This is a genomic window from Wolbachia endosymbiont of Cruorifilaria tuberocauda (genome assembly GCF_013365475.1).
Taxonomy (GTDB): Bacteria; Pseudomonadota; Alphaproteobacteria; order Rickettsiales; family Anaplasmataceae; genus Wolbachia.
Genome location: NZ_CP046579.1, coordinates 461372 through 576714 on the forward strand (window position 1 = coordinate 461372; position 115343 = coordinate 576714).

A 115343-nucleotide genomic window follows, 5' to 3' on the forward strand; every position below is an offset into this window, starting at 1 on the left:
TTAACGGGAGGGGCATTCTACTTTTGATATGTAAAGACTTCTTTATGATTTCTGTACTGAAATTTGATAATATCACTTCATCGCTTGATGCTCATACTATATTAAAATTAATGAGGTATCTCTCTGACTATTTTAGATGTTCTGTTGCTTGTATTAACTTCAGGTCTCACTTCGTTTATTTTCAATTTGCTAGTAATACAACTTAGATACAAATGATTAAATATGACTATACATGAATGCTGCTTTAGGAAGGCCTCTGTAGCGCTCAAATATAAAAAACAAAGACTTGATTTTATGCCTAAATAATAGATTATTGAGTACCATATAAGCATTCAGATGCAAGAAAAAATTTTCACAATTGTTGATGGTTATGGTTTTCTTTTCAGGGCTTATTATGTTTTGCATAATTTAATCACTACAACTGGCATCCCAATAGGGGCTGTATATGGCTTTCTTAATATGATTCTAAAGTATATTACATGTTCAGATTACTTAGTTATAGCACTTGACTCTGGGAAGAAGAATTTTAGGCACGATTTATATTATAAGTACAAAGCAAACAGAATAACACCCCATAAAGATTTAATCACGCAATTTGCAATACTGAAGGAAGCAATAGAAGCCTTTAATCTTAGTTACGAAGAGGTTGAAGGCTATGAAGCAGATGATATAATTGCAACACTAGTTGCAAAATATGCTAACCATAAAGGCTTCAAAGTAGTAGTAGTTTCATCAGATAAAGATTTGCTTCAGCTGTTGAGTTACAATATTCTTATATTTGATCCTATTAAAAATATATATATAAATGAAAAACAAGTAATAGAAAAGTTTGGTGTAAATTCAAGTAAACTTCTTGATTTATTTTCTCTAATTGGTGATGTACCTGATAACATTCCTGGTGTTCCAGGAATAGGTCCAAAAACCGCGATTAAACTTCTAGATGAGTTTAATTCGGTAGATAATATTATGGAAAATATTAATAACATCAAGCAAACAAGGATTCGTAATATTTTCACTGAACATAAAGAAAAAGCATTGCTTTCAAAAAAACTTTTTTCTCTATGTGAAAAAGTAAATCTTCAGTGTGATATTGCAAAATATGAGGTCTATTCTCCAAACACAAGGGAATTGCTACCCTTTTTGAAGAAGTATGAATTTCATTCTTTAGTATACAAAATAGAGAAGCTTTTTCCACAAAGTAAACCTGGAATAAAAGATAAAATAGAATATGGAAGCGAAAGATTAGAAAAATTTTTAGAGTGTTGTAGATATAATGGTAAAATTGCAATCTACTGTCATTTTGAAAATAATGTATTAAACATGGTTTCCTTATCTTATAGTGAGGATAGTATTTTTTATATAAACCAAAATTGCCTGCAAGATGCATTGGTTATAGTAAATTCAACTCTGCTTTTAAGAGGAGTACTTAAAATAATATGCAACATTAGGGAAATAAGAAAAATATTTCCTGTAATAGAAAAAGTGCTAAGCTCAGTTGACGATTTGATGATAATGTCATATAGTCTTGATAGAGAGAAGCATGATCATAGTATCTTGAGCATAGTTATTCATAACTTAAGTGGAAGTATAAAAACTTTTTCAGCAAAAACATTAGTAGTGATCTATAAAAAGCTAACGCAAAGACTATTTCAGGAAAAGCTTTTTACAGTCTATGAGCGTTTTGATAAGCTGCTTATGAATGATGTTTAACTAGAGAGAAAGTGTAGTATTGCTAAATGTTCAAGGTGATAGAAATTCTTAGTAAATTTTAGTAGTTACTCTTCTCACTATATTTGGAAGTGATATATCAAGCATCAGTTGGAGGTTTAATATTTGCTTTACTAAAAAATCAAGTTGAGTTTTGTTTTTAGGACATGTCCATTCCAGAAAAAAGAAAGGTCAAAATTTGGACTTATACATAGACTCTGAAGTTTTGGAATGATTTAGAATGTAAGTGGCTAAAATTATAAGTAATATTTTAGATTGTTAACACTCAAATAAACTAGATGGTACTTGCACTGGCGCGTTTAATAGATGGTTAATCCTCTCATAGAGTAAAGTGCATGTAGGTTTTGATAGTTTCAGTAGAAATCCCTCAGTCCTAGTAACTCTCTAATCTAGATGGTATTCCTATAAGGAGAGCGGTGAAATCTGACTGGATAAGTATTCATTGGAGCGAAAAGGTGATAGTTGTGTGTTTTATCAATTGTTCGAATAGGATTGAGACTTTTGGTACACGGTGCAGCATCTTTAAGATATTTAGATTACTAATGTCACTATAAAGCAAGTTTTCGAGTACAAGAAGAAGGTACAGATAAACAAATAAGATAAAAAATTCCAATAGTTGTCTTAGCCATTATATAGCGTAACCTGTCCTGCTTTAGAAGCAGTTTTAAAGCTACCTGCTTAAGAGGCTTCTGAATATATTAGTCATTATTTCTTCTTTTATCTAGGATAAAGATCTATATGAATGGAGGGTAGGTACTTATTTATTGCAAGTAAAGAAGCAAAATAATTCTCCAGGTTCGTAGTAAACTACTAATTGAGTTATAGGCAATAATGCACAAGAAGTAGTAAAACACATGAAATGTATGGTAAGAAATATAGTGAAAATTTTTGTACTATTTAAGATGAAGGTCAAATCAACTGTAATTGAGGTTTTAATCTTAGTTATGATTTAAGTGATAAAATTTTGAGGAAAAGATTATTTGAACTGATATGAAAAATAAGATATAATTTAAATATATATGAGTACACGGGTCAGTATCGAATCTCTATGCGTGAGGAATTTGAGCCTTTTAAAGTTTTAAGTAAAGATAGTGAAGTAATCCCCGAAGGGAAGTATAAGGTAATATATTATACCTTTATGCAATTGATAAAAAATAAAGTGCTCTCTGAAGAGATAAAAGAAGAGGATAAGGTTGCATTTACTTTCATGCTAGATCAAGGCAAGTTTGTATTCAAAAATGCTAAATTAAAATATATAAAATTACTAAGTGAAGAAAGTTTTCTTCAGTTTTTGCTTTCTATACTTGAGAGAGTTAAGAAAGGGAATTTAGCAAGCAAAGAAAATTTAAAGAATGGTGAAGTAGAGAAAATAATTGATGAATGCATGTCTGATATATGCAACACGGAAGCTAAAGATTCTTTTGTGAAGCTTATTGGGTGGCTATTTGGGATCAACATAGATCCTAATTTTTTTTTGGTTCTTTCAAGTGTGGATTGTTATTTCCTAATAAAGGCAAAAAAGAAAATGATGGATTACTACTTGGTGATGAAGGGATGGTAATGATATTCTTATGCAAATTTTTATCCCATATTATCCTTTTTGCTTTTTCAACACTGGTATTTAGCATTAGCCCAGTTATGTCAACAATCAATTGTATTCTTCTTATATTATCCATATCAGTAGCAATAAAGAGCCTCTTTTCAAATGATAAAAAAGATACCTTATATAATCCTAATTCGTTAGATAAGATGAAATGGAGCGATAAAATTAGTGATGGTATTAGTAAAATTTTAGGAACAGAAATTGAAAAGGACAAATTGCCTGTCAAAACAAGAGAAAACAGTAAGCTATTTACTATGTTTGATAAAGTTAAGGCCAACCAAAATAAATCCTTTCAGTGGAAAGAAGATGATCGTAGAAAAGTAGTAGGAAATCAGCATGGTTTATAGCTCAGTTCCCCCTACTGTGATTGAATCGATCTTGAGTGTTGGTTGACCAACGCCAACTGGTACATCTTGCCCATTTTTTGAACACGTGCCAATGCCAGGATCTAGCTTTAAATCGTTGCCAATCATAGATATTTTCTTCAGTACTGTTGGACCATCACCGATTAGTGTCACACCTTTGACAGGCTGTGTAACTTTACCATTTTCTATTAAATAGGCTTCTGAGGATGAAAAGATAAATTTCCCTGAAGTTATATCAACTTGCCCGCCACTAAAATTTACTGCATATAGACCTTTTCTTACACTAGATATTATTTCTTCTGGTGTATACTTGCCTGGTAACATATAGGTATTTGTCATGCGTGGCATAGTAATTTTTTTATAGCTTTCCCTTCTGCCATTACCAGTTGTGTTGACACCCATGAGTTTAGCGTTCATATAATCCTGCATATATCCCTTTAAAATTCCATCTTCTATCAATACGTTATAACTAGCAGTTGTGCCTTCATCATCTATACTAATAGAACCACGTAAGTTAGGTAAAGTTCCATCATCAACTACTGTAATGGCGTCAGATGCTACTTGCTTGCCAATAGAATCTGAAAATGCTGAAACTCCTTTACGATTAAAATCACCTTCAAGCCCATGACCTACAGCTTCATGTAACAAAACCCCAGGCCAACCTGAACCTAGGACAACCGTCATCTCTCCAGCTAGAGTTGGAACTGCTTCAAGGTTTACTAATGCTTGTTCTAGCGCTTGGTTTGCAACTCCTTTCCATTTTTTTTCAGAGATAAATTTACTATAAAAGTTCCTTCCTCCATGCCCAGCAAAACCCCTTTCAGTACGGCCATTTTTCTCTACAATAACTATCACATTAAAACAAACCAAGGGCCTGATGTCACTTAATCTGTAATCGTCTCTTATTATTTGTATAACTTGCCACTCTCCACTCAGAGTTACCTTTACTTGCTTTACACAAGTATTCTTAGACCTTACATACTCATTAACTTCATTAATCAGCTTTATTTTTGAGGTCAGATCTATTTCATTTATTGGGTTAATCCTATGATATAGATTCTTTGTCTCATCTTTTAATCTTGTGAAATTTGCTTTGTTTAAAGATGTTGAACTTCTCACTATAGAAGCAGCGTTACTAATTTCTTTTTCACTGATCTCAGAAGAGCATATAAAGGACGTATTACTCTCGCAAAAAGACCTCAGGCCAAAACCTTTTCTGGTATTCAAATTCATATGCTTCAGTATGTTATCATTAAAAATCAAAGACTCTGATTGGCAAAACTCTAAGAATAGCTCACCACCATCACTATTGCTCAGAGCATTACTGACTATTTTATGTATATTACTAATATTCACATCATTTTGAGCAAAAAATATTTGATCTATGTCTATGTTATCTGGCATTGCCTTGAACTAAAAGTTACTTAAGTGTATTATTTAATTTTAATATAGTAAACTACAAAAAGCCAGGGTGGCGAAATTGGTATACGCGCTAGCTTCAGGTGCTAGTAACTTTTCAAGTTATGGAAGTTCAAATCTTCTCTCTGGCACTCTTAATTTTTTATTTTTAAGCAAAGTAACTTTGTAACGTATATGCTTGCTAAGTTTGAATTTATGAGGGAAGAGAGGCTTTCTTACAGGAAAACATGAACTCGCTAAGGATGCTAGGTTACATATAGCTTAATATGGTAATTCATCTTAGATTACCTAACTTTTTATGGAATACAAGTTATGTAGTGCCTAAGTAGTAAGAACAATTGAAGCAGACTATATTGTATAATACTTGATCTCAAATCTATAGTAAAATAATAAAAAAGCAGATAGAAATTAGTAGCATACCTATTATACAAATGTGCTGTTGAAGTAATAGGTAACTAAGAAGGGAAGGGATCAATGTTTATATTTAGTATGACAATTTTACAAAAAAATAGTAAAACTCTAAGTTATTAAAAGTACCAGTAACTATCATTGCTATAGCTAGAAAATTTTTATTTAGTAATTTATTTATAAAGGTATTATTTTTATCTATAGTAAAACAAGTTAGAATGAAGTCCATCTTATTAACGAGACCTTTATCAGATTCATTGAACACAAGAAATACGTTGAGAAAATATGGATATAAAGTATATATAGAGCCGGTGTTCACAATAAAGTACTTACAGCCTGATATATCTACATATGAATTTGATGTAGTAATATCTACAAGCAAGAATAGTGTAAAGGCATTTACTCAAATATGTAAGGTAGATGATATTCAGATTGTTGCAGTTGGCAACTCGACTATGCAAACTGCAAAGGATTTAGGATTCTCTAATATTATATCAGCAGATAGCAATGTTGATGGTCTGGTATCATTTATAAAAAATCACTATTCAATAACAGTAAAGTTTTTGTATATAAGAGGGCAAGAAGTATCGTGCGATTTAAAGAAGAGGTTATCTGAAGAAGGTTTTTATGTGAGAGAAGTCATACTCTATAAAACAATCATTAAAAAGAGCCTAACCAATAGGTGCAAAAACTTATTATCTGGTAATAAAGTCAATAGTATTGTTTTTTTTTCCTCACAGACAGCAAGAGTGTTTTGTTCTTTAGTCCTAAAAAGCGGTCTATCATATACAATGGCGAGTATAATCGCATATACTATGAGTAAGAATATTGCTGATAGTTTAAAGTTAGTCAAGTGGAAAAAGATTATGACATCGAAGCTACCTACCATGGAAAGTTTAATTAATATAATTAATAAAGATCACTAATGTTGAAAGTTGCAACTTGGAACGTGAACTCTATACGCAGGAGGATTGGCCAAGTTTGTGATTTCATAATTGATGATCAAATAGATATAATTCTACTGCAAGAGATAAGATGCACGGAGAAGCAGTTTCCTTATGATGAGATAGAAAGGCTTGGATATAAATGTGCTGTCTATGGACAGGTTGCAAGGAATGGCGTTTGCATTTTATCTAAACATCCAATACTCGAGACATTTACAATTGATATTGTAAAGGATTACAAGGAAGCACGTTATGTAGAATGCGTAATAAAATACAATAATCAAAAGGTAAGAGTGGCAAGTATATATATTCCAAATGGTCAGAGCCCTGATTCTTGTGCTTTTGCATATAAGCTTAAGTTTTATGATAACTTATATAAAAAAACAAATGATTTATTGAAAAATGAAGAGCTGACTATTGTAGCCGGTGATTATAATGTTGCGCTAGATGAAATTGATGTTTTTGATCCTGTTTTTTTTAATGGCAAAATATGCTTCCATATAGAAGAGCGTGAAAAGTTGAGGGCAATTTTAAATCTTGGGTTCAAAGATGCATTTAGAATATCTCACCCAGATTTACAGCAATTTACTTGGTGGGATTATAGATGCAATTCATTTCTAAGGAACCAAGGAATGCGAATAGATTATATACTATTATCACCACAGGCTGCAGATAGATTAGAAATGTGCTACATAGAAGATAAATTTCGAGAACTAAGAAATCCATCTGATCATATACCTGTTGTATGTACTATATGGTGAGTAGTTCTTTCGAGAGAAGAAAGGGAAGTATAATTGTTGTGTAATGTCATAATGGGAGTTATAATAACTATATTAAATACTTTTTGTATATGGAATAGATAATAAATAGAGATCAATAAAACTAATTTTATGAAGAAAGATAAAATCTGGAGTTCAAAATATTGAAGGTATTAGTAAAGTTGTATACTATATGGTTTAGAAGTTTAGTGGGATTTTAGCAATTTTAGAGTTAATACTTGTTGAATATTTAGTACTCTAAAATTTAGATTACGCTTTAATTATGTCAGGGGGCCCATGGTAAATGATTTTTTTAGTGACAACTTAAGCGATAGTCCAATTTACCTTAGGAAGATTGTAACAGAAAACTTATCTTCAGAAAGCAAACTGAATCAACTAAAATCTACTGCAGATAAAATTGAAAAATATATTGCTGCTAAACGCATTGAATTGCAAAATCTGGCTTCCAGTTGCGTTGATGACTTGTTATCTAAGAAGCTAACCCTTTCAAAGGGCCCTAGTGTTGAAGCATCTGATCCAGATATTCATTTGAGTGAAGAAGACGACTATCTTATAACCTACATAGGTATTTTACTGAAGAAGCTTTTTAGATTTTTTAACTTCATAAACAGTGAGCTCGTGGTAAATACAGACCTACAAATCTACAGCATTGTAAAGAGAAGAGAAGGAAAAAATTACGTTGCTATGGTCATAAAATTTATCCATGATAAGCTTAAGAGATTAATCAAGGAAGTCTTTTCAAGAGAATTAAGTTCTAATGAGAAACTAGAAAAAGCAATAAAAGAGTTACAGAAAAAAATAGGTAATGGTGAGTTATCTCTTGAAGAGTTTACAAAAATATTGGGTCGTTTAGAGTTATTGCAAAGTTTAAAACTAAAAATACAAACATTGCTGATTAGTTGGCTAACTTTCTCAGTTGCTGAATCGCTTTCAGTTGGAGTTACTTTTTTGACAAAAGCAGCTGAAGAGGATAGAGGAGGGCGCAAAACATTACTGAGAGAGGAAGTAGATAAAGAAGCCTATGAAAATGAAAAAATTAAAGTAGGTATAGGAGAGAAATTTCAACTTGTGTATGGTATTATCCCAGTGCCAAACACTGGAATCTGGTTGAAAGAGCCAATCTTTTTGACCAAAGAAGAGCGAAAGCTTTTGCTAGAGTCTCTGAAAACCACAAAGTTTTATATACATAAAGGTAATGTAAATAAAAATAAACCTAAGATACTGAGGTGTAATGAACAAAAAAAGGGACGTGGAGAAAGAAAGGATGAGTTAAGGCTAACTATATATCTAGTCAGAATTATAGAGGAAGGATTTATGGAAGGTGGGATAATATTTGATTCTAAGAGTCAAGGAATATCTACTGGTTACAATATAGACTTTAATGAAAGTATTCGTAAAACAAAAGCAGTGTTCATTAATGGATATAGTGCTACTAGCAGTGTTAGTAAAAGAGAATCAGAGTTTGATAATAAGCCAAAAGTTGGTATTCCCGACGGGGAATTTAAGGAAAAAATTGCTGAGAGGAGTTTACAAAGAGGAAGGTCTTCTGTTGTGAGTGATTTTCAACCAACAAGTAAGTGTAAAAGCGTAAAAGTCAAAAGTCATGTAGCTTTAATAAATACTTCAGAGTTGTCTTTATTGAGGAGTAGGTAACAGGGAAAAGTGCAAATCAACAGTAAATTCGATCCTGTAATTGTATAATCTATTACAATAGAGGGTTTTGACAGAATTATAAAAACTAAATTCTGGTATTGGATCTACTAGCTAGCACAAGAAAGGATGAAGTTTTTTGAAAGAAAACATAAAAAAGTGTTTGCACTCGAATTTATTCTAAGTATACTAATTACATAATACTTTTATTGGAAGTGATATGCGGGGTAATACCAATAATAATGAAGAAGATGATTGGGGTCCTCAACCTGATGGTACATGGATCCCAAGTGGTAAGTATGAAAAGATTGATATTGATAAATATAGGCTAGAAAAGAAGCAACATGAAAATGATAGACCTAATACGCAATTAGGTAGTAGCAATGCTACTAGCATCAGTAGCAATGAGAGTAGTAATGTTGTTTCATAAATGGTTTTAGCAAGGAGATTATGGGTGATTTTGTAAAGGCTCTGGTTAATGTGTTTAACTTAAACAATTATTTTTGTGACAGGGTTAATACTAATTTGATTGTAAAAGATAAAAAAATTATTGGTGTGTTTGCTTATAATACTAATGTAGTAGAATATTTGCACAGGATAAGAAAGGAAATAATAAAACAACAATATCTTGATAGGGAAGTAGTAGCAGGTAGATATTACAATTTAAGCTGTTTTCCTTTTGTTCTAGGTGTTAACGCTAATAAGAAGTATTTAGGTGAAAATATTGTAGCAGTAGAGCTTGCAGATTCTACAGATAAAGAAGTGATTCATAATTTAAAGATACATTTAGTTAATGAGCTTGATAGGGCTGTGACATTAAAATTGATTGCACGTTTAGTAGTAGAAACAGGAATAACAGAAGAAGAAGGTCATGAATGGGTAAGAAGTACTATTAAGATAGGTTCATTTTATGGAGCTCATCCTTTAAAAAAGGACTATCTATACTGTATAGCTTTTGATGGTAATTACTTTGAAAAGGAAGGGTTTGATTCAGAAATCCTTGAATTATTTAAGAAGATGTATATTCAAGAACTCAACTCGAGATTAGAGGAATGTGATTTAGAAAATTCTGACTTTTATCATTGTGAAGGTAATATATTATATATTAGAAATATAAATGATAAGGTAGTTGAAAACGTGGCTAAGTATGTTGGAGGGCGAATAGCACTTACTTTTAGAACTCCAGGTAGGGAATATTCTAAAATTGAGAATTTTAAAGGTATTCTTGGTGGATTAATTTCTAAATGTATAGGAAAATTGGTTGATGGATATGACTATGATATTTTTATAGATGAAAAGGAAAGGGAGAGTGGTAATTACTTTGCTCTTATACCTTTAATAAAGAGATATGATGGTCAACTTGAACTTCTAAGAAATAGTGATATGTATGAAGTTAACTCAGTAATGAATAAAACTCTTATAAGTGATATTAGAGGTAAGACTGAAAAATTGAGTATTGCAAATTATAAAAATCCAGTTCACGCTATCTCTAATAAAAAAATTGCTCAAGTACTTCCTGAAATCATGTACTCTCCAATTGCATATAATGAAAAAACTGGATATTTCGAGTTTACAGCTGATCTTGATATAAGTTCAAAATTAGGTTTTATATTTCCTGAGCTTGACTCAGAGGTACCTCTAGTACTTAAGTATCAAGGTGAAAGTATCAATTATTCAGGTGTTACTGAAATAGCTGATATGCGATATTCAGTATTAAATAGGAGTAACAACTATCTTACTAAATCAAGTTCACCAAAAGCCAAAACATTAGGTTCAAAAACTAAAAGTAGTTCAGACGGTAGTGGTATAAGATCTATTAAGGAATGCTCTGCTAATGGTAGCAGATCAAATCTGCAACTACTGAAGAAAACACAAAATGGATATCAATCTTTTAGTTCTGGTGAAGAGAGTAATTCACAACCAAGTTCATTACTTAAGCGAGTGCAGGTACATCTGTTCAATCAAGGGTTTAAGCAAGACGCAGAAATAGGTGAGATATATCATAATATAAATTTATCTGAAATGAGTGATAAATCTTCAAATAGTAGCACTTCATGCATGTCAAGAGAATCTACTACTTCAAGTACCGATAATAAGTCTCCCATAACAAAAACATTATCTCATTTCAATCAAAAGATCCCAAAGATTCAAGTCATTAGAGTTCCACGTATATCATTAATGTTGCAAAGAAAGTATAGTCAAGAATTTAAATCTCAGAAATTATTTTCTATGCATACTTCACTTAGTACTCTGTGCGAAGGAATTGCAAGGTCATCAAAGTCAATGTTTGATCTGCCTCGAGAGAAGCTAGATTTTCCAAATGTTAAAAAGTATTTCCAGAAGATACAAGCACAAAAAGGAAAATCCTTGGAATATTAGTTGAGCTTATACTACTTTATTTAATTTTATTAAATCAGTAAGTCAGGTAATCAACATAAGAGCTAGAAAGTAAGTTTTACTCTATTATTTCTTATTATAGAATTTTATAGTATTAAAGAGCAATTCACAGATTACTGCTAAAGATAAAACTTGATTCTGATTTTAGTAAAAGATAGATCTTGTGATTTGCCTGTAACATAGCTAAAACTATAAATAAGCAAGTCATAAGCTGATATTACCCTGAGATTCAGAAGTGAATCTACTGCTTTTTCAACTTTATTGAAGTAAAAAATTGATTTCCATTACGATAAACAAGCAACATTATCGCCTTCCTGCTATCCTGCTCTTTTACTAAGTTTATTTGATTTTGGAAACTTTTGATGTTCTCTATACTAGTTTCATTCACCTGCATGATAATATCTCCCTTTTTAAGGTCACGTAATGTAGGATTCTTATAGATATCTACATTAGTAACCATTATACCTTTTATAGATGAATTACCTTCTTTTGATATATCTGAAATAGTTAAGCCAGTTACGTAATCAGATGTTGATGAATTTTCTTCTTGATTGTCATCTTGGATATCGTTTATGGATTCTCCAATAATGACCTTAATGTTAACTTCTTTGCCCTTTCTCAATAGTTTTACTTGTACCTTTTTCCCAGGTTCAGTCCTTGAAACCATTTGAGGTAATTGTGCCATTCTATCAACTATTTTCCCATCAAATTCTAGTAATACATCTCCTACTTTAATACCACCTTTTTCTGCAGGACTACCCTTTACTATACTTGCGACTAATGCACCTTTTGTATCTTTCAAACCTAATGACTCTGCAAAATCTATTGTTATACGCTGAACTTGTACACCAAGCCAACCGTGCTTTACCTTTTTCCCATCTTTTAACTTATTAATGATTGGTACAGCTATGTTAGATGGTATAGCAAAACCTATACCAACATTACCTCCAGACTCAGATGGAGAATAAATAGCTGTATTAATGCCTATAACCTTCCCATTTAAATCAAACAAAGGACCACCAGAATTACCTCTATTGATTGCAGCATCCGTTTGAATAAATTCGTTCATAGTACCAATACTAATATCTCTAGACCTTGCAGATATAATTCCTGTACTTACAGAACCACCTAAACCAAATGGGTTTCCTATTGCCATAACCATATCACCAACCCTTGCCTTATCAGAATTGCCAAGTGTTACAAAGGAGAGATCTTTGCCTGCCTTAATTTTAAGCACAGCAAGATCAGTTTTTGCGTCATAGCCTAAAACTTCTGCCCTAAAATAAGTATCATCGTTCATGGTAACTGTGATATGCTGGGCATTTTTAATAACATGATAATTAGTAACTATAATTCCACTCTTATCTATAATAAACCCAGATCCGAGTAGTACTGCTTCTCTATTGATATTTGGACTCTTATCCATAAAAAATTGATCAAAGTATTCAAAGAATTCTCTAAAACCATCGAAAAAATCATTTCTTGGTAATGGAACTCTAGTCTTGTTGCTACTTCCTTGTTTAATAACCTGTTCACTTGATATGCTAACAAATGCAGGAATAAGCTCTTCTACTAAATCAGCAAGTCCTTGATTGCAATTGTACGCAGAAGTATCAATATCCGTAGTCTTTTCTGTATTCCAGTTAAGTACCCTAGCATATAAAGAAGATGAAATTAAAAGGCATAAAAATATAGATAAAACTTTACTTCTCATAAATTACTTCCATCCTTTATTTAAAATATCCAAAAAATTGCTATTTTGTGAGAGTACAAATTTAGTATTGCTTCCACTAAAAGATTTGCTGTAAGCGTTCATAGAACGATAGAAATTAAAAAACTCTTGATCAGACTTAAATGCTTCATTGTAAATTCTGGTTGCTTCAGCGTACCCACGTCCTCTTATTTCATAGGCTTCTTTTACTGCACTAGAAATGATCTCCCTTTTTTGTTTATCAGCTTTTGATCTAATTTCCTGTCCTATTTGCTCTCCCTTTGCTCTTATTTCCTTTGCTTCTTTTTCCCTCTCAGTTTGCATACGACGGAATATTGCAGAACTATTCTCCTCAGGCAAATCTGCTCTTTTAATCCTAACATCTATTATTTCTATACCGAAATTTTTAGCTTCGGAGTAAACTCCACGCTGGATCAACTGCATGACTTCTGACCTTTTTTCATTTAATAAACTAATTAGTGAAAACCTAACTATGTTTTCTCTTAAGTGGGATTCCATAATTGGATATAATCTTCTGACTAACCCTAGCTCATTTCTTACTGCTTGATAAAAAATAATGGGGTTAACTATTTTATATTTTGCATAAGCATCCACTATGATGCGCTTCTGATCTGCAGTTATCACTTCTCTTGGAGTTGTATCTGGACTCAAATCCAAAACTCTCTTATCAAAAAATTCAACGTTATTTATAAATGGTAACTTAAAATATAAACCACTTTCTTTGATATCTCTTATGACTTTGCCTAATTGCATGACTATTGCTTGCTCTGCTTCCTGTACTACAAATACTGAGTTAAATAGAAAGGCTGAAAGAATAGCAAATATAGAAATGAAAACAACTTTAGTATTACTAATCATAGCTATTTCTCCAAGCTTATAAGAGGCATATAAGAAAATATACTTTTTAAATCGTCAGTGATGATAACTTTATCTACTTTATTAAGAATATTTTCCATAGTTTCAAGATAGATACGATTTTTTACAAGAGATGGGTTATGCTTATATTCCTTGTAAAGGGATAAAAAGTGACTTGCGTTACCTTTTGCTTCATTTATTATCTCATTCTCATATGCTTCCGCATCTAACTTTATTTTTATTGCTTCACCTTTTGCTCGTGGTATAATATCATTGCTGTAAGCATATGCCTCATTTACAATACGCTCTTTATCTGCACGAGCGCTTTGTACATCTCTGAATGAGCTAATTACTTTTTCTGGAGGATCAATTTTTTTCATCTGAATAGATAGAACTTCTATACCCATCTGATACCCATCAAGAATCTGTTGCAGTAAAGCTTTAGTATCTATAGGAATTCCTTGTCTGCCTTGGCCAAGCGCAAAAGAGATTGTGTTTTTACCTATTATTTCTCTCATGGCACTTTCTGCAGCATTCTTAACACTAAAACCGGGTTTATAATCTCGCACTTTGAATAAATAATCTCTAGCATCTCTAACGTGCCATTGAACTTCAAAATTAACGTTAACTATATTTTCATCTCCAGTAAGCATTACACCTTCACCACGATCTGTATCTTTCCCATAGGAACCGCTTATCCCAACCTCTTCACGGTTTACTTCTTTAACATTCACTTTAAAAACCTTACCAATAGGATATGGAAAGTTGTAGCGCAAGCCTGGTGTTTTTGTATTAGAGTACTTACCAAAAATAAGCTCTATCCCTTCTTCACTTGGATTAATGATATAGAATCCAGTACAAGCATAAAAAAATAGAATAATAAAAAATATTAAACAAGGTTTTCTGCTGTTATTTCTAGTTAAACTAGTGAAAAAACACCTTATTTCAGATATAGCCTTACTAAAAGTATCTTTGTTATGTGTTGTATTCCTTACTGTTTTTTTTCCTAGATTCCAAGGGTTATTCTCATCGAACATAGTGATTAACTATATAATTAATATTAATATTACCTCTTTAATAGAAGATTGCAAATCTATTTTATTTATGAATTAATTGCCAAAGAAGGAAAAATAAAAGTAAGCAAAGGTATAACTTTCTACTTCACTTTCTCTATAGTGGAGTAAATTGCTAAATTTTCTGACTTTGCTTTTTACTATTTTTAGTATATCTTACTTTTATAAGGGTTAGTACAAAAAGTATGAGACTGTTTGTTAGTATAGCTATGATAAAAGTATAAATACCTTTTTTACCTCGTAAATGCTTTAGTTTAAAAAGGTTTCAGTTTCATTTTCCATATTCCTGGAAGATATGTTTAGCAGACTGCTTGTTAGATGAGTGAATACCTGACGTTTAAGTTAACACTAACTTAAGAACTAAAGGCATACAATATAGATTGTATTTAATTAGTAGTGAGGTGAAAATGTTAGGTCAAAATGAAATAAATCCAGGTGTTATTGATGCACAACTTCAACAAAATCAACAACATGGCAACTATGCACCTCTTGCTTTATATGATCTCTTACAACAGATGCAGTCATTAGAGAAAAAAGTAAAGTCATTAGAAGTAATGAACATGGTGACACTAAGCTTGTTGATAGGTACAGCAGTAATAGGAGCTAATTTTTCTATCGTAGCTTCTCCAGTAATCGCAGGTAGTATAGTAGGTGGAATATTTGCGACCGTGCTGTTTACAGCACTTGGCATGGCTGTACATAAACACAAGATAGAAATAAAGAATGGCTTCAAATATGCTACAGATAAAACTAGAGGTGGTGCTGTGTATGCTAAAGATTCAGTAAAAGAAGCTATAAGTTATATGGGACAAACGGTAAGAGAAGGAACTAGTTCTACATTAAAGGTAATTGGCAATAAGGTAAGTAATTTTGGTAAAAATATGTCTGATTTAGATAAGATTTCATATTTAGGAGAGCATAAAGATCAAGCTGTTGTATTAAAAACAGCAGCAAAAACAGAAAATTTTAATAATATAAAGGAAATGTTTTTTAGAGAGGTTTTCGAAGATAAAACTGTAGGTAATTCTGTTTTAACTAAAAAGATATTCTCTGAGTTGAAGGGGAAAATATTAGAAAAAGCTTATTCTGTTGATGATCAACATGGATTTAAAAAGGACCGGTTAATTAATCAATTAGGTCAACAAGCTGATTTTGTCAATAGATTAAGTGCTAAAAAATTACAAAACTTATTGGCTCAAGATGATAACAACCTTTATGAAATTTTCTCAGAACATCATAATGAAATTATGAAAATTATTAAAGAATCTAAGATAGAATATAAGCTTTCTAGTATTATAGAAAAGCTTAATGGAACGGCAAAGAAGTATGGAAGTAAGAAAGGCTTGATACGATCAGTTGGCAGTTCATTAGAAAGTAGTTTGTCAGATGTTGATTCTATAAAAACTGACAGTACTGCTGTTGTTTCTAGTTCAAGTTCTCAGGGTTTTGGAATGGTTAATTCTAACTTTCTCGCAAGAAGCCCTTCATCTAGTAGCTTAAGTAGTAGTTCTACTAATTGGGGAGTAGATTCATTTGGTTTTTCTCCAAAATTAGTAATAGCTACTGGATCTGATAGCAAGGTAAAAACCCAGGATGGATTAAAAAGAGTAGATTGTATGGATAAATTGAGAAGAAAACAGCAACCTTCTACTGACATGTCTGTTGAGGCTGATGTTCAACCGTACATACCTATGAAAGTACCTGCAGTTGCAAATAGGTGTAAGTAAAATTACTTCTTCCTGCAAAGGATGTTATTTTTTGTAACATCCTTTTTTGATCTTTTTTAATCAGAAGTTTATTCTGAAATATTCTACTTTTACTTAATCCTAATATGCTAACATTTTACTTTTAAGCATTTGAGTAAACTAGGTGGTTTTACGCAGGCAGTTCATTAGCTTTAAGCTTAATGATTTGCCTTTATGGAAGGTTCTCTTTTCTCTTGAGAGATTACTCTAAGCAAAGTATATTAGCAATATGTTTATGCAGATTTAATGAGTAATATAGTTTTGGTTTACACGACTTTTTCAAGCTTAAGGGAGGCTAAAGCTATTTCTAAAGAATTGTTAAATAAAAAATTAGTTGTATGTATAAATATATTTCCTAAGGTAAGTTCTCTATATTTATGGAAAGGTGAAATTCAAGATAATTATGAAACAGTGGCAATTATGAAAGGTAAAAGCAGCAAAGTGGATAGCATTATAAAAAAAATTGAAGCAATGCATTCTTACGATCAGCCATCTATTATAGTAATACCAATAGAGGTAATAAATAAATCTTTTAATGATTGGGTTAATAATATTTAATAATATTGTTACTGTAAATAATATTGGGGTGTAGCCAAGTGGTAAGGTAGCGGTTTTTGGTACCGCCAGCGAAGGTTCGAATCCTTCCACCCCAGCCATATTAAAGGTGCTGTAAAATGATATTATTTTTCTATAAACTGAGGCTATTGAACTATCTAGTATCCTACTCATGTTTCTCAGCAGTGGTTTCTGGTATACTGTAGAACGTGGCTCTTTCAAAAGTACATTTCACTATTTGTTTCAATATTGCAAATGGTGTTTTAGTAACAGTGAAAACTTGAGCTGTGGGACTTTTCTTAGATTGTTAGTAGCATTTCTTGTCCATATTTTCTGTATAAATTTTTCCTAAATACAGTCTGGAAGATATTTCTAAAAAAATGTAAAACAGACAATTAATAGATAAAAGATTAAATAGTATCTTTTTCAGTAAAGTGGAAAACCTCATTAGCATATATAGTAGCCTTGCATCTTTTTGGTTACCCGAGTACTTTTTGATTATAGTCAGCTATCACATTTCAATTCATTTAAAATATTTCAGATAACCTATACTAATTTAGTAATTAATCTCTCAAAAAAACATCAATAAATAATATCAGTAGTAAGACCTATATTATCGAAATGATCATGTTTTATAACTTTCTTGATTTTATTTTGGAGCAAGAGTAGGTTCTCTTGCTCCAAAGGCTTTGTTTATTAGAAGTCATTCATTCTATTCATACCCCCTGCTCCCATAGGAGAAGAAGAGTTTTCATCCTTGCTTGGTATATCAACTATCATAGATTCAGTTGTAATTAGCACACTTGCAACAGATATTGCTGTTTCAAAAGCAATACGTACAACTTTTGCTGGATCAATAACACCAGCAGTGAACGCATTAGCATAATTCATAGCTTCAACGTTATATATAAGTTCTTTATTATTCTGCTTAATCAAATAATCAATTATCACAGCAGACTCAAGACCAGCATTCTTAACTAATCTTTTAATAGGTACACTAAGAACTTTCTTGATAATATTTATACCTATTTGCTCTTCATCACCTATACCTTTTAGCTTATCGAGGGCAGATGAAGCATAAAGAAGTGCAACTCCACCACCTGGAACTATACCCTCTTCAATTGCAGCTCTTGTTGCATGTAGTGCATCCTCAACTCTATCCCTACGTTCTTTGACCTCTACTTCAGTTGCTCCACCAACTTTTAGTACAGCAACACCACCTGATAGTTTTGCTAAACGCTCCCTTAATTTTTCTTTATCATAATCAGAAGTTGAAGTTTCAATTTGGGATTTGATCTGGTCAATCCTAGCCTTCACCCTATTAGTGACCCTATTTTCACTAACGATTGTAGTATTATCTTTAGTAATTTTAACATTTTTGGCAATGCCGAGATCTTCAAGAGTTAGGTCTTCCATTTTAATTCCAAGCTCATCCTTTATAACATACCTTGCACCAGTTAAGGCTGCTATATCTTCAAGCATTTCCTTTCTTCTGTCACCAAAACCAGGAGCTTTTACTGCAGCGACTTTTAATCCACCACGTAACTTATTGATAACTAAAGTACTTAATGCTTCGCCTTCAATATCTTCTGCAATAATAAGCAAAGGCTTGCCAGACTTAACAACGGATTCAAGAATAGAAAGCAAAGGCTGAATAATATTAAGTTTCTTCTCTGTAATCAGGAGATATGGGTCATCAAGCTCTACAATCATTTTTTCATTATTTGTAATAAAGTACGGAGAAAGATAACCACGATCGAATTGCATACCAGTAGTAAGCTCAACTTCTAGTTCTTTTGAACCTTTGCTTTCTTCAACGGTAATTACACCTTCTTTTCCAACCCTTTTAACAGCATCAGCAATACTATTACCAATACTTCTATCACCATTTGCAGAAATTATGGCAACTTGTGCTACTTCATCTATCTTTTCTAAAGAAATTGTACGGGACATTGATGTTACTTCTTTTAAGACTACATCTTTTGCCTTTTGCATTCCATTTTTAATACTGACACGATCATTTCCAGCAGCAATCAACTTTGAAGCTTCCATTACCATGCCGCTGGTTAATATCGAGCATGTTGTTGTACCGTCACCAACTTTGTCATTACACTGAGAACAACTTTGTGCAAATACACTTGTTATCGCAGCGTTTAACGGTTTTTCAGGCTTGATGCCTTTCATTACCTTATAGCCATCTTTTGTAATTTCTGGCGCCCCATAAGGTTTATTAATACCTACTGTTTTTCCCCTAGGACCTGCAGTTATTGCTACTGTTGAGTCTATTACTGCTGCAACTTCGCGAAAAGCCTGCTGCAACTGTTCACCTGATACTACTATATTAGTCATCTTTATAACCTCATTATTAATAAAAATTTAGAAAACTATAACAATATTATTGTATTTTACTTGAGTAAAATGAAAAAAATGCTACTTAACGATAGCAAGTATATCGGACTCTTTCATTACAATAAACTTTTCATTATTGTGCTCTATCTCTGTACCAGCCCATTGACGATAAAATACCTTATCACCAATTTTTACAGTTAAGGGCATGCGCTCACCACCTGAGTTACGTGAACCTTCACCAATTGCTATGACTTCACCTTTAGTAGGTTTTTTTTCAGCGCTTGAAGGAAGCACAATCCCACCTTGTTTTTCTTCGCTGATAGGTTTAATCAGAACACTATCATCCAATACATTTAAGTTTACGCTCGACATTTATTTTCCCTCATCAACATTAACCTGTAAACCTATATATGTACTAATAAGCTAGATTTCAAGGGCTTAAGCATCTAAAATATTGAAGACAAGGAATATTCAGTATTGTATAATATAACTAGATTTATAGGTAAAAACTGTATGAGTTATATACCATTACAAAGCCGTGGCGTAGTAGCTCTATATGGACCAGATACAAGAGATTTTCTACAAGGTATTATAACAAACGATATTGATGATTTGAGCAGTAAAAAAGCTATTTATTCTCTACTGCTTAGTCCTCAAGGAAAGTATCTATATGATTTTTTTCTTATTGAGCATGGTGAGTATACATTTTTAGAATGTGAGAGCATATATCTACAACAAATAATTGAAAAACTAGATTTACTTAAAACTTACTTGAGAGTAAAGATTAGAGATGTCAGTGCATTATATAAGATAGGTGTTTTGTTCAATACTAAATTAGCAAAACCAAGTAATGAATCACAGGTTATTTTTCATGATCCAAGGCATAAGTCTTTGGGGATGAGAATAATACATAAAAAAAATGAAATAAAGCAAGCAATAGGTGATTTTATTCAATATGAAAAAATCAGAATTCAAAACCTTATTCCAGATGGAGCAAAAGATATGGTGCAGAATTCATCGTTCCCTCTGCAATATTTAGTTGATAAGATAAATGGCATAAGCTTTAATAAAGGATGTTATATAGGACAGGAAGTTGTAAATCGGATGAGTAGGCAAAAAACATTAAGGAGGAAACTTTATTACGTGGAAGGGGATAATATATTGCCAAATATTGGTGCTAAAATAGTAAATGAAAATAATGAAAAGGTAGGTGAATTGCGCTCTAGTGTGGATAAGACTGGGCTTGCGTTGCTTAATACTGAGAGGAGTCATGCAAATTTGTGTGCCGATGGAATTAAAATAACTGTGTACTAATAGTATTGAGGTTATGCCAAGGATTCAACTATAGCAGTTGCCATAAAATATAGAATTAAAATTTATTTTTGATCTGAATACTAAACTATAAAATTTAGTGAAAAACTAAAAATGTTTTTTGTAGATCAAATAATACATAGTAAAATTACAGTAGCTGTATCTCTTTAATAAATTTTCTATACTCAATTCAATTGAATTGCCCTTTATTCTTAGGAAGAAATAGAATTAAAGTGCTATCTATTATAGACTTTTACATTACACTAATCTGATAAATTTAAGATGTTTTGTGATAGAGTGATCAATCAAAGAAATTGTCACTGCTAATATATAAATAATTAACTAAATCTTACAAGTGGACTTTGTTATCCAAATCACTTATGCTATAGCATAAGAATAAAGCTACTTTTTATGCCATACATCTTCCATTAAAGTACAAAATAGCTGACGTATTAAATTTTATGTGTGGTAATCCTTTTAGGACTTAAATGTGTGAAAATTATAAAAAAGATTTTCAATCGTGCTCTTGATCTCGTTCGTAATAATTTACCAAATTGTTAAAAATTAAGTTGTAAAACTGCTTTAGTAATTGAGAAAATAATTTTTTTTGTTATGTAGTAACATAATACATGAGCAATTTGTTAGCCTAATTATTCTTTAGGCTTTATTATCAATTGACATGCTAGTTATAGAATTATTAGAAAATATTAAGCTGCTAGTTGATAACTCAAAAAATGTAATAGAAAGTAGTCACATAATTTTAGTTGGAAATAATCGAAGCTACAGGAAACGCAATCTATAGTGGTAATGAACAGAGAAATGAAAAGGTGTGAGCTTCTGGCAATATATATAATCAAAAATTGAGATAATACCTCCTAACTTTTCGAGTGTATTTGGAATTGTAAACCCTCGTCTAAGCTCATATAAGGGGTGATACGAAAGTTAAAAAATGCACTAACCAAATAGAGATATAATATACTGATCACGTGATTAACTTATCAACTTATAATAAAGCACTTTTTAAATGTTTTTTATCCAAAAATTGTGTAGCATTATAAGTAAGGTCTTCTTGTGCTTGATGATTTCTGTTTACATATTTTTTGGATTAAACTTTTTCTTCTTATTAGTATTTTACCATATCAGCAATAAAAAGAACAAAGAATTAAGTGAAGAAAAGATAAATGTAGAAAATCTTAAAGGTAATTTATATAAGTTGGAGCTTGAACTTCAAGAGATAAAACAGACTTTACTGAGTAAAGATGAAGAAATAGTAAATTTAAAAGTTAGTAATATAGAACTCGTAGTAACCTTGCAAAAAGAACGTGAAGAGAAGAAAAGAGAAATAGAGCTATTAAAGAAAGCAGAGGAGAGGCTTACAAATACTTTTAAAGTGTTATCCATTGATGCTTTACAGGAGAATAGTAATAATTTTCTAAACCTAGCAAAGGAAGTAATTAATAGCAAGTTAAAGGAAACAGAAAATGATCTTGAAAAAAGGCAGAAAACAATTAATGAAGCTGTAGCTCCAATAAAAGAAAGATTGGAAAAGTTTGATAGCGAAATACGTGAGCTGGAGAAGGAAAGAATAGGAGCTTATAGAAGCTTAAAAGATCAAGTTGGAGTATTAATAAACCAAACTTATAGTCTTGCTAATGCTTTAGGCAAGCCTCACACTAAAGGGAAATGGGGTGAAATACAGTTAAAAAGAGTGGTAGAGATGGCTGGAATGGTTGAATACTGTGATTTTTTTACCCAGCCTTCAGTAGTTGATAAAAATGAAGTTAATTTATTGCGTCCTGATTTAATAGTCAAGATGCCATCTGGAAGACAAATAATAATAGATGCTAAAGTACCACTTGATTCTTACCTGGATGCTATCTCACAAAATGATTTGCAGGTACAAAAGGAGAAATTAAAAAATCATTCTTTAGCAGTAAAAAAACATATAAGTGATCTGAGTAAAAAAGAGTATTGGAATCAGTTTGAGAATACGCCAGAGCTTGTAATACTTTTCTTGACAGGTGAGGGGGTTTTTAGTGCAGCATTAGAATATGAACCTGCTTTAATAGAGATTGGAGTGGAAAAAAAAGTGATTATTGCAACACCAATTACTTTAATTGCACTATTGAAAGCAATAGCTTACGGGTGGAAGCAAGAAATAATAGCTGAAAATTCAAAAAAAATCAGTGATCTTGGTCGTATTTTATATGAACGTATCTCTACAATGGGTGAAAATTTTGATAATTTACGTAGAAGCCTAAAAAGTACTGTTGATTCTTATAATAGAACTATCGGTACGCTTGAAGCAAGAGTGCTTCCTATTGCTCGGAAATTTAACAAGCTTGGTATACATACAAAAAATAAAGAATTAAACCAAGCAAAGGAACTCGAGTTTTTACCACAAAACTTACATGCTGATGAACTGAAAGTAGATTAGGTTTTTATATTTGCTTCCATAATCTAAAATCTAAGTATCATCTGTTATATGCTGGTATTTCCTTTAGTCCTTTAATTCACTAACTGATAGATTGTAAATCTAATATAGAGTATAGTGTTTTAATACTATTAGCCAATATCACCTGATACTTCAATTTTTGTCTCATATGACCTAACTTTACTTTTTATTCCTAGGTAATGAATTCTTTTCCTAACCAATCTAATCTATTTAACTTTTGTATGCTATCTTGATCATTATATCTTTCTGATATTACGTTTTCTAGTGTCTTTTCACTGATTTCATCTTATCCTTTAAGGATGTTTCAGTTATGTTTGGAAGCTAATCTCTTTTATTTTTATTAGCTTTAATAATTTAATAAGTGATAAAGTAAAAACTTTTTTCACTAGTACTGTTATTCTTATAATGTGATCAATTTGCGCAGGTTTATCCAGAGATTATTATAGCTCTACCTGATTCTGTATTTTAACATTGTAAGCTTGTTCTGGATGTTCAAATTATACAACATTAAATAGGTACCTGAAGTACACTAGCTTTAGGAGTAAAACACGGAGATTCCTACGCTAGCTTCAATTTCTTTTTTAGACTTTCTTTATCTTGAACTAATTTGCTTATAATGTCCCTAAAAAATAGCACTCTTATTGGTAGTATCAACTTACAACAGAACTTTCTTAATTCCTTAAGAACTCTAAAAATTCTTTATCGAGTCTCTCTTAAGAATCTAGAATCTTTTTCATATAGGTTTGCTGATGCTAATTCGTTTTAGCAGAGAATGTTTCATATCCACTTTGTTTTAATGGATTTATTTCTTGTAATTTTGTATTGGCTTCATTAGCTTCATAATTAAATTCCTAGTGTGTTCTTTAAAGCTTTAGTCTGTTTTAATTACATGAGTAGTTATCATAGCAGAGCCTATGCTGGTGAATACTGTATGTATGTTATATACCATATGTGATATGTAAAATCCACTATTGCCATGTAGCTCCAAGGCAGCATTGCTATTTGAATTTTTATCTATTTAGAGTTGCTCACTTGAACTAAGTTATTCATTTAACTTCTCCTACAGTACAGGACTGGATGCAGTAAGGGCACTTTTTTATTTTACATTCATAACTTCTGCATTTTAAAATGTTTTAGCTAGTTTTATGCGTTAGTGCTAGCAAGTTACATTTTATGTGTGGAAGTTTTATCTTAATTTCATTGTAATGTCTCTTCATAATTATACTCTTAAGTATACTTAAAGCTTAAATTATGGATATGCTAAGTAAATTGGTAATCTTACTACTGGTTTTTTCGTTCCCTTTTTTTTCATATTCATATCAATTTAGAACTAAAGCAAAGCAAGCTGTTATTCTAGATTTATCTTCGAATTCATTCATTTTTGAGCATAACTCTGATGAAAAGATGGCACCGTCTTCAATGAGCAAATTAATGACTTTATATATAGCTTTTGACTGTTTAAAGGCTGGAATAATAAACATGGAAGACAAATTTCGAGTAAGCAAAAAAGCATGGTCAAGAAAAGGCTCTTCCATGTTTTTAAGAGAAGGTCAGTTTGTCACAGTAAGAAAACTCCTCGAAGGAATTATAGTAGTTTCAGGCAATGATGCTTGTATAACATTAGCAGAAGGCATTTCTGGATCAGAGGAGAATTTTGTGATTGAAATGAATGAAATAGCGCAAAAACTTGCTCTAAATAATAGTCATTTTGTTAATTCAAGTGGCTGGCCAGACGAAGATCACTTTATGAGTGCAAAAGACTTGGTAGTACTGGCGAAAAGGATCCTCACTGATTTTCCTGAGTATTATGATTTATTTTCTGAGCAATATCTGACATACAACAATATTTCACAAAGAAATGAAAATCTTCTACTTTTTCATGGTATTGGGGTTGACGGATTAAAAACAGGTTACACGAGTGCTGGTGCATATGGAATTGTAGCATCTGCAAAACGAAATGGTAGGAGAGTTTTTGTTGTCGTAAACGGTCTAAGTACTGGAGAAGAGAGAATAGAGGAAGCAAAAAGGCTGATCCGATACTCTTTAGATCATTTTTATACTAAAAAAATATTCACTAAAGATGATGTAGTTGAGGAAGTAAATGTTCTATATGGGAAAAGCAAAAGAGTACCAGTCACAGTTGCAAACGATGTTGTTATAACATATAATCATAATTTATATGATCAAATTAAAGTTCACATTGAGTATAGAGATATGGTACTTGCACCGATCAAAAAAGGACAAGAGATGGGTAAGATTTTTATACAAATACCAGGTATCAAGCAACGGACCGTGCCACTTTATGCAGTAAATGATGTACAGGAATTAAATTATATAGAAAAGTTCTTTAGAATATTATTTTAAAATTTAAATAAAAAAGCTTGTTTTAAGTATCATTGAAAATATCATTTATTTCACTTCTCTTGATTAATTTCCTTCATTGAAGAATTTAGAAAGATATGTCTTATTGAATATCTAATCCTAGATTAGGAAAAGAATCAAGAATTACAGATTTTAAAATCCTATATTTTATATTACAATAACTTTTTTTATTCCTTTTTATTTAGTTTAAATCAATGAGATTTACTTTATCTTGGCTGCTAGAACATTTAGAAACCAGTGCTAGTTTAGAAGAAATTATTGATAAACTAACTTATATAGGACTAGAGGTAGAAGATGTTATTGATAACCATAAGTTGGCTGAATTTGCTATTAAGAAGTCACTAGAAAACTGGCCTTATCTAAATACTGATAAATTAAAATCATATAAAGTGGATGATGGCAGCAAAGTTCTTGAAGTAGCTTGCGAAGCGAAAAATGTTGGAGGAGATATAGGAACTATACTTGTATCTTTTGGTAGTTTGCAAGAAAGTGATTTTATAACCAAACCTGTAAAAGTACAGGATATGTCAATAATCAAGCTTTCTGATGGTTCTAAAGTAAGAGATAAATTTTCCAATTACAGTCCTGTGATTAATATAAGTGTTACTCCAAATCGTGGAGATTGCCTAAGCGTTTATGGAATAGCACGTGATTTGGCAGCAACTGGAATTGGAACATTAAAGACCTTTGCTAACTTTGACATTACTACAACAAACAGCATTAAAATTCAAAATAAATCTCATTTTCTGACTTCTTTAAGAAAGATGGATTCTTCTATACATGTCAAAGTTACTGATGGGGAGAGTTTCATTAGTGGAGTATATATTGCAAACGTAAAAAATAAAGAAAGTCCAAAATGGCTAAAAGATAGGCTACAATCGATAGGGATACCTTCTATTTCTACAATAGTTGATATTACTAACTATGTTATGATATCTTTTGGCTGTCCAGTAAATGTGTATGATGCAGAAAAAATAGAAGGAGAGCTTATAGTACGCAAGGCAAACAGTGAAGAAAAATTTACTGATTTAAACGGTAAGGAATATTTATTAAATAAAGATATAAGTGTTGTTGCTGATAACAAAAATACTCATGCAATTGCTGGGGTTATATGTGGTGAGTATAGTAAATGTACTCTTAAGACCACCGATATCTTCTTAGAGTCTTCTTGGTTTGAGCCTATTTCTATCATTAAATCTTCAAGGCAACTGGGTATCTCTACGTACTCAAGTTACAGATTTGCGCGCTTAGTTGACCGTAAATTTGATGGATTAAGCCTTGTAACTAAGATGATTTTAGATTTGTGTGGTGGAGAGGTGTTAAGTATAGTGTCTGCTGGAAGTTTAAGCAAAGTTGATGCTAAAGTAGACTTTAATTATCATGATGTGAACAAACTTGGAGGTGTATCTGCGTCACATGATGAGATATTTGATATCTTAACAAGACTAGGTTTCAGTATTGATAAAAGAAGTGAGAATAGTTGGGATGTACAAGTACCAAGCTGGAGATCAGATATTGCTATGTCTGCTGATTTAGTTGAAGAAGTAGTGAGAATATATGGCTATGATAAGATAAAAGAGGAGCCACTAATAGGTAATGGTACAGTAGAAACAAATATACAAGATGGTTTGCGTAGTCTAATGACAAGTAGAGGATCCTACGAAGTTCTTACTTGGTCATTTATGAGTAAATCAATAGCTGAAAGATTTGGTTACTTAGATAAGTTGTTTTATATCAACAACCCATTTAACAGCAACTTTAATATAATGAGGCCAAGTATCATACCAAATTTGTTACAAGTTGCTGCAGATAATATTGCTTATGGTGTGTCTGATCTTGCAATTTTTGAAATTGGACCTATTTATGATAGTCTAAACCAAACTAAGCATGTTTTAAGTGAAATCAAGCTAGGAAATGACTTACCGCGAAACCATTATAGTTCTAACAGAAAGGTGGATATTTTTGATGTAAAAGCTGACCTCGTGAGGGCTTTAGAGTTTTTCAACGTTAACTGTGATAGCTTAACTATAGAAAAAGCAGGGAAGGAGTACTATCACCCAGGAAAGTCAGGTACTTTTTCCTTCAAAGGTAAAATAGTAGGTCATTTTGGAGAGTTACATCCTAATGTATTAGATTTTTTTGGTATTAAGCAGAAAGTTGTCGGTTTTGAAGTGATGCTAGAAGATATCAGTAATTTACCTACAAGTAGTAAAAAGTTTATCGATTATAAGTATCAGGGTGTGAAACGAGATTTTGCATTTATTGTAAATAAAGATATAGCAACAGGTAATATAATAAACATAGTAAAAAAAAGCTCAGAGATGATTACAGATATTTCTATATTTGATATATATCATGGAAATGATATGGATCCGAATAAGCTATCTATAGCATTATCAGTTACCTTTTGCTCTCCAACTCACACTTTAACTGAAGAAGAAATCCAAAAAGAATCAGCTGCTATAGTTAATCTAGTGTGTAAAAATACTGGAGGGGTTTTAAGGTATAGCTAAAGTCTGTTTGATAATAGTTGTAGAGCATATTTCAAAGTGCTCTACCTGGTTAAGTTAATAAAGGTACTATCTAGTTGACCGAATTATTCTTGATGAATCTTTACGATATAACCTGAAAGAATCTTTGTAGAATAACAACAGCAGAGTAAAGAAGAACCGCTCCACTGACTCTTATAGTAATTCACTTTATCAGTGGTAAAGTAATACCGCACTGCTTCATATATTTCCCTTTCATATCATCATATGATTTTTCACACTCACTTTTGCTATGTAAAAATACAAATTGGCATGCACCTTCATTAGCATAAATCTTTGCAGGAAGCGGAGTGGTATTTGAAAACTCCAACGTGACGTGACCTTCCCATCCAGGTTCTAAGGGAGTAACATTTACTATAATTCCACACCTTGCATAAGTTGATTTACCAACACAAATAACCAGTACATTTCTTGGTATACGAAAATATTCAACTGTACTTGCAAGTACAAAACCATTTGGTGGAATTATGCATACATCTGTTTCCTTATCTATAAAGCTATTTTCAGAAAAGTTCTTAGGGTCCACAATAGCTGAATTGACATTAGTAAAGATCTTGAATTTATTATCTATCCTTGCATCGTATCCATAAGATGACAGTCCAAAAGATATGATGCCTTTACTGCTTTTGTAACTCACAAAAGGTTTTATCATCCCAAAGTTTTTAGCTTTTTCTTTTATCCATTTATCTGGCATGACTGTCATGGTTATCCTTAAAGTTATATAATACTTACAATAATATAAAATAAAATTTAAATGTAAACTATAGCAGGCAGCTTCTGTATTTCATTGCTAGCTGTGTTAGTAATCACATGAAACTGATTAAAGACGTGAACCTTTGCCAGGGTATCTCCCTTACTTACCGCTTCTGCGCTTAATACTAAAATTAGTATGGAAAATTAAATAAAGTATATACAATTGAACTACTGGATAGTAATTCCTAAATATGGTATGCTTTAAATACCTTCATAATCACCTTTTGCTATACCGAATGGATACAAAAGCCACTACCCTTTAGATTTCTTCTCAAGACTTTTGTTTGTAACAACAACTGTACCTGCAATTTTATCATGCCAAGTTTGACATCGCTTATCAAAGTTTGACCATAAAAAGCCAAGAAGTAATGGTATAGATGACAACAATATAGAAAGAAATCTCTTCGTCGCTTGTTTTATCGTTACCTTCTTGAAGGTCTGTACATCTACAACCCTGAGTCCAAGTAATAATTTTCCAGGTGTAGCAGCAAACTTTATCCACATGTATATGATATAAGTGAAGAGTGCAACGAACTGGGCTATTTGATTTAGGATCAATAGTTTGACAAATCTTTTCTGCACTGCCCTTTCTTCTGTAGAAAGTGACACCTGCATTTGATATTTTGCAGAGATTTGGCTTAGTACTTTGTTATCTTCTGAATTTATAAAGAGATGATTCATGTTTTGACTGCAAAACTGCAAGAATGAAACAATAATAATCAAATCAAGTAATATTGATACATAGCGTTTGAGTCCTGTTACATAACATATACCGTTTTCATCTTTCTTTACCTTTTGAATGGCATTTAAAGAAGGAAAGATAGAGAATAAACAATTAAAAATTTTGTGCAACATAATGGCATTTCTCAGTATCTTGAGTGCTCCTGACTGGACTTGAACCAGCATGCCCTTTATAGGCAACAGATTTTGAGTCTGTTGTGTCTGCCATTCCACCACAGGAGCTTTAAGTTCTAATGCTATAGGCAACACAGAATTAGTCAAATTTTTTCACCTTTATTATATTCTTCCAAATAAACATAAAATGCCATACAATAATTCCAATTGCTCTGGAAACTTGAAATGAATCGGCCTAACTTTATAGATTCAAGAGATATAAACAAGGAAATATGTAAATTACCGCATAACTTAGAAGCAGAGCAAATGCTCATTGGTGCAATGATTCGTGATAATAGAATTTGTGATGCAGTTGAAGATATGCTTGCAGCAGATAATCTTTATGACCCAGTGCATCAAAGTGTTTTTGCGCAGATATCAAAAACTAGAAAACATGGCATAGTTGCTAATGAATTAAGCCTTAAAATGTTTTTTGAGAATAATGAAGCATTTACAAAGTGTGGTGGAGTCGAATATCTTGCAAAGCTTGCAGCAAAAGCAAGTATTGCACTTGATATTTATAGTTTAATTAGAATAATACGCGATGCTTATTTAAGAAGATGCTTGATTAAGATCGGGCAAGAAATAATTGATGATAGTTATAGCTATGACATTGAGAATCCTGCGCAGATTCAAATTGAACAGGCAATGACTAAACTATTCAATTTAGCGGTGAAAAAACAAAGCGAGAAAACGTATGTAAAACTTGCAAGTTCAATTAAAGATGTAGTTGAAAGGATAAATACACTAAAAAATAATCCAGAAGCGTTAGGCATTACAACTGGACTTCAAAATTTAAATCAGCTTCTTGGTGGTCTACAGAAATCTGATCTATTGATTTTAGCTGCAAGACCTTCTATGGGTAAGACAGCTTTAGCACTGAATATTGCGCTTAATGCTTGTAAAGTTTTACAAGAGAGGGGAAATGAGCAACACTATGTAGCATTTTTTTCGCTTGAAATGTCAGCAGAGCAATTAGCTGCGAGGTTAGTTACTATAGATTCAGGAGTTAGTTATTATAGGGCATTAACCGGGAGGATTAGTGATTTTGAACTTCATGAATTTGTTAATGCTAGTACAAGATTATCCGAGTTATCTTTTATGATAGATGATACTCCTGCACTATCAATTAGTGCTCTTCGTACTAGAATACGTTTGCTATATCAACTATATAATGTAAAAGTGGTATTTATTGATTATCTTCAATTAATTAAAGGAACAACCAAAAGGAGTAACGAAAATAGAGTACAAGAAATTTCAGAAGTAACTCAGGGTTTAAAGGCGATTGCAAAAGAACTGAATATTCCTATTATTGCATTGTCTCAGCTCTCACGTTCTGTTGAACAGAGAGATGATAAAAAGCCACAACTTGCTGATTTGCGAGATTCAGGGAGTATAGAACAGGATGCGGATATAGTAATGTTTCTTTATAGAGAAGAGTACTATGAACTAAGAAAGCAGCCAAGTGAAGGAAGTAATAAACATAGGGAGTGGCAAGAGAAGATGGAGAAAATCAGAAACATTGCAGAGCTTATTATTGCAAAACAAAGAAACGGACCAATTGGCAGTGTGAGACTGTATTTTGACTCAAATCGTGGTGTATTTAAAGATTATACTGAAAGGCATAATAACTCATAGTTTTTAGAGATATTCATTAATATCCGCTACTTATTATGTCTGCTAGTTTGTTAGTAAAGTTGATTCATTTTTATTCATATTAAAATTTTAATAATTAATTTTAGTAGATTACTTTCAGTATTAGAAAAATGAAGATCAAGAAAATTCTTGAGTTAGAAAATAAAGTGGCAACTCAAGTTCAAAGAACTTTTATCCTTGAAAGGGATAAAAGTTCTAGCCATGGAAATTAAACATCTGAATAAAGAGGATAGTGCTAACTTCTATTTAATCTAAATAATAAATATTGTTAACTAATTTGCTGGTGATAGCATCATAATATGTTCCTTAATTTAACTGAAACCTATCTACCTCATTTTTTATAATTATCCCCCTATTCCCATGTTAGTACAGTTTGATAATATTAAAATCACTGAATCTATCTACTGCTAATCCTAGTTAAGGCATAATCAAACTAATGTTTTAAAAGAGGAACTTCAGAGCTATACTGCATATTCTATTCGAGTGTCAACCTTCGGAAAATTGGTGTAGGTTTAGGTAAAATTATACCTGAGCTTACACATCCACTACACAAATATTTTAAATTGCGTTGTTCATTTGAAATTTGCAATTGGTCAAGTATTATCTTTGCTGATTTTGGAATAATTGGTTGTAGTAAAATACCAATTATTCTAATATACTCTAATAACTTGTAGATTACTAAATTCATACGTTCCCTGTCAGTTTTACTTAGGATCCATGGTGCACTTTTGTCTATATAAGCGTTGGCTTCAGATGAGATATTGATAATCAAAAATATGATATGGTTAAATTCATACTTTGATATATGATTCATCACTTGGTCTAGTATGGCTTTACAGTTTGGCAAACATTCAGTATATTTGAGTAAATTTCTGTTAATTGTTGGTATAACTCCAGAATATTGCTGATGTAAGAATGAAATTGTTCTTTGGACTAAATTGCCTATGTTATTTACTAAATCAGAGTTTATTCGATTGACCATATTTTTCTTATTGAAGTTACCATCTTGACCAAAGCTTGTTTCCTGAAGAAGAAAATAGCGTAGTTGATCAATGCCAAATTCTTCAGCTAGGCTGATTGGGTCTATAACATTGCCAAGAGACTTGGATATTTTTTCTCCTTTATTTATCCACCAACCATGAACTGCAATTTGTTTTGGCAATGGTAATCCTGCTGCAAGAAGAATTGCTGGCCAATATACAGCATGAAAACGTAATATATCCTTACCAATTACGTGAATATTGCAAGAATTGTCATTTGCCCAAAGATTTTTATATTCCTTGTCTTCAATGCTAGAAAAACCTATTGATGTAAGGTAACTAGCTAATGCATCTACCCAAACATAAATTACGTGTTTGTCATTACCTGGTACTTTTATTCCCCAATTAAAACTAGTGCGAGAGATTGAAAGGTCAGTTAGCCCAGATTTTGTAAATGATATTACTTCATTTTTCCTGTTCTCAGGAAAGATAAAGTTGGGTTGATTTTGATATAATTCCAATAACTTGCTCCTCCAATCTGATAGACGAAAAAAGTAACTCTCCTCTTTTATCCACTGGACTTCGGCACCTGTTGGTGCTTTGCCATCTATTAGCTCTGATTCTTGATAAAATGCTTCATCACGTACTGAATACCAACCTGAGTAAGAATCTAAGTATATTTGCCCTCTCTCTTCAAGCCTATTCCATAAAGCTATAACTACTTTCTTGTGACGTTCTTCCGTAGTGCGGATAAAGTCATCATACTCAAAATTTATAGATTTAGCTAATTTTTTGAATGAGGTGCTTATTTTGTCTACAAATTCCTTAGGCTCCATTCCTTGTACTTTAGCTGCCTTTTCAACTTTTTGTCCATATTCGTCTGTACCAGTAGTAAATTTAACGTACTTTCCAGTCAATCTTATAAACCTTGCTGTTACATCACACAAAAGAGAGGTATATGCATGACCAATATGTGGCTTGCTGTTTGCATAATATACTGGAGTAGTGATATAAAAATTCTCGAATTGCTTCATTAGTGCAACTTTCAAAACTTGATCGTACCTATACTAGTGATAAAAATCAATAGATTAATTACTCACCGAGCCACACAGTATATAGTTGACACCAACATCTTCAGTTAAATTCCACTCACGCTTTATCACATTGTACTCCATACCAGCCATATTTTGCAGTGTTACATTATTTTCCCTTAGGTAATTTGCAATTTCTGATGGTTTTAGAAATTTATTCCAATTATGTGTACCTTTTGGTAGCCAGTTTAATATATATTCTGCACCAATTATTGCAAAACAGAAGGACTTAATAGTTCTATTTATTGTAGATATAAATATTAATCCTTCCGGCTTTAGCAATTCTATTGCTTTTTTTATAAAAAACCCTAAGTTATTTACATGCTCAACTACTTCCATAAGCAAAACTACATCATATTTTTTGTTATTGCTCAATTCTTCAATGCTAGCATGTGTGTATTCTGTATTTGATCCTATTTTTTTTGCATGAGATTGTGCTACTCTTATATTTTCTTCGCATACATCTATTCCTACAACATTAATACCAACACGCGCCATTGACTCTGACAAAATGCCACCACCGCATCCAACATCAAGAAGTGATATCTCACTCAGATCGCATTTTTTTAATTCTTTTATTTTCTTGATAATATAAGATACCCTCACAGGATTCATCATGTGTAATGGCTTGAATTTACCACTTTCATTCCACCATTCAGCTGCTACCTTAGCAAACTTTGACATCTCATCTTCATCGTAAGTTTGTGTGTTTTTTTTCTTATTAATATTGCTAAGCTTATCAAGACGCTTCTTATGTCTGCTCTCTTTTGAGAATTCTGTTCCGAGAAATTCTTTAACTATGTTTTTTGCTAACTCATTGCTGATAAACCCTGCTCCAAGACACAATACATTTGCATTGCCATGTTCACGAGCTAATTTCGTAATCTCAACGCTATCACACAAAGCAGCATAAATCCCTTCAAAACGATTTGCTACAGTACTCATACCTAAACCTGTGCCACAAATTAATATTCCATAACTTGCTCTTTTGATTGTTATATCCTCTACAACTTTAACGGCGTAGTCTGGATAATCTACACTCTTTTGTTCGGCAGTGCAGCCATGATCTACCACTGCATAACCCAAGACTTTCAGGTAAGACTTTATCTCCAATTTTAGCTCATAACCGGCATGATCTGAAGCAATAGATATCACATCTGACATATAAAAATTATGACTCAAAGGTACTTAATATAAGTAAGTAGTTTTATCCTTTTTGTCAAGTTGCTTAGTAATTCTAGTCTTTCATTGATCTTGAACTTGAAATAAATTTCGAGTTAAACATTCATAAATCCTATACAATTCTTACTATAACTCACTCAATAAAATGGATTATATAGATACTATAAAGTCAAGGCTATTGTTATCTGACATAGTAGGTAATAAAGTTAAGCTAAAAAAAAGAGGAGACAACTTTATTGGTCTTTGTCCTTTTCACAATGAAAAAACTCCATCTTTTTTTGTAAACGATACTAAGGGGTTATATTATTGCTTTGGTTGTTCAGCTCATGGGGATGTATTTGAATTTATTTCTCAAACTGAAGGCCTGAGTTTTAAAGAAGCGTTAGAGAAGCTGATGTTAATCACAGATATTGAGTTACCTAGAAATTTTAGTGTTGCTAAGTTTATGAAAAGCAATAAACTTTTTTTAGCACTAAACCTAGCTACAAATTGGTTTGTACAAAAAAGTCACGGAAAAATTTTAGATTATCTAAAACAGCGTAAGATTTTACCTAAAATCGTAGATAAATTCAGGATAGGTTATGCACCGAGCTCTGGTTTAAAAGAATATTTGAATTCTTATGGTGTTAGAGATGAAGTTCTGATTGATGTTGGCTTAATAAATAAAAATTTTCGCGATTATTTTTGTAATCGACTTATATTTCCTATACATAATATTGCAGGCAAAATTGTTGGTTTTGGTGGGCGTGTGCTAGGTTCGGGGCAGTATCCGAAATATTTAAATAGTCCAGAGAGTCAGCTCTTTAGAAAAAAGGAAAATTTATATGGGCTAAACTTTGCTTTAAGTGAAATACTTAAAAAACAACATGTGTTTGTAGTTGAGGGTTATATTGATGTGATAGCTCTGCATCAGACAGGAATTAGTAATACAGTTGCTTCACTTGGTACTGCAATTTCTGCAGAGCAGATAAAAAATTTGTGGAGATTTACTAAAGAAATCTCTATATGCATGGATGGCGATAATGCTGGACGTAATGCAGCAACTAGAGTTGCAGAATTTGCTTTATCCATGCTAAAACCTGGATATGTATTGAAGTTTGTAACTTTATCAGACAATAAAGATCCGTATGATGTATGTAGTGAACTAGAATACAAGAAAGAGGAAGTACTTTCTATGCTCGATTATTCAACAGAACTACATTCTGAATATTTATGGAATTACATAGTCAATAGCAGTCTAAAAAGCTACGAAAAACTTACTCCAGAAAAATATTCGGTTCTTGAACACAAGTTTATGAGATACATTAATGCTATTAGCAATAATAGTATCCGGAGGTACTACAGAAATTACTTTTACGATAAAGCTAGCAAATTAAGGACAAGCTTTAAAGAGCAGGTTTTCGACAGCAAAATTAGAGCAATAGAAGGTAAGTATCTTTGTGGTAAGTCTCCAGATGTGATTAAGGAAGAACAAAATGAAGCCATAGTTCTGCGTATAGTGATAGAATTCCCCAAGATCTTACGCTATCCTATATTCTTTGAGCAGTTTTCTCATTTTGAGTTTACTAATCCAAAGATGAAAAGACTGCATCAGTTTATGATTGACGACATAAATAATGTAGATAAGCTTAGTAAGGAGGAGTTATTACAAAAGCTTGAGCAGTCTGACAATATTGAGACTGTAAGGTTTATATTAGAAAAAACTAGTGTATTAAACAGTCAATTAAATAAGAGGGAATCAGCAGAGATTGTATGGAATAACGTGGTGTTACTGAGAGAGCTAAATATATTACAAGAAGAAAAAATCAAGGCGAGGCTTACTGGCAATTTCGACTTAGAGAAAAGGTTGATAGAACGTGTAAAGCAGATAGAAAGTAGTGTACAAAAAATGCAAATGGAGTTTATTCAAAAATAAACATGTTAAGTATAAAAACTGCTTCGCAAATTTCAACTACAGTATTACAAGTACCCTCACCTGTGATCTTGGCTAGTATAAGAGTTGCTAGTACCATTCGTTAGTATCAAGTTAATGTTTCCATGTATTGTTAATTTTAAAGGGTTTTAGCTGAGCTATGTGCGAGAATCATCCTTCTGAAGGAGTAAAATATGATGACAAAGAAGATAACTATAATAAAAAGGAATTTTAGTAATGAAAATCGGTTAAAAAACACCAAGAAGGTGTAGTCTAGTCTACTAGAGACTATACGACTTACGAGAATAATTCAGTAAGGTATAAATCCCATAGGAGGGAAGAAAAGTGAGTAAGAATACCCTTATTTTCAGAGCTAAAATTTTAGCAGGAAACAGAACTATTAATACTGAATCACTCTTAATTTGCTTCTTGTAATTGAGTTTTACTTGCTTGAGTAGTTGGAAAGCATGAATATATCATATTTTCCATAATTCAGATGTTGATACTATGCTCAATAACCTTTACGATATTTTATATCACAGCTACATGTTTAAGCAGAGTAAGTCTAGCATTTGTACACAAGTTTTTAACTCGAAATTAATTTATTCTCCCTAATACTGTATTTTACTTTAACTATTCAGCTTTAAGCTTTTAGATTTTGACTTTCACCATTACTATCACAAATTTCATTGCCTTACTAGCTAGAATCGTTTTTACTGTTTAAATAGCTCGACTTTCTTTGATATTTCCTCCACCTAATATTACACTTTTTATATGTTGTGATGTTGCACTTAATCTAAATTAAGTACTAGTTGAAGCAACAATAACTCTTCGAAACTAAAATCAAGTAATGTTTATCAAAGTATCCTTATAAAATCTTACATAAAACTGCCCTGATTGTGTTAACTTATAGTTGAAGAGAAAAAGATACTTATGCTAGAAGGAAAGTACAGTTTTAAAGAAATTGAAGTTAAATACAACACATTGTGGGAGAGAAGTCAAATTTACAAGTGGAATGGGAAAAAGGGCAACACCTTTACTATAGATACACCTCCTCCAACGATATCAGGTAAATTGCATATTGGGCATATATTTAGCTATTGTCATACAGATTTTATTTCAAGGTTTCAACGTATGCTTGGGAAAGATGTATTTTTCCCAATTGGATTTGATGATAATGGACTTCCTACTGAAAGATTGGTAGAGCAAGCCTATAAGACTAGCGCAAAAGAAATTGGTAAAGAGAGGTTTATAGAAATGTGCCTTAAAATTATTGAAGGCTCAAAGCAGGAATTCAAGGAATTGTTCAAATCAGTTGGTATTAGTTACGACTGGAGTCTGGAATATCACACAATTAGCAAAGAAACTGTTGCACTTTCCCAAATGTCGTTTATTGATTTGTATAACAAAGGGTATGCATACAGAAAAATGCAACCAATTGTTTGGGATCCAGTTGATAAAACTGCAATTGCACAAGCAGAAATAGAAGATAAAGTTTTTGATTCGTCCTTGAATACGATAGTATTTTTTACTGAAAAAAATGAGCAAATTAAGATAACAACTACACGTCCTGAACTGCTTTTAGCGTGCGTTGCAGTTTTCTGTCATCCAGAGGATGTACGCTACACTCATTTGATTGGAGAAATAGCTGTAGCACCAATAACAGGAGCAAAAGTTCCAATAATAGCTGATGATAGGGTAAAAACAAATAAAGGTACTGGGCTTGTTATGTGTTGTACCTTTGGTGATGAACTAGATATATATTGGCAGCATAAGTACAATTTACCATTGAGAATTATTATTGATCATGATGGAAAGATAAATCTAGGTTCAGATTACCTGAATAATATATTCCAATATCAAGGTGATAGAGTAACAGGGGAAATGGCTACTTGGATGATGAAAAAGGATGTTATACATGATTCTAGAATCCTTAATGAGATCAATAGACTAGAAGTTGAAATAGCAAGAAGAAGAATAATTGAGATTCTAACTGATAAGGGATTCTTGACAGAAAGTATTAATATCTCTCATTCTGTGAAATGTGCAGAAAGATCTGGTGCTCCTCTTGAAATACTGCCTACTTACCAATGGTTTATCAAGATCATGGATCAAAAAGCTCAGGTATTGGATAAAGTTAGGGAATGCAATTGGCACCCAAGCAATATGCGTAAACGTATGGAGATGTGGATAGAGGGGCTAAATTGGGACTGGTGTATTTCAAGACAGCGTTATTTTGGTGTGCCGTTTCCAGTATGGTATTCAAAACGCAAAGGAGAGGAAGGCCAAGTTATCCTACCTAATATAAAGGATTTACCTATTGATCCACTCAAAGACTTACCAAATGGGTATAGTAAAGAAGAGGTTATTCCAGATCAAGACGTTATGGATACTTGGGCTACAAGTGCAATTACTCCTCAGTTAAACGCGTTGGCAGTAAACAATGAGTTCTATTTACCAGGACATCGATACGATAAGATATTTCCTGCTGACCTGCACAGTCAAAGCTACGAGATAATAAGAACTTGGGCATTTTATACGATTTTGAAAGCACATTACCATGCAAATTCATTGCCATGGAAAAATATTATGATCAGTGGATGGTGTTTATCTGATGATAAAAAAAAGATGAGTAAATCAAAGGGAAATGTTATTACCCCTCATACAGTACTTAATAATCATGGTGCTGATGTAGTACGCTATTGGGCAGCAAATTCAAGACTTGGAGCTGACACAGTTTACTCTGAGAATATATTAAGAATCGGGAAACGTCTCATTACAAAGCTTTGGAATGCAAGCAAGTTTGTTTCCATGTTTATGGAAAAGCACCAACCAATGAGTATAAACTTTGTCAGTGAGACAATGGATAAGTGGATATTGTCTAAGCTATATAAAGTTATAGAGGAGACAACAAATGATCTACTGCAGTTCAAGTACTGTGAGGCTTTAAGTACAGTAAAAGAATTCTTTTGGAAGGATTTTTGTGATAATTACTTAGAGCTAGTAAAAAAACGTGCATATGGTGATTCAGTTAGCAACAAGGAAAACTTGAGTGCTAAACAGAGTTTGACATATGCATTAAATATTATTCTTCGGTTATTTGCCCCCTTTTTGCCATATATTACAGAGGAAATATACCATCAGTTGTATAGCTATAATTCTGTACATAAACAAAGCAATTGGCCTGATAGAGAAGAACTTATCTATGATAAATTCTCTGAAGAAATGGGGCGCAATTTTGTGCAAATATTAAATCTTGTGAGAGAAATAAAGACAAATAACACTGTATCAGTCAAGCACCCGGTAAAAAAATTGATGATAAAAGGGAATTTACAAGATGATAAGTTAAATCTGTCTGCGCAGAATGATTTGCAGACTGTATGCAACGCTGAAGCGATACAGTGGAGTGATGATATACACTCAGGACTTGAGACTGAAAATAAAAAGTTTATTGTAAGAGTATGTTTATATTAATTTTTGTTTTGCATAGAGTCGTTTTGACTTTCTTTGTGATTAAGCTAATAGCTACGTGGTGCTTGTGAAGAGGTGATATGAATAGATAGACTAATAAAGCTATATCTTAACTTTTTATTACCTTGAATAGTCAATCAGTAATGCTTCCATTATCACTTACATTTTGTCCTTACCTCAATTTCGTTCTTTGAATGAAGCTTTTTTGTTACTTTAAGTATATCTTCATTTCTTTTTATATCTATTCATTCTGAATATAAGGAAACTGGCAGAGATGAGAAAATGGGCTAGAAAAGAACGTAGATTATAGCTAAAGTAACTTTAGAAAAAAGAGCTAGGAAATTGCAAATATAATAAGTGGAATTAATCAGTTAAATAATTCTACTAAAAAAGAGAGTTTAGGAAGTAAAGTTGAAGAATTAAACCAAAGGAATAGCAAATTGGCATATAGCAAAAAAATAGATGGTGCTCTAAAAGAGTCAGTGATGAGTTGCAAAATACAATAATCATCCTATAGTTTATTATAAAAGCATTAAGAAAAAATATATAATGAACCCAATAGTATGTGCACTAGACACGCAAGATTTAAATGAAGCCATATTTTTGGCTAATGTTCTGCGTGGTAAAATTGGTATGATAAAACTTGGGTTAGAATTCTTTGCTACCTACGGACCTTCTGGAGTGAGAAAAGTTGCAAAATGCAATATACCAATTTTTTTAGATCTGAAATTGTATGACATACCAAATACTATAACTAAAACTGTCAAAGCAGTGAAAGCTTTGGGTGTTGAGGTATTAACATTACACATTAGTGGTGGAACAAGGATGCTAAAAGAAGCTCTAAATGTAGTGAATGATACAAAAATGGAATTAATTGGAGTAACAGTACTAACTAGTATTAGTAATGAGGATCTAAGCGAGCTTGGAGTAGTAAGTGAAACAAAATCACAAGTAATTTTACTGGCAAAGCTTGCAAAAAAAATTGGTTTACATGGAGTAGTCTGTTCTGCACTGGAAACACAGGAAGTGCGTAAAGAGTGTGGGAAAGACTTTAAAATCATTACTCCAGGAATTCGCATAGATCATGATTTTGATGACCAAAAAAGAACTGCAACACCAAAAGAAGCCATAGATTCAGGAGCTGATTATATTGTAATTGGTAGGCCTATTACCAAAAGCATCAGCCCTAGAAATAGTGTAGAACTAATACTAAAATCATTGGCTTGATTGAGGATAGAAAAGGTACATGATATCTAAAAAGAGGTACTATATCCACCATCCATATGTAATATACTGTTTTGGTTAATTAGCAGTACGGTACTTATTTTCTCTTTTTAAGGAGAGAGGAGGTTTATATGCAAAGGTAGCTCTTCATCAAGAAAAAGAGATAAAACACTTTCTTAACTCTATCCTTAAAGGAGTAAGTTATTATATACTTATCAATGAAAAGGGTATGAGTGATTTTCTACAGTATACAAATTTTCTAATCAGGTACCTTATACATGAAATACGAGGTATTGAATTGTACTATGAGAGATATAGCCATGCTAGTATATCAGAAGCGGTAAAAAGTTTAGGAGTAGATGATGAGATGGCAGCACTGATCTAAACCGATCTTACAAGAGATACTGTATACCACCTTAAAAGGTTTTATTAAACTTTACAAATTACGCGTTCAACATCAAATGTTGTGGAAGTTGTTTTATAGACGCATTTGTTAACGTTAAGAGTCAAAGTAAAAAAGGTTGTAAATTTTTAATAAGGGTTCTTCTGGCTTGTGAAGTAAAAATGGTTCTAATAAAATAGGGTGAGTTAAATCTGACAAGCTAAAACTTGTACAGTATATATTGAATTACTAAAATTTCAAGGAGGCCACGTGTTTAGCAAATAAGCCTTTACTTTAAGTTCAATACATTTCAGAAAAAAATAGGAGCATACAATATATCGATTTTCTGTTATACTGCTGTAATGTATAATTTTTACTAATTATTAAATGGTAGCCTAAAATAATGAGGCTATTATTAGGTAGAAGAGAGACAAGGGTTGCACTGTGTACTTTTTATATAAATAAAACTTAATCTTTTTAATTACTTATAGCTGAATATATTAGTGAGGAGATTGTAAATATCACAATATTACTAAATAGTTAAAAATCACAAGCTCAAATAAGAATGATATGCTATTATCGGATAGGCTGCTGCTGTTTAAGCACCTTATCAACTCACTACAACCACTTAACTAAAGGTGGCATTGACATCATAATAGCATCTGGATCACCATCAGTCATCAAACCAAACCTTGTACCGCGATCATAAAGTAGGTTGAATTCTACATACCTGCCACGTTTTATTAATTGCGCATCTCGCTGCTCTTTTGTCCAAGGCTTTTTCATATGTTGATATATGATACGCAAATAAATTTTTAAAAAGGTTTCTCCTACTGTTTTTATAAACTTGAAATCATTTTCCCAGTTACCAGAATTAAGATTGTCGTAAAAAATTCCACCAATGCCACGTGGCTCTTTTCTGTGTTGTAAAAAAAAGTATCTGTCACATTCTTCTTTAAATTTTGGATAATATGTAGAATCAAATTCATCACATGTTGTTTTAATTGACTCATGAATGTACTGGTAGTCTTCCTTATCTTCATATGTTGGAGTAAAGTCTATTCCTCCACCAAACCATTGCTTTGATGTATATATTAGTCTTGTGTTCATATGTGCTGCAGGAACAAGGGGTGATTGCATGTGAGATACTAAAGATATACCACATGCCCAAAATTTCCCATCACTCTCATTTGCGCCAGGAATTTCATTTATAATTGAATCTATAAACTTTCCGTATACTTTTGAAACATTTACTCCTACTTTCTCAAAAATTTTACCATAAATAACTGTGGATTCACCACCTCCGCCACCTGGACGATTCCACTTCTTTTTTTTAATTTTAGGATTTACAGATGACTGTCCTTCAACCAATAAAAAAGACTCCAAAATTTTATCTCTTAGCGTACAGAACCACTCAAAAGCTAGCATTTTTTGTTCTTTCATGATGTTTTACAATATGCCAAAAATTCTAATGGAAATTGTATATCAAAGGTGTTAATAAGTCTATAGTAATTAAAAGGTATAATGAAGTATTGTTATACGTAAAATGAGTAAAAGATATATAGACAGCAAGAAGGAAAATAGAGTCGACTTCATATTAAGAAATCATGGGATGTCACTCAAGATTAGTGCAGTCATTATGATCTTACCTTCAATAATAATATCAGCACTCTATTTTTTAGATACATATGATTGCTCTATTAATATAGAGATTAATATGCTAGTTAGCATCTTCACGACTTTTTTTATGATATATAATGCAAAGCGTTATAGGCATCTGCTTAGTATTACAGAATTCCAAAATGCAATATTTGCAAGTGCACTCAATCATAATACAGAGTTTTGTCTTATCTTACACAAAGATGATGGTGTTATTTATGCTGATGCCAGATTCTATGAGAGGTTCAAGGAATACATAGATAATGATATTACACTAAGCAAGATTCTAGAAGTAGGAAACCTTTCAGAGAAAGATAAAAAAGCATTATATCATGCACTAAAAAATAACTCTTCTGTGCAGTTACGTATTGCTTTAGGTAAGAAAAATAGGACATCCAATTTTCTCTTGCTTTTTGACCCAATACCAGATAATCACCAAGTTGCTCTGGATAATAATAAAGTTCTAAACCTCTCATTAGCGCCAATAGCAAGACCTCACGGGTATTTTGTACTAAAAGCAATACAGATGAACAAAGAGCAAGTATATGAAGAATTAATAGAAAAGCACAATATAGGAACTTACATTGCAAATGCTAAAGGAGTAATTTTATCTGTAAATAGAAGGTTTTTAGATATGTTTGAGTTGAGAAAATTTGAGAAGGGAAGTTCAATCAATGATTTTATGTTTCAATCTAATTATAGTAATACAGCAACTGGTAATGAGATTTCATTTTGTACTGTAAGTGGTGTCCCATTTAAAGCTTATATGAGTACTGCTATGTTTTGTGATAAACATAGTCACAACTATATATATGGTTTAATTACACCAATTGAATCAAATGTAGTTGACTATCAACTGCATCCATGTTTTGCAAATTCATCAATTGCTATTGCACAATGTGATTCAAGTGGAAATTTCATAAAGAAAAATACAGCGCTAATAAAACTTGCAGGTTCAGATACTAACTCAATTTTTACATTAATATCAGATAATTATCATATGAAAATACGTGAATACTTTTCTAGCAACAGGATAAATAATGCATCCTTTGATGTACAGCTTAGCAACAATGATAATATGAGGATATACTTCAACAAATTTCTCCACAGTAGGGTCATGTTTATACTTTGCTATTTTGTTGACAATACCGAGCATAGAAACCTAGAAATAAAGCTTGAGCATTATCAAAAAATGCAAGCTATAGGTCAGTTAGCAGGTGGTATTGCACATGATTTTAACAATATATTGACTGGGATAATAGGGTTTTGTGATTTGCTTTTACTTCAGCACTCAGCTGGCGATCCATCTTTTGGAGACATAATACAGATACAACAAAACGCAAAGCGTGGATCAAATTTAGTTAAGCAGCTGCTTGCCTTTTCAAGGAGGCAGACCATGCAACCAAAAATTATTGATGCGAATAGTATAATAGCCAACCTCTATGAGATGATAAAAAGGTTGATAGGAGAGAATATAAAATTCACTGCCTATTACGGTGGAGATTTAGGGATGGTTAGAGCTGATCAAGGGCAGTTAGAACAAGTTATTATTAATCTTGTGGTTAATGCTAATGCTGCCATGGAAAAGGGAGGGGAATTGACCATACGAACTTTTAATAAAAAAATTGACTCGTTAAATTCTACACCTAGGAATATGTTTTCTCCAGACAAAGATGGTATTGAACATGGGAATTATGTTGTGATTGAAGTAATCGATACAGGATGTGGAATGAAGAGTGATACAATTCAGAAGGTATTTGACCCATTCTTTTCTACTAAAGATATTGCTTCTGGTACTGGTCTTGGCCTTTCCACTGTATATGGTATCATTAAGCAAACTGAAGGGTATATCTATGTTGCTAGTAAAGTCGACTGTGGAACTAAATTTAGTATATTTTTACCTATGGTTTATGTTTCAGATGAAAATAATATAGAGAAAGATACTGAAGAAATAGAAAAACCAGTAGTAAATGAAGTTAAGAGCAATGGCACAATTTTGTTAATTGAAGATGAGGATTCAGTTAGGGAATTCACTACTAAAACACTACAAAGAAAGGGGTTTGATGTGATAGAAGCTAGTATGGGAAGTCAGGCACTAAAAATAATAAGTAAAAAAAGTCAACATATAGACCTAATAATTACTGATGTCATAATGCCAGAAGTTAGTGGTCCAGAAATAGTCAAAGAAGCCTTAATCCATAGACCAAATATTAATGTCATTTTTATTTCTGGGTATGCTGAAGATGCTTTTCTAAAGAATGGCAATGTTAATATAGAAGATTTCCACTTTTTGCCAAAACCATTCACTCTAAGTGAATTGGGAAACAAAGTTCAAAGTGTACTGCATAAAGTAGAAAAAACAGTTTAATTTCAATAAAAGATAATGCTCTAACATGAATTTCTAACATACGCACAGTAGAGTTGTTTTGTACGCGGAATAAAAAGTATAGTAAGCTTGTTGCGAGAAATAGAAAATAAAGCGATATACAAGGTTAAAACTGATATCAAGTTACCTATACTTTTCTACTATTATAATTTTAAATTAAGCTTGGAACTTTTTTTACCAGGAGAAAAGAAAGAACACATATAACACTATTACTAATAGTAAAAATAGTCTGATAGACTTTATAGTAGGAATTCTAAATTTATCGTAATTTCGTCAGTAGTTGGTTTTATCAGCTTCAAAAATTTGACTTTCATAGCTTGAATAAAGGGATTTGTGTCCAAAATATATTGGATGAGATAGTGACAACTTAAGCACTAGTTACTTATTATCCTTTACTACTTGATTTATTTTTGTTAACTTCTTGACTTTTGATGACTATTACTACTGCCATATTTCAATGTAAATCTTTTGCTCTGATAGAAAGTATGAGTTACTATGCAAAACTATAAGGCTGGTAATAAGGAATAACATATCCTTTTTTAGTAATTTTTAGTAATATAATATAGCAAAAGAGTATTACTTACACTATAAGCTAAGTATAGCAAACTAGGAGAATTAGGTATTAAGGATAATATTCATCAGTATTGAAGCGAAGTAATAAACGACAAGGTAGTATGTAGCCATTATTTCATATATAAAAACATTATTCTATGTATCTGATCTAGGCATTACCTTTCTCATGTAGGGTGCTGAAAATACTCTATTTGTTAGCTTAGCAAAGGGTCTAAAACAGTTATGAAAAAGTGGTTAGTATAAGAATAAATATTTTACACTATACAAAGCAACTGGCTGGAAAATTACTTTTTGATAGAGTTGTTAAGAGAAGAATCAAGTTCTACAGTAAAAAATAGTATTATATAATATGATTATAACTTACAAAGCTTTAGTCAATAATAGTTATAAATTCATAAGGCAAGTGTGGCTTAGTAAGCAAGTATTGGATTGTAAATCCTGGGAAAAGGGTAACGGTTTCATTATAAAAAAATTTTAGCACAATAATTAATATGTCTCAGATATTTTACTTCTCAGTTGTAAAAACTGTCCATTGTTACTGGGAGTGTTATCAGTGTCATATCTGTATATTTAATGCAAAATATGATAAAGGTGCCAATAAGAAGCTTAGATATGATCTAATAACTCAAGTTAATTGGATTTAATGTTTTTAAGTTGCTACCTTCAAGTAAAGAAACTTAGGAAGATAGTTGTGATGTATAAAAGATAGTGCTTTTAGGAAGCGACTAAATGCATTTTTCTATCGCATTACGTCTTCTTTACCTGCGGTACACTTTGCAACGCATGTATCATTGATCATTTCCTGATTAGTAGAATAACTTATACAAGTTTCTGCCACGCCTGGTGCTATTATGATAACTATTTTTGGTGCACTAAAAATACAGCAGTAAATATACTGAGTGTAAAGAGTACTGGTCAAGGCATTTTGCCAAGTATTGTAGCAACACTATACTATTACTACTACTGTAATCATCGGTTCCACGAAGATTTGAGTATAATCTACTATTTATATATTATTATTAATGCATCATCAGCAAATGAGAAGAATAAAGACACAAATAGAAGAAATTCATTCATTGTGCTAAAAAATTTTATTCATGCTATTTTGCTTTGATCAAGTTTAGGTAAAAGTGCAACTTAATATTAGACCTTACGCTGTAAAAAATGCTGTGTATCTATTATTTATAACAATCAGTTACTTGCATCTTTTAGATATATTTTCCTACGCTATTATTACTTCTAATGCCTTGTTGCTCATTTTATAAGGAAAGATGACAAAATTATAAATATAGTATTTTTCACTCACATTTATTAAAGTTGAGGTGTTAGTGAATTTATTACACTATAAACTTGATTTTGCTTTGTTTTAGCTTTTATTAAACTAATTGAATCGACATGTAAAATCTGCTAAAGTCCATTTTATAGAATGCACCCTTAGCTCAGTTGGATTAGAGCATTTGACTACGGATCAAAAGGCCGGGCGTTCAAGTCGCTCAGGGTGCATTTGTTTTTAAAATGCATGGAAAGTATAAGCCACACTTGAAATTAATGTATGTAATACTTACCTTTAGAGGTTAAATACTGAACTTTATATATGAGTACTAAAGATTACTATGAACTGCTAGGAGTAAGCAGGAATGCGAGCATTGATGAGATCAAAAAAGCATATAAAAAATTAGCGTTAAAGTATCATCCTGATAGAAATCCTGGTAGCAAGGAAGCAGAGGAAAAATTCAAGGAGATAACAGCTGCATATGATGTTTTGTCTAATCCTGAAAAAAAAGCCGGTTATGATAATTATGGTCATGAAGGTGCTTCTGGTGGTTTCAACTTTAGCCAGGCTGCTGGGGATTTTAGTGACATATTTAGTGACTTTTTTAGCGGAGGATTTGGGGAGTCAAGAAGATCAAAAGCAAAAAGAGGTACATCAGGAGTACCTGGGTCAGATTTGCGTTATGATCTTGAAATTACTTTAGAAGATGCATTTAATGGAATAAAAGCACCTATACATTATATTACAAATGTAAAATGTGACACGTGCAGAGGTACTGGTAGTGAAGGTGCAATTAAGCCAACACAGTGTCACTCCTGTAGAGGAAGTGGTAGGGTTAGGTCTCAACAGGGATTTTTTACAATTGAAAGAACTTGTACCACATGTTATGGGGAAGGTGAAATAGTGCAGAATAAGTGTAAAAAGTGTGGTGGGAATGGACGAAGAAGAGATGAAGTGAATATATCAGTTTCAATCCCGAAGGGGATAGAGGATGGTGCCAAGGTAAGGGTAAGTGGTAAAGGAGAGGCTGGAGCAAGGGGTGGAGAAAATGGAGATTTATATGTATATATAAAAATTCTTCCACATAAAATCTTTACTCGTGATAAAGCTGATTTACATTGCAAAGTACCTATAAAAATGACATTAGCAGCTCTTGGTGGTGAAATAGATGTTCAATCAATTGATAAAGCTAAAATAAAAATAAAAGTCCCTGAAGGTACTCAAACTGGTACTAAATTACGTTGTAGAGAAAAAGGTATGCCATATATAAACTCAAATGCACGTGGTGATTTGTATGTGCAGGTGATAATTGAAACTTTAAACCCAAAAACATTAACTAAAAAACAAATTGAGTTGTTAAAAGCACTTGAAGAAGAAGAAAATATGCAGCAGCCCCCAGAAGGGTTTTTTAGCAAAGTAAAAAAAAAGTAAAAAACTTATTAGATGATGCTAAGAATAATTTTAAGTCTCTTTAATTACTAAAATACTTGGTGCGTAACTATACAGATATTTCTACGTGAGGTTAACTCTATCTGATTTTTAAATTGAGTAATGAGATAGGTGATGGAAGAGGAAGCTCTATGTGTTTATATGTTTAATTTAATAGTTTTTAAAAAAGTCTTAAATTAAGTTGTAAATATACAGGTGTCTGATAATATTTTAAACTACCGTCTTCTATTTTTTAGTGCAATATAGAAATAATATAATTAAGCAATAATCTAGTAAATCGTTCATTATAAAGTGGTAATATGCTACAAAAGTATGTTACTGCTATACTTAGCGACATTAGTGTAATAAAGTAGAATATCATAAACGCATAATCCATGGAAGAAAAATAGCATCGAAATATACCACTTTACTAAACCATGTAATCCTGATATAGTTACCTTCAAAGTATGCAAAAATATAAATGGCAACTTTAAGCGTTAGAGAAGCTCTATGTACGGCAATTAGGGAAGAAATGCAAAATGACTGTGATGTGTTTATCATAGGGGAAGAGGTTGCAGAGTATGATGGTGCTTACAAAGTAACGAAAGGATTGCTGAAAGAATTTGGAGAGGGTAGGGTAGTTGATGCCCCAATCACTGAGCACGGGTTTACTGGCCTTGCTGTTGGAGCAGCGCTTGCTGGACTTAAGCCAATTGTTGAGTTTATGACCTTTAATTTTTCTATGCAGGCAATCGACCAAATCGTAAACTCTGCAGCAAAAATCAGCTATATGTCAGGTGGTCAGCTTGGGTGTTCTATAGTGTTTCGTGGACCGAATGGTGCTGCAACAAGAGTATCTGCACAACATTCTCAATGCTTTGCATCTTGGTACTCACATATACCGGGATTAAAAGTAATAGCACCTTACTTTTCATCTGATTGTAGAGGTCTACTCAAAGCAGCAATCCGTGATCCAGGTCCAGTAATATTTTTAGAAAATGAAATTGCTTATGGGCATGAGCATGAAGTCTCTGATTCTGAGCTATCAAATAAAGATTATCTACTTAAGATAGGTAAAGCTGCTATTATCCGAAGAGGAAAGGATGTAACCATTACTGCTTTCTCGTTGAAGTTAGTAGATGCTTTAAATGCAGCAGATTTACTTTTAAATGAAGGTATAGAAGCTGAAGTTATTGACCTTAGAACTTTAAGGCCACTTGATACCAAAACTATTATTAATTCTATTAAAAAAACTAATAAGTTAGTAAGTGTAGAGGAAGGTTGGCCGTTTGCAGGAATAGGAGCAGAGTTATCCGCCATCATTATGGAACATGGATTTGATTATCTAGACGCCCCAATTGCTCGAGTAGCTAGTAAGGATGTCCCATTGCCTTATGCTGCAAACCTGGAAAAGAAAGCATTACCACAGGTAGAGGATATAATTAAAGCTGTACATCATACTTGCTTTAGAAAAGCTTAGCTATTCATTAAAAAGATTGCAGCTAAACCTAGAAATATAAAAGCAGAAAGAATATCAGTTGTTGCTGATGTTAGAATTGAAGAAGAAACTGCAGGGTCGGATTTTAAACGATGGAGCATTATAGGAATAAAAGTTCCAATAAATGTTGCAATAGTTGACATCATAACCATGGAAGCTACAAAAATAACCTCTACTTTAAAACTATGAAATCTGATTACTAACACTACAAGTGATATGATAGATAAAATTATTCCATTTATCAAACCTATTAAAAGCTCTTTTATTAGTATTCTGTTTGCATTTTGCTCAGTTAAATATTTTGTTGCAATTGCTCTGATAGTTAGAGTTACTGTTTGAGATCCTGCGTTTCCACTCATTGATGCGATTATTGGCATGATTATTGAAAGTACTATAAAACTTTCTATTACGCTATCGAAAAAACCAACTACTATAGAACATAGAGTTGCTGCTAAAAGGTTAAATAATAGCCAAGGTAACCTCTGAATTATAGTTTTATGTATAGGAGCATTTATATCAGCTTTAGATGATACACCACTTATTTTAAGTACGTCCTCTTCTGTTTCTTGTTGGACAACCTTTATTACATCTTCAATTAAGATTACACCTATAATCTTGCCTCGTTTATTTACTACTGGAGCTGATAGTAGAGAATAATCTTTAAATATTCTTGCTACCTCTTCCTGGTCTACTCCAGTTTTGATGATTTTTATATCCTGACTCATTATCTCTTTTATTATTGTTTCTCCTGAGTGGGATATTACTTTACTTAAATTAACACTACCTATGGGTTCTAATTTTGAATTGATAATAAAGACCTGGTGAAATTTCTCTGGTATTTTTCTATAGTTTCGCAAAAATTCTGTTAGCTCATTTACTGTCCAATAATATGGTGCTATAACCATATTTTTATGTATTAACCTACCTGCACTTTCTTCTGGGTATGATAATAACTCTTCTACCAGTTTTTGAGTTGAACTTGGCAAGTAATCAAGTATACTACCTATAGACTTTTTGTCTAAATCTTTGACTATGGTCACTATATCTTCTACTTTAAGAAGCATTAATAACTTTGCAGTATTTTCTACTCCAAGTGTCTCTATAATTTCCATTTGTAAATCTGGCACCACATGTACTAGGGCATCACTTAACAAGTGCTGATCTAGAATACCAACTAGTTTTTCCCTGTGATCACTAATTGAAGTAGATAAAAAATATGCTAACTGAATGCTGTCTATTGCTTTTACAATCTTACGAGTATTTTCTAACTCCTCATTATCAAGAGACTCAATCAAGTCATCAATAGCTTTTTTGTCTAAGCCATAATGAGAATTTATTTCAATATCCATATCTTTACCTTACTTTTTAATAAATATATGTACTTGATCCATTTAAGCATTAGAGTATAATAAGATTGTTTTAAATTAACTACTATATGGTTAAATTTCTCTTTTGTGTACTGTTATTGTTATTGATAGTAAATATATTAAAACCCAAAGCGTAATGAGAACTCATTTAGAAATCCTTGAACATTTTCAGAGCTTAGCTAAAAGTATTTCAGTTATTAGGAGGTGTCTTTGACTTAGAAAAATTAAAATTACGCCTTGCAGATCTGGAATCCCAAGCTATAGATGATAATTTATGGGAAGACAACAAAAAGGCGAAGAAAATTTTAATGGAGCGTTCTAAAATCAAGAATGATGTAGAGTCATTTTTAAAACTAGAGAGTGAATACAAGGATATTATTGCCTTAATGAAATTTGCTATTGACGAGAATGATGAAGGATTTTTTTCTAAAATTGAAAATGAACTAATAGAACTAGAAAAGTTAATCAAGCATAAGGAAGCAGAATCTTTATTTACTGGTGAAGCAGATAATAATAATTGCTTTTTAGAGATCCACTCAGGAGCTGGTGGAACTGAAAGTAATGATTGGGCTGAAATGCTTATAAATATGTATATAAGGTGGGCTGAAGTTTATCATAACTTTGAAGTTGAAATTGTGGAAAAATTAGATGGGGAATTAGTTGGAATAAAATCTGCAACAATAAAGATTATTGGAGAAAAAGCTTATGGATGGGCAAAAAGTGAAAGTGGCATTCACAGACTAGTTAGGATATCACCATTTGATGCAAGCAATAAACGCCATACCAGTTTTGCAAGTATAGGCGTTACTCCAGTAATAGATGATTCAATTGATATTGCTATAGATGGTAAAGATTTAAAAATTGATACTTACCGCGCCTCTGGAGCAGGAGGTCAGCATGTAAATAAAACTGAAAGCGCAGTGCGCATAACACATATCCCAACAGGCATTATAGTTCAATGCCAAAACAGCAGATCCCAGCATCAAAATAAAAATGATGCATTAAAATTGCTTAAAGGACGTTTATATCAAATTAAATTGGAAGAAAAAGAACAAAAAATGGCTCAAGATTATAGCAAAAAACACGATATAAGTTGGGGCAATCAAATTAGATCATATATCATGCACCCATATCAAATGGTAAAAGATTTAAGAACTGGATATGAAATTAGTAATATAAGTTCTGTTTTTAATGGTGACATAGATTGCTTTATAGTTAGCATGCTCACCAATAAAAAAAATAGGTGTGATTAATTTTTGTATGATGTATTTATGGAACTTTGCTATGTTGTCCCGATTTGGAAACTCTAACTTATTATTAAGTAGGTGATTGTATAAAAGCAAAATTTTCAGTGTAAAGTCATCTACTTGAATGAGACTTCTTTCTGCACAGCTTTATTATTTACTCCAGGTGTATTACATGTATACTTATTACTAAATTAAACTTAAAACGATAATGAATGAGTTTAAATCGATTCGTAATATTGCAATAATCGCACACGTTGACCACGGCAAGACTACTTTGTTGGACAACATGTTAAAGCAGAATGGTATATTTCGCGAGAATCAAGGAATACAAGAACGGATTATGGATAGTAGCGATCAAGAACGTGAACGTGGAATCACAATACTTGCGAAATGTACATCAATAATGTGGGAAAATGAAAAAATCAACATTATTGATACACCAGGACATGCAGACTTTGGTGGAGAAGTAGAAAGGGTGCTATGCATGGCAGATGGTGTGCTACTGCTTGTTGATGCTGTCGAAGGTCCAATGCCACAGACCAAGTTTGTATTATCAAAAGCACTAAAAGCAAATTTAAAGCCAATTGTAGTAATAAATAAGGTTGATCGACCAGACAGCAAAATTGATGAAGTATTAAATGAAATATACGAACTATTTTTTAATCTTGATGCAACTAATGAGCAGCTAGATTTTCCAGTACTGTATGCCTCAGGTAGGAATGGCTGGTGTGTTAAGGATCTTTCTGATGAAAGGAAAGACTTGAGCCCATTATTTTCAACAGTTATAGATCACATAAAACCTTTTGTTTATGATCAAAAAGCACCTTTTGCTATGCTGGTCACTTTGCTTGAATCTGATAAATTTCTTGGAAGAATATTAACAGGGAAAATTTATCAAGGAGTTGTGAAAGTTAACTCTGATCTTAAAGTATTTACCCTCGATGGTAGAGTAGTTGAGCGAGGAAGATTGATAAAATTGCTATCATTTTCTGGTTTAAAACGTATTCCAGTAGAACAAGCCGTAGCAGGTGATATAATTGCAATTGCAGGTCTTGAAAAAGCTTCAGTTTCAGACACTATAGCAGCACCTGAGGTTACAACTGCAATAAGCTCGACTCCTGTTGATCCACCAACTATGGCAGTCATGATAAGTGTTAATGATTCACCTCTTGCTGGACAAGAAGGAACAAAGCTTACCTCAAACGTTATAAAGGACCGTCTATATGCAGAGGCAGAAACAAATGTTGCAATTACTGTAACTACAACACCTAGTGGCGAAGCGTTTGAAGTTGGTGGGCGTGGCGAACTACAACTTGGAGTGTTAATCGAGAACATGAGAAGAGAAGGCTTTGAACTTTCTGTTTCACGTCCTAGGGTCTTTTTTAAAGAGGAAAATGGTAAAAAGCTTGAACCTATAGAGGAAGTAGTAATCGATGTAGATGATGAGTATAGCGGTATTGTCATGGAAAAACTCAGCTTGCGCAAAGGTGAAGTGACTGATGTGAGATCTTCCGGTAAGAATAGAACAAGATTAACTTTTTTGGTGCCATCAAGAGGATTGATTGGCTATCAAGGAGAGCTCTTAACTGATTCTCGTGGTACTGGTATAATTAATCGTTTATTTCATAGTTATGCTCCACATAAGGGGCAAATTTCAGGAAGGCGTAATGGAGTGCTGATTTCTACTGATAAAGGTGAAGCTGTAGCGTATGCAATTTTTAATTTACAAGACAGGGGAACAATGTTTATTAAGCCACAAGATAAAATGTATTGTGGTATGATCATTGGCCAGCATAGTCGTGAAAATGATTTGGAGATAAATGTTCTTAAAAGCAAGCAATTAACAAACATAAGAGCTACAGGTAGCGATGAAGCTATAAAACTTACTCCACCAAAGATAATGACTTTAGAGGAAATGATATCGTATATAGACGATGATGAATTGGTAGAAGTAACTCCGAAATCTATACGTTTGCGTAAAAAATTACTTAACCCTAATGAACGTAAACGTGCAGAAAGGGAGAAAAAAATGAAGAATAGATAGAAAAGAATAGACATGATTATATATTTCTAATGTCAAACTTTTACTTATAGATGATAGCACATGCGTTCATCATTTCTACCTTGACAGTTACATTTTTCATTTTTTGCTAAGTTTCATTGCCATATATTTTTGGTAGTGAGCATTGGACCTTTAGGTCTTTATGATAGAGAGTAGTTCGTGTCTACCAGCAGTTACTAAAATTCCTAATTAGGATGGAGAAAATAGAATGAAATATCAAATAATATGCTCTATAATCAAGGTTTTAAGATAAGAAAATGGCAATTTCTGTAGGAATTAATGGTCTTGGTAGAATAGGAAGGAATGTATTACGTGCTATTTTTGAAATAGAAAAATACAGTAAACAAATAGAAGTTATAGCTGTAAATGGATCACTTAGTGCTAAACAACATGCACATTTGATTAAATATGACTCTATTCATGGTAAATTCAATGGTAATATTAGTTTTAGTGAATCTGAAAACTGGATTTCTATGAACGGCAGAAAATTTTTCTTGTATAGAGAACGGGATCCTGCAAACATTCTATGGGACGTTGATATAGTGTTTGAATGCACAGGTGCATTCAATAAGCGAACAGAAGCAATAAAGCATAATGCAAGAAGAATAGTTGTCTCTGCTCCAGTTTTAGATGCTGATGTAACTATAGTTTATGGTGTGAACAATGATATGCTAAAAAAAGAGCATAAGATAATATCTGCAGGTTCTTGTACTACAAATTGCCTAGCTCCTGTTGTTCAAGTTTTGCATTATAATTTAGGAATAAAAAGTGGTTTTATGACCACTATACATGCCTATACAAATGATCAAAACATTCTTGATGGCAATCATGAAGATTTACGAAGAGCAAGAGCTTGTGCGCTATCTATAGTACCAACTACAACTGGAGCAGCAAAAACAATCAATTCTATTATTCCTGAATTAAAAGGAAAGATAGACGGTACTGCCATTAGAGTTCCAATTAGTAATGTTTCCATGATTGATTTTAAATTTATAACTGATAAAAAAGCAACTGCTAATGAAATAAATAAAATATTTAAGAATTCGACAAGTTATATACTTTCCACATGTGAGGATCCTTTAGTCTCAATAGACTTCATACACACTCCTTATAGTGCAATTGTAGATCTAACTAGTACATATGTTACAGGTGATATATATAGGATTGCAGCATGGTACGATAACGAATGGGCCTTTTCATTGAGAATGCTAGATATAGCATTACTATGCTATAATAAATAATAGAGTATGAAGAAAAAACAAGAAAAATATACTTCATTTTATGAGCACTTTGCAGAGCTTAGAAGAAAGGTCATTTTCTGCTTTCTATTTTTTCTTGTCGCTTTTTGTTTTTGCTATTATTTTAAGGAGAACATATACTATTTTTTGCTTACACCACTAATGGAAATCACAAAAGGTAGTGGTGACTTTTCTCTAATCTACACAGATTTGACAGAAGCATTTTTTGTATATCTAAGGGTTGCTATAATGAGTGCTCTTCTGTTTTCTTTTCCTGTATTTGCGTGGAAATTTTATACATTTTTAGCACCTGGCTTATATAAAAGAGAAAGGGCAGTGTTGTTGCCATATTTAATTGCGACGCCAGTCTTATTTATAACTGGGGCTGCTGTGGTTTATTACTACATATTTCCTTTAGCATGGAAATTTTTTATTGCTTTTGAGTATAGTAGTAAACCCTTCGGTATACCAATAGAATTTATGCCATCAGTGAGCGAATACTTAGATCTTGTTCTCCAATTCATGTTCGCATTTGGAACTGCATTTCAAATTCCAGTTATACTCACATTAATGGTCAGAGCTGGACTACTTACTACACAAAGTTTGTCGAATAGGCGTAGAATTGCAATAGTGTTAATTTTCATTATCGCTGCAATTTTAACTCCACCTGATGTATTAAGCCAAGTAGGACTTGCTGTACCAATGTTGATTTTATATGAGATATCCATCTTAGTGTGTAGGTATATTGAAAAAAAAGCAAAGAGTAATACTTGAGTATCAATATCTATCTGTATCTATAAATTACATAATATATATTATGGAAAATAGAACTAAAAACAAAGCATTTCATTTGTATTTAAGTAGGCTTAGATTTCCTTTTTAGACCCTTAGTAAGGGCATCATTAGTCTTTGTCATAGCACTATCAAACACCTCCAATAATCTTTTAAATAGGCTTGGAGTTAATGAAAAAATAGGGTTAACAGATACGTTATTATTTTTATTATCACCACTTGCTTTGTAATCTATTGAAATAATACCCCTACTTTTTCCACCAGTAAGAAATTTTCCAATTATAGGAATTTTTAATAGAAATTTATTAATTAAGTATGCTGGTATTACTTGTCCTTCAACCTGAAATTTATGATCTTTAATATCAATCTTACCACTAGTACTAATGCCTAATTCTGCTCCTTCAACCCATGACTCCTCAATTTTTATGAGACCACTTTTATACAAAAAGGGAGCATTATATTTATCAAAATACACACCCTCATTCTTTATAACATTTACAATACCAGGGAGCGAAGACATCGACAATAAAGTAGTGAGTAGTGGAGCATCTTTGATATAAAAATTGCTAATGGATAACATGCCATAACGTTCACCATTTTCTCTCTGAGATGATAGATAAAAAGATAATTTCCCATTTTTAACTGATTTGCTAATGCCTAAGGACCGTAAAAACATACCTGAATTATCCGTGTATATTTCAAGACCTACTCCACTATACTCTGCAAATATATTACCGCTATCTTTAAGGAACTGCCCTGTAAATCGACTCCCATTGCAACTACCCTTAGTACAAATCAAAGCTAGCTTAGCATCTTTAATAATAATATCTTCTTTCATAATTATGTTATCAACATTCATATCAATTTCTATTCCTATATCTCTGCTTAATTTATTATTATCTTTGCTGAAGAAATCCAAAATATTGCCTAAATTTACTTTCTTTCCCAAGATAGTTATAACGTTTTTCTCTTTACTTGATTTGATTTTTACACTTAAGTCACTGTTAGGCAGCATGAAGTTGCTAGAGTTTAAATGTAAATTCCCGTTTTCTAATTTTCCACTGAATCTTATATCTAAGCCATTTCCAATAACATCTAGGCTATCTATTAATAGTTTTCCTATTCCATTTAATCTTGTAGAAAACACAATTTTATTGTGTGTATTAGAATATTTTTTTTGTCCTAAGCAGCTTAAGCTCAATTCTAGCTTTGATAAATCTATGCTACCATTAATATATCCAGTCTTATCTGGATTTATCATTGATTCTATGTTAGCATTAATATGCCCACTATCTAGATTAAGTATCTTAGCTGGTAAATCACCAGTTAAATTCCAGGAAAGCCCCTTATTTTTATTACTGCTTTTCAGATCAAACAATAGCTGTGTGTTATTTACCATGCCACTTCCATGAAAATCAATGAAATCTCTGCCAAAATCAAGCTTAATATCATAGTTACCGAGACTTGCACCGTAGATAACTAAATTATCAATTTTGGAATTAAAGCTGGCTAAAAAGTCTGCTTTTTTGTTACCAGAGTTTAGATTAAAAATACGTAAACTGAATACAGATTCCGCTCTTCCATTTATCTTATCACTTGTAACCTGAATGATATCATCTAGCTTAAATTTTATATGTTCATATAACCCATAAACATCACTTACAGCTTGACCATTAATGATAAGAACTGAATCTTCTTTATTGAGAGAATTCATTTCAATTTGTCCGGCATTAATAATAAAATTCTGAAATTTAGCACTGTTTACAGTAATTTTAAGATCATTATTTTTAAGAGTCAGATTACCATTTAATTCCTTTACTTGTTTTGAATTTTCATCAAACTTTATGCTACCGTTTTCTATATCAGCAACAATCATAATGTCTGACAGGTCATTATTATTGATTAAGCTATTGATTTTGCCGTTAAAATTTGTAATTATATTTACAATGTCACCACCAATATGGTTGCAATACCATTTTTTAAATTTATTATTCACTATACCATCTGGTACATATGTGCATAAATCCCTTGTAGTGAGTCTACTAATATTAACCATAAGCAGAGCATTATTTGTATTAAAGTTTATCTTCCCTATTAAAGAAAGATATATGTTATCCAAGTTAAAATGGAAACTTTTTATACTAATGATTCTGTCTCCATATGTTAAATTTATATTTACGTCAGTCATGGGTAAGCCTTTACTCACACTGCTCTCTATATTATTTAACACGTATATGTTCCCATCTATTACTTCATCATTTTCATTGATCCTTATAGAAAAGGTTCCTTTGAATCCTATGTCTTTACATAAATTGTAATCTTTAACTAATGTAATAAACCAACTTAATGATTCTAATTTTAGGTTATAGAACTTACCATGCATATCTAACAAACCATTACAATTTTTTATCACAATAGATAAGTTATCTAGAACTCCTTTCTTATCTTTTGTACGAATATAAACATCTAAAGTATCAAAATTCTCTCCTTTCCCTATATACACCTTATTAATGAAAAATTTGCTCCCCATATCTTTATGGATTGAAATATTAGTAATTTCAATCTTTGAATCTGTGCTTAATTTAAGGAATAATTTCCTTATTGCTTTCAAAAAGCTTTGGAAATTGAAATCAATTGTTTTGGAGTCAGATTTTTTTTTATTATCTGCAGTCCAATCTATTATCATTAAATCTGCTGGTACTGTGACCCATTTTCTTTTCTCTTGAATTCCAGAGTCATGCGCTGGAACTACAGTTGTAGGACAAATACGTATGTATATTTTGTCAGCTAAAATCTGAGAAAATTGCATATTGGTTTTAAATAATGAACTTAGCTTAAAATGTGCAGAAAAGTTAGAGATCTTTACAGCAAGAGCTTGGTTTGTTATTTTAAGGTCTGTAACAACCAAGCATATATCCTTGATGCCTTTTTGCCATACAACTGAAATGCTCTCCATATCAATATTTGCATTTGCAAACATTTTTGATATTTTTTTCTTTATATAAAAATTAATATAATTATTATTGATTTCTAAAGAATCATTCTTTTTAAATAAGATAAAAAAGCAAAATATAAATAATAAAGCTAAAAAAAATAATGCATTCTTAAGCATCTACTATTGCTTTTCTCGCTAAACTATCAGCCTCCTCATTGTACATATTATCACTATGTGCTTTAACCCACTTCCAATCAATCTCATGTTGTAAGATAACACTATCCAACTCCTTCCATAACTCTATGTTCTTCACTGACTTTTTATTGCTTGTTTTCCAACCGTTTATTTTCCATCTGTTTACCCATTTTGTTATACCATGTTTAACATAAAAACTATCTGTATATAAACTAACATTACAAGGGAACCTTAACACCTTTAGCCCATTGATTACTGCTGTTAACTCCATTCTATTGTTTGTAGTATTTTCTTCTCTACCAAAAATATTCTTTCTATGACCTTTGAATAGTACTATTACCGCCCATCCTCCTGTCCCTGGATTACCAGAACAGGCTCCATCTGTGTATATTGTTACTTCCTTTTTGTTCATCTTTTTACTATGTAGATAGATAAAGTATATATTTGCTTCTACGAAAGTTCAATTTTAATGAGATTTATATGCTAAGGCAAACTTAAACTGTATTTTTAAGTTTTACTATAGAAACAAAAAAAAGCCCAACAACGAGCAACATTAATAGAAAAAGCAAAAAGTAGTTTTTATATTTCTGCTGTTCTTTCATATCTAGAACCAATCGATAGAGCAAAAAATAATACTAGCAAACAAAGAAAATAGGTAAGAAATTGAATAAGAAAACATTCTTTTTTGTGAATGGTAATCCTTGAACTTAATAATAGATATAGCATACCAAATAAAAACACAACCTTCAAGAATTGCTATACTCAGGTAAAGTAGAACATTTTTTAAAAACAGTGATGGAAGTAAGCTAATTAACACTAAAAGTATACTATAAATTAGTATATATTTTCTTGTTCTCTCTGATCCGTAAACAACATTAAACATTGGAATTGATGCTTTTGCATATTCTTCAGACTTGTTTAAAGACAGAGACCAAAAGTGTGGTGGAGTCCATATAAAAATTATTAAAAATAGAATAAAACTCTCCCAACTAACAGCATTAGTTACGGTTGCCCAACCAATCATTGGAGAGAAAGCACCTGATGCGCCACCGATAACAATATTTTGCGGGGTGCGTCTTTTAAGCCAAAATGTGTATATAAAAACATAAAATAATATGCTAACTGCAAGTAAAACAGCAGAAATATAATTTACTGCTACTGCCATAATAAATACTGACAATATTCCAAGAATAGCCCCAAATGCAAGAGCGCTTTCTGCAGAAACTTTACCAGAAGGTATAGGACGACTTTGTGTCCTCTCCATAAGTAGATCTATATCCCTGTCATACCACATATTTATTACTCCTGCAGACCCTGAGCCAAGAGCAATACATATGATAGATATTAGTGCAAGAAAAGGATGTATACTATCTGGAGCAACAACTACTCCAGCGACTGCAGTAAATACTACAAGGCACATTATCTTTGGTTTTAGCAAACACAAAAAATCTAGTATTGTTGACTCAATATTCAATAAGGTACCTGTATACATTTATTTTATCACTGGCGGTTTTTCGAAGGTGTGGAAAGGTGGAGGTGAAGATACTGTCCATTCTAAAGTATTACCTCCCCAAGGATTATCTTCAACTTTTTTACCCCATTTGAATAGATGTATAATTATAAATATAAAAAGGACAACTGAAGAGAAAGACATGTATGATCCAATTGATGATACATAATTCCAAGGAATAAATGCATCAGGATAATCAGGTATACGTCTTGGCATACCTGCTAGTCCCAAGAAATGTTGGGGGAAAAAAGTAATATTGGTACTAATAAAGGTAAGCCAAAAGTGTATTTTCCCTAGGCATTCATTGTATTGCTTACCTGACATCTTGCCTATCCAGTAGTAAAAGCCAGAAAAAACTGCGAATAACACAGCTAGTGACATAACATAATGAAAGTGAGCGACAACATAATATGTATCGTGCAATAATCTATCTACTCCACCTTGAGATAGAACTATTCCAGTTACACCCCCACCAGTAAACATAAAAATAAAACCTAATGCAAACAGCATAGGAGTTTTGAGCTCAATTGCCCCACCCCACATAGTTGCAATCCAACTAAAGACTTTTATACCAGTGATAACACCAATGAAGATTGTACTAGTACTAAAAAATATAACTGCATCTTTACTAAGTCCAACAGTAAACATGTGATGAGCCCAGACCATAAATCCAAACACTGCTATACCTATCATAGCATAAATCATTCCCATATGACCAAACACTGGTCTATGAGAGAAAGTTGATACGACTTGACTTATTATGCCAAATGCAGGGAAGATAATGATATAAACTTCTGGATGACCAAAAAACCAAAATAGATGTTGAAATAATACAGGGTCACCACCACCAGCAGGATCGAAAAAGGAAGTACCAATATTACGGTCAGTAAGTAGCATAGTTATAGCACCGGCAAGTACAGGTAAAGCAATAATTAGCATAAATGATGTCAATAAGATTGACCAAACGAATAATGGCATTTTGGTCAATAGCATACCTTTTATGCGCATATTGAGTATAGTAACTATGAAGTTAATTGCTCCAACAATTGATGATATACCAGCAATATGAAGTGCAAATATAGCAAGATCAACTCCTGTACTTGGATGGAATATAATTTGTGATAAGGGTGGATATAAAGTCCATCCTGTTCCTGGCCCTTCACCAGCAAATGTTGAAAAAATAAGCAGAATAAAAGATGATACTAATAACCAGAAACTCAGATTATTCATACGAGGGAATGCCATATCTGGTGAACCAATCATAAGAGGTACAAACCAATTACCAAATCCCCCATTAGAGCTGGCATTATCATAAAGAATAGCATTATTATTGCATGTCCTGTAACCATTACATTGTACATTTGATAATTGTTGTTAAGTATATTAACGTGCATTAGCTGAGTACGAATAACTATTGATAACAACCCACCAATAATCCCAGTTAATATAGAAAAAATAATATATAGTGTCCCTATATCCTTATGGTTAGTAGAAAATAACCAACGCCTTATACCTTTTGGTATATCACTCATGCCTGTCTCCAAATTTAACTTGCTAATTTTTTGCTTTCAATCCATTCATTGAAATCTTTCTTACTCACTGCCTTAACAACAATTGGCATGAATCCATGGCCTTGACCACATAATTCATAACATTGCCCGTAGTAAATACCAGGGTTTTTGACATTAAACCATGCTTCATTTAACCTTCCTGGTATTGCATCGACTTTTATGCCGAAAGCTGGTATTCCCCAACTATGTATTACATCCCCTGCAGTAACTTGCAGACGAATATTAGTATCAATAGGTAAAACAACATTATTGTCAACAGAAAATAGCTTTAAATCTTCTTTAGCAAAATCATTTGCTTCCTTGATATAACTATCAAATGACATTTGGTATTCAGGATACTGATAGCTCCAATACCACTGGTGGCCAATAACCTTCAAGGTTATATCAGACTTTGGTATTTTTTCTTGTAGCTTAATTAATTGAGCATTCTTAAATGCTAACACACCAACAATAATCGTTGGTATAATAAACCAGGCAATTTCTAAGGTGACATTATGATTTGTTTGGCTTATATTTATAACTTTATTTTTGCGAAATCGGAATATCACATAAGCAAGTAGCATCCATATAAGAAACATTATCCCAACCATTACAGCAGTGACAAATGAATGTGCCCTAACTATAACTTCCATCATTTCAGTTGCAGGTTTAGGAAATCCTAATTGCCAAGGAGTAGGAAAAGAAGCAATTGATATGTTTGAATAAAAGACTATCAATAATGCAAACAACCTTGACATACTTATTTATTAGTAATGGTGTAAAACTAACTATATAATATTGTATACAAATTTGTTATGCAATAAAGATTAGTGATTTTTAATATCCAGTGTTATAAAAAATATAGCCCTAATGAAGGGGGATCGTATTTATCTTGAGCTATGCTATAATGATATCTGTTGTTGCTAGTAATTTTCTAGCTTCAAACTCAAAAGCAGTGATAGGCTTATTAAGCTTTTTATTTTTACTTGTACCCATTTGTTTAGAATGGGAGCATTCCTATGGTATAGCAAAATGCGTAACTATCTTTCTATAAAAGACCTATCAATCGTTGCAATTATAGGTGTAAATAAGAATGACAAAAGTGTGCGTGATTGAGTGACTATGTATACTTCTACTGGCATACCAGGATATAGGTACACATTTTTAAACTGAGCAAGTTCTGACTTTGGTATCATTATACGCACTGAATAATAACGTCCTAACCTTTGATCATCAAGAGCATCAGGAGAGATATGGCTTACTATGCCATTAATCAAACTCAAACGACGTGCATTATATGCACTCAGTCTCACTTTGACTTTTAACCCCTTTAATCCGTCAATAGAGACTATGTTGCTGTCTTTTTTTTGCGCTGATATTATTTCTTCTATATTTCTTGTCTGAATCTTAGTGTCTATCATAAGATCATCATTGGAAGGTACTACGCTCATAACTGGCACTCCAGATTGTATAACACCGCCTTCAGTGTGATATCTTATGTCTGTAACTATTCCATCCTGAGGTGACCTAATTACTGTATGTGCTAACGTGTCTTCTGCAACCATTAGCCTCTCTCTTAAGTCAGCAATAGATATAGCAATTTCCTTGAGTTCTGTATTTGCTTTTTCTTGAGAATCATTTCTTATGTTTAAAATTTCTAATTCGTTCTCTCCAATTTTTTGCTGCGTTTGAGATATTGCAGTGCGATAATGACCGACTCTACCATTAATCTCAGCAAGCTGCTTTTCTAGAGCTAAAATATTTGGTTTACCAATATATCCATTGCTAAGAAGCTGTCTTTTTATTTCCAATTCCTCAACTATTAATTTACATTGCTTTAGAGCTGCGTCCAATTGATAGTTTAGCCCTACTAACTCATCATGTAGCTGCCTTATGCGCAGTTGTAGTATGTTAGTTTTTCCTAATATGCTACTGCAATGAGAATAGAATAATTTTATCTGATTTTTTACTACTTTATTTACGAGCTCACTCTTAGTCAATTTTTTGACTTCATCAGGAAAATTAATTTTATCTAATCCTTCTCTAATAGAGATTAGTCTTGATTCATTTGCTAAAAGCGATAAGAGCTTTTCTTTGATTATATTTAGATTCGCCTTTTCATTAATATCATTTAGCAAAACTAAAGGCTCATCTTTCTTAACTATTTGACCTTCTCTGACTAGAATCTTTTTTATTACTCCGCCTCCTAAATGCTGAATTACCTTTCTATTTGAAGATACAACGACCTCTCCATTTGCACGTACTGCACCATCAATTGGAGCTATAGCTGCCCAAATACCACCTATTCCAAAGAAAATGACTATTATTACCAGGCCAAAAAATAGTGGTCCACGTGTTACTCTCAAGACCTCGTTTGAGTGATTCCTCTCAAGGTTTAAAATAAAACTTGTTATTGTGTCAATTAATATAAAAGTTCTATCCAAAAATTTTAGTTTTTTTTTCTTTTTTATCACTTGCATATTTATATTATCACTATAGATAAAAAACCATGTCAAAGAAAATAAGACACAAGTTTGCTTATTCAGTAAATACTACTGTTGACATATAGGATTACATCTAAAAATTAAAGTATGTGACTCAAGCACATAACTTAGACTGTTTTGTACTTTGGATAAACCGTTTAGTAATAATCTGTACTATACTTAGCATGAATTGAGCTCTTGTAAGTATTAAACCATTTATGCATGTAAAAAATGCATTGCTAATTAAACAATGTTCTGTTAGTAATATCAGGAAAACAAAATCATTATGTTCCAATTGGAAGGCAGGAAATTTCTCGTTACTGGTGCTTCAGGTGGGATAGGCCAAGCAATTGTAGGGATTATGCATAAAGCTGGAACAACTTTATGTATCTCTGGTACAAAGAGAGAGATCCTTGAAGGAATTGCTAAGCAGTACAAAAAGAACATACACGTACTTCCTTGCAATTTATTAAGTACTGAGGAAGTAAATAATTTAATAGAAAGAGCAAGCGAATTGATGACAGGTTTTGATGGGCTTATATGCAATGCAGGCATTACACAAGATAGGTTACTACTAAAAATGACAGATGAAGCATGGCAAAAAGTAATTGATATAAACTTGAGCTCTACATTTAAGTTGAGTAGAGAAGCGTGTAAAAAATTAATTAAAAATAACTGGGGAAGGATTATAAATATTTCTTCAATAGTAGGGTTAACAGGAAATGCTGGACAAGCAAATTACGCAGCAGCGAAAGCTGGAATAATAGCTATGAGTAAATCTATAGCAAAAGAAGTTGCAAGTCGAAATATAACAGTTAATTGTATTGCTCCTGGGTTTATAGATACTAAGATGACTGGAGGTTTAACTAAAGAACAAAAAAGAAAAATAATAGATAATATCCCGATGAAAAAGATTGGAACTGCAGAAGAAGTAGCAGCAGGTGTTTTATTTTTAGCAAGCAATGAAGCAAAATATATCACAGGTCATGTATTAAATATTAATGGCGGCTTATTTATGTAGAGCACCATTATTTATATAGTCTATAGACAAGTTGTAGACTTTGCTTTAAAATAAAATGTGTATAAACTAAAATGAGGAAATGGGCTCTGTAATAAGAAAAATTTTTAATATCTTGTATGCGGCACTACTTCTTTCAGGTTACCCAACTACCTCAGATGCTGGAAGTAGCGATATAGATGATACAACTGCTCAAGTAATATGCAATATTATTGGTTATATTTGGGGGATAGGTGGTCCACTCATGACTGTAGTAATAATTGGTGCATCTTTGCTTGCAATATTCGGTAGGATGCCTTGGCCAGCCCTGTTTGCTTTAGGGATGTTTTGTGGTGTATTTTTCGGTGCTAAGGCAATTATAATGAAAGTTATACCTAACATGAATGATAGTGTAAAGATTATGCTAGAAAACTGCGGAACGAAAAAATAGTAAAAGTAAAAAGGATTAGATAAAATTATTCTATTCTCATTGCAGTAGCATATTAGGAAAAACTAACATACTACAACTGCGCATAAGGCAGCTACATGATGAGTTAGTAGGGCTAAACTATCAACATTTTTCATATATTTTCGATACTAGCTCAACTTCTTTTTTTGACATAGCTAATTAGTTTATCAATGGTAGTTAACTTAATCTTATGTTGTCCAGCAAACTCAAGTAACTGAGGTAAACGCATCATAGAACCATCATCATTAACTAATTCACATCCAACAGCTGCATGATTAAGATCAACTAACTTTGCTATTTCTACACTAGCTTCAGTATGACCATTGCGTGCCAAGACTCCGCTATCATTTGCAATAATAGGAAAAACGTGGCCAGGAGTAATAATGTCATCCTTAGTGCTCTTTTCATCAATAGCAATAAGTATTGTACGTGTCCTGTCATTAGCGGAAACGCCTGTTGTAATACCATAACGTGCATCGATTGATGTAGTAAATGCAGTATGAGGAGTAAGTTTCTCATCCACATTACTTCTTCTCATAAACTCAAGACCTAGCCTATTCATGTGAATCTTTGTCATAGCTAAGAATACGATGCCAGTACCATATCTAATCATAAAAGCTACGTGCTTTGGCTTTAATTTTTCAGCTAAGATGATCAAATCTCCTTCATTTTCCCTATCTTCATTATCAACTAAAATAAATAATTTACCAGACTGGGCATCCTCTAATACATCTTCTACAGGAGAAATATATGATAGATCCATTGATGCATAAGTAGCTTCTACCATAATTTATTTAAACTCAATCCTAACTACTTTATATAATTTCTCTCCGCTTGGGACTACTACCTCTACGTATTCACCAATTTTTTTGCCAATTAAAGCACTACCTAAAGGTGAGCTAGTAGATATTAATTGCCTTGAAACATCAGCCTCATATTCACCTACAATTTTATAAATATACTCTACTTCACTACCATCGTCATTTAACATGCTTAATGTTACTGTTGCACCAAACATTACTGAATTACCAGATAAATTCTTTACCTCTATTACTTCTGCATGAGAAAGCTTGTTTTCTAGCTCTATTATACGACCTTCAATAAACCCTAACCTTTCTCGTGCAGCATGATACTCTGCGCTCTCAGACAAATCACCTTGATCGCGTGCATCAGAAATAGCCTGTATAATAGAAGGTTTTTCTTCTTTTAATTTCTCAAGCTCAGCTTGCATAAATCCAAAACCTTCTTTTGTTATAGGAAATTTTTTAATGACGGATGAAGTCATAACCACCACCTAAACTCAATTAAATTGAGTAATAAAACTACTAACGATATTAAAAATATCCTTTTTGATAACATTATTCATGTCACTTGACAACTTTTCTAAAACTTCAGGATATTCATTATGAAAATAATTGATAAGCTCACATTCAAATTTACTAACGTTACTTATTTGTATCTTGCCTAGCTGATCATATAAATTAGAAAAAATGTACATCAGTACTACTTGTTCTTCTATCGGCATAGGTGAATGCTGTTTTTGTTTTAATAGCTCAATAAGATATTTACCCTTATCCAAGGATAATTGGACACTAGCATCAAGATCAGAACTAAATCTTGCAAAATCCTCCAGTTCTCTATACTGAGCTAGACTTAGCTTTACAGAGCTAGAGACTTTTTTTACAGATTTCAGTTGTGCAGCAGAACCAATTCGCGAAACTGATAAACCTATATTCACTGCAGGACGGAACCCTTTATGAAACAGCTCAGACTCAAGAAAAATTTGCCCATCAGTAATTGAAATTACATTAGTTGAAATGTATGCAGATACATCACCTGCTTGAGTTTCAATAATCGGCAAAGCAGTCAAAGACCCATGTCCTTTCTCATTAGACATTTTAGCAGCTCTCTCAAGTAAACGAGAATGTACATAAAATATATCTCCAGGATAGGCCTCACGTCCAGGAGAACGTCTCAGCAGTAAAGATATTTGTCTGTACGCTATAGCATGCTTAGACAAATCATCATATACTACCAAACAATGCATTCCATTATCACGGAAAAATTCTCCAATAGTGCAACCAGCATAAGGCGCTAAAAACTGCATAGGTGCACAGTCAGATGCACTAGCCACAACTACAACTGTATAATCTAATGCTCCACTTTCTTTTAGTTTATTTACTACTTTTGCCACTGATGAAATTTTTTGCCCGATAGCAACATAAACACAATAAATCTTTTGATACTCATCTGCCTTATCATTAATCCTTCTCTGATTAATGATAGTATCAAGTGCAATAGTAGTTTTCCCGATTTGTCTATCGCCAATAATTAGTTCACGCTGTCCTCTGCCTATTGGGATTAGTAAGTCTATAATTTTAATTCCGGTCTGTAGAGGTTCATGGACAGATTTACGATCAATAATTCCTGGGGCCTTAGGGTCTATGTCCATTTTGTTCTTAACTGTAATCTTTCCACCACTGTCTATTGGGTAACCAAGTGCATTTACTACCCTTCCAAGTAATTCATGTCCCACAGGCACTTGCATAACATCACCACTACATTTTACAATATCTCCTTCTTTTATATCACGATCATTACCAAGCACCACTACTCCAGCAGTATCATGATCTAAATCAAAAACTATCCCTTCTATGCCACTCGCAAAAAGTACCTTTTCGCTAAACTTTGCTTCTTCAAGTCCGTAAATCAGTGCAATACCATCAGTCACTGAAATCACTTCGCCTATATTTTCTCGTTTTATAGGATAATCAAATGTATCAACCTTTTCACGTATTATATTTACTATCTCAGAAGCATTTATACTATCCTTCATATACAACTCCTAATCTTTAATATCTCGGTTTTGCTAAAACCAACTAATCTATCTAAGTAACTTTTCAGCGAAACATCGATTAAACTAAAACCATACTTTACTACAAAACCACCAATTATGGAAGTGTCTACTATATTATCTACTTTTATTATCTTACCAATAGAACTCAAAGATTCAGTAATTATTTTTATGTCAGTCCCACTCAGCATCTCTGCTGACTTTATAGTAACTTCTAACTCATTATCATTTTCTCTTACAAGATTTAAGAACTTTTTTAGTATAAAGAGTAATAAATTAGAGCGCCTGTTTGCAAGTATTACTATAATGAATCTTACTAAGCTTTCATTCAGATCTCTACCTATGGAAAGTAGAACCTCTCTCTTGTGCGTAAGAGAAATTATAGGATGAGACAGATACATAAAAACCTCAGGTCGACTTTCAAAAAAATCCAATAAAAACTGGACTTCTTTTTTTATAGGACCTAACTTGTTTTTTGCAACATAAAACAGGACCTTAGCATAAGATGAAATTAAATTAATGTATTGAGCCTTTTTCACATTAAATTACACATATATAAAAAGCTAAATATCTTACAGTTTGGCCATATGGTCAACTAAAAAGCTTAGACCTCAGCTGATATACAACCAAAACTTTTATGGCTTAAATTCATTTAGTTATTTGTCTGCTAAGGAAAAACATGCTAAAAATAGTTAGATCCAACGATCAAGTTAATTATAACGATTTTCTTAGAATAAAGGAAAATACTTTTCACTACTTACCTATTACTAATTGCTAACTACTAGCTAAAAAGATCACATCACCAAAGATAACACATAATTTTATAAACATTTCTTCTTAATTTAACAAAAGAATATCGCTAAAGCAACTTGAAAAGTGTATTCTCAGCAGAGCATGACAATCTAAATACATTGTGGTTTTACTTTTTTAAGTTTAAAAGTTGCTGATTGCAACCTTTGTTCTAGGCAGCTCTTTACTGACATCCTGCCCTTTCTTCAAAAAAAAATTCCTAGTATATATAGATCAAGAAACGGATCATGAGAAAAAAGGCACATACAGACATGTTTCAAGATGAACATATCCTTTTAGATTAGATGCTACTTCTACAGCCTATCTATAGTAATTACTATATACACATATGTTCTCGACTCACTTTTAACAATACAACATGACATTTACCTATTCTTCTTTAAGCTAAAATATAGTAACTTACCAAGTAGGTTAATTGCAAGATGTTCCTTTCTTGCTTAATTTTAAGAGCATTAATCTTCCTTTCTTTAGAAAAAGAGATAGCAAATTTCTCTTATTTGTATTCTTCAAAGGTTTATCTTATTTTGTTTTTATACTTAAACTCTCAAAATCAATTATCTTTACTTATATATCCCGCTAGCGGGAGTCCTAGATATTAAGAGCCCATATTCCAGTCTAATTGCTTTTTCAGTAGTTTGTTTCTTGTTTTCGAGTATGCTATATGTCGGTAAAGCCAGATAATTCAATAAGGAGTCTTGAAATTCTCTCACCATGTACTTATACTAACTCCTAGATCTGTAAAGGTTGTACTTATGGTTTATTATCTATATACAACATTTATTTACCTTCTTAAAATAGTCATAAATAGTTATGAGTTCTAATGATAGAAGGGATTTTCGCAATTTCAATAAAAATTTCAAATATATTTAGATTGAATTAGCTTTTACAAAAAAAGAGAAAATGGGTAAGTCACAACTAGTCAAGAAGGTATTTGATACTGTAGCAGACTACTATGATATTATGAATGACATGATGAGCTTTGGTATGCACAGGATATGGAAGGATAAGATGGTTAGTAGCACGTATTTTATAAAAGACTCAAAGGTTTTAGATATTGCCGGAGGGACAGGAGATATAGCAATAAGAATCGCAAGAAAAGAACCAAGTGCTCAAATAACAGTATGCGATATAAATCAAAATATGCTAAACAGAGGAATTGATAAAGCTATAAATTCAAACCAGCTTAATTTTAATTGGGTATGCGCAAATGCAGAAAATTTACCATTTGAAGACTCAACATTTGATTACTGTACAATAGCTTTTGGTATTCGAAATGTTTCTGATCGTAAAAAAGCTTTAAGTGAAGCATATAGAGTACTGAAACTAAGCGGGAAATTCATTTGCTTAGAATTTGCTCCTACGAACTATGAAAATAAGATGTTTAATAAATTTTATGACTTATATTCATTTAAAGTAATCCCAAAAATCGGCGGCTTAGTTGCTAAAGACAAAAATCCTTATGAATACTTAGTGAGAAGTATCAGAAAGTTTCCAACTCAAGCTGAGTTCCAAATGGAAATTATAGAAGTAGGGTTTCATAACGTTGAGTTTCATAACATGAGCTGCGGAATAGTGGCATTATATATTGGAGTAAAATAATCATCAGAATGTGATATAGAACATATGGTATTAACTTAGATTTAGTACCCTTTTTGGTCTCATAAGATTTACTCTTAATTTAGTAAAGATACACTTGCATATTCTTCATTTTAGACAATATATTTTGCATACATCATAGTAATATACTACTAAACCATACTTAACCTCTCGTTTAGCAATCCCATTATGGGTTTTACTCAGTAATACTAGGTAATACTAATTAAAGACATAAATTGATTAATGCTATTAACTCAAATAGTAAGCTCTGATTCACACCAAGAAGATTTACTAGGAAATAGCATAAACCAGCTCTAACTATGGAGATAGCTTTCAGGTTATAATACTAATTTATCAGCCTACCTTAAATATACCTTAGCAGCATAGTACTGAACATTCTCCTTAAACCATTTAGCAAAAGGCAATTTACATTTTTACAATAATATTGTCCCAACTTTCCTTCCTGCACACATGTGCAGGTAGCCAAAGTGGCATTGTTTTCAAGAGCTATTTAGAAGGCCAGTACCTAAAGTATATATCACCAATTCCTACTTAACTTTTGTAGTAATATCTAAAATATTACTTATTCTTATGTAAACCTATGTTTGATCTATCTGATAAATCTACAAATTAACTCTTATTAGATAAATAAGCTTGCTTTCAGCTAGTAAATTATATCTTTCTCCTTTCCCCTAAAACTGAAATCCATATACTTAATTCTTGAAACTTTAAAATGAAATGCGATCTGAAATCAGGCAGTTACTTTACTATATAAAACCTAATCTACATTATTTCATTATAGCTTTTATTTCAGTTTTATTTTCTGCTCTAATGATTCTCCTTTTTGGTAGAGGGCTAAGCAGCATAATAGACTCTAGCGCAGAGAATAATTTTATCACCAAATTAGCAATGACTATGTTTATAATTCTGTCCATTTCTCTTACTGCATTTATTAGGTTGTATTTCATTGGAATTGGTAGTGAAAAAGTTATTGCGAGGATCAGGTATGACTTATATAGTAACATTACTGATTTACAACCAAGTTTTTTTGAAAACACAGGTGTGCAAGATATAATTTCGGCATTAATCACTGATACTTCTGTGCTTCAATCAATAATAAATAGTAGCTTACTTACTATATTACGAAATTTTGTATTACTAACTGGCAGTGTTGTTATGTTGTTATGTACAAATCTATACTTAACTACATATGCAGCTACAATAGTGCCAGTATTATTGATCATTATGACATCACTTGGGAAAAAGGTACGAGGTTATGCACGCCTTGCCCAGAGTAAGTTAAGCGAATTAGCATCATTTAGTGAAGAAAATTTCAGGTCTATAGTAACTATTAAATCATTTGTACTAGAAGAAAATGAGAAAATACGTTTTAAGAAACACTTGAACTCAGTATCTGAATCATACATAAGATTGGTTCTTTTACGTGCTATTTTGGTAACTTTGATTATTTTATGTGTAATAGGTTCATTAGTTATTTTGCTCTTTTTTGGTATCAAAGAAGTCTTAAACAGTAATATGACTATTGGAGAGCTATCTTCATTTGTGTTCTACTCAGCGCTTGCAGCAGGAGCTATAAATAATTTAAGTGATAATGTTAGTGATTTACAACGAGGCCTTGGGGTAGTGGAGCATTTATTTGAATTCAAAGGTATAAAAAGCTCTATAGTGGACACTAGCAATCCTATAAAAATTTCTAATGTTCAGAAAGAAATTGCATTTAACAATGTAACATTTTTCTATGAATCTCACCTTGATAAACCAGTATTAAGCAATGTATCCTTTTCCATAAAGGTAGGTCAGTCTATTTCAATCATAGGACCCTCTGGTAGTGGTAAAAGCACTATTTTAAAACTTTTGCTTCGCTTTCATGATCCAAGTAAAGGTAGCATTACTATTGATGGGTACAACATTAAGTCAATTGCACTAAGTAACCTCAGATTGTTATTTGGTTTAGTGCCGCAAGATCACATGATGTTTTCTTGCTCAATAATGGAAAATATACTATACGGTAAACCGGGTGCTAAGTATGAAGAAGTAAAACAAGCAGCCATTAGTGCTTATGCAATGGAATTTATTGATAAGCTACCTAATAAATTTGATACATTTGTAGGGAAAAGAGGACTAAAGCTTTCTGAAGGACAAAAACAACGTATTGTAATAGCGAGAGCCATGCTCAAAAATCCTCAGATTCTAATGTTAGATGAGGCAACTTCTGCCTTAGATTACAAAAGTGAGGACCTCGTGCAGAAGGCACTAAACAAATTAATGCAAAACAGAACGACGATAATGGTTACGCATAGGCTATCGTCCACACTAAAAACAGATAAGATAGTAGTAGTTAATCAGGGGAAAATAGAAGAAGTAGGAACTCATGACTCCCTGATGCGTAAAAAGGGACTATATGCAAAATTGGCGAAAATATAGCAAATATAGTTTTGATAGAATGAGGCTTAAATTAAAGTTAATATCCTAAAACTCAGAGTAAAATCATTTATATTTCTAGATATTTAGCTCATAGATATGTACTCATGCTATTAGTTTTAGCCCATAGTTTTTATCTATGTTAGAGTTATCATGATATACACCACAATCATCGTAGTGCACTGATTCTATTCACTAAAAAGTCATTTTAAAAATTTATACATATATAAGTGTTGCTTTAGTATAATATGCTTTATCTCCTTACATTTGAAGTATGTGAACACTACTTGAGTTTATCTATATAAGAATATAAGATATAAATAAATCTACCAGCTTGTAAGGATGACTTAAACACACCAAACTTGGCTCCTATGCTACAAAATTGCAATCATTTTGCCTGTGATAATTTAAAATAGGTGTCTTAAAATGATCTTGTGACTTGCTATCTAATTTTATAGCCATATATAGGATGTCTGTTCCATAACATAACATGGATAAACTTTATTATCAGATGTAAAGCATGATACCACATGATAAGTTTGGTAACAGAATATATAAAAACATTTCCTCAAGAATACAAAAGTTTTTCTACACACGTGCGGTTCGATTACTATGTTCTTAATTGCACATCTTTTAAGTTAGGTATTATTCTCCATCTTAGAGAGATTTTAACTGATATATCGAGCACTGCTGTAACCTCTCCTAGAGCAGTTCAGTATGATATAGTAATGTATAATGTGCCACATTTATGACTCTAGCAATACAGAAATCAAAGATGATGAAAGTAAGGAAACATGTAGAGGAATCAAAAATGAATAGTACCATGCTAAGACAATAACCAATATTTACTTAATACTTTAAGTAGAGTAAAAGATGAAAAAGAAAATGTAGATTATATGTTTTTACATATTCATTTGCTATCAGCAGTCTATTCAGTAAGAGTGAATCAATATATGCTTAGGTTATGAAGTTTCTGACTGTTATTAATTATGGAAAGAAAAGGAATATTTATTTCTTGCAATTTCTCTTTATGCTCACGAGATACATTATGAGAAGCTTTCAACTCATGCCACTTATTTACTATACTGTACATGATTTTAGCTTTTTGATTAATGAACATTTTTAAACGAATTTCCTCGCTAATCTCTAGAAAACTAGATGAGTTAAAGCAAAGTGGTATTATAAATATGGAGGTAGAGAATTTTATCTTAGAGCCACCAAGTAATAGAGCGCGTGGAGATATTTATACAAACGTTGCTATTGTGATTGCAAGATATGAAAGGAAAAACCCTATTGAGATTGCAGAAGTACTAGCAAAAGAATTTAAACTCTTTAATGAAGTTAAGAAAGTAGAGATAGCTCACCCTGGTTTTATCAATATGTACTTAAAAATAGAAGTATGGCACGGGATTGTTAAACAAATAAATGAGCAGAAAACAGAGTTTGGTACTCTAAACGTTGGAAATAACCAAGCCATTAATCTTGAATTTGTATCTGCAAATCCAACTGGTCCACTGCATATTGGTCATGCAAGAGGAGCAGTATTTGGTGACGTCTTAGCAAATTTGCTAGAAAAAGTCGGATATAAAATCACTAAGGAGTATTACATTAATGATGCTGGAGCACAGATAGATAATTTAATCCGATCAGTATATCTACGATATAGAGAAGCCCTAGGAGAGAAGATTAGTATTGAAAAAGGTTTATATCCAGGTGAATATTTAAAAGCAATAGGAGAAGGATTAAGCAAAAAATATGGCAAAGGTCTCTTAGAAAAGCAAGATTATCAAGTAATTAGAAATTATACCTTAAATTCTATTTTAAGACTCATAAAAGAAGATATGCGCTTACTTGGAGTAAGTCATGATGTCTTTACTTCAGAATATGAGTTACAAAAAAGTGGTAAAATTGAAGAGAGCATAAAGATATTATCTAATAAGGGTTTAGTATATGAGGGATATCTAGAAAAACCAAAAGGTAAGGAAAAAAAAAATTGGGCTTCTAGAAAAGAGATGTTGTTTTGCTCCACAAAGTTTGGTGATGATGTTGATCGTGCGTTAAAAAAAGAAGATGGAAGCTGGACTTATTTTGCATCAGATATTGCCTATCATTTTGATAAGATATCACGCGGTTTTAACAATATGGTAGTAGAGCTTGGCAGTGATCATGGTGGCTATATCAAAAGGCTCAAAGCAGTTGTATCCGCGTTAAGTGGCAACAAGGCAAAGATAGAGGTAAAGCTACATAATATTGTAAATTTCTTAGAAAATGGAAAACCTGTTAAAATGTCCAAAAGATCAGGAAATTTTCTGACAGCAAGGGATGTAGTTAAGAAAGTTGGCAGGGATATTACCCGTTTTACAATGCTAACGCAAAAAAACGACATGGTTCTTGATTTTGATTTTGCAAAAGTAAAGGAGCAATCAAAAAACAATCCTATTTTTTACGTGCAATATGCATACGCTCGTGCTCACTCATTAATGCGCAATGCTCCAAAAGAACTTCCAAACGCAAATCCCTCACTTTTGAAAAATGATGGAGAGCTATCACTTATAAAAATCTTGGCAAAATGGCCAAGTATAGTAGAAGTATCAGCAAAGCTTTATGAGCCACATAGAATTACTTTTTATTTACTTGAAGTTGCAGAAGCATTCCATGCTTTATGGGGATATGGGAAAAACGATTCGAATATGCGATTTATACTGAAAGATGATTTAGATCTGACTGCTGCAAGAATATTCCTTGTTCAAGCTTTAGCACACATCATTGCTTCCGGATTTTCTATTTTTAATATAGAGCCTCTGAAAGAGATGAAATAAACTAAAGAAATTTTATAAGTCTATCCGTAATTAAATTACAGTATCATAGAGCCCTTTTCTTTCTTACTGTTAACAATTATTTCTCCTACTGTAACTACTACTAAGATAAAACAGTAATGTACTTGCTTTGACAAAGAAATAGGCGATACAGTAGCTATGCTACCTGCTAGCAATAATTGAGAACCATAAGGCAAAATACCTTTTGTAGCACAAGCGAAAACGTCTAGTAAGTACGCACTACGGTATGGCGCAATATCATGTTTTTTTGCAAGCCTTTTTACAATACTACCACTTAGTAGAATAGCAATAGTATTATTAGCAACCAAAACAGTAAATATGGATGCTATTCCTGCTATCGCAAATTCAGCTTTAGTTTTTGTGATTCTACTTTCATCGATAAGTTTATACAATGCTTTTTGACCTTGTTTATACATTATATTACTTAACCCACTAATAAATAGTGCAAACAGTACTATCTCATTCACCTTCCTGAATCCCTTATATATGTCGTGAGAAAATTGAATGATTGAATAGTCAAAAAAAGTTACTCCTAGTACACCAGCAATAACTATGTTTACAGTTATTACTACTAGTGTAGTAACTTCAAATAGTACCATGACTATTAAAGAAATGTAAGGAATAACTTTTATTATTGAAAAACAATCTAAGCTTGATATAGTAACAATCTTTGTATTATCTGAAGTTACTACCAGATAGGCTAGTGTTATAATGCTAGCAATAAATGCTACTTTATAGTTTATTTGAAGTTTATCCTTTATTGTAGCATCCTGTGATGAAACAGATGCAATAGTGGTATCAGATATCATTGATAAGTTGTCACCAAATACTGCACCACCAACTACAGTTGCAGCTCCTATCTCAAGATCAAAAGCTCCACTTTTTGCTAAATTAACTGCGATTGGTACCATTAGCGCAACAACTCCCATGGATGTTCCGATTGCAGTTGAAATAAAAGCAGAGGTCAAAAATACTCCAGGCAACAATAACTTTGCTGGAAGAAAATTGAGAATCAAATTAGCAACAGTATCTGCACTACCAATTGATTGGCTAACAGAAGAGAACGCTCCAGAAAATAGGAAAATCAAACACATAGTAAGGGTATTTTTATCACCCATACCTTCAATGACAGTGTCAATGTTATGTTGAATTTTACCTGGTCTGCATGAGATGGCAAAAAATAGTGCTGGCAATAAGCAAACTACGGGAGAAATCTGATGAAGTGGATTATCAGTTCCAGTGAAGAAGAAGTAGGTTCCGCTTCCAAGATGTAAGACTAAAAAAATAAGTAAAGGAATAAAAGCAATCATTTTATTACAATTGAAAGTTCGAACTATAACTAATTAAATAATTTTAAGCAAGTCTGGTTTTACCAGATCTGTAGAGAGTTGATAGTAAAGTTTTAAGCTTCATGCTTAATATATTTAACTAATAATACAGAACATTCTATTGACAATAGAATCTTCCAGCGTCATGCTTGAATGCAAATCTTTACTTCATTAAGTAGAAGAATATGAGATCAAAAAAGCTTTTTGCGAGTAAATGAGCTAATTCATTGAGATGAGAAGCAGCTTATTTATGTTAAATTTAACAAGATTTTATAAAATCTTAATTTTAATGTCCGCTACCTATGTAGTATCATGCAGTTGATATTGGGTCAATATCGATAATTGATGTTCTACTAGAAGTTTTTATAAATAACAAAATGTCTCGAAGTACTAAAACTATACCGATAGAAGATGATAACGTTAGGCTAGATAAGTACATAAGAAGAATTTTCCCAGACCTAAAGCAGTCTATGATTGAAAAATCTTTAAGGAGAAGACTGATCAAGGTTGACAATTATAAAGCAAAGTCAAGTGATAGAGTATACTCTGGGCAGGTCATAACAATAAAGTACTTTAATTATATAAAAAGGACTAATTTCAATACTAAACATAACCAAGAGTTAGTAAATATACTGAAAGACAACATATTATATGAAGATGAATATATACTGGCTATAAACAAACCTGTGGGAGTAATTATTCAGGGTAGTGTAAAGACAAAAATTAGTATTAGTGATTTACTTGATCAAATCAGAGAAGGAGAAACATTAAAAATTGTACATAGGTTAGATAAAGATACAAGTGGAGTAATGATATTTGCGCGTAATACTAATGTTGCAAGGTTTCTTATGGAAGAATTTAAAGGACGAAGAATAAAAAAGATTTATTTAGCACTAACTTCTGGTATGCCTAGTATGGATAAAGGGACAATAGATCTTCCATTGGTAAAAAAGTATATTTCAGGCCAAGAAAAAATGGTTGTCGACAAAAATTCACCACAGAATGCTGTTACACACTTTTCAATTATAGCAAGACTAGGAAGGAATGTTGCTTATGTAAAATTACAACCAATTACTGGTAGGACTCATCAATTAAGAGCACATCTAGCTCATATAAATTGTCCTATTCTTGGTGATGGTAAATACGGTGGTAAAAGAGCTTTTGTTGATGGAGCAGTCAATAAAATTCACCTACATTCATATTCTTTGTCCTTAAAACTGCCAAGTAATAAAAAAATCACCATTACTGCCCTTTGCCCTGAACACTTTGAAAAGTCTATCAGAGCATTACATCATCCTTTTGAAGGATGAAAAAACATTTATCTAGATAGTGTAAAAGCAGAACATAGAAATATATAATGAATATAACACAAATCAAGCATAGGGAGGAAATGAATCCCGTCCCGTTATAAAACATCATTAACTCACCACAGTGAGTGGTTACTTGACTTGTAAACGTCAATACACAATTCATCAATATCTGGTTCTTTACTATTTTTTGCAAAATCTTCAGATTTTTTCACTAAATCACGTATTTCATTATCAATTACTTTACACCCTTCCTCTGAAACAATCTTACTATCTATCATATGTTTCCTTAAAGTGCTTATAGGATCGTAATTTTGTTTTATATTTTCAATTTTTTCTTTCGAGCGGTAAGTAGCAGGATCTGACATTGAATGGCCACGATATCGATACGTCTTCATTTCAAGCAAAATGGGCCCTTTACCGCTGCGTACATACTTAGCTGCTTCAGATGTTACCTCATAAACAGAAAAGCAATCCATTCCGTCAACTTGCTTTCCAGGAATACCAAAACTCTCTCCTCTTCTATATAGATCAGTCACTAAAGTCGATCTCTGCACAGAGGTCCCCATTGCATATCCGTTATTTTCTATAATATAAATTACAGGCAATTGCCACAAAGATGCCATATTAAAAGATTCATATACTTGTCCCTGGTTTGTAGCACCATCACCAAAATACGTAAACACTACGTTGTTTTCTTTCTTATACTTGTTAGCAAATGCTATTCCAGTACCAATCGGAACCTGTGCACCAACTATTCCATGTCCACCAAAGAATTTTTTTTCAATATCAAATATATGCATTGACCCACCCTTGCCTTTTGAGCATCCTGTTTTTTTGCCTGTCAGTTCTGCCATCACAATATTCGGATCAGAACCACATGCAAGCATTAAGCCGTGGTCTCTATAACTTGTAATAAAAGCATCTCCGGGCTTTGATGCAGCATGAGTTCCAGTCACAACTGCTTCTTGCCCTATTGATAAGTGACAAAACCCGCCTATTAATCCCATCCCATATAATTGCCCTGCCTTCTCCTCAAATTTACGTATTAGTAGCATTTTTCTATAGAACTCAATCACCTGGTCTTTAGTGAAACTTTCTGCTTTCATATCAATTTCTTTTTTATTAAACTTAGATGATATCAGAAATTTTAACATTTTATAATGGATTATTACCGATGGCTTGAGGCATTTCATGTTATTTCTGTCATTATGTGGATGGCAGGTATGCTTTACTTGCCTAGGCTTTATGTCTATCACACAACTGTAAAGCTAGGTTCAGAGAGTGACAGCTTACTTCAAATAATGGAGAAAAGACTACTTAAATGTATTGTAAATCCTGCAATGCTTTCTTCACTAGTTTTTGGTGTTACACTTATGATTATAAGAGAGTCTTACCATGAAGGATGGTTTCATGTGAAAGTGTTAGCACTACTCTTTATGTTTACTATTCATATATTACTCGCAAAACATAGAAAAAGTTTTGCAATGGGTTTAAACAAAAAAGCTCATGTTTATTTCCGTATCTTAAACGAGACAGTTACGATATTAATGATAATTATAATTATTACAGTTATCGTAAAACCTTTTCGGTGAAACTTCATTCAGAAATGGTATTCGAGAGTTTTATTGACACTTTTTAATGTTCGTAGTAAAATTTATATATGTTCAATGGTTCAGAGTAAAAGCTTATGAGTGGTGAAGCTCAAGGTCCAAATATTGCAGAGTGGCAAGCTCAACAACAGCATCAAGAATATCAAGGGGGAAGAGTGGTTTCGGTCTCGGTCACAGTGACTCTATCGCAACGATTATGGATGGAATAAAGTGGCTATTCAGCTTTCACGAAGGAGCAATTTCTTCCTATAGTAACGTATTTGAAGGCTTAGTGAGCGGTAGTAGCCTAGTAACATTGTTAGGGAAGCAAGGTAATATGTTTGGCATAAAATGTCTTGAAGGTCTTGCAGAATATTTTTCACATGAAGACAGAAGTTGTGATGATATGGCTTCAGAAGGAATAGATATGAGCTGTAGTGATAAAAACCTTCATCTAGATGATTACCCAAATTTTAACAATGAAATAGCTCATAACATTGATGGCTTACATGACATACATGATTTAGGTAATCACTATGATAGTTTTTTTTCGCCAAGTCATTCACCTCATGTTAGTAATGACTACGTGCATGAGCTTTGATACCTGGAAATTATAAAATAACACTTGAGGAGTAATATTTTCCTTCAACTTATCTCAATTAACTGAGTTCATTCTAGTGAAAAAGGTTTCAATTTTAGGGTCAACTGGAAGTATTGGAAAAAAAACTGTAGATCTTCTTTTAAAAGAAAGAGAGAAATATCAAGTAGAAGTACTTAGTACACATTCAAATTTTGCTCTACTAGCACACCAAGCAAGATCTCTGGGCGCAAAATATGTAGCTATTTCTGATAAGATGTTTTACATGAATTTAAAAGAAAGCTTACTTGGTACAGGTATTAAGGTAGAAGCTGGTACTGAAGGTTTAATAAATGTTGCTTCTTTACCCACTGATCTCTCAGTTGTTGCAATAACTGGCATTGCAGGTCTTGAGCCAGTTATGCATATAATAGAAAGTGGCACTAAAGTTATTGCACTAGCAAACAAAGAAAGTATTATTTGTGGTGGAAAATTACTATTTAAGAAAGCTAAAGAAAAAAATGTACAGATAATTCCTATTGACTCTGAACACAATGCAATTTTTCAAGTTCTGCAAAATGGAAATAAATACGTGGAAAAAATTATACTCACTGCTTCTGGTGGACCATTTTTAAATTATAGCTTTGAACAATTAAGAAATGTTATAGTAGACCAAGCACTAAGTCATCCTATTTGGAATATGGGAAAGAAGATTTCAATTGATAGTGCAACGATGATGAATAAAACCCTAGAAATAATAGAAGCACATAGCTTATTTAATATCAACCCTAATAAAGTTGAAGCAGTAGTGCACCCTGAATCGATAATACATGGAGTTGTAGTTTATCAAGATGGTTTCAATTTTGCTGTACTTGCAGAAGCTGATATGGCAGTTCCTATTTCATATGCTCTATCTTGGCCAGAAAGGTCAATTTCAGGCTATAAATTAGATTTAACCAAACAAAAAAAAATGACATTTCAAGAGCCTGATTACAAGCGTTTTCCTGCCCTAAAGCTTAGCATGGAAGTATTAAATTCCTCTCTGCCACACACAAATAGCATTGTGCTCAATGCTGCAAATGAAGTAGCTGTAAATGAGTTTTTGAGGTCACGTATCAGTTTTTTGGGGATAGTAAAAGTAGTAGAATTGACAATAGAAAATTTTAATAATTATATCAACATTAATTCACTTCCTGATATAATAGATATTGACCGTGAAAGCCGTATCCTTGCTAAAGGAATTATCTCATCTAAAACTATTACGCCATAGTTAGATTCAATGATCTAAAATATATTCTTTTGTCAAAGAAGAGTTAGCATTTTCAAATACTTCTTGAACGTTTCCAGATTCAATAACCTTACCATTGTGGAAGAAAATTACACTATCAGATAGCTTTTTAGCTTGCTTCATCGAATGAGTTACTATAATTATAGTAAATTTCAATTTCAATTCTTGTATAAGATTTTCAATTGCATTAGTTGCCATTGGATCAAGTGCAGAACATGGTTCATCCATTAGTAAAATGGTTGGTTTTACTGCAATTGCGCGTGCGATGCACAACCTTTGCTGTTGACCGCCAGATAGATCTAATGCACTATCCCGCAATCTATCTTTCAATTCTTTCCATAAACCAACCTTGATTAAACTATTTTCTACTATTTCATCTAATTTACCTTTATTCTTTACTGTACCTTGCAACTTAGGCCCATAGGCAACATTATCATATATTGACTTTGGAAAAGGATTTGGCTTTTGAAATACCATGCCGACTTTTGCTCTGAGCAGCACAACATCCATATCGCGTGAGTATATATTACCAAGTCCATCAATAATCAACTCACCAATAACTTTGCATCCAGGTACATAATCATTCATACGGTTAAAACAACGTAAGAATGTTGATTTACCACACCCAGATGGACCAATAAAAGTAGTAACTTTTCTTTTCCGAATATCAAGGCTTATATCAAACAGAACCTGCTTAGAGCCATACCACAGGTCCAAACTCTTAATGGAAGCACGTATATCGCTCATATTACACTCTGCATCGAATAGAGCCCTGGAGCTTCTCTCTTGTTTTCATATAGCCATATTGCCGCTCGCACAGCACCTTTAGCAAATGCTGTTCGATCAATTGCTTTATGATTTATTTCTATCCGTTCATCAGAATTAACAAACATTACACTATGATCTCCTATCACTCCACCTCCACGAGATACTGCGAAACCTATCTTACCTTTTCCTCTTACATTTGAACTATTAAGTAAATGTTGATTGAGTTGGAAGTCTCTTTTCGAAGCATTAGCAATTGCTCTTCCAAGTTCTATAGCTGTTCCAGATGGAGAATCTTTTTTAAACTTATGGTGCATTTCCCAAATTTCAGCGTCGTATTCACTATCTAAAAGACCAGCAGCTTTTTTTACCAATTTCAGTAATACATTAATTCCAACACTCATGTTTGCTGACCATAATATTGGAACTTCAGCAGCATACTCTCTTAAAGAGATATCTTCTGCTCCGGTTGTTCCACTAACTAGTGGTGTTTTAAATTTTACAGCTGCTTTAAGACATGCTAACATACATTCTTTATTCGTGAAATCTATTATAACATCAGATAACTCAAACACATCACTAATAGAACTTGTAACCTGGATTCCTAAAGTAGAGCTGTGACCTATGATTTGGCCAATATCTAAACCTATATATCTGCTGTTAAGTCTAGTAACAGCACCAACTATCTCTACTCTGGCATTTGTAATTAATTCGCTGAGTATCTTTTTCCCCATTCTTCCTAAGCAACCTATTACTCCAATTCTAATTTTCATAAAGTTTTCTATATTGAACATTTCTTTTGAATTTTGCTACTATCGAGCTACAGCTAGATCTCTAATAATTTAAAACTAGTATTAATATTTTTTCATATAACACTCTTACTCTACTAAGATAAAATTTAGCCCATGGAAGGCATTTAAAGAAATATAAACCATGAAGTAAAGCTATATCTTCTCTAGGATAGAAAGCAACAAAAATTAAGCAACACATTCCTTATTATTTTTACTCTACTTAAAAAAGCTAGACATGTAAGCATATTTTACTTTACATCAAAAAAAAATTGCAAGAACATAAGAACATATGATAATCTTCTATTGCCCACATTGATTTAGCAAATAGACCTATTTCTTAAATATTCATAAAATATATGAGACTAATTACTAATACTTGAGTAAGTCCTTAAATTTATTAACTTCAATAGCTAATTTCGAGTTGTTAAATTTTCCAAAACGTCAGACGTATCTTGGTTTTACATAGTTAAGTATAACCATATCATATTAGAAAAACATAGATAAAATGGTAAGTGTAGAGCATTATCTTTACGAAGAATGAATATAGCAACCTGTAATAAGATTGTAGAAAAATTAAATTTCAACACCAGTCATCTGCTGCAGTTCATGTTGAAAAACCATTTTATGATCTAGATCAGTTGCTTTACAGAAAATCTCCAAGCTTATTAACTTTTCTATCAATTTTTTAAGCTCTGAAAGCCGAAAAATTTTTAGATGACATTTAAAACTTTGCAGTTGCTTAAAGAACAACGGAGGAACTAGCTGGTTAATTGCGGCCTGTTCATTCATTCCTCCTTGTACTAGCAGTAGAACATTTTCAAGATGTAGGAAGTAGTTTAATGTAATACGAATTAGTGCTATTGGTGAAAAGTTTTCTTGTGATATTAATATATCAGAAATCTTGATAAATTGTCTCGTATTTTTATATACTATAGCAGAGTACAAGTTATCAAGTGTAACGTAATCATTATCAGAGGTAGGAAAACACAGTTTTACATCAGTAAGTTTAAGATCTTTTTTTTCTCCAAGGTATAAAACCAACTTCTCAAGTTCAGAATATATAGGCAACTTACTATAATTAAAATAAGATTGCAAATGATAGATTATTTCATTTGTATACCATATACCATTTTGCTTCAAGTAATTTGATATCACATCACAAGAATCACTACTATTATTCTTATAGCAGGAAATTACACCAAAAATTTTTGAGCTTTCTGTATAACTTTTAGTTGTAGAATTATACGGAAGTTCATTTGCTATCATTACTATATAATTGCCATTTGTATTATTATCAAGCACATTTTTCAATCCTTTAGATATTCTCCCACTTACGTTTATCAGCTTAATCAACTTTTTATTAGTAAAAATCGAAATATTTACTAGCTCAGAAAACAGCAAACCAGGAAATTTATCTACTGTCACAAAGTCCATCACCTGAACTGAATACTCACATAAACTAGCAATCACTTTTTTAGCAAAAAAATCTACTTTATCATTATCACTTCCATAAATTAATATACCCTTTAAAGCATCAGGTTTCTCTAAAAATTTTTCAATTTTGGATGGTGTAATCTTCATATCTTTTATATAATAGCATATTTTTATTTGATTATATAGAAGTATCTAAAGATTTTAAAATCTCTTACGTGTCATTATATACATTACTTGATATGTTCCATTTGCACAAGATTAATCTATTTCCCTAGAATATACTTATTAATAAAATCTTTTTACAAGTTTAAATGCATGTTCAAAAAAAATCCTTTTTACAGATCAGTCATTATAATTCATATGTAAGTAATAAAGTTGCCTACCATAAAGCGATTTTAATTGCCAAATAAAACAGTACTAGGCAAGTAATCACTTAAATGAGTTAAGCTAATTTATTTAATATTAACCTCATAAAATAAGCAACAATTAAGTATGCAGCTGCAACAAGTATAATTGTAGGTCCTGTTAATAAATCAAAACTTGCAGATAGCATTAGACCAGATACTCCAGAGATCACAGAAAAACCCGTTGCAGTAACAATCATTTGTATTGGAGTCTTTGAAATAAGCCTTGCAGATGAAGCTGGTATCAGTAAAAATGCAGAGATAAGTAATATTCCTATCAGTTGGGCAGATACTGCTATGAATATGGCAAGAGTAATTAAGAATTCTAGCCTTATTAAACTCACGTTCACTTTCTCAACTATTGCCAAATCTTGATTAATTGAAATTACTAGCCAGTAGCGCCACCTAAATATCAGTATAAGAATAACTATTAGCGAAATTAGAAAAATTAATACTATATCACTCTGTTCTAGTGTTAATATATCACCAAATAGAGAGCTGATAATGCTACTATTACTCGATGGGATAAAGGACATCAATATTAAACTTGACGATAAAACTACGTTGGTGACAATATTTAATATTGCATCAACAGAATATAATCTATTAAAATTAAGAGAAAGTAGTATTGCAAAAGCAATTGCTATAAGCATTATACTGATTGAAGGGCTAATTTTGAAGATTAGAGCAAGCGCAATACCAAGTAATGAGGAATGTGACAAACTGTCACCCAAATATGACAATCTTTGCCATATCATGAATGATCCTAATGTACCTGTCACTAGGCTAATTATAACCACTGCAACCAGGCTGTTAATAAAAAAGCCCTGCGTAAATATTTCAAGCATACTACATTATCTCTAAGTAAGTAACAACAAATCTGCCTTCAGATATTAGAACATTATGTGTTCTACATGCTGCATCAGTTGCCATAAATTCAAAATTTAAACTCATTTGCTCCATTATAAGGTATAGACTGACAAAAGGATTCGTCATTTTACGTGTTTTACCAGTGCCTATTAGCAGAATTTCTATCTCCTCTGTCAAAAAAGATTTAAAGTATTCCTTACTATTTATATCATTTTTTCTGAGTTCAATCACCTTTTCAGGAAAGACTATAATTGAGCTATAATATTCCTTATTGTCTACTAAAAATTTTCCTTTTTCATAGCTGTATATAAAGTTTTTTTTCTGAGAAGTTAAGGGGATTATATTCATAAGTTAAATTATCAATTGAGTGCCGCACACCCACCATTCTGGCTGCTTTTCTCTGATATTTACAGCAGCAGCTTTTGCATTTTTCTCACTATCAAATACTCCAAAACATGCTACACCACTACCAGACATGCGAGATAGTACAGAACCTCTCTGTGACTCTAATGCTAATATCACATCCTTAATTTCAGGTACAAGACTCACTGCTATCTCTTGAAGATCATTCCTAGTTTCTTTAAGAAGTTTTAAAATATCTTTTTCGGCATTATCACTCCATTCAATTGGTCTAGAAAAATTTCCCTTATACTTCGAGAACACTTCTGGTGTGCTTAAGAACTTTTTTTTTGGTTTTACAAGCACCACATTTCTTGGAAAAGAAAATTTTTTTATTGGGTATAATTCTTCGCCAATACCTCTGACTAAAACCGGCTTATTATCTATACTTGCAGAAACATCAGCACCAACACTTACAGCTATTTCATTTAAGATAGATCTGTCAATTTGCCATAATTTCCCTAGTGTACGTATCACTGCTCCAGCATCTGAGGAACCACTTCCTAAACCTGCAGCAGTAGGTACATTTTTTACAACTTTTATAATAACTTTAGTACGTATAGGAGCATACCTGAGTAATAAATTAACTGCTCTCATTACTGTATTGTATCTGTTACTTATCTTGAGTTCAGAATTCACAAATTCAACTATAGAGTTATCATATCTGAAACCCTTTTCCCCTACCTTTATCTCTAAAAAATTGGAAAGATTAGCAAAAACAGATAAGCCTTCAACTAAATGATACCCTATTTCTTTCCTTTCAACAACATGCAAAAAAAGGTTAATCTTTGCAGGAGCCTTTGCGCAAAAACTTTTCATTTATATATCTTCACTAACACTACTTTTACAGTATATTTTACAATGCCATTTTAGTCAAAATTTTATATAATTCCTTCACTTCTGATGAAATTAAAAATAACAAATCCTGATTTTTCTGTATGGGTAAATGCATCTGCTGGCACAGGAAAAACAAAAATCTTAATAGATAGAGTACTAAGACTTTTATTAGAAAACAAGAAAAATATTCTCTGCTTAACACTTACTAATGCTGCAGCAAACGAAATGGAAAATCGAATTCATAACATACTAAGTAAGTGGGCAATATGCTCGAATAGCGAGTTAATTGCATCTTTGGAGCAATTAGGTCTTTCTTTATCTTACTCCTCAGTGTTACCGAAGCACTCAACACCAAGGTCTAAAAAAAATGAAGTACTTGATCATTATATAGCTCAAGCAAGAAAGCTTTTTTCTGAATTGGAAAATCTAGGCTTAAATATACAGACCATACATGCTTTCTGCTATAAATTGATTTCTAGCTCTCCTATAGAGGCTGGTATTGCTCCAAATTATATGTTAAGTGAGTGCAAAGAATTACATTCCATAGTATTTAAAAAAATACTTCATAATAAGGATTTGCAAGATAGCATAAACTCTATTGCAACAGAAATTGATGAAAATAAACTAAGTAACTTGCTTTACACTCTATGTGTAAAAAGACCTTTACCAGTAACCGATTTAGGATACATCAAAGAGAAATTAAGCATGCTGGATGAAGTTCATGATTTAGAGAATGAAATAACTAAGAATGTAGAAAGGTTAGTCACAATATTAAGCAAAGGCAGTAAAAAAGACCAAAGTTACAGTGCAATCCTTTCTAATTGGTGTAAAGGCACAAAATTACCTGCCGCTAACACTGCAATTAAGAAAAAAAGCACAGACTTCATATTAACACGCTGGGAAAAAATAAAAATAGAAGACTTAGCTAAGGTATTTTTGAAATTAAAATCATATGAAAGAAAAAGTGTATCATCTCTAATAACAAAGAGCACATCAGAGAAATTTAGAGATGCAGAATTGATAGTGGAGAATACTCAAAATATATTATCAACTTGTATAAAAGATATTAACTCTTACAAGGTATTCAAGAGGACTAGCAACTTATTTAACATATTCAAAGTATATATTGATCTATATAACAGTGAGAAATCAAAAAATGCATTACTTGATTACAATGATATAATTGATTTAGCAATAAATCTTCTAAGTAATCCAGAATATAAAGATCTTGCATTGTTCAACTTAAATCAAGAAATAGATCATATTCTCATCGATGAAGCACAAGACAATAATATTAGTCAATGGAAAATTGTAATAAATCTCTGTGATGAATCCTTTACCAGTGGTGAGAAAAAACGCACCTTGTTTGTTGTTGGCGACATAAAACAATCCATTTACAGGTTTCAAGGGGCAAGTCCACATCTTTTCAAGCACATGCAACAATATTTTCATTCAAAAATTGGCAACAGAGGCTTGATATCATGCCAATTAGAAAAATCATTTCGCTCGGCTCCAGAGATTCTAGCATTTGCAGATAGAATATTTAACAACTTTCGTGAGGAGATATCCCTCACTAGGAATGAAATAAGACATATCCCACATAGAGAAAACGATCAAGGATACATTGAAATTTGGCCTTTATTACCAAAGTGCAATAAAAAAGATCAGAAAGCCTTACAAATCCATCTAACAGATAAAAGAGACTATATGATATCAGACAGATTGCTTGCTCAAGCGATAGCTCATAGAATCCATGGCTGGTTGAGTGAAGGACGGATCTTAGTTACTAAAGATCGCAACATAGAACCAAAGGATATTATAATTTTGATGCGGCAGAGAAATATGTTAATCGATTACACAATAAGTGAGCTTAGAAAAGTAAACGTGTCAGTTGTAGGACGAGACTGCTTTAGGATTATGGACTATATAGTTGTACAAGATCTAATAGCTTTGGCTGAGTTTTTGCTTCTTCCTACAAATGACTTAGCACTTGCAAACGTTCTAAAATCACCGCTATTTAACTTTAGCGAAGATGATTTATTTAACATTGCATATAACCGCAAAGAACATTCACTATGGGAAAAACTCCAAAATTACTCTTTTGCTGTTTTTAATGAATTAAACTATCTCATTGATTTATCTCGTACAGAATCACCACTTACATTGTTCATACATGTAATCTACACAAGTAAAAAGAAATTTTCTGCAAGATTTGGTTTTGAGTACTTTGAAGTTATGGATGAATTCATAAACCTCGTATTGCAGTTTGAAGAATCATCTCTCCAAGCATTTATCCAGTGGATTAAGGAAAATAACCCAGAAATTAGAAATGATATGCAACCAAAACGAAATGCTGTGAGAATAATGACAATCCACAAGTCAAAAGGTCTGCAAGCACCTATAGTGTTTCTAGTCGATACTAATACAGTACCGAGAAACAATGAAGACATTGTTTTTGATGAAATGGAAGTACCATTTTGGTGTGGAAAGAATGCCAATCCTTATTGTGATCAAGTGAAGAAAAAAAAGAAACTAGAGAACTATAATGAATATTTGCGTTTGCTATATGTAGCACTAACACGTGCTGAGGATGAATTATATATTTTAGGCAAAGAACCAGTACAAAAAGGTTCCTGGTACGATTTAATTACCAAGGACCAAGAACTATATGAGAAGAAACAAGGCTGGCTATATCCTATATTTAAAGAAGAAGTTGAAGTCTTATGCATAAATGCAAACTACCCTCATATTTATAAAAAACTCGATTGTCTGAATGGTCCAGTAGTTTTGCCTCCACAAAACACAGCAACATTACTTCAAGAACCTAGAAAGAAAGAAGAAGAACCAATATCAACTTTCCATTTCTATTCTCTATTCCATGACCACCTACAAAAGTCTATGGAAGAAGAAGCATCAATTCTAACTTCTTCTACTTTATTAAGTGAAAAAAAAATGCAAGGAATGTCAGATGGATATACAAGAGGCTTGATAATCCACAGTATATTACAGTATATGCCTAAGATAGAAAAAGATAGAAGAAAGGATTGGATTAAAAAATACCTTGATCATATAAACACTAGAGATGGGAAAGATGAGATTTATAAAAAAATACTAGCTTTCAATGAAAAATATGATTACTTATTTGATTTAGAAGGTAAATCAGAAATTCCATTAAGTGGGATGGTTGATGGTAAAGCAGTACTAGTACGATTGGATCGGTTATGCATAACGCAAAATAAAGCAATCATAATTGATTACAAATTACACCGTAATATTTCTGCTTTTTCATTGAATGAAATAAAAAAACAGATGTTGACGTATAAGACTCTAGTACAAGAGATATATCCGAATAAGGATGTAGAGTGTGTGGTTATTTGGGTAGAAGATTTAACAATGCAATCTGACTTTTAATGAAACTTGAAATATATGCCATTTGCTAATTGATACATATACCTTTTTTAGGTAGGCACTAAGTTGAAATTAATCAAGAGGTAGGTTTATATAATACATTTTAATTTGTCATATATTTTTTTCCGTAATACTAGTTGTATTAGCCACAGAAATGCTACTTATCAATGCAAATCAACATAACACCTGCTAGTAAACTCATGATCCTTTTTGCTAACGTATTTTTATAGTATTAGTTATGTATATGATGATCTTCTTAAGCTAAAATGCCTTATAGCAATCTATCTCTATGAAAAATAGCTATTAAAACTGCAACAATGTCATCAATACACTTTATATGAACTCCTACCATATTTAACTGATGAAAGATATATTTCTATTCAGTGGTAATGAACTACACTTGGACATCTTGGAGATGATATTGTAAAGATTTGAATAATTAAAAGAGCGTTCATGATTTCCTTGACACATAGCAGTTTACTAATATGCAAGGTACAAAAATTTTTTGCTGAGACTTTCTATATTTATCTTTGAATAACCAAGGAAATTCCATAGTTACAGATTATAGGCATACTTCTTGTTCTAATGACCTACAAAATAATCGAAGACTTATTTTATTCCTATAGAAAAATGGTAGTATAGATGTATTATTAATTTTATTACCATATTTGGATAGCTTCAAAAATAACATTAAAAGTTCTATTTAAACTATCAAAATTCTCATAAGGCTCTTTGCTACTTGGGTTAATATCAACTTCAGTATATATCAATAAGGATATACTTAAGACCTCATAATAAAGAATAATTGTCCATTATTTTAGGATGCTTTCCTCTTTAGGAGTCTTTCTATCACTTTTCATATAGTTTTTCACTATTAATAGGATATCTTTGTATCTCCTTAAATTAAGAGATTAGACCATTATATGAAATAATCAAAGAATTCTTTTGATTTTTAAATATTGATAAAAACTTGACTTATGCACTTTACACCTTTAAAATTTAACTTTACCCTTAACTATAATGTCATTAACACTGTTAAGTATACTACAAATAATACTAGTTACCATTTTAGTAATCCTAGTTATCTCACGTCCACCTGGAAGTAGCTCACTAAGTGGTTTTAACAGTTCACAACAGAGCCTTAATTCGATGATCACAGTAAAACATCACACAAATCTTCCTAGTAAAATAACAGCTACAGTTGTTGGACTGTTTATAGCAAACACACTATTATTATCAGGACTATACTCAAAAAGTATACATAAAAAATCAATTGTGGGGAAAATTATATCGGAAAAGAAACAAGAAAATGAATTTACTTCTGTTCCTTTTGAAGATTAATGAAAGAAGCAAAGTTTATTTTTGTAACAGGTGGAGTTGTCTCGTCACTCGGCAAGGGTTTAGTTGCTTCAAGTCTTGGTACGCTTCTTCAAGCTTATGATTTTAAGGTACGAATTAGAAAGCTTGACCCATACTTGAATATTGATCCTGGAACAATAAGTCCAACTCAGCATGGAGAGGTATTTGTTACAGAAGATGGTACCGAAACTGATTTAGATCTTGGACATTATGAACGTTTTACTGGGATAAAAGCAACCAAAGACGATAATATAACAACTGGTAAAGTGTATCACGAGTTACTTAAGAAAGAGAGACGTGGTGATTATTTAGGCAAGACTGTGCAAGTCATTCCTCATGTAATAGATTTAATTAAATCATTTATTTTTAATTGCACTGAAGGTTTAGATTTTTTAATATGTGAAATAGGTGGAACTGTAGGTGACATTGAGAGTCAACCTTTTTTAGAAGCAATACGTCAAATCAGCTATAAATTAGGAAAACAAAGAGTCATTCTTATCCATCTAACCCTAGTTCCATACCTAACTGCAGCACAAGAATTAAAGACAAAACCAACACAGCATTCAGTTCGAGAGTTAAATTTTGCAGGGTTGCAGCCAGATATTATATTATGTCGTAGTGAGAAGGAAACTTCAGATAACCAAAAAAGAAAGATAGCTAACCTTTGTAATGTCTCTCTATCTAACGTAATATCTGCTCCTGATGTGAATCATATATACGAGTTACCAGTTCTATATAATAGATGTGGACTTGGTATACAAATACTGAAACATTTTCATCTAAGTAAACCACAACCAAGTTTAATCGAATGGAACCAAATAGTGTTCTCTATAAGAAATTCAATGCAGGAAGTCACTGTATCCATAGTAGGGAAATACACTGAATTTCCTGATGCATATAAATCACTAATTGAAGCATTAAATCATGGAGCAATTAGCAACAAAGTTAAAGTAAGGATAAATTGGGTTAACTCAAGAGAGAAAAGTAAAAAATATATCGATGAAAAATTTATGAGAGAGAAACTAAAAAACTCACATTCAATTCTTGTACCGGGAGGATTTGGTGATGATGGAGTAGAAGGTAAAATATCAGCAATAAGTTATGCTCGTGTTCATAATATCCCATTTTTTGGAATATGTCTTGGTATGCAACTTGCAGTTATTGAATTTGCCCGCAATGTTATTAAGCTTGAAGATGTTCACTCTGAAGAATTTTATGCATGCAAGCACCCAATTATCAAGCTAGCTGGAAATAAGAATGTTAATATCGGCGGGACTATGAGACTTGGAGCACACATATGTAATATAACACCAAATTCCAAAATGGCAGATGTATATGGGAACACTATCATCTCGGAAAGACATAGGCACAGATATGCAATCAATTTAGACTACAAAGACAATTTGGAAAAAAATGGACTAATATGCAGCTGTATGTCAGAAGATGGAACATGTATAGAAGCAGTAATATTAGAAAGTCATCCATGGTTTACTGGTGTGCAATTTCACCCAGAATTTCAATCAAAACCGTTTTCTCCTCACCCTCTTTTTGTGTCCTTTATTAAGGCAGCAGTTAATAAGATTAAAAAAGAGAGGAATTAACAGAAAAAGTGTTTAAATATCAATATATGGAGCTTGCCATAGAACAAGCAAAACTTGCTCAAAAGAATGATGAAGTCCCCATAGGGGCTGTAATAGTCAATGGCAGTAATATTGTTTCTTTTGCGCACAATATATACAATGACCCAACTGCACATGCAGAGATATTAGTAATAAGACAAGCATGTAAACTGCTTTCAACACCGGTACTTTGTGATGTAGACATGTATGTGACATTAGAGCCATGTCCAATGTGTGCTCAAGCCATTTCATTTGCAAGAATTAGAAGAGTATACTTTGGAGCCTATAACCCAAAAGGTGGAGGGATTGAAAATGGTGCTAAAATATTTCAGTTTTGCAGGTATGTACCTGAAATTTATGGTGGAATATTAGAAGCAGAATGCTCCCTTCTATTAAAGGATTTTTTTGAAAAGCTAAGAACTTAGTTTTGGACTATAGTTATTAAATTTCTATATTATTACAACACAATATAGTAAATATCAACTGTCTAAGGAAGCCATTTTTATTAGCTATACCATCCCCATTAATGACAAGCCCCTATTTCTAGTATAATAGACTGCATATTAAAAAATATCGTTCAAAAAACGAATAAAGATAAGCTTAATTTTCCCAAATACCAAACGGTTTTTATGAATATCAGTCCAATTTGCGATTGAGAAATTTTAAAAATCCACATTAAAACAATTTCAAAATATTAATAATATAATCCTTCTAAAAAGACTTAATTGTACGCCATGATTGCAACTTTGAGTTAACTTAACATATAATCCATATCAAAATTCTTACCAGCCATATCTTTTATCTTGTGGTTTTATTTGTAACATTGCTACTAAACTAACTGACAAGCAAAAAACTATATAAAGCCCTGCTGCAAAATTTATTTTAGGAAATGTTATAGTGAACCAAGTGCATATCATAGGAGTAAACCCACCATGAAAAGCAAAAGAGATGTTGCGTGATAAACTCACTCCACTAAATCTTACATTGGTCGGGAAAAGCTCAGATGCAACTATTCCTATAGGATTCATACCCTTTTCTATTACAGAAAGAACCATTATACTAAGCATAATTATAAGATAGCTTTCATAGTGGCATGCAATAGATAGCATAGGGCAACATATTACTATCGTAATCACTGTGAATAAGATCGCAGTGCGCTCTTTACCTATTTTATCAGCTAACATTCCAAGTGCTATTGCAAATATAGGTATCAGCATACTAGTTACAACTAACATAATCTCATTGATGTATGTTGTTACGTACATCTTAAATAATATTGTCTCTTTTACAAGAGTACGGAGAAATATGGTAAATCCAACAGTAACATTAACTGGCACAGATATTAAAATAGCAAGTATAAGAGCTCTCTTGTAGTGCTTTATAAGCTCTATTATTGGTAAATTTGGTAATTTTTTTTGCTTTTGGTTCTTTTCGTACGCTAGAGTTTCTCCAAGCATATATATGCTATATGTACTAATTAAGCCTAACACAGCTGAAAAAGTGAATGGTAATCTCCAGCCCCAAGTATTAAAATCAGTATTCTTCTTGCAGATAATTACTATTACTACAGAAAGCAGGACACCAATAGAGCGACCTAAACTTATTATTCCACAGAATACTCCTAGCTTTTTCTTATTAGGTAAGTGCTCTATTAGGTAAACAGAACTTCCTCCTTGTTCAGCTCCTAGAGCAATCCCTTGTGTTACATGAATTAAAAGAAGCAATATAGTGGAAGCAATACCTATTTTACTATAACTTGGAATAAAAGCAACAAGGCTAGATGGAATCGATACTAACAAAATAGCAATCATTAACGCTACTCTCCTCCCGTATCTATCACCAATATGACCAAACACAGATGCACCAAGCGGCCTTACCATTGCACCTAACCCAGCAATTCCAAATAATTGAAGTATGTTGTAGTAAACGTCATTTGCAGAACAGAATTCTCTACTAATTATATTAACTAGCTCAATAAAGAGCATATGGTCATACCATATTGTAATCCTGCAAAGTATTGTTGCCAACAACACCTTTGTTTGCTGATTGTGCACTAAATTTAATTTTTAAACATTTATTTATTACATTGTGGCTGCTTTTTTAAATTTAGTAAAGCTATAACCTGATGGAAGACTGACTTTTTATTATTGTATGTAATACTGAAGTCACTAAAATTTATGAGTAAGTTTAAGAGGTAACTCTGTTGCAAAAATCATTATGTTAAAAAGTGTAGTTTTTAATAAAATCAATATCACTGAATTCAAGAGTTTGGCTACTCATGACTTGAGATTTTTCGTGTCCTTTTCCAGCGACTAGCAGAACCATATCTTTGCTATGCGAGATATCTATGCCTTTTTTTATAGCCTCTTTCCTATCTTCTATTTCTAGTGCATCAGGGCAATGTAGCAAAATATCATGACGAATCTCTGCAGGATCTTCGTTACGCGGATTATCATTTGTAACTATAACTTTCTCTGCGTATATTTGTGCTATTTTACCCATTTCTGCACGTTTTGTCTTGTCGCGATTGCCACCACAACCAAAAACTAAAGTTATTTCTTTGCTGAAGTGCCATTTTAAAGATAACAGCGCTTGCTTAAGCGCACTTGGAGTATGTGCATAATCCACAAATGCAAATTGGCTTGCCCTTTCCATTCTCCCAAGTGGAGAGATAAGCTTATCTATGTATATTCTTTCGTAGTTTAACCCAGAAGAGATGGCGATACCAATTGCACACATCAAATTATATGCTTGAAATTGCCCCAAAACCGGGAAAAACTCGTTATAAATTTTATCGTCAATTCTAATTGTCAGATATTGACCATCTTGTGTTGGTATTTGCTTTATTAAAGTAATATCAGAATATTTTTCTCCATAAGTTATAACTTTATTGTTACGTTTTTTGGCTATTCCAAGCAATATATAATACTCATCCATATTTGCATTTAAAATCACTGTTTTTTCCTCTTGAAGTACTTCATAAAGTAACCTTTTCTTAGCATTAAAATATTCGCCAATATTTTGATGATAATCTAAATGGTCTTGCGAGAAATTTGTAAAAGCTGCAGCAGTTAGATCAAGTCCGTGAATTCTATATTGATCAATTCCGTGGCTTGAAGCTTCCAATACTAAATGCTCTACGTTTTTACTATTCATATCACACAATAATGTGTAGAAATCATTTGCATCTGGAGTAGTAAGACTATTATAATCAAATTCCCTTTTATTACTAATACATGTTCCAAGCGTTCCAATAGACGATGCATTATAGTCAGCATTTTGCCAGATCTGGCGACAAAATTCTACTACTGAAGTCTTACCATTTGTACCTGTTACAGCAGCAACATATTTTGGATGCTTAAACTGATAAAATCTACTAACTATTTTACTGTATACACTTAGAGGATTTGGGTGAAAGATATAGATTTGAGCATTATACCATACATAACTTGATATTATTGCTGAAACTTTTGTGTTACTTACATATTTCTCACACCCCTTTGATACACAAACAAAAAGATAGCCTTCTCTAATCTTCTTAGGGTTACATGTAACACCTCTGATTTCAATATCAAAAGCAATATCAATAATACCATATACTAATTCTCTTAACTTCATATTTTACTTCGTATTTTAAAGAGCTAACTAGGCAACCTAGCTAGTGCAGAATCTAAATCAGAGATCAAATCTTCAGGATCCTCTAAACCACAGAATATTCGCACAAAACTACCATCATAATCTAAGTGCATTACAGACCTTGACATAGATTTACGATCTATTGGTAACACTAAACTATCACACCCTCCCCAAGAAGCACCAATACTAAAAACTTTCATGTTATCAACCATATAACTGAGCTCTTTACATGAATACTCTCTATCTAGTACTATACTGAATACGCTACTTGCTCCTTTGAAGTAACTTTTCCATAATTTGTGCTGAGGATGAGAGGAAAGCGCTGGATACAAAACTTTTTTGACTTTCGGGTGCCCCTCCAGCCATTTTGTTACTTTCATTGCAGTACTTTGATGCCTTTTTATACGTGTATGCAATGTTCTAAGTCCCCTGTGTGCAAGATAGCAGTCATAAGACTGAACAGTTACTCCATAATTTTTATAGCTGTCATAAAGTAATTTAAAAACTTCACCTTCAGCAATAACAGCACCCATTAATAAATCTGAGTGACCAGATATATACTTTGTAACTGCATATAGAGCAACATCAATTCCATAATTGAGAGGTTTAAATAATAAGGGAGTAGCCCATGAATTATCACAAACAGTTACAATTTTATGCTCTTTAGCAACCTCTACTATATGTTCTATATTTGAAATTTCAAACGTCATAGAACCTGGAGTTTCAATCATTATCAATGAAGTGTTACTCTGAATCAAACTAGCTATATTCTGTCTCGGATCATAAAAAGTTACTTTTACACCTCTTCTAGGTAACTCATTTTCAACAAATCTCCTAACTCGATGATAACTATTATCTTGAACCAGAATATGAGAACCTGCCTCAGCAAAAGTTAGAATAGCAAAGGTAAGCACAAATAACCCAGAAGGATAGACTAATGCCTGACCCCTACCCTCAATTTCAGCGAGTGCATTCGAAAGATAATGAACAGTTGGAGTACCAACATTACTGTAACTGTAATCCCTTGATACACCATCGTTGATTACATCATATATGCTCTTCCCGTTTGCTGCATTTAGGTAGTCCATATAGGTAGGAAATAATATAGTAGAAGAATGATAAACTGGAGGATTCATAGAACCCCTGTAATCATTAAATTTTCTTCCTGCCTTGACTAATAAAGATTCTTCTTTCACACTTTTGCTATCTATTTTTCAGATTATATTCACTTTGCGTATAAAAATGAAAAGAAATCGCATGTATCAGTTTTATCTCATCTTTTAGTAATTTACAAATCAACTTATGTCTTTTCATAGTATTCATCCCTACAAAGCTGTTAGATACTAATATTAGTTTAATATGTGAAGGAAATGTTAAAGACGAATGAAAATAATGACCTACATGCTTCATAGACTCATCAATAATATTAATACTAACTATATCTATTGCATTTCGTACTTTTTTCTCCATCAGATTAATAATACTCACCACGATACTCAAGTACTGAATCTCATAAAAAACTATTCAATGAAATCAGAACTTTTCTTATAAGCATGACAAATTGCTATAGCAAGAGCATCCGCAGCATGATGACACTTTATATTTAAGTTGTCAACCATCTGCTTTACCATAAATATGACCTGACTCTTATTAGCATGGCCATTCCCGGTAATACTTTTTTTTACATAGTTTGCATCATACTCATTAACAATAAGTTCTGTCATTTCTGATACTAAAATTATAATTCCTCTAGCATATCCTAAAGTTAGCGAAGATTTTGGATTCTGATTGACAAAAATTTTCTCTACTGCAGCCTCATCTGGGGAATATAGAGAAATTACTTTTTTTAATTGTTTGAAAACTATATGAAGACGTTTACCTATGCTAAGCTTACTATCGGTTGATATGGTGTCACCCGCCAAAAATTCAATACTTTTCCCATTCAGGTTAATAATAGCCCACCCAGTCTTACTTATTCCAGGATCAAGACCTATTATTCTAGTCATTTAATGAATACTTAAACAATATACAAATATAAACACAAATATCCAGATTATATCTACAAAGTGCCAGTACCAAGAAGCAAATTCAAGGCATAAATGATCTTGAGGTGTAAATTGATCTTTCCAAGCTCTAAACAAACACACTGATAAGAATATTATTCCAATTATAACATGTACACAGTGAAACCCCGTAATCATATAAAAGTTGGATGCATAGATCAACTCTTCCCTTCCCCTCTTAAGAGAAAAATTTACTTCACTGTACTCTATTGCTTGCACTATCATAAAAAACACTCCAAGCAATATAGTTATAAATAACATTTTAATCGTACCTCTTTTATCACTTTCAAGCAAAAAGTGATGTGCGGAAGTGATTGTTGTACCAGAAAGCAGTAACACTAATGTACTCATGAATGGAAATGACCATGGGTCAAGCGGTAAGATTCCACTAGGAGGCCATTTAATTCTATCTTTAGGAGAAAATGCTTCGAATAAAAAAACAGGGTCAAGCCAGGACTTAAAGAATGAACAAAAAAACGTTATAAAGAATAAAATTTCTGAAAGGATAAATAAACACATTGCAATTTTGAGCCCATGTTTTACAACTGCAGTGTGGCATTGATCATAAATGGCTTCTTTTATTACATCTGCCCACCAATAGAACAATACTACTAATACTACAGAGATTCCTGAAATCAAACCAAATATTCCAGGAATTTGTTTATGGAACGTACCAACTAATCCCAGTACAAGAACAAGAATTGCTGCTGATAGAGAAATTGGCCAAGGACTTGGATTTACTAAATGAAAATCATGTTCTTTACTTTTCATATTACCTTCAAAAACAAAGATTAAGCATGTGAATTAACTAAAAATTATCAATGATACTTAAAAACTGATCAATTTTATAAAATTGTAAGCCTACTCTAATAACCTAATCATCCTACTCTTTTATTTTCACATAATTTTTATAACATTCGTTAACAGTATTTTCTAAGGCAAACGCATTCATATGATATTAAATTGCGTTATAAGAATCAAATTACCTGCCATACCTACAGCTTTTTAAAACTACTTTCCAAATAGAAGTAATAGCCTTTATATAAACGAATATAAATATAAAACCATTATAGCTTCATAGATAACTCGATACAAGATAAATAAAAAAAATTAATAATATTGAAATAGAAAAGAGATTTTCCATACCTTAAACACTATGTATAGGACATGGATTATACAAAAGACTTATCACAAGTCATGTTTACCATTGGACCATGGCACAAAAAGTTAGTAATTATATTTATGATCATCCTATATCCCAACAGAATAATTAATGATACTACAAATAATATCGCTACATGTAAAAAAAATTGTTAAACTACACCTCTTAAAGGATTAACAACAGCAACTTTCAGTATTACTAAGTACACAAAACACTGGAAGCAGAGTTTTGAATGAGCAGTTTTATGTTAGAGTCGGTAGAGATTCATTAAAATGCATTTTTAACTCTAAACCTCCTTTTAAAAATGTTCTACATGTTTTTCATTCATCATTATTCGATCCATTATATACTGTTTATAACTCTTGTTACGTCATCATTATACTTTACTACATCAGTGCTAAAAAATCTTAGCCATTTTTGCTACTGTATTATTAGCATTGTGTTATCTTTCACAATAAATAACTGCTTAACATATATAGAAAACATGCCTGAGGTCTACTCAATATTCAAATAACAGAATTATAGTATGTAGTATACACGAAGAAGATGGTAAAAGCTGAACAAAACTGACTCATAATATCAGTCTATTCATTATTTTAGGTATCATAAATTTTATCTGCAAAAATTAACAAAGCATAGGTACAGCACTACTACTAATATACTAAACCCTTTCCGATATTAAAGTTTGGATTTCCTATAATCCACACACTTTTTTCCAACTCAACATTGTTGGAGTATTCTTTTGCTTTATCAATGAGACCTTGTGATTTTTTATATCCACATCATAGAATCTTCTTTCGTTCTTTATATGCTTTACCTATTTATAAATAAAATTTCTGTTAATATAGGGCTATTGTTATAAAAAGCTAGTTAGTACCTTACTTACTATTAAATAAGTATAATATTATCAAATTAAATTATGAATTTTAGCAATGCAAGGAAATTTCTTTGTTTCTAATGTTGAATTCCTTACGGAGAGCATCAGACAAATTTGTATCTTCCCAAGAGAATGTACCATCTTCTCCTGATCTTTTACCAAAGTGCCCATAATAGGCTGTGCATTTATATATAGGGCGGGTGAGTGATAGATGCTTGATGATGCCTTTAGTTGACAAATCTATATTATTCTCAATAAGTTCTTTAACTTTTTTCTCGTCTACTTCACTTGTGCCAAATGTATCAATATAAAATGAAGTAGGCTTTGATATACCTATTGCATAGGAAAGCTGCACGAGACAACGTTTAGCTAAACCTGCAAAAACAATATTTTTGGCAAGGTATCTTGCCATATAAGCTGCAGATCTATCAACCTTTGTTGCATCTTTTCCGGAAAATGATCCTCCACCGTGTGGGACATATCCTCCATAAGTATCAACCATAATTTTTCTTCCAGTTAATCCACAATCACTAGCTGGTCCACCAATAACAAATCTACCAGTTGGATTGACTAGAAGGTTCTTCTCAGAACACATCCACCCTTCTGGTAAAGATGATACTATATAAGGGTAAATTATTCTTCTAACTTTTATCTGATCCAAGTTTTCTGGGTGTTGTATTGAAACAACAATACTCTCAGCACGCACAGGGATGTTGTTCTCATATACCAAAGTAATCTGCGATTTTGCATCTGGTCCAAGTTTTATTTCTCTAACTGCATTCATGATATTTTTCAGAATTAAGTGTGCATAAAAAATAGGTGCTGGCATAAGACTCTCTGTCTCTGTTGTTGCATAACCATACATTATACCCTGATCGCCAGCTCCTTGATTCACACCAATTGCAATATCATCTGATTGCTCATGAAGAAATATATTTATTCCTACTTTTCTCCAGTGGAAGCCATCGTGTTCATAACCAATATCTTTTATTGTGTCCCTTACAATATCCTCAATTCTGCTACTTTCAATATTAGGTCCAAATACTTCTCCAGCTATAATAACATTATTCTTAGTAACTAAAGTTTCTATTGCAGTTCGTGAGGCAGGGTCAGCGAGAAGGTATTCGTCAAGTATTGCATCTGCAATTTGATCTGCTACCTTATCTGGGTGACCAGCTGCAACTGATTCACTAGTTATAAAATATCTATATAAATTATGCTTCATGTTTTTTAGTACAACTAAAGTTATTATAAATAATATAGTTAGCAATTACTAGATGAATAAACTTAAGATATAAAAGGTAGTATTACTTTTAATCTATAAAGTATTTTAACTTCATCTCTAAATTAGAAGAAGTGCTAGAAGATACAGAAACAACGTTAAAGCAAAGACTGGTGGGCCTGGGAAGAATTGAACTTCCGGCCTCACGCTTATCAGACGCGTGCTCTAACCAGCTGAGCTACAGACCCATGACTTATTTAAACTTAAGCTTGTAAATTGTCTACAGGCAAGATATCAATAAAAGCCTTTTTATTTGCTGATTTTCTAAACTTAACCCATCCTTCTACTTGAGCAAAAATCGTATGATCTTTACCAATACCAACATTTTTCCCAGGATGAAACTTTGTCCCCCTTTGACGAACAATTATATTACCAGAAATAACCTTTCCATTCTTTTTTATTCCCAACCTACGACCTTTAGAATCCCTGCCATTACAGGAACTACCACCTGATTTCTTAGTTGCCATATTTCACCTCTGACTCTTGAAGATTGATTTCATTAATACAAAGAACAGTTACATACTGCCTATGACCAGTTTTCCTACGATAATTTTTCCTTCTCTTCTTCTTAAAAATTAGAAGCTTTTGCCCTCTACATTGCTCAAGTACTTTAGCTTTAACAATAGCGTTAGGTGAATAAAATAAACTGCCATCTGAAGAAAGGCAAACTACCTTATTAATTTCTACTTCCTTTCCATCTTCAGCCTCTAATTTTTCTACCTTTATTACACTACCTTTTTTTACTAAATACTGCTTCCCACCTGTTTCAATCACCGCAAACATATAAATATACAATTTCACTATTAATCTTAATTTTGAGTATGCTATACAGGATGTCAAGGCAAATAATTTCCATGTAACATATAAAAAACAGTTCTAATGACAGGAATGCACCATAAGTAAACCACAAAGTTCTCTGATTGATGTTTAACAACATAATAACAATAATATACACTTTTAGTATTAACCTTGATATTGGTGCTTTAATAATATTTTTCTATATCATCTCTTTCTTCTAATAAATCAAGTGAAGCAAAGCGTTGTCCTTTCATCTTTGACATATAATACCAGCACCTGCTATTTAATATGTATTATACTCTACCTAAACACTTCTCTTTTACTACTAGTATCAACAATATAATTAAATTTTTATGTATTCTCTTTTCACACATGTTAATATATCTCGTGCTTATGCTTCATGGCTATGTAATTTTACAAATATCAGCATAGATGATAAAAAATAATAAGTCTACATTGCTATACATAAATGTATAGAGCATAAGTTTTAAAATATTACAGATATGCCTTTAATATAAAGCTAATTACTTAATCTTTTACGTAAAATCGAATTTACAACATCAGGATTAGCCTTTCCTTTAGTAAGTCTCATAACTTCACCAATTAGAAATCTATACAATTTTATTTTGCCGCTTTTATATTCTTGGACTTTATCTTGGTTATCATTAACGACTTTATCAACAACTTCTGATATCTGATTCTTATCAGTTATTTGCCTTAAGCCATGCTCTTCTATAATAAGAGAAGCAGATTTGCCAGTCTTAAACATAATATCAAAAATATGCTTACCAAGTTTGGCAGATATAGTTCCATCAACAATAAAATCCAGGAGTCTTGATAAGTCATTTGCTTTAATTGGTGAATGTACAATATCAATACCAGCTTTATTCAAACGACCAAGAAGCTCTACAGTCAACCAAGTAACTACAAGCTTTGAATCGTGTTTTTTTATCAACTCCTCAAAGTAATCAGCAATCGCCTTATCAGAAATGATAACATCTGCATCGCATTCGTTGATACCAAATTCATTAATATATCGAAGTTTTTTTTGGTCCGGCAACTCAGGTAAAGACGACTTAATTAGATCAATCCTGTCCTGACTTACTTTAACAGGCAGTAAATCAGGCTCTGGAAAATACCTATAGTCACCTGTATCTTCTTTATTACGCATCACCTCTGTTTTTCCCAAAGCAACATCAAATAATAGAGTATCTTGAATTACTTCTCCCCCATTTTCTAAAATCTCAATTTGCCTTTGTACTTCGCAATCTATAGCTTGAACAATATAGCGTATTGAGTTTAGGTTTTTTATTTCACAACGAGTGCCAAATGTGCTTCTGCCTTTTAGACGAACAGAAACGTTTGCATCACAACGAAGTGAACCATTTTCCATATCCCCATCACATGAACCAACATAACGTAAAATCTGCCTCAGTTTTTTCATAAATTCTGCAGCTTCTATGGATGACCTAAGGTCTGGTTCTGAAACAATTTCCATTAAAGCAATCCCAGCACGATTTAAATCAACGTAAGTTTTACTTTCTCCATGAATGCTTTTCCCTGCATCTTGCTCCAAATGAATCCTTGCAATCCTTATCCCTTTTTTATTATTGTCAATAAACACTCTGCCGTTTTTAACTATTGGCTCAAAAAACTGAGTTATCTGATAACCTTGCGGTAAATCAGGATAGAAATAATTTTTTCGATCAAAGTGGGAACACTTATTAATTTCTGCAGAAAGCGCAAGACCAGTTCGTATTGCCTGTTCTACAGAGTAGTAATTCAGTACTGGTAATGTGCCTGGCATCGCTGCATCAATTAAAGAAACTTGAGTATTATGCTCAGCACCAAACTTGGCTGATGAACTAGAAAAAAGTTTTGCCTTGGAAGAAACTCGAGCGTGAACCTCGAGTCCAATTACTGCCTCCCAATTCTCCTTTGTCATCCATTTAATTTAAACAATAACCTTGATATTTTACAAAATTAGCACAAAAAGTCAAAATAAAATTCATATTTTTATATCTTTATCTTAATTTTTTAGCTTAAAGCTTAAAAAATTATCACCTGTAAAGGAATGCTATAGTCTTAAGCAGAAATATAAAAATCACTTAGCAACTTTATTTAGGGCACTTTATTTGTAACGTCAAAGTTATTTAGTTCTTTCAACTTATTTGGAGACTAAATTACTGGATAGTCAAAAAACTGGTACCTTCTATCTCTCAAGAATCTTTATTACTATATAACTTAAAATGAACTTACAAACTAGATAAAGAGTGCTATTCAAATGACCATAACGAATACAACACTATTTATTTTCCTCCTTTTTATCCATATCCTGGTAATCAGAATCTACTACTTTTCCTTCTTCACTATTAGGCATGGATGAATTGGAGGAGTTTTCTTCACTTTGCCTTTGAGACTCTTTATATACCACTTCTCCAAGCTTCATAGACAGTTGAGAAAGATCAGCAATTTTTTGCTGTATTAAACTAGTGTCACTGATTATATCAGATTTACCAGCTTCCTTTAACTCATTAATTGCATTTTCAATAGCAGATTTATCTTCTGGGAGAACTTTATTACCATACTCCCTAAGAGACTTTTCTGTAGAATGGATTAAACTATCTGCCTGATTCTTCACTTCAATAAATTTTTTACGTTCCTCATCTTCTTGAGCCTTCTCTTCAGCCTCTCTTACCATACGACTTATTTCATCATCGGATAACCCACCTGAAGATTGAATACGTATCTTCTGCTCCTTCCCAGTAGCTTTATCTTTTGCAGAAACATGTACTATTCCATTTGCGTCTATGTCGAACGTTACTTCAATTTGAGGAATTCCGCGAGGAGCAGGTGGTATCCCTTCTAAACTAAATTGGCCAAGTAGCTTATTATCAACTGCTAATTTTCTTTCACCTTGATATACTTTTATAGTAACAGCAGCTTGACTATCCTCTGCAGTTGAAAACACTTGAGACTTTTTAGTAGGGATTGTAGTATTACGCTCAATAAGTGGAGTAAACACCCCTCCTAAGGTTTCAATACCAAGAGAAAGTGGTGTTACGTCAAGTAATAATACATCCCTTACATCACCTTGAACAATTCCAGCTTGTATTGCAGCTCCAACTGCTACAACTTCATCAGGGTTTACACCTCTATGCGGATCCTTACCAAAGAACTCTTTAACTTTTTCTATTACTTTTGGCATACGAGTCATTCCACCAACAAGCACCACTTCGCCAATTTGACTAGAAGAAATGCCAGCATCTTCAAGAGCTTTTTTACAAGGGATCATAGTCTTCTCAATTAAATCATTGACTAAGCTTTCAAGCTTAGCCCTTGTTAACTTCATATTTAAGTGTTTTGGACCACTTGCATCAGCTGTGATGAATGGAAGATTTATTTCAGTTTCCATTGCACTTGATAGCTCAATTTTTGCTTTTTCTGCAGCTTCTTTGATCCTTTGCATGGCCATTGGATCATTCTTTAAGCTAATACCATTATTTTTCTTAAACTCGTCTAATAAATAATCTACTATTGTGTCATCAAAGTCTTCACCACCAAGGTGGGTATCTCCATTCGTTGCTTTTACCTCAAAAACTCCATCACCTATTTCAAGTATAGAGACATCAAATGTGCCTCCACCAAGGTCATATACCACTATTGTATGTCCATGTTTCTTATCAAGACCATAAGCAAGAGCAGCAGCAGTAGGTTCATTAACTATCCTAAGCACATTCAACCCAGCAATTTTCCCTGCATCCTTTGTTGCTTGACGTTGTGAGTCATTAAAATATGCTGGTACTGTTATTACAGCATCTTTTACTTCCTCTCCAAGATAAGCTTCTGCTGCTTCTTTCATATTCTGCAGTATGAATGCACCAATTTGACTAGGAGAGTACTCTTTACTATTATCTGTTTTAACCCATGCATCACCATTCCTTGCTGCAAACACTTTATATGGCACATTTAGATTCTTTATCTCAGCATCACTATGTTGACGGCCTATTAACCTCTTAGTAGCAAAAAAGGTATTACTTGCATTTGTAGTTGCTTGCCTTTTTGCAGGAGCACCAATTAGTCTTTCACCTGATGAAGTAAATGCAACTATAGATGGAGTAGTTCTTGCTCCTTCTTTATTTTCTATTACTTTTACGTCTTTACCCTGCATTATCGCAACACAAGAATTCGTCGTCCCAAGATCTATACCTATTGCTCTTCCCATAATAAAACTCCCTTATAAATAATATTATCTAACATAGGATATATAAGTATAGAACCTGGCAATTACAAGCCCCATTTAGGATTTCTAGTTAGCTATTAGAGCTCAAAAGACGTGAAAGCCATCTAGTTAACCAAAAATTATTTTGTAATTCACTTGAATCATCATTTTTCTCATCACGTCTACTTTCAATTTTATAACCAGAGTTTTGCAGTGGCTTACACTCGTTTGAATCGACATCATCACCACGCTTTAAAACAAACACATCTATACCTAAATTATTATCAGCATTAACATTTAATTTGATATTGAACTCTTTTTCAATTGTAGAAACCGTATCGCGTTTATTACTAAAAATATGTGCAATAATTGATCCATGTGCTGTTAAATTAAATGATCCACTTCGATTCTTACTAGCAATATATTGTAACTCTCTTAATATTGATGCAGAAATTACTTCATTTGATTTTACTTTGCCAACTCCCTTGCAGTGAAAACATTCTATAGTGTTAATTTCCTGTATGCTTGGCTTAATCCTTTGCCTTGAAAATACCATCAAACCAAAGTCGTTTATGTAGCTAAGCTGAACCCTAGCCCTATCATCTCTAAATGCTTGTTTGACAGCAAACTCAACAGCTCTACAATACTGATATTTTAACATACCAATAAAATCAACTACTATTAGCCCTGATAAACCTCTCAGATTCACTTGCCTTGATATCTCAGGCACTGCCTCCATATTAGTTCTATAAGCCGTTTCTTCTATGCTATCTTCCCCAGTCATTTTCCCAGAGTTTACATCTATTGAAACAAATGCTTCAGTTAAAGTTATTATTAATGAACCTCCAGAAGGTAATTTTACTCTATTGCTATATAGCTCAGAAACTTGATCCTCAATTCCATAGTAAGTAAATATTGGGATAAACCCTCTATACAACCTATAACGTAACTTACTGCCTTTTAACACATTTTCAGCATATTGTCTAACTGACTCAAAAGCCTCCTTTCCAGATACTATAATTTCTACATCATTGCTACAAAGATCACGAATGGACCTCATAATTAAATCTGCTTCATTATAAATCAAGGATGGAATATTTGCAGAAAAAGCATTTTTTTGAATATCCTGCCACAATGAAAATAAATAATTATAATCTTGTTCAATCTCTTTTTTGCTTTTTCCTGAGCCAACAGTTCTTATTATTAAACCTGACTTTTTTGGTAAGTTTATTGAATCGAGTATATCTTTTAATTGCTTTCTAATATTAGAATCTTCAACTCTTCGAGATATCCCACCTCTATTTATAGAATTTGGCATAAAAATACAGTACCTACCTACTAAAGTTATATAAGTTGTAAATGAGGCACCTTTGTTACCTCGTTCCTCCTTAGTCAGTTGAACTAACATTTTTTGATTAACTGTAATAACATCCTGCAACTTGTATTTTTTATATAAAGGTACCTCCTTTACAAAACTACCACTGGACTCATTAATATTTTTATTAGATGTAGAATCTAAAGAGATATTTGCTGATGTACCACTATTTTCCTCTACACAATCGCTACTTGAGTAATTCTCAAAGAGAGCTTCTTTTTCCTTTTCTGGAATGTTAAAATAATCTGGAGATATTTCAGAAAAAGATAAAAACCCTTGCTTATTTTTACCATATTCAATAAATACAGCCTGTAAAGAAGGCTTTATACGCTTAACATAGGCAACATATATATTACCTCTTAACTGTTTTTTCTCTTTAAATTCTTGTTCAAATTCTACAACCTTATTATTAACTGACAAAGCAACTCTCACTTCATCAGAACAGATAGAATTTTCTATTAACAGTAACCTTTTACCACTACTTGCCACTTGCCTTTCGTTCTGAATTTAACTCTATATTATCAACATACCACAGGTTGTCAAGAATCTTGCGATCTATACCACCTAAAAGGTATAAAGTAGTTGACTTTTACTGTTCTGTGTGATAAAATTATAGAAGAATTATACTATTATATTAAATATGGCAAAAAAAAATGTTTCTTTGCTTGTTAAGTTAGTTAGTAGTGCAACCAAAAGAATAAGCACAGGTGAAAAAAAACTAACAGGTTATTTTTATATAAAAAAGCGTAATCCCAAAAAACTCACTAGAAAACTGGAATTTAGAAAATACGATCCGGTAGTCAGGAAGCATGTTTTATTTAAAGAAGAAAGATTAAAGTAATTCTCTACAAGAAAGTTTTTTGTCATGCAAGATCTACAATTAAATTATCCAATACTGATAGAACTGAATAACATAAAAAGCACAAAACTGAAGTTGATAAAAATCATTGCACAGCTAATAAGTAAAAAATACAAAACACAAAAGAAAGCAGCAACCGCCTTAGGAATTGACCAACCCAAAGTATCTCAAATTAATAAGTCAAAAATTGAAGGGTTTTCGTTAGAGTACATGCTTAACTTATTAGTCACACTTGGTCAAGATATATGCATAGAAATAAGGGATAATTCTGAATCTATGTAATGAAATTTACTATTCACTTTCATTTGATCTACTACAATAGTACCAATAAAAACTTTTTGAATAGGGTTTAACGAATAAACCAAATCATGAGAGAACTAATTAAAAGTTTCCATTTTAAAAATTCTGTTTCAGTATTTATAAGTATAAATATCAAAAGCTGTTAGACTACTAAGCATAGATCTGAAGAATAATAGTCTTCCAGATTAAACAAACTGCTAGTATAGTTCTTATAATATTGATCAAAATCTCTCCATTTCCTTTGCACTATCACTGTATTTTTGCCACTTAAAATTATCGGCATGATGTATCTTATCTCGAGTTTGCTTATGTTAAATCTTAATGCTTTACAGCCCATTTTTTTAATCTGCAGCTCAAAGAATAAGGTGCTGTATCAATATTCACACAAGATATTGCAATTTAGGACTTAGCTGCTGCACAACCTTTCCTACTAAAGTGAAGAACAAATAAACTATAAACACCTATGACAAGGCAATCTTACGCAATATTAAAGCAACAATACGCTTACATTTTTACTAAGTGCATGAAATTATAATATAAAACAGAACTCTCTCTGATTATTTCAATAATAATAAACTTTAGTTATGAGCCACTTTTAAATCTTGTAGGTAATTTGCCTCAGTGAATTTAGATCGCCATGTTGATACTTCACAGGCCTAGTTTTGTTAAAAACACAGAAAATACATGCTAGTATGATTTATTTTTATATAAAAATAGTCTTGTTAACAACAAGTAACAAATACTAGCTGATCTAATAAAACTAGAAGTCTAAGTTAAAGGTGAAACACATACTGATCTTTTTACCTTAAATAAGGTAATTAAGGATTATTAGACTCTACTTGTCCATATACGTTTTACTTTTAAATAACATGCTACTTCTAATTTTACTAAAACAGGTAATCGTTATCAGAAAAACTGATAAATTTCCACCTGAGATCATGGCTCATTATCTAAATCTAACTCCTAACATTTTCTACTTACCTTAACAATAAGGTATCACAGTCTCATTTATAGCTCATAAGTAGATTTAGTCTTTAAATGATATACCTGAAAAATATCATAGTAAAATCATAACTACATACTCTTTTTAAGAGTAGATACACTAAAATATATACTATTATAGTAAATTTATATCACACTAAAATAAATATAGAAAGAAACTTGTAAAATATGACTAGTGGCTGAGGAGGGATTTGAACCCACGGCCAAGAGATTATGATCCTCCTGCTCTACCAATCTGAGCTACTCAGCCTAATTAAAAACCTTACTATACATATAGTCTATATGTTTTGTATAATAACTCACATCAAATAAAGACTCAAGCTTCTTAGAATCAATAACTTTAAACAAAGACTCATCTTTCTTCAATTCAGAAAGAAAATCACTATTATCTTGTTTCACCTTCATCGCGTTACTTTGAACAATTTCATATGCTTCTTCTCTTGTTAAACCACTACGTACTAACTCAAGCAACACACGTTGCGAGAAAATTAGACCTTTTGAAGAGCTCAAGTTTTTTTCAACATTTTTTTTATTAATCACTAATTTATCTATTAGATCTGTTAATCGCACTAAGGCAAAATCCATCACTATGCAAGCATCAGGAGCAATGCACCTCTCTACAGAAGAATGTGAAATATCACGTTCATGCCATAATGCAACATTTTCTAATGCAGGAAATATATAACTTCGTATTAAACGCGATAGCCCAGTCAAATTTTCACTTAAAATAGGATTGCACTTATGTGGCATAGCAGAACTTCCCTTTTGTCCAGTGGAGAAATACTCAGAGATTTCTGCAATTTCAGTTCTTTGCAAATGACGGATTTCAATAGCAACATTTTCTATTGAGCTTGCAATAATACCTAAAACTGAAAAAAACATAGCATGCCTATCACGAGGAATCACTTGAGACGAAACAGTTTCAGGTATAAGACCCATCTTCTCTGCTACATATTCTTCAACAAACGGATCAATATTTGCAAAATTCCCTACTGCACCTGACATTTTACAAGTTGAGATTTCTTTTTGTGCATTAACCAACCTTTGGTAGCTTCGCTTGAACTCTGCATAAAACCTAGCAAATTTTAACCCAAGTGTTGTCGGTTCTGCGTGCATTCCGTGACTTCGCCCAATACATACAGTATCTTTATAGCCCTCAGCCTTTTCTTTTAATATTGCAAGCAAATTTTTTAAATTCTCAAGTAGAAGATCACATGATTCTTTTACCTGCACAGCGAGACATGTATCCAATACATCGGAACTTGTCATCCCATAATGAAGGTAGCGAACATCAAGCCCGACTTTTTCAGCAATATAAGTTAAAAAAGCTATAATGTCATGCTTTACAGTGAATTCAATTTCATTGATACGTTCAGTATCAAATACAATAGTGCTGGAAAGCTTTTTAGCAACATAATTTGGGATCACTCCTAACTTCGCTTGAGCCTCACAGGCTAATCTTTCTATTTTGAGCCATATATCAAATTTATTGCTTTCCTTCCAGATAGAAGACATTTCTTTGCGACTATAACGAGGAATCATTGAAAAAAAACCTCAAATTTTATTCGGGTGTTAAGCACTTGGTAATATCAATTTAGCTATAAAAACATTCATGCAAACAAAATCAGAAATTCACTTATGATTAACCTTATCACTAGTTCCCTCCTTGCTTAAGTCCTGTCCATGCTCTTCTTGCTGTTGGAGCTTTTGTCTTCGCAATTTTGCCTGTCTCAACTCATATGCA

83 protein-coding genes, 6 tRNA genes and 2 pseudogenes (1 of these 91 cut by a window edge) are annotated in these 115343 nt (G+C 32.4%); 44 read left to right on the forward strand and 47 right to left on the reverse strand.

The features are described from left to right. Window positions 1-336: 336 nt before the first annotated feature. The 3 genes and pseudogenes from GOY13_RS01805 to GOY13_RS01815 all read left to right on the forward strand — a co-directional run. A pseudogene (locus GOY13_RS01805) lies at window positions 337-1698 on the forward strand (5'-3' exonuclease H3TH domain-containing protein); the annotation flags it as partial. Window positions 1699-2776: 1078 nt separating this feature from the next. After that, on the forward strand, window positions 2777-3289 hold the full coding sequence (locus GOY13_RS01810; RefSeq protein ID WP_175814126.1) for a hypothetical protein: 513 nt from the start codon (window positions 2777-2779) through the stop codon (window positions 3287-3289). A gap of 77 nt (window positions 3290-3366) precedes the next feature. After that, entirely contained in the window at window positions 3367-3678 is a 312-nt protein-coding gene (locus GOY13_RS01815) for a hypothetical protein (protein ID WP_175814127.1), read from the forward strand. On the opposite strand, the gene tldD is transcribed toward GOY13_RS01815, so the two are convergent. Continuing rightward, window positions 3673-5100 carry a metalloprotease TldD gene (gene tldD, locus GOY13_RS01820; protein ID WP_175814128.1) on the reverse strand — a complete coding sequence of 476 codons (1428 nt, stop codon included), beginning with the start codon at window positions 5098-5100 and terminating at the stop codon, window positions 3673-3675. The genes GOY13_RS01815 and tldD overlap by 6 nt on opposite strands. A gap of 61 nt (window positions 5101-5161) precedes the next feature. Between tldD and GOY13_RS01825 the strand changes: the two genes are divergently transcribed. The 6 genes from GOY13_RS01825 (at window position 5162) to GOY13_RS01850 (ending at window position 11275) form a co-directional block, all read left to right on the forward strand. Further along, window positions 5162-5246 (forward strand) — tRNA-Leu (locus GOY13_RS01825). 495 nt (window positions 5247-5741) lie between these two features. Continuing rightward, window positions 5742-6449, forward strand: coding sequence for a uroporphyrinogen-III synthase (locus GOY13_RS01830; RefSeq protein ID WP_175814129.1), 708 nt, complete (start codon window positions 5742-5744; stop codon window positions 6447-6449). After that, window positions 6449-7228, forward strand: coding sequence for an exodeoxyribonuclease III (locus GOY13_RS01835; RefSeq protein WP_175814130.1), 780 nt, complete (start codon window positions 6449-6451; stop codon window positions 7226-7228). The genes GOY13_RS01830 and GOY13_RS01835 overlap by 1 nt, the downstream gene beginning before the upstream one ends. 294 nt (window positions 7229-7522) lie before the next feature. After that, the gene (locus tag GOY13_RS01840; protein ID WP_175814131.1) at window positions 7523-8899 is read left to right on the forward strand and encodes a hypothetical protein; all 1377 of its coding nucleotides are present in this window, start codon (window positions 7523-7525) and stop codon (window positions 8897-8899) included. A gap of 217 nt (window positions 8900-9116) precedes the next feature. Further along, on the forward strand, window positions 9117-9326 hold the full coding sequence (locus tag GOY13_RS01845; RefSeq protein ID WP_175814132.1) for a hypothetical protein: 210 nt from the start codon (window positions 9117-9119) through the stop codon (window positions 9324-9326). A 20-nt stretch (window positions 9327-9346) separates the two neighbouring features. After that, the gene (locus tag GOY13_RS01850) at window positions 9347-11275 is read left to right on the forward strand and encodes a hypothetical protein (protein ID WP_175814133.1); all 1929 of its coding nucleotides are present in this window, start codon (window positions 9347-9349) and stop codon (window positions 11273-11275) included. Between the two features lie 259 nt (window positions 11276-11534). On the opposite strand, the gene GOY13_RS01855 is transcribed toward GOY13_RS01850, so the two are convergent. The 3 genes from GOY13_RS01855 to hflK are packed head-to-tail and all read right to left on the reverse strand — an operon-like array spanning window position 11535 to window position 14917. After that, window positions 11535-13007 carry a DegQ family serine endoprotease gene (locus tag GOY13_RS01855; protein WP_175814134.1) on the reverse strand — a complete coding sequence of 491 codons (1473 nt, stop codon included), beginning with the start codon at window positions 13005-13007 and terminating at the stop codon, window positions 11535-11537. Window positions 13008-13010: 3 nt separating this feature from the next. After that, complete coding sequence (gene hflC, locus GOY13_RS01860; RefSeq protein ID WP_175814135.1) at window positions 13011-13883, reverse strand: protease modulator HflC; 873 nt, start codon at window positions 13881-13883, stop codon at window positions 13011-13013. A gap of 2 nt (window positions 13884-13885) precedes the next feature. Then, the gene (gene hflK / locus GOY13_RS01865) at window positions 13886-14917 is read right to left on the reverse strand and encodes an FtsH protease activity modulator HflK (RefSeq protein ID WP_175814136.1); all 1032 of its coding nucleotides are present in this window, start codon (window positions 14915-14917) and stop codon (window positions 13886-13888) included. Window positions 14918-15360: 443 nt separating this feature from the next. Between hflK and GOY13_RS01870 the strand changes: the two genes are divergently transcribed. From GOY13_RS01870 to GOY13_RS01880, 3 genes are all read left to right on the forward strand, one after another. Next, on the forward strand, window positions 15361-16680 hold the full coding sequence (locus GOY13_RS01870; protein WP_175814137.1) for an actin-bundling T4SS effector WalE1 family protein: 1320 nt from the start codon (window positions 15361-15363) through the stop codon (window positions 16678-16680). A 264-nt stretch (window positions 16681-16944) separates the two neighbouring features. After that, complete coding sequence (cutA, locus tag GOY13_RS01875) at window positions 16945-17256, forward strand: divalent-cation tolerance protein CutA (RefSeq protein WP_246214279.1); 312 nt, start codon at window positions 16945-16947, stop codon at window positions 17254-17256. A gap of 24 nt (window positions 17257-17280) precedes the next feature. Continuing rightward, window positions 17281-17354 (forward strand) — tRNA-Gln (locus tag GOY13_RS01880). A gap of 595 nt (window positions 17355-17949) precedes the next feature. Here GOY13_RS01880 and groL read toward each other — a convergent pair. Next, on the reverse strand, window positions 17950-19602 hold the full coding sequence (gene groL, locus GOY13_RS01885; protein ID WP_175814138.1) for a chaperonin GroEL: 1653 nt from the start codon (window positions 19600-19602) through the stop codon (window positions 17950-17952). An 81-nt stretch (window positions 19603-19683) separates the two neighbouring features. Next, complete coding sequence (locus tag GOY13_RS01890; protein WP_175814139.1) at window positions 19684-19974, reverse strand: co-chaperone GroES; 291 nt, start codon at window positions 19972-19974, stop codon at window positions 19684-19686. Between the two features lie 141 nt (window positions 19975-20115). On the opposite strand from GOY13_RS01890, the gene ygfZ reads away from it, so the two are divergent. From ygfZ to pheT, 4 genes are all read left to right on the forward strand, one after another. Next, complete coding sequence (ygfZ, locus tag GOY13_RS01895; RefSeq protein WP_175814140.1) at window positions 20116-20916, forward strand: CAF17-like 4Fe-4S cluster assembly/insertion protein YgfZ; 801 nt, start codon at window positions 20116-20118, stop codon at window positions 20914-20916. Between the two features lie 1075 nt (window positions 20917-21991). Next, complete coding sequence (locus tag GOY13_RS01900) at window positions 21992-23350, forward strand: DNA recombination protein RmuC (RefSeq protein ID WP_175814141.1); 1359 nt, start codon at window positions 21992-21994, stop codon at window positions 23348-23350. Between the two features lie 1275 nt (window positions 23351-24625). Next, window positions 24626-25732 carry a D-alanyl-D-alanine carboxypeptidase family protein gene (locus tag GOY13_RS01905; RefSeq protein WP_175814142.1) on the forward strand — a complete coding sequence of 369 codons (1107 nt, stop codon included), beginning with the start codon at window positions 24626-24628 and terminating at the stop codon, window positions 25730-25732. A 212-nt stretch (window positions 25733-25944) separates the two neighbouring features. After that, on the forward strand, window positions 25945-28263 hold the full coding sequence (gene pheT / locus GOY13_RS01910; protein ID WP_175814143.1) for a phenylalanine--tRNA ligase subunit beta: 2319 nt from the start codon (window positions 25945-25947) through the stop codon (window positions 28261-28263). Window positions 28264-28444: 181 nt separating this feature from the next. On the opposite strand, the gene dcd is transcribed toward pheT, so the two are convergent. The 3 genes from dcd to GOY13_RS01925 form a co-directional block, all read right to left on the reverse strand. Further along, complete coding sequence (gene dcd / locus GOY13_RS01915) at window positions 28445-29002, reverse strand: dCTP deaminase (protein WP_175814144.1); 558 nt, start codon at window positions 29000-29002, stop codon at window positions 28445-28447. A 302-nt stretch (window positions 29003-29304) separates the two neighbouring features. Continuing rightward, complete coding sequence (locus GOY13_RS01920) at window positions 29305-29907, reverse strand: RDD family protein (protein WP_175814428.1); 603 nt, start codon at window positions 29905-29907, stop codon at window positions 29305-29307. A 24-nt stretch (window positions 29908-29931) separates the two neighbouring features. After that, a tRNA-Leu gene (locus GOY13_RS01925) sits at window positions 29932-30015 on the reverse strand. 117 nt (window positions 30016-30132) lie between these two features. Between GOY13_RS01925 and GOY13_RS01930 the strand changes: the two genes are divergently transcribed. Beyond that, on the forward strand, window positions 30133-31584 hold the full coding sequence (locus tag GOY13_RS01930) for a replicative DNA helicase (protein WP_175814145.1): 1452 nt from the start codon (window positions 30133-30135) through the stop codon (window positions 31582-31584). Between the two features lie 493 nt (window positions 31585-32077). On the opposite strand, the gene metG is transcribed toward GOY13_RS01930, so the two are convergent. Together metG and ubiG are read right to left on the reverse strand one after the other, a co-directional pair. Continuing rightward, window positions 32078-33616 (reverse strand): methionine--tRNA ligase, encoded by a 1539-nt coding sequence (gene metG / locus GOY13_RS01935; RefSeq protein ID WP_175814146.1) that lies wholly within the window; start codon window positions 33614-33616, stop codon window positions 32078-32080. Window positions 33617-33670: 54 nt separating this feature from the next. Continuing rightward, window positions 33671-34837, reverse strand: a complete 1167-nt coding sequence (gene ubiG, locus GOY13_RS01940) for a bifunctional 2-polyprenyl-6-hydroxyphenol methylase/3-demethylubiquinol 3-O-methyltransferase UbiG (protein ID WP_175814147.1) — start codon at window positions 34835-34837, stop codon at window positions 33671-33673. Between the two features lie 163 nt (window positions 34838-35000). On the opposite strand from ubiG, the gene dnaG reads away from it, so the two are divergent. From dnaG to GOY13_RS01960, 4 genes are all read left to right on the forward strand, one after another. Beyond that, window positions 35001-36770 (forward strand): DNA primase, encoded by a 1770-nt coding sequence (gene dnaG, locus GOY13_RS01945; protein ID WP_175814148.1) that lies wholly within the window; start codon window positions 35001-35003, stop codon window positions 36768-36770. A gap of 930 nt (window positions 36771-37700) precedes the next feature. Then, window positions 37701-40241, forward strand: coding sequence for a valine--tRNA ligase (locus GOY13_RS01950; RefSeq protein ID WP_175814149.1), 2541 nt, complete (start codon window positions 37701-37703; stop codon window positions 40239-40241). Between the two features lie 546 nt (window positions 40242-40787). Further along, the gene (pyrF, locus tag GOY13_RS01955) at window positions 40788-41465 is read left to right on the forward strand and encodes an orotidine-5'-phosphate decarboxylase (protein ID WP_175814150.1); all 678 of its coding nucleotides are present in this window, start codon (window positions 40788-40790) and stop codon (window positions 41463-41465) included. A gap of 226 nt (window positions 41466-41691) precedes the next feature. Continuing rightward, on the forward strand, window positions 41692-41847 hold the full coding sequence (locus tag GOY13_RS01960) for a hypothetical protein (protein WP_175814151.1): 156 nt from the start codon (window positions 41692-41694) through the stop codon (window positions 41845-41847). 615 nt (window positions 41848-42462) lie between these two features. On the opposite strand, the gene hemF is transcribed toward GOY13_RS01960, so the two are convergent. After that, complete coding sequence (hemF, locus tag GOY13_RS01965) at window positions 42463-43287, reverse strand: oxygen-dependent coproporphyrinogen oxidase (RefSeq protein ID WP_175814152.1); 825 nt, start codon at window positions 43285-43287, stop codon at window positions 42463-42465. A 103-nt stretch (window positions 43288-43390) separates the two neighbouring features. Between hemF and GOY13_RS01970 the strand changes: the two genes are divergently transcribed. From GOY13_RS01970 to GOY13_RS01985, 4 genes are all read left to right on the forward strand, one after another. Continuing rightward, window positions 43391-45871 (forward strand): response regulator, encoded by a 2481-nt coding sequence (locus tag GOY13_RS01970; RefSeq protein WP_175814153.1) that lies wholly within the window; start codon window positions 43391-43393, stop codon window positions 45869-45871. A 2019-nt stretch (window positions 45872-47890) separates the two neighbouring features. Continuing rightward, a tRNA-Arg gene (locus GOY13_RS01975) sits at window positions 47891-47965 on the forward strand. 91 nt (window positions 47966-48056) lie between these two features. Beyond that, window positions 48057-49166, forward strand: coding sequence for a molecular chaperone DnaJ (gene dnaJ, locus GOY13_RS01980; RefSeq protein WP_175814154.1), 1110 nt, complete (start codon window positions 48057-48059; stop codon window positions 49164-49166). 478 nt (window positions 49167-49644) lie between these two features. Beyond that, window positions 49645-50643, forward strand: a complete 999-nt coding sequence (locus tag GOY13_RS01985; RefSeq protein ID WP_175814155.1) for a pyruvate dehydrogenase complex E1 component subunit beta — start codon at window positions 49645-49647, stop codon at window positions 50641-50643. On the opposite strand, the gene mgtE is transcribed toward GOY13_RS01985, so the two are convergent. After that, window positions 50640-52010: a magnesium transporter gene (gene mgtE / locus GOY13_RS01990; RefSeq protein WP_175814156.1), complete on the reverse strand. Its 1371-nt coding sequence runs from the start codon at window positions 52008-52010 to the stop codon at window positions 50640-50642. The genes GOY13_RS01985 and mgtE overlap by 4 nt on opposite strands. A gap of 154 nt (window positions 52011-52164) precedes the next feature. Between mgtE and prfB the strand changes: the two genes are divergently transcribed. From prfB to tatC, 4 genes are all read left to right on the forward strand, one after another. Then, window positions 52165-53281, forward strand: a protein-coding gene (gene prfB / locus GOY13_RS01995; protein WP_246214280.1) for a peptide chain release factor 2 whose coding sequence is annotated in 2 segments (ribosomal slippage) — window positions 52165-52239 and window positions 52241-53281 — 1116 coding nt in all. Because the reading frame shifts where the segments join, the coding sequence is not laid out codon by codon here. Window positions 53282-53483: 202 nt separating this feature from the next. Beyond that, window positions 53484-55319, forward strand: coding sequence for a translational GTPase TypA (gene typA / locus GOY13_RS02000; protein WP_175814157.1), 1836 nt, complete (start codon window positions 53484-53486; stop codon window positions 55317-55319). A gap of 275 nt (window positions 55320-55594) precedes the next feature. Continuing rightward, window positions 55595-56578, forward strand: coding sequence for a type I glyceraldehyde-3-phosphate dehydrogenase (gene gap / locus GOY13_RS02005; RefSeq protein ID WP_175814158.1), 984 nt, complete (start codon window positions 55595-55597; stop codon window positions 56576-56578). Window positions 56579-56584: 6 nt separating this feature from the next. Beyond that, the gene (gene tatC / locus GOY13_RS02010; RefSeq protein ID WP_175814159.1) at window positions 56585-57349 is read left to right on the forward strand and encodes a twin-arginine translocase subunit TatC; all 765 of its coding nucleotides are present in this window, start codon (window positions 56585-56587) and stop codon (window positions 57347-57349) included. Window positions 57350-57431: 82 nt separating this feature from the next. Here tatC and GOY13_RS02015 read toward each other — a convergent pair whose 3' ends face one another. The 6 genes and pseudogenes from GOY13_RS02015 to GOY13_RS02040 all read right to left on the reverse strand — a co-directional run bounded on the left by GOY13_RS02015 (window position 57432) and on the right by GOY13_RS02040 (window position 66037). Next, window positions 57432-60479, reverse strand: a complete 3048-nt coding sequence (locus GOY13_RS02015; RefSeq protein WP_175814160.1) for a YhdP family protein — start codon at window positions 60477-60479, stop codon at window positions 57432-57434. After that, window positions 60472-60909, reverse strand: a complete 438-nt coding sequence (gene rnhA, locus GOY13_RS02020; protein WP_175814161.1) for a ribonuclease HI — start codon at window positions 60907-60909, stop codon at window positions 60472-60474. The genes GOY13_RS02015 and rnhA overlap by 8 nt, the downstream gene beginning before the upstream one ends. Before the next feature lie 192 nt (window positions 60910-61101). Then, window positions 61102-61989 (reverse strand): heme o synthase, encoded by an 888-nt coding sequence (locus GOY13_RS02025; protein ID WP_175814162.1) that lies wholly within the window; start codon window positions 61987-61989, stop codon window positions 61102-61104. Further along, window positions 61990-63539: pseudogene (ctaD, locus tag GOY13_RS02030) on the reverse strand (cytochrome c oxidase subunit I). A gap of 14 nt (window positions 63540-63553) precedes the next feature. Further along, window positions 63554-64315, reverse strand: a complete 762-nt coding sequence (gene coxB / locus GOY13_RS02035; protein ID WP_175814163.1) for a cytochrome c oxidase subunit II — start codon at window positions 64313-64315, stop codon at window positions 63554-63556. Between the two features lie 282 nt (window positions 64316-64597). Next, a complete protein-coding gene (locus tag GOY13_RS02040; protein WP_175814164.1) occupies window positions 64598-66037 on the reverse strand; it encodes an HlyD family type I secretion periplasmic adaptor subunit in 1440 nt (479 codons plus the stop codon). A gap of 289 nt (window positions 66038-66326) precedes the next feature. Here GOY13_RS02040 and fabG point away from each other — a divergent pair, with 289 nt between their 5' ends. After that, the gene (fabG, locus tag GOY13_RS02045; protein ID WP_175814165.1) at window positions 66327-67061 is read left to right on the forward strand and encodes a 3-oxoacyl-[acyl-carrier-protein] reductase; all 735 of its coding nucleotides are present in this window, start codon (window positions 66327-66329) and stop codon (window positions 67059-67061) included. A 79-nt stretch (window positions 67062-67140) separates the two neighbouring features. Next, window positions 67141-67488, forward strand: a complete 348-nt coding sequence (locus tag GOY13_RS02050; RefSeq protein WP_175814166.1) for a TrbC/VirB2 family protein — start codon at window positions 67141-67143, stop codon at window positions 67486-67488. Between the two features lie 151 nt (window positions 67489-67639). On the opposite strand, the gene ribB is transcribed toward GOY13_RS02050, so the two are convergent. From ribB to atpH, 4 genes are read right to left on the reverse strand one after another with little or no spacing between them, the layout of a single operon-like run. Next, window positions 67640-68293 carry a 3,4-dihydroxy-2-butanone-4-phosphate synthase gene (ribB, locus tag GOY13_RS02055; protein ID WP_175814167.1) on the reverse strand — a complete coding sequence of 218 codons (654 nt, stop codon included), beginning with the start codon at window positions 68291-68293 and terminating at the stop codon, window positions 67640-67642. A 3-nt stretch (window positions 68294-68296) separates the two neighbouring features. After that, window positions 68297-68791: a transcription elongation factor GreA gene (gene greA / locus GOY13_RS02060; RefSeq protein ID WP_175814168.1), complete on the reverse strand. Its 495-nt coding sequence runs from the start codon at window positions 68789-68791 to the stop codon at window positions 68297-68299. Between the two features lie 15 nt (window positions 68792-68806). Then, window positions 68807-70342 (reverse strand): F0F1 ATP synthase subunit alpha, encoded by a 1536-nt coding sequence (gene atpA / locus GOY13_RS02065; protein WP_175814169.1) that lies wholly within the window; start codon window positions 70340-70342, stop codon window positions 68807-68809. Further along, on the reverse strand, window positions 70339-70899 hold the full coding sequence (atpH, locus tag GOY13_RS02070) for an ATP synthase F1 subunit delta (RefSeq protein WP_175814170.1): 561 nt from the start codon (window positions 70897-70899) through the stop codon (window positions 70339-70341). Before atpH ends, atpA begins: the two co-directional genes overlap by 4 nt. Window positions 70900-72070: 1171 nt before the next feature. Here atpH and ubiE point away from each other — a divergent pair. From ubiE to argS, 3 genes are all read left to right on the forward strand, one after another. Further along, entirely contained in the window at window positions 72071-72769 is a 699-nt protein-coding gene (gene ubiE, locus GOY13_RS02075) for a bifunctional demethylmenaquinone methyltransferase/2-methoxy-6-polyprenyl-1,4-benzoquinol methylase UbiE (protein ID WP_175814171.1), read from the forward strand. Between the two features lie 735 nt (window positions 72770-73504). Beyond that, window positions 73505-75211: an ABC transporter ATP-binding protein gene (locus tag GOY13_RS02080; protein WP_175814172.1), complete on the forward strand. Its 1707-nt coding sequence runs from the start codon at window positions 73505-73507 to the stop codon at window positions 75209-75211. 1109 nt (window positions 75212-76320) lie between these two features. After that, a complete protein-coding gene (argS, locus tag GOY13_RS02085) occupies window positions 76321-78027 on the forward strand; it encodes an arginine--tRNA ligase (protein WP_175814173.1) in 1707 nt (568 codons plus the stop codon). 35 nt (window positions 78028-78062) lie between these two features. Here argS and GOY13_RS02090 read toward each other — a convergent pair whose 3' ends face one another. Further along, complete coding sequence (locus GOY13_RS02090) at window positions 78063-79355, reverse strand: Na+/H+ antiporter NhaC family protein (RefSeq protein ID WP_175814174.1); 1293 nt, start codon at window positions 79353-79355, stop codon at window positions 78063-78065. A gap of 395 nt (window positions 79356-79750) precedes the next feature. Between GOY13_RS02090 and GOY13_RS02095 the strand changes: the two genes are divergently transcribed. Next, window positions 79751-80683, forward strand: a complete 933-nt coding sequence (locus tag GOY13_RS02095; RefSeq protein WP_175814175.1) for an RluA family pseudouridine synthase — start codon at window positions 79751-79753, stop codon at window positions 80681-80683. Between the two features lie 113 nt (window positions 80684-80796). Here the strand turns inward: GOY13_RS02095 and pdhA are convergent, their stop codons facing one another. Further along, a complete protein-coding gene (pdhA, locus tag GOY13_RS02100) occupies window positions 80797-81789 on the reverse strand; it encodes a pyruvate dehydrogenase (acetyl-transferring) E1 component subunit alpha (RefSeq protein WP_175814429.1) in 993 nt (330 codons plus the stop codon). A 54-nt stretch (window positions 81790-81843) separates the two neighbouring features. Between pdhA and hemJ the strand changes: the two genes are divergently transcribed. The 3 genes from hemJ (at window position 81844) to dxr (ending at window position 84119) form a co-directional block, all read left to right on the forward strand. Beyond that, entirely contained in the window at window positions 81844-82275 is a 432-nt protein-coding gene (hemJ, locus tag GOY13_RS02105; RefSeq protein WP_175814176.1) for a protoporphyrinogen oxidase HemJ, read from the forward strand. Between the two features lie 130 nt (window positions 82276-82405). Next, entirely contained in the window at window positions 82406-82873 is a 468-nt protein-coding gene (locus GOY13_RS02110) for a hypothetical protein (RefSeq protein ID WP_246214281.1), read from the forward strand. Window positions 82874-82949: 76 nt separating this feature from the next. Then, window positions 82950-84119, forward strand: coding sequence for a 1-deoxy-D-xylulose-5-phosphate reductoisomerase (dxr, locus tag GOY13_RS02115; protein ID WP_175814177.1), 1170 nt, complete (start codon window positions 82950-82952; stop codon window positions 84117-84119). A gap of 6 nt (window positions 84120-84125) precedes the next feature. Here dxr and pstB read toward each other — a convergent pair whose 3' ends face one another. The 6 genes from pstB to GOY13_RS02145 all read right to left on the reverse strand — a co-directional run bounded on the left by pstB (window position 84126) and on the right by GOY13_RS02145 (window position 89619). Continuing rightward, entirely contained in the window at window positions 84126-84884 is a 759-nt protein-coding gene (pstB, locus tag GOY13_RS02120; protein WP_175814178.1) for a phosphate ABC transporter ATP-binding protein PstB, read from the reverse strand. Then, the gene (dapB, locus tag GOY13_RS02125; RefSeq protein WP_175814179.1) at window positions 84881-85675 is read right to left on the reverse strand and encodes a 4-hydroxy-tetrahydrodipicolinate reductase; all 795 of its coding nucleotides are present in this window, start codon (window positions 85673-85675) and stop codon (window positions 84881-84883) included. The genes pstB and dapB overlap by 4 nt, the downstream gene beginning before the upstream one ends. A 591-nt stretch (window positions 85676-86266) precedes the next feature. After that, on the reverse strand, window positions 86267-87274 hold the full coding sequence (gene holA / locus GOY13_RS02130; RefSeq protein WP_175814180.1) for a DNA polymerase III subunit delta: 1008 nt from the start codon (window positions 87272-87274) through the stop codon (window positions 86267-86269). Between the two features lie 295 nt (window positions 87275-87569). Next, window positions 87570-88379, reverse strand: a complete 810-nt coding sequence (locus GOY13_RS02135) for a metal ABC transporter permease (RefSeq protein WP_175814181.1) — start codon at window positions 88377-88379, stop codon at window positions 87570-87572. 1 nt (window position 88380) lies between these two features. Continuing rightward, window positions 88381-88749, reverse strand: a complete 369-nt coding sequence (locus GOY13_RS02140; protein WP_175814182.1) for an Mth938-like domain-containing protein — start codon at window positions 88747-88749, stop codon at window positions 88381-88383. Window positions 88750-88752: 3 nt separating this feature from the next. Then, entirely contained in the window at window positions 88753-89619 is an 867-nt protein-coding gene (locus GOY13_RS02145; protein ID WP_175814183.1) for a 4-(cytidine 5'-diphospho)-2-C-methyl-D-erythritol kinase, read from the reverse strand. Between the two features lie 84 nt (window positions 89620-89703). On the opposite strand from GOY13_RS02145, the gene GOY13_RS02150 reads away from it, so the two are divergent. The 4 genes from GOY13_RS02150 to GOY13_RS02165 all read left to right on the forward strand — a co-directional run bounded on the left by GOY13_RS02150 (window position 89704) and on the right by GOY13_RS02165 (window position 96448). Continuing rightward, on the forward strand, window positions 89704-93048 hold the full coding sequence (locus GOY13_RS02150; protein WP_175814184.1) for a UvrD-helicase domain-containing protein: 3345 nt from the start codon (window positions 89704-89706) through the stop codon (window positions 93046-93048). Window positions 93049-94065: 1017 nt separating this feature from the next. Further along, complete coding sequence (gene secG / locus GOY13_RS02155; protein WP_175814185.1) at window positions 94066-94386, forward strand: preprotein translocase subunit SecG; 321 nt, start codon at window positions 94066-94068, stop codon at window positions 94384-94386. Further along, complete coding sequence (locus GOY13_RS02160; RefSeq protein WP_175814186.1) at window positions 94386-96005, forward strand: CTP synthase; 1620 nt, start codon at window positions 94386-94388, stop codon at window positions 96003-96005. Before secG ends, GOY13_RS02160 begins: the two co-directional genes overlap by 1 nt. Before the next feature lie 26 nt (window positions 96006-96031). Continuing rightward, window positions 96032-96448, forward strand: coding sequence for a nucleoside deaminase (locus GOY13_RS02165; protein WP_175814430.1), 417 nt, complete (start codon window positions 96032-96034; stop codon window positions 96446-96448). A 357-nt stretch (window positions 96449-96805) separates the two neighbouring features. Here GOY13_RS02165 and GOY13_RS02170 read toward each other — a convergent pair whose 3' ends face one another. The 13 genes from GOY13_RS02170 to GOY13_RS02230 form a co-directional block, all read right to left on the reverse strand. After that, window positions 96806-98077 (reverse strand): MFS transporter, encoded by a 1272-nt coding sequence (locus GOY13_RS02170; protein ID WP_175814187.1) that lies wholly within the window; start codon window positions 98075-98077, stop codon window positions 96806-96808. 166 nt (window positions 98078-98243) lie between these two features. Next, a complete protein-coding gene (locus tag GOY13_RS02175) occupies window positions 98244-99641 on the reverse strand; it encodes a Mur ligase family protein (RefSeq protein ID WP_175814188.1) in 1398 nt (465 codons plus the stop codon). A 23-nt stretch (window positions 99642-99664) separates the two neighbouring features. After that, window positions 99665-100855, reverse strand: a complete 1191-nt coding sequence (metC, locus tag GOY13_RS02180; RefSeq protein WP_175814189.1) for a cystathionine beta-lyase — start codon at window positions 100853-100855, stop codon at window positions 99665-99667. A gap of 7 nt (window positions 100856-100862) precedes the next feature. Continuing rightward, window positions 100863-101129, reverse strand: coding sequence for a BolA family protein (locus tag GOY13_RS02185; protein WP_369800353.1), 267 nt, complete (start codon window positions 101127-101129; stop codon window positions 100863-100865). A gap of 50 nt (window positions 101130-101179) precedes the next feature. After that, on the reverse strand, window positions 101180-101665 hold the full coding sequence (gene ruvC, locus GOY13_RS02190; protein ID WP_175814190.1) for a crossover junction endodeoxyribonuclease RuvC: 486 nt from the start codon (window positions 101663-101665) through the stop codon (window positions 101180-101182). Continuing rightward, on the reverse strand, window positions 101666-102493 hold the full coding sequence (locus tag GOY13_RS02195; RefSeq protein ID WP_175814191.1) for a cytochrome c oxidase subunit 3: 828 nt from the start codon (window positions 102491-102493) through the stop codon (window positions 101666-101668). A gap of 1317 nt (window positions 102494-103810) precedes the next feature. Continuing rightward, window positions 103811-104986: a methionine adenosyltransferase gene (metK, locus tag GOY13_RS02200; RefSeq protein WP_175814192.1), complete on the reverse strand. Its 1176-nt coding sequence runs from the start codon at window positions 104984-104986 to the stop codon at window positions 103811-103813. Between the two features lie 168 nt (window positions 104987-105154). Then, a tRNA-Ile gene (locus GOY13_RS02205) sits at window positions 105155-105231 on the reverse strand. Window positions 105232-105246: 15 nt separating this feature from the next. Continuing rightward, window positions 105247-105510, reverse strand: coding sequence for a 50S ribosomal protein L27 (gene rpmA / locus GOY13_RS02210; RefSeq protein ID WP_175814193.1), 264 nt, complete (start codon window positions 105508-105510; stop codon window positions 105247-105249). Beyond that, window positions 105500-105826 (reverse strand): 50S ribosomal protein L21, encoded by a 327-nt coding sequence (rplU, locus tag GOY13_RS02215; RefSeq protein WP_175814194.1) that lies wholly within the window; start codon window positions 105824-105826, stop codon window positions 105500-105502. Before rplU ends, rpmA begins: the two co-directional genes overlap by 11 nt. Before the next feature lie 535 nt (window positions 105827-106361). Continuing rightward, window positions 106362-107786, reverse strand: a complete 1425-nt coding sequence (gene gatB, locus GOY13_RS02220) for an Asp-tRNA(Asn)/Glu-tRNA(Gln) amidotransferase subunit GatB (RefSeq protein ID WP_175814195.1) — start codon at window positions 107784-107786, stop codon at window positions 106362-106364. Window positions 107787-108146: 360 nt separating this feature from the next. Further along, window positions 108147-110066: a molecular chaperone DnaK gene (gene dnaK, locus GOY13_RS02225; protein ID WP_175814196.1), complete on the reverse strand. Its 1920-nt coding sequence runs from the start codon at window positions 110064-110066 to the stop codon at window positions 108147-108149. A gap of 88 nt (window positions 110067-110154) precedes the next feature. Then, on the reverse strand, window positions 110155-111927 hold the full coding sequence (locus GOY13_RS02230) for an Rne/Rng family ribonuclease (protein WP_175814197.1): 1773 nt from the start codon (window positions 111925-111927) through the stop codon (window positions 110155-110157). 151 nt (window positions 111928-112078) lie between these two features. Here GOY13_RS02230 and rpmG point away from each other — a divergent pair, with 151 nt between their 5' ends. Next, the gene (gene rpmG / locus GOY13_RS02235; RefSeq protein ID WP_175814198.1) at window positions 112079-112279 is read left to right on the forward strand and encodes a 50S ribosomal protein L33; all 201 of its coding nucleotides are present in this window, start codon (window positions 112079-112081) and stop codon (window positions 112277-112279) included. 24 nt (window positions 112280-112303) lie between these two features. Beyond that, entirely contained in the window at window positions 112304-112579 is a 276-nt protein-coding gene (locus GOY13_RS02240) for a helix-turn-helix domain-containing protein (protein WP_175814199.1), read from the forward strand. 1196 nt (window positions 112580-113775) lie between these two features. Here the strand turns inward: GOY13_RS02240 and GOY13_RS02245 are convergent. The 3 genes from GOY13_RS02245 to rplI form a co-directional block, all read right to left on the reverse strand. Beyond that, window positions 113776-113849: transfer RNA gene (locus GOY13_RS02245), tRNA-Met, on the reverse strand. Continuing rightward, window positions 113849-115141 carry an adenylosuccinate lyase gene (gene purB / locus GOY13_RS02250; RefSeq protein WP_175814200.1) on the reverse strand — a complete coding sequence of 431 codons (1293 nt, stop codon included), beginning with the start codon at window positions 115139-115141 and terminating at the stop codon, window positions 113849-113851. Before purB ends, GOY13_RS02245 begins: the two co-directional genes overlap by 1 nt. Window positions 115142-115231: 90 nt before the next feature. Next, window positions 115232-115343 carry the end of a 50S ribosomal protein L9 gene (gene rplI, locus GOY13_RS02255; RefSeq protein ID WP_175814201.1) on the reverse strand. The gene runs 449 nt beyond the window's last position, so the window shows 112 of its 561 coding nt (coding positions 450-561); its start codon lies beyond the right edge, outside the window; its stop codon occupies window positions 115232-115234.

Excerpts from the sequence above, each read along its gene's own strand:
- GOY13_RS02165 (WP_175814430.1), top strand. The coding sequence starts at position 96,032 with ATGGAGCTTGCCATAGAACAAGCAAAACTTGCTCAAAAGAATGATGAA.
- ruvC (WP_175814190.1), bottom strand. The coding sequence starts at position 101,665 with ATGACTAGAATAATAGGTCTTGATCCTGGAATAAGTAAGACTGGGTGG.
- ubiE (WP_175814171.1), top strand. The coding sequence starts at position 72,071 with ATGGGTAAGTCACAACTAGTCAAGAAGGTATTTGATACTGTAGCAGAC.
- pstB (WP_175814178.1), bottom strand. The coding sequence starts at position 84,884 with ATGAGCGATATACGTGCTTCCATTAAGAGTTTGGACCTGTGGTATGGC.
- GOY13_RS02135 (WP_175814181.1), bottom strand. The coding sequence starts at position 88,379 with ATGCTTGAAATATTTACGCAGGGCTTTTTTATTAACAGCCTGGTTGCA.
- dnaG (WP_175814148.1), top strand. The coding sequence starts at position 35,001 with ATGGATTATATAGATACTATAAAGTCAAGGCTATTGTTATCTGACATA.
- GOY13_RS02195 (WP_175814191.1), bottom strand. The coding sequence starts at position 102,493 with ATGAAAAGTAAAGAACATGATTTTCATTTAGTAAATCCAAGTCCTTGG.
- GOY13_RS01855 (WP_175814134.1), bottom strand. The coding sequence starts at position 13,007 with ATGAGAAGTAAAGTTTTATCTATATTTTTATGCCTTTTAATTTCATCT.
- dcd (WP_175814144.1), bottom strand. The coding sequence starts at position 29,002 with ATGACAGTCATGCCAGATAAATGGATAAAAGAAAAAGCTAAAAACTTT.
- GOY13_RS01930 (WP_175814145.1), top strand. The coding sequence starts at position 30,133 with ATGAATCGGCCTAACTTTATAGATTCAAGAGATATAAACAAGGAAATA.
- GOY13_RS01845 (WP_175814132.1), top strand. The coding sequence starts at position 9,117 with ATGCGGGGTAATACCAATAATAATGAAGAAGATGATTGGGGTCCTCAA.
- pyrF (WP_175814150.1), top strand. The coding sequence starts at position 40,788 with ATGAACCCAATAGTATGTGCACTAGACACGCAAGATTTAAATGAAGCC.
- groL (WP_175814138.1), bottom strand. The coding sequence starts at position 19,602 with ATGACTAATATAGTAGTATCAGGTGAACAGTTGCAGCAGGCTTTTCGC.
- dnaJ (WP_175814154.1), top strand. The coding sequence starts at position 48,057 with ATGAGTACTAAAGATTACTATGAACTGCTAGGAGTAAGCAGGAATGCG.
- GOY13_RS01970 (WP_175814153.1), top strand. The coding sequence starts at position 43,391 with ATGAGTAAAAGATATATAGACAGCAAGAAGGAAAATAGAGTCGACTTC.
- dapB (WP_175814179.1), bottom strand. The coding sequence starts at position 85,675 with ATGAAAATTAGAATTGGAGTAATAGGTTGCTTAGGAAGAATGGGGAAA.
- tatC (WP_175814159.1), top strand. The coding sequence starts at position 56,585 with ATGAAGAAAAAACAAGAAAAATATACTTCATTTTATGAGCACTTTGCA.
- GOY13_RS02025 (WP_175814162.1), bottom strand. The coding sequence starts at position 61,989 with ATGTATACAGGTACCTTATTGAATATTGAGTCAACAATACTAGATTTT.
- hflK (WP_175814136.1), bottom strand. The coding sequence starts at position 14,917 with ATGTTCGATGAGAATAACCCTTGGAATCTAGGAAAAAAAACAGTAAGG.
- dnaK (WP_175814196.1), bottom strand. The coding sequence starts at position 110,066 with ATGGGAAGAGCAATAGGTATAGATCTTGGGACGACGAATTCTTGTGTT.
- metK (WP_175814192.1), bottom strand. The coding sequence starts at position 104,986 with ATGAAGCATAATTTATATAGATATTTTATAACTAGTGAATCAGTTGCA.
- greA (WP_175814168.1), bottom strand. The coding sequence starts at position 68,791 with ATGACTTCATCCGTCATTAAAAAATTTCCTATAACAAAAGAAGGTTTT.
- GOY13_RS01850 (WP_175814133.1), top strand. The coding sequence starts at position 9,347 with ATGGGTGATTTTGTAAAGGCTCTGGTTAATGTGTTTAACTTAAACAAT.
- GOY13_RS02095 (WP_175814175.1), top strand. The coding sequence starts at position 79,751 with ATGTCTCGAAGTACTAAAACTATACCGATAGAAGATGATAACGTTAGG.
- pheT (WP_175814143.1), top strand. The coding sequence starts at position 25,945 with ATGAGATTTACTTTATCTTGGCTGCTAGAACATTTAGAAACCAGTGCT.
- GOY13_RS02240 (WP_175814199.1), top strand. The coding sequence starts at position 112,304 with ATGCAAGATCTACAATTAAATTATCCAATACTGATAGAACTGAATAAC.
- GOY13_RS01920 (WP_175814428.1), bottom strand. The coding sequence starts at position 29,907 with ATGTTGCACAAAATTTTTAATTGTTTATTCTCTATCTTTCCTTCTTTA.
- GOY13_RS02040 (WP_175814164.1), bottom strand. The coding sequence starts at position 66,037 with ATGCAAGTGATAAAAAAGAAAAAAAAACTAAAATTTTTGGATAGAACT.
- GOY13_RS01985 (WP_175814155.1), top strand. The coding sequence starts at position 49,645 with ATGGCAACTTTAAGCGTTAGAGAAGCTCTATGTACGGCAATTAGGGAA.
- cutA (WP_246214279.1), top strand. The coding sequence starts at position 16,945 with ATGAGTAATATAGTTTTGGTTTACACGACTTTTTCAAGCTTAAGGGAG.
- gatB (WP_175814195.1), bottom strand. The coding sequence starts at position 107,786 with ATGACAAAGGAGAATTGGGAGGCAGTAATTGGACTCGAGGTTCACGCT.
- argS (WP_175814173.1), top strand. The coding sequence starts at position 76,321 with ATGAACATTTTTAAACGAATTTCCTCGCTAATCTCTAGAAAACTAGAT.
- GOY13_RS02175 (WP_175814188.1), bottom strand. The coding sequence starts at position 99,641 with ATGAAGTTAAGAGAATTAGTATATGGTATTATTGATATTGCTTTTGAT.
- GOY13_RS02150 (WP_175814184.1), top strand. The coding sequence starts at position 89,704 with ATGAAATTAAAAATAACAAATCCTGATTTTTCTGTATGGGTAAATGCA.
- ribB (WP_175814167.1), bottom strand. The coding sequence starts at position 68,293 with ATGGTAGAAGCTACTTATGCATCAATGGATCTATCATATATTTCTCCT.
- GOY13_RS01840 (WP_175814131.1), top strand. The coding sequence starts at position 7,523 with ATGGTAAATGATTTTTTTAGTGACAACTTAAGCGATAGTCCAATTTAC.
- GOY13_RS01900 (WP_175814141.1), top strand. The coding sequence starts at position 21,992 with ATGATTTCTGTTTACATATTTTTTGGATTAAACTTTTTCTTCTTATTA.
- GOY13_RS02140 (WP_175814182.1), bottom strand. The coding sequence starts at position 88,749 with ATGAATATAATCCCCTTAACTTCTCAGAAAAAAAACTTTATATACAGC.
- GOY13_RS01905 (WP_175814142.1), top strand. The coding sequence starts at position 24,626 with ATGCTAAGTAAATTGGTAATCTTACTACTGGTTTTTTCGTTCCCTTTT.
- rnhA (WP_175814161.1), bottom strand. The coding sequence starts at position 60,909 with ATGAACAAAAAGGAAGTAACAATATACACAGATGGAGCCTGTTCTGGT.
- ubiG (WP_175814147.1), bottom strand. The coding sequence starts at position 34,837 with ATGTCAGATGTGATATCTATTGCTTCAGATCATGCCGGTTATGAGCTA.
- atpA (WP_175814169.1), bottom strand. The coding sequence starts at position 70,342 with ATGAAGGATAGTATAAATGCTTCTGAGATAGTAAATATAATACGTGAA.
- coxB (WP_175814163.1), bottom strand. The coding sequence starts at position 64,315 with ATGTCAAGGTTGTTTGCATTATTGATAGTCTTTTATTCAAACATATCA.
- GOY13_RS02160 (WP_175814186.1), top strand. The coding sequence starts at position 94,386 with ATGAAAGAAGCAAAGTTTATTTTTGTAACAGGTGGAGTTGTCTCGTCA.
- hemJ (WP_175814176.1), top strand. The coding sequence starts at position 81,844 with ATGGATTATTACCGATGGCTTGAGGCATTTCATGTTATTTCTGTCATT.
- rplU (WP_175814194.1), bottom strand. The coding sequence starts at position 105,826 with ATGTTTGCGGTGATTGAAACAGGTGGGAAGCAGTATTTAGTAAAAAAA.
- gap (WP_175814158.1), top strand. The coding sequence starts at position 55,595 with ATGGCAATTTCTGTAGGAATTAATGGTCTTGGTAGAATAGGAAGGAAT.
- metG (WP_175814146.1), bottom strand. The coding sequence starts at position 33,616 with ATGAAGCAATTCGAGAATTTTTATATCACTACTCCAGTATATTATGCA.
- GOY13_RS02185 (WP_369800353.1), bottom strand. The coding sequence starts at position 101,129 with ATGGAGAAAAAAGTACGAAATGCAATAGATATAGTTAGTATTAATATT.
- rpmA (WP_175814193.1), bottom strand. The coding sequence starts at position 105,510 with ATGGCAACTAAGAAATCAGGTGGTAGTTCCTGTAATGGCAGGGATTCT.
- mgtE (WP_175814156.1), bottom strand. The coding sequence starts at position 52,010 with ATGGATATTGAAATAAATTCTCATTATGGCTTAGACAAAAAAGCTATT.
- GOY13_RS01870 (WP_175814137.1), top strand. The coding sequence starts at position 15,361 with ATGTTAGGTCAAAATGAAATAAATCCAGGTGTTATTGATGCACAACTT.
- holA (WP_175814180.1), bottom strand. The coding sequence starts at position 87,274 with ATGAAGATTACACCATCCAAAATTGAAAAATTTTTAGAGAAACCTGAT.
- GOY13_RS01960 (WP_175814151.1), top strand. The coding sequence starts at position 41,692 with ATGAGTGATTTTCTACAGTATACAAATTTTCTAATCAGGTACCTTATA.
- GOY13_RS02145 (WP_175814183.1), bottom strand. The coding sequence starts at position 89,619 with ATGAAAAGTTTTTGCGCAAAGGCTCCTGCAAAGATTAACCTTTTTTTG.
- GOY13_RS01890 (WP_175814139.1), bottom strand. The coding sequence starts at position 19,974 with ATGTCGAGCGTAAACTTAAATGTATTGGATGATAGTGTTCTGATTAAA.
- hflC (WP_175814135.1), bottom strand. The coding sequence starts at position 13,883 with ATGATTAGTAATACTAAAGTTGTTTTCATTTCTATATTTGCTATTCTT.
- GOY13_RS02015 (WP_175814160.1), bottom strand. The coding sequence starts at position 60,479 with ATGCTTAAGAATGCATTATTTTTTTTAGCTTTATTATTTATATTTTGC.
- typA (WP_175814157.1), top strand. The coding sequence starts at position 53,484 with ATGAATGAGTTTAAATCGATTCGTAATATTGCAATAATCGCACACGTT.
- pdhA (WP_175814429.1), bottom strand. The coding sequence starts at position 81,789 with ATGAAAGCAGAAAGTTTCACTAAAGACCAGGTGATTGAGTTCTATAGA.
- rpmG (WP_175814198.1), top strand. The coding sequence starts at position 112,079 with ATGGCAAAAAAAAATGTTTCTTTGCTTGTTAAGTTAGTTAGTAGTGCA.
- GOY13_RS02090 (WP_175814174.1), bottom strand. The coding sequence starts at position 79,355 with ATGATTGCTTTTATTCCTTTACTTATTTTTTTAGTCTTACATCTTGGA.
- GOY13_RS02050 (WP_175814166.1), top strand. The coding sequence starts at position 67,141 with ATGGGCTCTGTAATAAGAAAAATTTTTAATATCTTGTATGCGGCACTA.
- GOY13_RS01815 (WP_175814127.1), top strand. The coding sequence starts at position 3,367 with ATGTCAACAATCAATTGTATTCTTCTTATATTATCCATATCAGTAGCA.
- GOY13_RS01830 (WP_175814129.1), top strand. The coding sequence starts at position 5,742 with ATGAAGTCCATCTTATTAACGAGACCTTTATCAGATTCATTGAACACA.
- fabG (WP_175814165.1), top strand. The coding sequence starts at position 66,327 with ATGTTCCAATTGGAAGGCAGGAAATTTCTCGTTACTGGTGCTTCAGGT.
- tldD (WP_175814128.1), bottom strand. The coding sequence starts at position 5,100 with ATGCCAGATAACATAGACATAGATCAAATATTTTTTGCTCAAAATGAT.
- GOY13_RS02080 (WP_175814172.1), top strand. The coding sequence starts at position 73,505 with ATGCGATCTGAAATCAGGCAGTTACTTTACTATATAAAACCTAATCTA.
- ygfZ (WP_175814140.1), top strand. The coding sequence starts at position 20,116 with ATGAGTTATATACCATTACAAAGCCGTGGCGTAGTAGCTCTATATGGA.
- GOY13_RS01950 (WP_175814149.1), top strand. The coding sequence starts at position 37,701 with ATGCTAGAAGGAAAGTACAGTTTTAAAGAAATTGAAGTTAAATACAAC.
- GOY13_RS01835 (WP_175814130.1), top strand. The coding sequence starts at position 6,449 with ATGTTGAAAGTTGCAACTTGGAACGTGAACTCTATACGCAGGAGGATT.
- hemF (WP_175814152.1), bottom strand. The coding sequence starts at position 43,287 with ATGAAAGAACAAAAAATGCTAGCTTTTGAGTGGTTCTGTACGCTAAGA.
- secG (WP_175814185.1), top strand. The coding sequence starts at position 94,066 with ATGTCATTAACACTGTTAAGTATACTACAAATAATACTAGTTACCATT.
- purB (WP_175814200.1), bottom strand. The coding sequence starts at position 115,141 with ATGATTCCTCGTTATAGTCGCAAAGAAATGTCTTCTATCTGGAAGGAA.
- GOY13_RS01810 (WP_175814126.1), top strand. The coding sequence starts at position 2,777 with ATGCGTGAGGAATTTGAGCCTTTTAAAGTTTTAAGTAAAGATAGTGAA.